This window comes from Streptomyces sp. NPDC041108 (genome assembly GCF_055592645.1).
Genome location: NZ_JBVIYK010000016.1, coordinates 64569 through 179235, shown reverse-complemented (window position 1 = coordinate 179235; position 114667 = coordinate 64569). Strand labels below are relative to the sequence as shown.

General features: G+C 72.4%; 96 protein-coding genes. 38 read left to right on the top strand and 58 right to left on the bottom strand.

Annotated elements, in window-relative coordinates; all coding sequences use genetic code 11:
• Positions 1–162: 162 nt before the first annotated feature.
• Positions 163–753 (bottom strand): EamA/RhaT family transporter, encoded by a 591-nt coding sequence (locus ACZ6BB_RS34015; RefSeq protein WP_471618965.1) that lies wholly within the window; start codon positions 751–753, stop codon positions 163–165.
• A 254-nt stretch (positions 754–1007) separates the two neighbouring features.
• Positions 1008–1361, bottom strand: a complete 354-nt coding sequence (locus ACZ6BB_RS34010; RefSeq protein ID WP_471618964.1) for an SH3 domain-containing protein — start codon at positions 1359–1361, stop codon at positions 1008–1010.
• 208 nt (positions 1362–1569) lie between these two features.
• On the opposite strand from ACZ6BB_RS34010, the gene ACZ6BB_RS34005 reads away from it, so the two are divergent.
• Positions 1570–3828, top strand: a complete 2259-nt coding sequence (locus ACZ6BB_RS34005) for a serine/threonine-protein kinase (RefSeq protein WP_471618963.1) — start codon at positions 1570–1572, stop codon at positions 3826–3828.
• Positions 3829–3953: 125 nt separating this feature from the next.
• On the opposite strand, the gene ilvD is transcribed toward ACZ6BB_RS34005, so the two are convergent.
• The 4 genes from ilvD to ACZ6BB_RS33985 all read right to left on the bottom strand — a co-directional run bounded on the left by ilvD (position 3954) and on the right by ACZ6BB_RS33985 (position 8667).
• Positions 3954–5807, bottom strand: coding sequence for a dihydroxy-acid dehydratase (gene ilvD, locus ACZ6BB_RS34000; RefSeq protein WP_471618962.1), 1854 nt, complete (start codon positions 5805–5807; stop codon positions 3954–3956).
• 189 nt (positions 5808–5996) lie between these two features.
• Positions 5997–6614 carry a TetR/AcrR family transcriptional regulator gene (locus ACZ6BB_RS33995; protein ID WP_471618961.1) on the bottom strand — a complete coding sequence of 206 codons (618 nt, stop codon included), beginning with the start codon at positions 6612–6614 and terminating at the stop codon, positions 5997–5999.
• Entirely contained in the window at positions 6611–7432 is an 822-nt protein-coding gene (locus ACZ6BB_RS33990) for a sugar phosphate isomerase/epimerase family protein (protein WP_471618960.1), read from the bottom strand. Before ACZ6BB_RS33990 ends, ACZ6BB_RS33995 begins: the two co-directional genes overlap by 4 nt.
• Before the next feature lie 302 nt (positions 7433–7734).
• Entirely contained in the window at positions 7735–8667 is a 933-nt protein-coding gene (locus ACZ6BB_RS33985) for a Ppx/GppA family phosphatase (protein ID WP_471618959.1), read from the bottom strand.
• Between the two features lie 71 nt (positions 8668–8738).
• On the opposite strand from ACZ6BB_RS33985, the gene ACZ6BB_RS33980 reads away from it, so the two are divergent.
• Positions 8739–9629, top strand: coding sequence for a DUF3109 family protein (locus ACZ6BB_RS33980; RefSeq protein ID WP_471618958.1), 891 nt, complete (start codon positions 8739–8741; stop codon positions 9627–9629).
• 320 nt (positions 9630–9949) lie between these two features.
• Here ACZ6BB_RS33980 and ACZ6BB_RS33975 read toward each other — a convergent pair whose 3' ends face one another.
• Positions 9950–11668, bottom strand: a complete 1719-nt coding sequence (locus ACZ6BB_RS33975) for a BACON domain-containing protein (RefSeq protein WP_471618957.1) — start codon at positions 11666–11668, stop codon at positions 9950–9952.
• Positions 11669–11883: 215 nt separating this feature from the next.
• Here ACZ6BB_RS33975 and ACZ6BB_RS33970 point away from each other — a divergent pair, with 215 nt between their 5' ends.
• The 3 genes from ACZ6BB_RS33970 to disA all read left to right on the top strand — a co-directional run bounded on the left by ACZ6BB_RS33970 (position 11884) and on the right by disA (position 16095).
• Positions 11884–13278, top strand: a complete 1395-nt coding sequence (locus ACZ6BB_RS33970; protein WP_471618956.1) for an alpha/beta hydrolase — start codon at positions 11884–11886, stop codon at positions 13276–13278.
• A gap of 202 nt (positions 13279–13480) precedes the next feature.
• Positions 13481–14890, top strand: a complete 1410-nt coding sequence (gene radA, locus ACZ6BB_RS33965) for a DNA repair protein RadA (protein WP_471618955.1) — start codon at positions 13481–13483, stop codon at positions 14888–14890.
• Between the two features lie 80 nt (positions 14891–14970).
• A complete protein-coding gene (disA, locus tag ACZ6BB_RS33960; RefSeq protein WP_046919581.1) occupies positions 14971–16095 on the top strand; it encodes a DNA integrity scanning diadenylate cyclase DisA in 1125 nt (374 codons plus the stop codon).
• Between the two features lie 94 nt (positions 16096–16189).
• Here the strand turns inward: disA and ACZ6BB_RS33955 are convergent, their stop codons facing one another.
• The gene (locus ACZ6BB_RS33955; protein WP_471618954.1) at positions 16190–17023 is read right to left on the bottom strand and encodes a hypothetical protein; all 834 of its coding nucleotides are present in this window, start codon (positions 17021–17023) and stop codon (positions 16190–16192) included.
• Between the two features lie 287 nt (positions 17024–17310).
• Between ACZ6BB_RS33955 and ACZ6BB_RS33950 the strand changes: the two genes are divergently transcribed.
• From ACZ6BB_RS33950 to cseC, 6 genes are all read left to right on the top strand, one after another.
• On the top strand, positions 17311–18369 hold the full coding sequence (locus tag ACZ6BB_RS33950) for an LLM class flavin-dependent oxidoreductase (RefSeq protein WP_471618953.1): 1059 nt from the start codon (positions 17311–17313) through the stop codon (positions 18367–18369).
• A 162-nt stretch (positions 18370–18531) separates the two neighbouring features.
• A complete protein-coding gene (locus ACZ6BB_RS33945; RefSeq protein WP_471618952.1) occupies positions 18532–19461 on the top strand; it encodes an HhH-GPD family protein in 930 nt (309 codons plus the stop codon).
• A gap of 369 nt (positions 19462–19830) precedes the next feature.
• Positions 19831–20382, top strand: a complete 552-nt coding sequence (locus ACZ6BB_RS33940; protein ID WP_013001644.1) for a SigE family RNA polymerase sigma factor — start codon at positions 19831–19833, stop codon at positions 20380–20382.
• Positions 20370–21053 (top strand): hypothetical protein, encoded by a 684-nt coding sequence (locus ACZ6BB_RS33935; RefSeq protein ID WP_471618951.1) that lies wholly within the window; start codon positions 20370–20372, stop codon positions 21051–21053. The genes ACZ6BB_RS33940 and ACZ6BB_RS33935 overlap by 13 nt, the downstream gene beginning before the upstream one ends.
• A gap of 83 nt (positions 21054–21136) precedes the next feature.
• Positions 21137–21844 (top strand): two-component system response regulator CseB, encoded by a 708-nt coding sequence (gene cseB, locus ACZ6BB_RS33930; RefSeq protein WP_471618950.1) that lies wholly within the window; start codon positions 21137–21139, stop codon positions 21842–21844.
• A gap of 15 nt (positions 21845–21859) precedes the next feature.
• A complete protein-coding gene (cseC, locus tag ACZ6BB_RS33925; RefSeq protein ID WP_471618949.1) occupies positions 21860–23266 on the top strand; it encodes a two-component system sensor histidine kinase CseC in 1407 nt (468 codons plus the stop codon).
• Positions 23267–23523: 257 nt separating this feature from the next.
• On the opposite strand, the gene ACZ6BB_RS33920 is transcribed toward cseC, so the two are convergent.
• Complete coding sequence (locus ACZ6BB_RS33920; RefSeq protein ID WP_471618948.1) at positions 23524–25125, bottom strand: MDR family MFS transporter; 1602 nt, start codon at positions 25123–25125, stop codon at positions 23524–23526.
• A gap of 167 nt (positions 25126–25292) precedes the next feature.
• On the opposite strand from ACZ6BB_RS33920, the gene ACZ6BB_RS33915 reads away from it, so the two are divergent.
• Together ACZ6BB_RS33915 and ACZ6BB_RS33910 are read left to right on the top strand one after the other, a co-directional pair.
• On the top strand, positions 25293–25937 hold the full coding sequence (locus ACZ6BB_RS33915; RefSeq protein WP_471618947.1) for a TetR/AcrR family transcriptional regulator: 645 nt from the start codon (positions 25293–25295) through the stop codon (positions 25935–25937).
• Between the two features lie 90 nt (positions 25938–26027).
• Positions 26028–26216 carry a hypothetical protein gene (locus tag ACZ6BB_RS33910; RefSeq protein WP_471618946.1) on the top strand — a complete coding sequence of 63 codons (189 nt, stop codon included), beginning with the start codon at positions 26028–26030 and terminating at the stop codon, positions 26214–26216.
• 21 nt (positions 26217–26237) lie between these two features.
• On the opposite strand, the gene ACZ6BB_RS33905 is transcribed toward ACZ6BB_RS33910, so the two are convergent.
• Together ACZ6BB_RS33905 and ACZ6BB_RS33900 are read right to left on the bottom strand one after the other, a co-directional pair.
• Positions 26238–26840 carry a M23 family metallopeptidase gene (locus tag ACZ6BB_RS33905; RefSeq protein ID WP_471618945.1) on the bottom strand — a complete coding sequence of 201 codons (603 nt, stop codon included), beginning with the start codon at positions 26838–26840 and terminating at the stop codon, positions 26238–26240.
• 574 nt (positions 26841–27414) lie between these two features.
• Positions 27415–29940, bottom strand: a complete 2526-nt coding sequence (locus ACZ6BB_RS33900) for an ATP-dependent Clp protease ATP-binding subunit (RefSeq protein ID WP_471618944.1) — start codon at positions 29938–29940, stop codon at positions 27415–27417.
• A gap of 463 nt (positions 29941–30403) precedes the next feature.
• Between ACZ6BB_RS33900 and ACZ6BB_RS33895 the strand changes: the two genes are divergently transcribed.
• Positions 30404–31060 (top strand): SCO3374 family protein, encoded by a 657-nt coding sequence (locus ACZ6BB_RS33895; RefSeq protein WP_471618943.1) that lies wholly within the window; start codon positions 30404–30406, stop codon positions 31058–31060.
• Here the strand turns inward: ACZ6BB_RS33895 and ACZ6BB_RS33890 are convergent.
• From ACZ6BB_RS33890 to ACZ6BB_RS33845, 10 genes are all read right to left on the bottom strand, one after another.
• Entirely contained in the window at positions 31039–31374 is a 336-nt protein-coding gene (locus ACZ6BB_RS33890) for a histone-like nucleoid-structuring protein Lsr2 (RefSeq protein WP_013001654.1), read from the bottom strand. The genes ACZ6BB_RS33895 and ACZ6BB_RS33890 overlap by 22 nt on opposite strands.
• 292 nt (positions 31375–31666) lie before the next feature.
• Positions 31667–32200, bottom strand: a complete 534-nt coding sequence (locus tag ACZ6BB_RS33885; protein WP_059083962.1) for an amino-acid N-acetyltransferase — start codon at positions 32198–32200, stop codon at positions 31667–31669.
• 9 nt (positions 32201–32209) lie between these two features.
• Positions 32210–32671, bottom strand: coding sequence for a BlaI/MecI/CopY family transcriptional regulator (locus tag ACZ6BB_RS33880; RefSeq protein WP_471618942.1), 462 nt, complete (start codon positions 32669–32671; stop codon positions 32210–32212).
• A 131-nt stretch (positions 32672–32802) separates the two neighbouring features.
• Complete coding sequence (locus ACZ6BB_RS33875; RefSeq protein WP_471618941.1) at positions 32803–32994, bottom strand: hypothetical protein; 192 nt, start codon at positions 32992–32994, stop codon at positions 32803–32805.
• 19 nt (positions 32995–33013) lie between these two features.
• Complete coding sequence (locus ACZ6BB_RS33870; protein ID WP_471618976.1) at positions 33014–33706, bottom strand: hypothetical protein; 693 nt, start codon at positions 33704–33706, stop codon at positions 33014–33016.
• Positions 33707–34103: 397 nt separating this feature from the next.
• A complete protein-coding gene (locus tag ACZ6BB_RS33865; protein WP_037702429.1) occupies positions 34104–34901 on the bottom strand; it encodes a type III pantothenate kinase in 798 nt (265 codons plus the stop codon).
• Between the two features lie 13 nt (positions 34902–34914).
• Positions 34915–35901, bottom strand: a complete 987-nt coding sequence (gene nadC, locus ACZ6BB_RS33860) for a carboxylating nicotinate-nucleotide diphosphorylase (RefSeq protein WP_471618940.1) — start codon at positions 35899–35901, stop codon at positions 34915–34917.
• Between the two features lie 5 nt (positions 35902–35906).
• Positions 35907–37622: an L-aspartate oxidase gene (locus tag ACZ6BB_RS33855; RefSeq protein WP_471618939.1), complete on the bottom strand. Its 1716-nt coding sequence runs from the start codon at positions 37620–37622 to the stop codon at positions 35907–35909.
• Positions 37619–38623: a pantoate--beta-alanine ligase gene (gene panC / locus ACZ6BB_RS33850; protein ID WP_471618938.1), complete on the bottom strand. Its 1005-nt coding sequence runs from the start codon at positions 38621–38623 to the stop codon at positions 37619–37621. Before panC ends, ACZ6BB_RS33855 begins: the two co-directional genes overlap by 4 nt.
• Positions 38620–39576 (bottom strand): Rossmann-like and DUF2520 domain-containing protein, encoded by a 957-nt coding sequence (locus tag ACZ6BB_RS33845; RefSeq protein ID WP_471618937.1) that lies wholly within the window; start codon positions 39574–39576, stop codon positions 38620–38622. Before ACZ6BB_RS33845 ends, panC begins: the two co-directional genes overlap by 4 nt.
• Before the next feature lie 207 nt (positions 39577–39783).
• On the opposite strand from ACZ6BB_RS33845, the gene ACZ6BB_RS33840 reads away from it, so the two are divergent.
• Positions 39784–40932, top strand: coding sequence for a threonine aldolase family protein (locus ACZ6BB_RS33840; protein ID WP_471618936.1), 1149 nt, complete (start codon positions 39784–39786; stop codon positions 40930–40932).
• A 7-nt stretch (positions 40933–40939) separates the two neighbouring features.
• Here the strand turns inward: ACZ6BB_RS33840 and ACZ6BB_RS33835 are convergent, their stop codons facing one another.
• Both ACZ6BB_RS33835 and ACZ6BB_RS33830 read right to left on the bottom strand, forming a co-directional pair.
• Positions 40940–41611: a response regulator transcription factor gene (locus ACZ6BB_RS33835; RefSeq protein WP_471618935.1), complete on the bottom strand. Its 672-nt coding sequence runs from the start codon at positions 41609–41611 to the stop codon at positions 40940–40942.
• Between the two features lie 148 nt (positions 41612–41759).
• Positions 41760–42962 carry a sensor histidine kinase gene (locus ACZ6BB_RS33830; protein WP_471618934.1) on the bottom strand — a complete coding sequence of 401 codons (1203 nt, stop codon included), beginning with the start codon at positions 42960–42962 and terminating at the stop codon, positions 41760–41762.
• A gap of 118 nt (positions 42963–43080) precedes the next feature.
• Between ACZ6BB_RS33830 and ACZ6BB_RS33825 the strand changes: the two genes are divergently transcribed.
• Positions 43081–44145, top strand: coding sequence for an SAM-dependent methyltransferase (locus tag ACZ6BB_RS33825; protein WP_471618933.1), 1065 nt, complete (start codon positions 43081–43083; stop codon positions 44143–44145).
• Between the two features lie 22 nt (positions 44146–44167).
• Here ACZ6BB_RS33825 and ACZ6BB_RS33820 read toward each other — a convergent pair whose 3' ends face one another.
• Complete coding sequence (locus tag ACZ6BB_RS33820) at positions 44168–45334, bottom strand: NADH-quinone oxidoreductase subunit D (RefSeq protein ID WP_471618932.1); 1167 nt, start codon at positions 45332–45334, stop codon at positions 44168–44170.
• A gap of 25 nt (positions 45335–45359) precedes the next feature.
• Here ACZ6BB_RS33820 and ACZ6BB_RS33815 point away from each other — a divergent pair, with 25 nt between their 5' ends.
• Both ACZ6BB_RS33815 and ACZ6BB_RS33810 read left to right on the top strand, forming a co-directional pair.
• Positions 45360–45866, top strand: a complete 507-nt coding sequence (locus ACZ6BB_RS33815; protein WP_471618931.1) for a PH domain-containing protein — start codon at positions 45360–45362, stop codon at positions 45864–45866.
• Positions 45867–46015: 149 nt separating this feature from the next.
• Positions 46016–47320, top strand: coding sequence for a PH domain-containing protein (locus ACZ6BB_RS33810; protein ID WP_471618975.1), 1305 nt, complete (start codon positions 46016–46018; stop codon positions 47318–47320).
• Between the two features lie 142 nt (positions 47321–47462).
• Here the strand turns inward: ACZ6BB_RS33810 and ACZ6BB_RS33805 are convergent, their stop codons facing one another.
• The gene (locus ACZ6BB_RS33805; protein ID WP_471618930.1) at positions 47463–49565 is read right to left on the bottom strand and encodes a hypothetical protein; all 2103 of its coding nucleotides are present in this window, start codon (positions 49563–49565) and stop codon (positions 47463–47465) included.
• A 259-nt stretch (positions 49566–49824) separates the two neighbouring features.
• Complete coding sequence (locus tag ACZ6BB_RS33800) at positions 49825–50952, bottom strand: alpha/beta hydrolase (RefSeq protein WP_471618929.1); 1128 nt, start codon at positions 50950–50952, stop codon at positions 49825–49827.
• Positions 50953–51120: 168 nt separating this feature from the next.
• On the opposite strand from ACZ6BB_RS33800, the gene ACZ6BB_RS33795 reads away from it, so the two are divergent.
• From ACZ6BB_RS33795 to ACZ6BB_RS33770, 6 genes are all read left to right on the top strand, one after another.
• A complete protein-coding gene (locus tag ACZ6BB_RS33795) occupies positions 51121–53001 on the top strand; it encodes a phosphatidylglycerol lysyltransferase domain-containing protein (protein WP_471618928.1) in 1881 nt (626 codons plus the stop codon).
• A 117-nt stretch (positions 53002–53118) separates the two neighbouring features.
• Positions 53119–53985, top strand: a complete 867-nt coding sequence (gene folP / locus ACZ6BB_RS33790; protein WP_471618927.1) for a dihydropteroate synthase — start codon at positions 53119–53121, stop codon at positions 53983–53985.
• Positions 53982–54485 carry a nuclear transport factor 2 family protein gene (locus ACZ6BB_RS33785; RefSeq protein ID WP_471618926.1) on the top strand — a complete coding sequence of 168 codons (504 nt, stop codon included), beginning with the start codon at positions 53982–53984 and terminating at the stop codon, positions 54483–54485. The genes folP and ACZ6BB_RS33785 overlap by 4 nt, the downstream gene beginning before the upstream one ends.
• Positions 54486–54635: 150 nt before the next feature.
• A complete protein-coding gene (gene folB / locus ACZ6BB_RS33780) occupies positions 54636–54995 on the top strand; it encodes a dihydroneopterin aldolase (protein WP_471618925.1) in 360 nt (119 codons plus the stop codon).
• Complete coding sequence (gene folK, locus ACZ6BB_RS33775; RefSeq protein WP_471618924.1) at positions 54992–55603, top strand: 2-amino-4-hydroxy-6-hydroxymethyldihydropteridine diphosphokinase; 612 nt, start codon at positions 54992–54994, stop codon at positions 55601–55603. The genes folB and folK overlap by 4 nt, the downstream gene beginning before the upstream one ends.
• A 123-nt stretch (positions 55604–55726) precedes the next feature.
• Positions 55727–56212, top strand: a complete 486-nt coding sequence (locus ACZ6BB_RS33770) for a DUF3180 domain-containing protein (RefSeq protein ID WP_383889133.1) — start codon at positions 55727–55729, stop codon at positions 56210–56212.
• 66 nt (positions 56213–56278) lie between these two features.
• On the opposite strand, the gene folE is transcribed toward ACZ6BB_RS33770, so the two are convergent.
• The 6 genes from folE to dacB form a co-directional block, all read right to left on the bottom strand.
• Positions 56279–56884 (bottom strand): GTP cyclohydrolase I FolE, encoded by a 606-nt coding sequence (folE, locus tag ACZ6BB_RS33765; RefSeq protein ID WP_471618923.1) that lies wholly within the window; start codon positions 56882–56884, stop codon positions 56279–56281.
• A 194-nt stretch (positions 56885–57078) separates the two neighbouring features.
• On the bottom strand, positions 57079–59094 hold the full coding sequence (gene ftsH, locus ACZ6BB_RS33760) for an ATP-dependent zinc metalloprotease FtsH (protein WP_471618922.1): 2016 nt from the start codon (positions 59092–59094) through the stop codon (positions 57079–57081).
• 178 nt (positions 59095–59272) lie between these two features.
• The gene (gene hpt / locus ACZ6BB_RS33755) at positions 59273–59833 is read right to left on the bottom strand and encodes a hypoxanthine phosphoribosyltransferase (protein WP_471618974.1); all 561 of its coding nucleotides are present in this window, start codon (positions 59831–59833) and stop codon (positions 59273–59275) included.
• 95 nt (positions 59834–59928) lie between these two features.
• Complete coding sequence (gene tilS, locus ACZ6BB_RS33750; protein ID WP_471618921.1) at positions 59929–61095, bottom strand: tRNA lysidine(34) synthetase TilS; 1167 nt, start codon at positions 61093–61095, stop codon at positions 59929–59931.
• A 191-nt stretch (positions 61096–61286) separates the two neighbouring features.
• Positions 61287–62411, bottom strand: coding sequence for a zinc-dependent metalloprotease (locus ACZ6BB_RS33745; protein WP_471618920.1), 1125 nt, complete (start codon positions 62409–62411; stop codon positions 61287–61289).
• 148 nt (positions 62412–62559) lie between these two features.
• Complete coding sequence (gene dacB / locus ACZ6BB_RS33740; protein ID WP_471618919.1) at positions 62560–64209, bottom strand: D-alanyl-D-alanine carboxypeptidase/D-alanyl-D-alanine endopeptidase; 1650 nt, start codon at positions 64207–64209, stop codon at positions 62560–62562.
• A gap of 79 nt (positions 64210–64288) precedes the next feature.
• Here dacB and ACZ6BB_RS33735 point away from each other — a divergent pair, with 79 nt between their 5' ends.
• Both ACZ6BB_RS33735 and ACZ6BB_RS33730 read left to right on the top strand, forming a co-directional pair.
• A complete protein-coding gene (locus ACZ6BB_RS33735) occupies positions 64289–64777 on the top strand; it encodes an inorganic diphosphatase (RefSeq protein WP_013001685.1) in 489 nt (162 codons plus the stop codon).
• A gap of 187 nt (positions 64778–64964) precedes the next feature.
• Complete coding sequence (locus tag ACZ6BB_RS33730; RefSeq protein ID WP_471618918.1) at positions 64965–66641, top strand: threonine/serine exporter family protein; 1677 nt, start codon at positions 64965–64967, stop codon at positions 66639–66641.
• Positions 66642–66748: 107 nt separating this feature from the next.
• On the opposite strand, the gene ACZ6BB_RS33725 is transcribed toward ACZ6BB_RS33730, so the two are convergent.
• The 3 genes from ACZ6BB_RS33725 to ACZ6BB_RS33715 all read right to left on the bottom strand — a co-directional run bounded on the left by ACZ6BB_RS33725 (position 66749) and on the right by ACZ6BB_RS33715 (position 71182).
• Positions 66749–67717, bottom strand: coding sequence for a DedA family protein (locus tag ACZ6BB_RS33725; protein WP_471618917.1), 969 nt, complete (start codon positions 67715–67717; stop codon positions 66749–66751).
• Between the two features lie 176 nt (positions 67718–67893).
• Positions 67894–68655, bottom strand: a complete 762-nt coding sequence (locus tag ACZ6BB_RS33720) for a MerR family transcriptional regulator (RefSeq protein ID WP_471618916.1) — start codon at positions 68653–68655, stop codon at positions 67894–67896.
• A gap of 457 nt (positions 68656–69112) precedes the next feature.
• The gene (locus ACZ6BB_RS33715) at positions 69113–71182 is read right to left on the bottom strand and encodes a helix-turn-helix domain-containing protein (protein WP_471618915.1); all 2070 of its coding nucleotides are present in this window, start codon (positions 71180–71182) and stop codon (positions 69113–69115) included.
• A 204-nt stretch (positions 71183–71386) separates the two neighbouring features.
• Here ACZ6BB_RS33715 and ACZ6BB_RS33710 point away from each other — a divergent pair, with 204 nt between their 5' ends.
• Positions 71387–72826, top strand: a complete 1440-nt coding sequence (locus ACZ6BB_RS33710) for a glutamate decarboxylase (RefSeq protein ID WP_471618914.1) — start codon at positions 71387–71389, stop codon at positions 72824–72826.
• Positions 72827–72931: 105 nt separating this feature from the next.
• Here ACZ6BB_RS33710 and ACZ6BB_RS33705 read toward each other — a convergent pair whose 3' ends face one another.
• The 4 genes from ACZ6BB_RS33705 to ACZ6BB_RS33690 all read right to left on the bottom strand — a co-directional run bounded on the left by ACZ6BB_RS33705 (position 72932) and on the right by ACZ6BB_RS33690 (position 76720).
• The gene (locus ACZ6BB_RS33705; protein WP_471618913.1) at positions 72932–73573 is read right to left on the bottom strand and encodes a PadR family transcriptional regulator; all 642 of its coding nucleotides are present in this window, start codon (positions 73571–73573) and stop codon (positions 72932–72934) included.
• 25 nt (positions 73574–73598) lie between these two features.
• Positions 73599–74144: a DinB family protein gene (locus ACZ6BB_RS33700; protein WP_471618912.1), complete on the bottom strand. Its 546-nt coding sequence runs from the start codon at positions 74142–74144 to the stop codon at positions 73599–73601.
• Between the two features lie 123 nt (positions 74145–74267).
• Positions 74268–75728, bottom strand: a complete 1461-nt coding sequence (locus ACZ6BB_RS33695; protein WP_471618911.1) for an aldehyde dehydrogenase family protein — start codon at positions 75726–75728, stop codon at positions 74268–74270.
• A gap of 167 nt (positions 75729–75895) precedes the next feature.
• On the bottom strand, positions 75896–76720 hold the full coding sequence (locus tag ACZ6BB_RS33690) for a helix-turn-helix domain-containing protein (protein ID WP_471618910.1): 825 nt from the start codon (positions 76718–76720) through the stop codon (positions 75896–75898).
• A 326-nt stretch (positions 76721–77046) separates the two neighbouring features.
• Between ACZ6BB_RS33690 and ACZ6BB_RS33685 the strand changes: the two genes are divergently transcribed.
• Positions 77047–77562 carry an ATP-binding protein gene (locus tag ACZ6BB_RS33685; protein WP_471618909.1) on the top strand — a complete coding sequence of 172 codons (516 nt, stop codon included), beginning with the start codon at positions 77047–77049 and terminating at the stop codon, positions 77560–77562.
• A gap of 81 nt (positions 77563–77643) precedes the next feature.
• On the opposite strand, the gene ACZ6BB_RS33680 is transcribed toward ACZ6BB_RS33685, so the two are convergent.
• The 5 genes from ACZ6BB_RS33680 to rpmG all read right to left on the bottom strand — a co-directional run bounded on the left by ACZ6BB_RS33680 (position 77644) and on the right by rpmG (position 80352).
• Positions 77644–77910 carry a DUF397 domain-containing protein gene (locus ACZ6BB_RS33680; RefSeq protein WP_013001698.1) on the bottom strand — a complete coding sequence of 89 codons (267 nt, stop codon included), beginning with the start codon at positions 77908–77910 and terminating at the stop codon, positions 77644–77646.
• 491 nt (positions 77911–78401) lie between these two features.
• The gene (gene rpsR, locus ACZ6BB_RS33675) at positions 78402–78635 is read right to left on the bottom strand and encodes a 30S ribosomal protein S18 (RefSeq protein WP_275456794.1); all 234 of its coding nucleotides are present in this window, start codon (positions 78633–78635) and stop codon (positions 78402–78404) included.
• A 5-nt stretch (positions 78636–78640) separates the two neighbouring features.
• A complete protein-coding gene (locus ACZ6BB_RS33670) occupies positions 78641–79891 on the bottom strand; it encodes a GTP-binding protein (protein ID WP_471618908.1) in 1251 nt (416 codons plus the stop codon).
• A gap of 5 nt (positions 79892–79896) precedes the next feature.
• Positions 79897–80181, bottom strand: coding sequence for a type B 50S ribosomal protein L31 (locus ACZ6BB_RS33665; RefSeq protein ID WP_471618907.1), 285 nt, complete (start codon positions 80179–80181; stop codon positions 79897–79899).
• A gap of 6 nt (positions 80182–80187) precedes the next feature.
• The gene (gene rpmG, locus ACZ6BB_RS33660) at positions 80188–80352 is read right to left on the bottom strand and encodes a 50S ribosomal protein L33 (protein WP_005475851.1); all 165 of its coding nucleotides are present in this window, start codon (positions 80350–80352) and stop codon (positions 80188–80190) included.
• 61 nt (positions 80353–80413) lie between these two features.
• Between rpmG and rpmB the strand changes: the two genes are divergently transcribed.
• The 4 genes from rpmB (at position 80414) to ACZ6BB_RS33640 (ending at position 82442) form a co-directional block, all read left to right on the top strand.
• Complete coding sequence (rpmB, locus tag ACZ6BB_RS33655) at positions 80414–80650, top strand: 50S ribosomal protein L28 (RefSeq protein WP_033524680.1); 237 nt, start codon at positions 80414–80416, stop codon at positions 80648–80650.
• On the top strand, positions 80650–80955 hold the full coding sequence (gene rpsN / locus ACZ6BB_RS33650) for a 30S ribosomal protein S14 (protein WP_471618906.1): 306 nt from the start codon (positions 80650–80652) through the stop codon (positions 80953–80955). Before rpmB ends, rpsN begins: the two co-directional genes overlap by 1 nt.
• A 144-nt stretch (positions 80956–81099) precedes the next feature.
• Positions 81100–81633, top strand: coding sequence for a hypothetical protein (locus tag ACZ6BB_RS33645; protein WP_471618905.1), 534 nt, complete (start codon positions 81100–81102; stop codon positions 81631–81633).
• A 236-nt stretch (positions 81634–81869) separates the two neighbouring features.
• On the top strand, positions 81870–82442 hold the full coding sequence (locus tag ACZ6BB_RS33640; RefSeq protein WP_471618904.1) for a DUF4232 domain-containing protein: 573 nt from the start codon (positions 81870–81872) through the stop codon (positions 82440–82442).
• 57 nt (positions 82443–82499) lie between these two features.
• Here ACZ6BB_RS33640 and ACZ6BB_RS33635 read toward each other — a convergent pair whose 3' ends face one another.
• Positions 82500–83693, bottom strand: a complete 1194-nt coding sequence (locus ACZ6BB_RS33635; RefSeq protein ID WP_471618903.1) for a DUF2786 domain-containing protein — start codon at positions 83691–83693, stop codon at positions 82500–82502.
• 105 nt (positions 83694–83798) lie between these two features.
• On the opposite strand from ACZ6BB_RS33635, the gene ACZ6BB_RS33630 reads away from it, so the two are divergent.
• From ACZ6BB_RS33630 to ACZ6BB_RS33615, 4 genes are all read left to right on the top strand, one after another.
• The gene (locus ACZ6BB_RS33630) at positions 83799–84632 is read left to right on the top strand and encodes an ABC transporter ATP-binding protein (protein ID WP_471618902.1); all 834 of its coding nucleotides are present in this window, start codon (positions 83799–83801) and stop codon (positions 84630–84632) included.
• On the top strand, positions 84626–86779 hold the full coding sequence (locus tag ACZ6BB_RS33625) for an ABC transporter permease (protein WP_471618901.1): 2154 nt from the start codon (positions 84626–84628) through the stop codon (positions 86777–86779). Before ACZ6BB_RS33630 ends, ACZ6BB_RS33625 begins: the two co-directional genes overlap by 7 nt.
• 226 nt (positions 86780–87005) lie before the next feature.
• Entirely contained in the window at positions 87006–87749 is a 744-nt protein-coding gene (locus ACZ6BB_RS33620; protein ID WP_471618900.1) for a Clp protease N-terminal domain-containing protein, read from the top strand.
• 95 nt (positions 87750–87844) lie between these two features.
• Entirely contained in the window at positions 87845–89560 is a 1716-nt protein-coding gene (locus ACZ6BB_RS33615) for a bifunctional 3'-5' exonuclease/DNA polymerase (RefSeq protein WP_471618899.1), read from the top strand.
• Between the two features lie 34 nt (positions 89561–89594).
• Here ACZ6BB_RS33615 and ACZ6BB_RS33610 read toward each other — a convergent pair whose 3' ends face one another.
• The 8 genes from ACZ6BB_RS33610 to ACZ6BB_RS33575 form a co-directional block, all read right to left on the bottom strand.
• A complete protein-coding gene (locus ACZ6BB_RS33610) occupies positions 89595–92564 on the bottom strand; it encodes an AfsR/SARP family transcriptional regulator (RefSeq protein ID WP_471618898.1) in 2970 nt (989 codons plus the stop codon).
• A gap of 439 nt (positions 92565–93003) precedes the next feature.
• Positions 93004–93903 carry a glycosyltransferase family 2 protein gene (locus tag ACZ6BB_RS33605; RefSeq protein ID WP_471618973.1) on the bottom strand — a complete coding sequence of 300 codons (900 nt, stop codon included), beginning with the start codon at positions 93901–93903 and terminating at the stop codon, positions 93004–93006.
• 182 nt (positions 93904–94085) lie between these two features.
• Positions 94086–95546 carry a Tat pathway signal sequence domain protein gene (locus tag ACZ6BB_RS33600; protein WP_471618897.1) on the bottom strand — a complete coding sequence of 487 codons (1461 nt, stop codon included), beginning with the start codon at positions 95544–95546 and terminating at the stop codon, positions 94086–94088.
• A 418-nt stretch (positions 95547–95964) separates the two neighbouring features.
• Positions 95965–97215, bottom strand: coding sequence for an extracellular solute-binding protein (locus tag ACZ6BB_RS33595; protein WP_471618896.1), 1251 nt, complete (start codon positions 97213–97215; stop codon positions 95965–95967).
• A complete protein-coding gene (locus ACZ6BB_RS33590) occupies positions 97212–98273 on the bottom strand; it encodes a hypothetical protein (RefSeq protein WP_471618895.1) in 1062 nt (353 codons plus the stop codon). Before ACZ6BB_RS33590 ends, ACZ6BB_RS33595 begins: the two co-directional genes overlap by 4 nt.
• Positions 98270–99619, bottom strand: coding sequence for a hypothetical protein (locus tag ACZ6BB_RS33585; protein WP_471618894.1), 1350 nt, complete (start codon positions 99617–99619; stop codon positions 98270–98272). Before ACZ6BB_RS33585 ends, ACZ6BB_RS33590 begins: the two co-directional genes overlap by 4 nt.
• Before the next feature lie 356 nt (positions 99620–99975).
• Positions 99976–102051 (bottom strand): tetratricopeptide repeat protein, encoded by a 2076-nt coding sequence (locus tag ACZ6BB_RS33580; protein WP_471618972.1) that lies wholly within the window; start codon positions 102049–102051, stop codon positions 99976–99978.
• A 443-nt stretch (positions 102052–102494) separates the two neighbouring features.
• Entirely contained in the window at positions 102495–103841 is a 1347-nt protein-coding gene (locus ACZ6BB_RS33575; protein WP_471618893.1) for a S1 family peptidase, read from the bottom strand.
• A 92-nt stretch (positions 103842–103933) separates the two neighbouring features.
• Here ACZ6BB_RS33575 and ACZ6BB_RS33570 point away from each other — a divergent pair, with 92 nt between their 5' ends.
• Together ACZ6BB_RS33570 and ACZ6BB_RS33565 are read left to right on the top strand one after the other, a co-directional pair.
• Entirely contained in the window at positions 103934–104314 is a 381-nt protein-coding gene (locus ACZ6BB_RS33570) for a trypco2 family protein (protein ID WP_471618892.1), read from the top strand.
• Between the two features lie 232 nt (positions 104315–104546).
• A complete protein-coding gene (locus tag ACZ6BB_RS33565; protein ID WP_471618891.1) occupies positions 104547–105539 on the top strand; it encodes an MBL fold metallo-hydrolase in 993 nt (330 codons plus the stop codon).
• A gap of 204 nt (positions 105540–105743) precedes the next feature.
• Here the strand turns inward: ACZ6BB_RS33565 and ACZ6BB_RS33560 are convergent, their stop codons facing one another.
• The 5 genes from ACZ6BB_RS33560 to ACZ6BB_RS33540 all read right to left on the bottom strand — a co-directional run bounded on the left by ACZ6BB_RS33560 (position 105744) and on the right by ACZ6BB_RS33540 (position 114071).
• Positions 105744–107090, bottom strand: a complete 1347-nt coding sequence (locus ACZ6BB_RS33560) for a UDP-glucose dehydrogenase family protein (protein ID WP_471618890.1) — start codon at positions 107088–107090, stop codon at positions 105744–105746.
• 139 nt (positions 107091–107229) lie between these two features.
• On the bottom strand, positions 107230–108642 hold the full coding sequence (locus tag ACZ6BB_RS33555) for a right-handed parallel beta-helix repeat-containing protein (protein ID WP_471618889.1): 1413 nt from the start codon (positions 108640–108642) through the stop codon (positions 107230–107232).
• A 32-nt stretch (positions 108643–108674) separates the two neighbouring features.
• A complete protein-coding gene (locus ACZ6BB_RS33550; protein WP_471618888.1) occupies positions 108675–110558 on the bottom strand; it encodes a right-handed parallel beta-helix repeat-containing protein in 1884 nt (627 codons plus the stop codon).
• Positions 110559–110605: 47 nt separating this feature from the next.
• The gene (locus ACZ6BB_RS33545; protein WP_471618887.1) at positions 110606–111859 is read right to left on the bottom strand and encodes a glycosyltransferase family 2 protein; all 1254 of its coding nucleotides are present in this window, start codon (positions 111857–111859) and stop codon (positions 110606–110608) included.
• A gap of 1099 nt (positions 111860–112958) precedes the next feature.
• Positions 112959–114071, bottom strand: a complete 1113-nt coding sequence (locus ACZ6BB_RS33540; RefSeq protein ID WP_471618886.1) for a DNA polymerase III subunit beta family protein — start codon at positions 114069–114071, stop codon at positions 112959–112961.
• Between the last annotated feature and the right edge of the window lie 596 nt (positions 114072–114667).

Here is a 114667-nt window from a genome sequence, read left to right as displayed (position 1 = left end):
ACCTCCCTCGACCCGCTGCCGCCGCTGTCTTCCCTTCCCTTCCCCTCCCGTCCTGTCCCGCCCCGCCCCACCCCGCCCCGCCCTGTCCTGTCCTGTCCTGTCCCCCGGGGCGGTGCCCCTTTCGGCCTCGCGCGCCCAGGCGGGGTGCGCCTTGCCGGAAGGTCAAGGGCGGCGGCGCTTTGCCGGGTTTCTCGTGCGCTTGGCCGTGCGGCGCTCGTACAGCCGGCGGGCCGCCGTGTACTCCTCGCGGTGCAGGGACTCGCCCGGGGCCTCTTTGAAGGAGCGGAGGAAGTAGGCGGTCAGGGAGCCGAGGAAGCCGATCGTGAGGAGGCCGCGCAGGGAGGCGTGGCGGGCCGGGTCGGGGCGCTTGGCGAAGGCACCCCAGGTGTGGCCGAAGGCCAGGGCGCTGCAGACGGCGAACATGATGACGAGCAGGATGCTGACGAACCCGCCGACCGCCGCCAGCTGCAGTCCGTCGTAGGCCAGGCTCAGCACCAGGCAGGAGACGGCCAGGGCGGTGAGCGAGCCGGCGGTGACGGCCGCCCGGCGTGCCGTGTAGGTGGCGTCGTGGTTCAGCCAGGTCGTCCCGAAGAAGCGGATGGGTTCGGGGCGGGGGCCCGTGGGGGTCGCCGGGGAGGCGTCGAGGGGCGCCCGGCGGTCCTGCGGCGTCTGCGCTCCGTGCGGCTCCTGCCCTTCCTCCTGCACCTGCCCCGGCTCCTGCCCTGCCTGGTCGTTCCTCGGCTTGTCGCTCACGGGTCGATTATCGCTCCGGGTCGGGAGCGGGCTGGTGGCGGTGTCGGGTGCGTTCCCGACGAGGGCGGGTGGCCTCGCCGCGATACCCGCGCGGGTATCGCGGCGATCTCCGTGCCGCCGCGGTGCGCCCTCGGGGCTGGTGCCGCGAGCGCTGGTGCCGTGAGGGCCGGCGCCGTCAGGGGCAGAGCCGCGGCATGGAGCGCTCGGAGCGGCGCCCGGTCGGTCGCCCCGGGCGCCGGGCCGGTCGTCCCGGGTCAGCCGCAGCGGCCGGCCACGTAGCCGTCGCTGCCGGTGTAGACGTAGGAGTCGGAGATGTACTGGCCGTCGTCGATGTTGTCCCAGACGTTCGTGGTGCCGTAGGGGCCGGAGATGGTCTGGCCCGGGGTCTGGCAGTAGATCGGTACCGTGGCGCCCTCGGAGAGGACGCGGACGATGCCGTAGCTGGTGCTTGGACCGCTGCGGACGTTGAGACGGACGCCCGGCGCGATGGAGTAGCGGCGGACGGCTGCCGTGACCGTCGCGGCGGTGGCCGAAACCCCTACCGACGCCGTACCGGCCCGCTCCCCCTCGCCGTCCTCCGCGATCTCTTCGACATGCTCGACAGACATGGCTGAACTCCCCCCGTTTGCAACCCCGTTTGAAACCCCGTTTGGTCCCCACGCACGGCGTGGGGACCCGTTGATACCCCTGATTCAGGCCACGCACACCTGTGCGTTCCACGGACGTGCAGGCTAGCAAGCCGCCTCTGTCCCGTACGTGTCATCGACTAGGCTCCGAACGTCGCGCGAGCGGCCGAAACAGCACGGGGGTGGACCCATGGCACCGCAGCGCGGCACCGGGTCGGGAGCAGAAGCGGAACTTCCCGAGTACGCCGGCCAGTACCGCCTGGAGTCGTGTCTGGGATCCGGTGGCATGGGCGTCGTCCACCTGGCCGCCTCCACGTCCGGCCTGCGGCTCGCGGTGAAGGTGGTGCACGCCGAGTTCGCGAAGGACCCCGAGTTCAGAGGGCGTTTCAGACAGGAGGTCGCCGCTGCCCGGCAGGTGAGCGGCGCCTTCACCGCACCGGTCGTGGACGCCGACACCGACAGCGCCCGGCCTTGGATGGCGACCCTCTTCATCCCCGGTCCGACCCTCGCCGAGCACGTCAAGCGGAACGGGCCCATGCCGCCAGGGCAGTTGCGGCGGCTCATGGCCGGGCTCGCGGAGGCCCTGCGGGACATTCACCGTGCCGGTGTCGTGCACCGGGACCTCAAGCCCAGCAACGTCCTGCTCGCCGAGGACGGCCCCAAGGTCATCGACTTCGGTATCTCCCGGCCGAAGGACAGCGAACTGCGCACCGAGACGGGGAAGTTGATCGGCACTCCGCCGTTCATGGCACCCGAGCAGTTCCGGCGGCCGCGGGAGGTCGGGCCCGCCGCCGACATCTTCGCCCTCGGCTCGGTCACCGTGCACGCGGCCACCGGGCGCGGGCCCTTCGACTCCGACAGTCCCTATGTCGTCGCCTACCAGGTGGTTCACGACGAGCCGGACCTCACCGGCGTACCCGAGAACCTCGCGCCTCTCGTCCGTGCCTGTCTGGCCAAGGAGCCGGAGGACCGGCCCACGGCGGACGAGTTGATGCACGAACTCCGGTCCGTGGCCGCCTCGTACGACACGCAGACCTTCGTTACGACCCGGCGGGAGCGGGAAGGCGCGGGCTGGGTGTCGTCGCCGGGCACGACCCGGAACGCGGACGAGGACACCAGGTCAAAAGCCGAGGCCGAGGCCGCCTCCTCCAGCACCGGCACCGGTGTCGACGGCGCCCCTGACGAGGCCCATGAGCGAGCAGACTCCGGGCGGCGTGCGGGCCGGGGCAGTGGCCGCTTCGGGGGCCGGTCGCGTACGCGGGCCGTGCTGGTCGCCGCCTCGGTGGTGCTCGTCGCGGGCGGGGGGTTCGCCTCCGTGCGGGCCCTGGGAAGCGAGGGCGGGCGGCCGGACGGGGGTACCGCCTCGCCGCGGGCCGGTCGCGCGGCCGCCGCACCCGCCCTCGAAGCATGGGCCACCAGGCCGGCGGCGAAGAAGAAGAACGCGCCGCAGTGCTCGTACGGGGCGGGGAAGGTGTTGTGCGCGCAGCCGGGGCTGGTCTCCGCGCTGGATCCGGCGGACGGCAGCGTGCTGTGGCGGCACACCGTCGACGGGACGGGTGCGCTCGGCACGAGCGAGCCGCCCGTGGTGTCGGGCGGGCTGGTGCAGGTGCTGACGGACGAGAACCGCCGGGCCCTGGCGCTGGACCCCGAGACCGGTGAGGTGCGGTGGGAACGGGACGTCTCCGCGTACGGCGGCAGGCACTACGCGGGCGGCACGCTGCTGCTGACCGCCGCCGACGGGACGGTCACCGGGGTGGACACCGCCACCGGCGACACCCGGTGGAGCGGCCGGATCCCGGGGCAGCCGGAGGCGTACTTCACGTCGTTCGACGGGGACCGGTCGGCGTACCTGGCGTACGTCACCGGTGAGGGGGCGCAGGCGCGGACCCGGATCACCGCGGTGGACCCGGCGTCGGGGGACGTGCGCTGGGACACCCGGCTGAAGGGGCGCCTGGAATTGACGGGGGCCGCGGGCGGTGCCCTCTTCCTCACCTCGATCGGCGGTGCCTACGAGGACACGGTCGGCGTGGTCCGGTACGACCCCGGCACGGGGACGGCCGTGCGGGTCGCCCTGCCCGTGCCGCTCCAGCAGGCCCGTGGGGTCGTGCGGGGCGACGTCGTGTACCTGTTGAGCGGTGCGGGGGGTGCCCTGGCGGCCGTCGACATGAAGGCCCGTAGGCAGGTGTGGCGTACGGAGACGGGCGTCGCGCGGAGTTCGGCGCCGGTCGCCGACGACCGGCATCTGTACTTCACCGCCTCCGACGGGCGGCTGCTCGCGGTGGACCTGCGGAAGGGCCGGATCAGCGGGGACACGCAGTCGCGGCTCGGTGACCCGGGCCGGGTCACGGCCTCGCTGCCCGAGCCCGTGGTCATCGACGGACGGGTCTGCGCGGCCGCGCTCGACGGGACGGTGCTCGGGCTGGACGGGAGCGATCCGGGAAGCTGGTGACCCTCCCCCGGGGGTCACGGCGGGGCGGGCGACTTCACGGCCGGCCGGGCGGCCCCACGGCCGAGGGCCGTCCCGTAGGGGGACGGCCCTCGACACGACGGGTCTGCGCCTCGGCGCCGTGTCCCTCAGCCCAGCTTGCTGACGTCCCGCACCGCGCCCTTGTCGGCGCTGGTGGCCATCGCGGCGTAGGCGCGCAGCGCGGCCGACACCTTGCGCTCCCGGTTCTTCGGGGCGTAGACGCCGCCCAGGGCCTGCTCGCGGCGGGCCAGTTCGGCATCATCGACGAGCAGTTCGATCGAACGGTTCGGGATGTCGATGCGGATGCGGTCGCCGTCCTCGACGAGGGCGATCGTGCCGCCGGCGGCCGCCTCGGGCGAGGCGTGGCCGATGGAGAGGCCGGAGGTGCCGCCGGAGAAGCGGCCGTCGGTGATCAGCGCGCAGGTCTTGCCCAGGCCCCGGCCCTTCAGGTACGAGGTCGGGTAGAGCATCTCCTGCATGCCGGGGCCGCCCTTGGGGCCCTCGTAGCGGATGACGACGACGTCGCCCTCCTTGATCTCCTTCAGCAGGATCTTCTGGACGGCATCCTCCTGCGACTCGCAGACGACCGCCGGGCCTTCGAACGTCCAGATCGACTCGTCGACGCCGGCCGTCTTCACCACGCAGCCGTCGACCGCGAGGTTGCCCTTGAGGACCGCGAGGCCGCCGTCCTTGGAGTAGGCGTGTTCGGCGGAGCGGATGCAGCCGCCCTCGGCGTCCTCGTCCAGGGTGTCCCAGCGCTCGGAGGTGGAGAACGCCTCGGCGGAGCGGACGCAGCCGGGGGCCGCGTGCCACAGCTCGACGGCCTTCGGGGACGGGGAGCCGCCGCGCACGTCCCAGGTCTTCAGCCAGTCGGCGAGGGAGGGGCTGTGGACGGAGTTCACGTCCTCGTTGAGCAGGCCCGCGCGGTGCAGCTCGCCCAGCAGGGCCGGGATGCCGCCGGCGCGGTGCACGTCCTCCATGTAGTACGTGCGGTCCTTGGCGACGTTCGGCGCGACCTTGGCCAGGCACGGCACGCGGAGCGAGACCGCGTTGATCTCGTCGAGGCCGAAGGGGACGCCCGCCTCCTGCGCGGCGGCCAGCAGGTGCAGGATCGTGTTGGTGGAGCCGCCCATGGCGATGTCGAGGGCCATGGCGTTCTCGAAGGCCGCGAACGAGGCGATGGCGCGCGGCAGGACCGTCTCGTCGTCCTGCTCGTAGTAGCGGCGGGTGATGTCCATGACGGTGTGGGCCGCGTCGATGTACAGCTGCTTGCGGGCCGTGTGGGTCGCCAGGACCGAGCCGTTGCCGGGGAGGGAGAGGCCGATGGCCTCGGTCAGGCAGTTCATCGAGTTGGCGGTGAACATGCCGGAACACGAGCCGCAGGTCGGACAGGCGTTCTCCTCGATACGGAGGATGTCCTCGTCCGAGATCTTGTCGTTGACCGCGTCGGAGATCGCGTCGACCAGGTCGAGCGTGCGGACCGTGCCGTCGACGAGGGTGGCCCGGCCGGACTCCATCGGGCCGCCGGAGACGAAGACGGTCGGGATGTTGAGCCGCAGGGCGGCGTTCAGCATGCCCGGGGTGATCTTGTCGCAGTTGGAGATGCAGATCAGGGCGTCGGCGCAGTGGGCCTCGACCATGTACTCCACGCTGTCCGCGATCAGGTCGCGGGAGGGGAGGCTGTACAGCATGCCGCCGTGGCCCATCGCGATGCCGTCGTCGACGGCGATCGTGTTGAACTCGCGCGGGATGCCGCCGGCCTCGCGGATCGCCTCGCTGACGATGCGGCCCACCGGCTGGAGGTGGGTGTGGCCCGGCACGAACTCGGTGAAGCTGTTGGCGACCGCGATGATCGGCTTGCGGCCGATGTCCGCGCCCGGTACACCGGAGGCGCGCATAAGGGCGCGGGCGCCCGCCATGTTGCGGCCGTGGGTGACTGTGCGGGACCTCAGCTCGGGCATCGCGCTCGCTCCTTCAGAGACTGCGATCAGAGACTTCTGACTGCATCGAGCGTACGCCCGTTGCGCCAAGGGTTGGACACGTTGTCCGGGAAGTGGGACGGCCGTCTCGGTGTTCGACTGCGGGGCGGTGCGGGCCGGCGGTGTGTCCAGGGGCCCGCCGGGGCGGTTCCCCGTGTGTCCGGACGACGCCTAGACGGGTGCGGTGAGGTGGGCCTGCACCACCGGGGCGACCCGTCTGATGATCTGCTCCGGGTCCGCCGACGCCAGCGGCTCCACCTTGATCACGTAGCGGAGCATGGCGATGCCCACCAGCTGGGCGGCGGCCAGCTCGGCGCGCAGTTCCGCGTCCGGGCCGTCGACCTGGGCGGCGACGCGGCGCAGCAGCTGCGCCGAGACGAGACGGCGGAAGACGGTGGCCGCGACCTCGTTGTTCACGGCGGAGCGGACGATCGCGAGCAGCGCGGCGCGGGTCTTCGGGTTCTCCCAGACCCCGAAGAAGAAGCGGGCCAGCCGCTCGCCGACACCGTCGAGGGGGCCCTCGGCGATCGAGCCGGGTGCGCTCAGCAGAGGCCCGAAGGCCACCTCGATGGACGCCTCGAACACCTGCTCCTTCGTGCCGAAGTAGTGGTGCACGAGCGCCGAGTCCACGCCCGCGGCCTTGGCGATGCCGCGTACGGACGTCTTGTCGAAGCCGCGTTCGGAGAACTCCTCCCGGGCGGCGGCGAGGATACGGTCGCGCGCCGCGGGCGTGTCGGCCGACTCCGTGCGGGAGGGCCGGCCCCGGCGGCGGGGGGTGGCCGAGGTCACGGTCGCGGGACCCGCACGGCGGAGGCGAGGTGCAGCCGGGTGAAGGCGAGGGCCTCCGCCAGGTCGGCCTCGCGCTCGGCGGCGGACATGGCACGGCGGGTGTTGACCTCGATCACGACGTGGCCGTCGAAACCGCTGCGGGCGAGACGTTCCAGCAGCTCGGCGCAGGGCTGGCTGCCGCGGCCCGGGACGAGGTGCTCGTCCTTGGCCGATCCCCTGCCGTCGGCCATGTGCACATGGCCGAGGCGGTCGCCCATGCGGTCGACCATCTCCAGGGCGTCGGTGCGGGAGGTCGCGGAGTGGCTGAGGTCGATCGTGAAGTGCCGGTAGTCGTCCTTCGTCACGTCCCAGTCGGGGGCGTACGCGAGCATCTCGCGGTCGCGGTAGCGCCAGGGGTACATGTTCTCGACGGCGAACCGGACGTCCGTCTCGTTCGCCATCCGCCAGATCCCGGTGACGAAGTCACGCGCGTACTGACGCTGCCAGCGGAACGGCGGGTGGACGACGACCGTGCTCGCGCCGAGCTTCTCGGCGGCGGCCTGGGCGCGCTGGAGCTTGACCCACGGGTCGGTGGACCACACCCGCTGGGTGATCAGCAGGCAGGGGGCGTGAACGGCGAGGATGGGGATCTGGTGGTAGTCGGAGAGGCGGCGCAGGGCCTCCAGGTCCTGGCTGACCGGGTCGGTCCAGACCATGACCTCCACGCCGTCGTAGCCCAGGCGCGCGGCGATCTCGAAGGCCGTGGCCGTCGACTCCGGGTATACGGAGGCCGTGGACAGGGCGACCTTCGCATCCGGGATCCGTACGGGTTCTGCCACGCGGCACAGCCTACGGGGTGGGGCGGGTCGGGTGCGGCGGGGGGCGGGAGGTCGGCCGGGGACGAGGGCGGCTCGCCCGTGCCGTCGGGGTGCGGGGTGTGTGGGCGGGCGCGTGGCCGGGTGCGGGCGCGTGGGGCCTCTCGCGCGGTTCCCCACGCCCCTGAGAAAGCGGGGCTGCGCGCCCCCGCCTTTTCGTCCCGAAAGGGCCGTAGGCCCTCAAGGGGCGCGGGCAACCGCGCGACAAGCCCCCACGCACCCGCAGCCGACAGCGCCCCCGTGCTCGACGCCCCATGTCCTACGCCCTACGCCGTCCCCATGTGGTCCAGGCGCCGCAGGATCACGCCTTCCCGTAGTGCCCAGGGGCAGATCTCCAGCGTCTCCACCTCGAAGAGGTCCATCGCGGCCTCGGCCACCAGCGCGCCCGCGAGGAGCTGGTTGGCGCGGCCCTCGGAGACGCCCGGGAGTGCGGCGCGCTGGGCCGTGGTCATGCCGGCGAGTTTGGGGACCCAGGACTCCAGGGAGCCGCGCTTGAGGTCGCGCTGGACGTAGAGGCCCTCGGCGGAGCGGGCCGCGCCGCCGATACGGGCGAGCTGCTTGAAGGTCTTGGAGGTGGCGACCACGTGGTCGGGCGCGCCGAAGCGGCTGAACTCCCCGACCGTGCGGGCTATCTGGGCCCGGACATGGCGGCGCAGCGCCCGGACGTCGTCCGGGGTGGCCGGGTCGCTGGGCAGCCAGCCTGCGGTGAGGCGGCCCGCGCCGAGAGGCAGCGAGGCGGCGGCATCGGGCTCCTCGTCTATGCCGTACGCGATCTCCAGGGAGCCGCCGCCGATGTCGAGGACGAGGAGCTTGCCGGCCGACCAGCCGAACCAGCGGCGGACGGCGAGGAAGGTCAGCCGGGCCTCCTCGGCGCCGGTGAGGACCTGCAGTTCGACGCCGGTCTCGTCCTGGACCCGGGCGAGGACCTCGTCGGCGTTGCTGGCCTCGCGCACGGCGGAGGTGGCGAACGGGAGCAGTTCCTCCACGCCCTTGTCCTCGGCGGCCTGGAGCGCCTCGTGGATGACGTCGATGAGTTTCTCGACCCCTTCGGGACCTATGGCCCCGGCCTCGTCGAGCAGTTGGGCAAGGCGCAGCTCCACCTTGTACGAGTGCGCGGGCAGGGGGCGCGCGCCCGGGTGTGCGTCCACCACCAGCAGATGCACCGTGTTCGATCCCACGTCGAGGACACCGAGTCTCATGGGCGGAACGCTACTGCCAGCCGGGCCGTGCGAGGTCCTCGATGCGGTCTCCGGCGCCGTACCCTGGACGGGTGCCAAAGACGAAAAAGGCAAAGGCCGACAAGTCGGCAGCGCAGGCGGCCGCGACCGGCGGCTCTTCGCGGGCGAGGGCGGCGACCAAACCGGCGAAGTCGGCGAAGGGCTCGGCGGAGCCCGCGGTGCCGGACGAGAAGGGACTCGATTTCGCGCGCGCGTGGGTGGAGTTCCCTGATCCGGCGGACGACGAGCAGGTCTTCCGCTGCGATCTGACCTGGCTGACCTCGCGCTGGAACTGTGTCTTCGGCAGCGGCTGCCAGGGCATCCAGGCGGGCCGGGCCGCCGACGGGTGCTGCAGCCTGGGCGCCCACTTCTCGGACGAGGACGACGAGAAGCGCGTCGCCGGACATGTGGCGAGGCTCACTCCGGAGATCTGGCAGTTCCACGACGTGGGCACCGAGACCGGCTGGGTCTCCAAGGACGAGGACGGCGACCGCCAGACCCGCCCGTACAAGGGGTCGTGCATCTTCCAGAACCGCCCGGGTTTCGCCGGGGGCGCGGGCTGCTCGCTGCACATCCTGGCGCTCCGGGAGGGCCGCGAGCCGCTGGAGACCAAGCCGGACGTCTGCTGGCAGCTGCCGATCCGGCGTACGTACGACTGGATCGACCGGCCCGACGACACGCGGGTGCTGCAGGTGTCGATCGGCGAGTACGACCGCCGCGGCTGGGGTCCGGGCGGTCACGACCTGCACTGGTGGTGCACGTCGGCGACCTCGGCGCACGGTGCGGGCGACCCGGTGTACGTGTCCTACCGGCCCGAGCTGGTCGAGCTGATGGGCAAGGCGGGCTACGACCGCCTGGTCGAGCTGTGCGAGCAGCGGCTGGCGTCCCGCCTGCCGCTGGTGGCACCGCATCCGGCGGACCCGACGGAACCGGCGGGACCGTAGCCGGAGCCGGCCGGGCCGGACGGAGCCCGCGCCGCCGGTCGCACCGCGGGCGTAGCCGCAGCCGCAGCCGCGCACACCACCGCCGCCGGCGAGCGGACGGCGAGCGGACGGGACCGGCGCGGCACCGACCGGAGGCGGGCCCACCATTTCGGAGCCGGCACGGCGGCTCGTACGGGTCGCCGTGTGCCGGCTCCGCCGCACGCGGGCGGATCGGCCGGGCCGGTCGCGCCGTCAGCGGCATCCGCTGAGCGGGCCGCACCCCCGGCGGGCCGGCCGTGTGCGCCGAGCCCCCAGCCCCGCAAGCCCCCTCCCCGTACTCCCTACGAGGCCGGCGGAGGGTCGCCTCCGCCGTCGTTCGGTGGTGCGGTCGGGCCGGGTGGCTCCGTGGGGGTCTGGTCGGTGGGTGCCGGGGTCGGGTCGGGCTGGGTCGGACCGGTGGGTGTGGGGTCCGGGTCGGGTGCCGGGGGCGGGGCCGTGGGCTTCGGCGGGCCCGGGTCCGGGTCCGGTGGCGTCGGCCGGGTGTCGACGGGGGGCGTCGGCAGCGGACCGTAGCCCTCGATCGTCACCACGGCTCCCGACGGGGCGAGCGACACCTCCGCCGTCCAGTACCCGGCGGGCTCGCTCAGCTGGTCGACGTACACCTTGATCGTCGTGGACGCGCCGGGTTCCAGGGTGCCCGAGGAGCGGCTGAGGTAGAGCCAGTCGGCGCCGGTGCGGGCGGACCAGCGCACGGGTGAGTCACCGGTCGCCTTGAGGGTGACGAGGGTGGTGTCGCCGTCGTTCGCGGCGGTGACGGAGAGCGCGCCCCGCCCCTTCCCCTGGGTGACCTCCACGGACACGTCGTCCGCGGCTCCTTTCCCGGGGCGGGCGCCGGGCCTGGTCCGTGCGTTGCCGGCGTTCTCGTAGGCGTCGCCGCCGCCGGCGCCGAGGGTGCCGTCGGCGTCGCCCTGTTCCTCGCCCGCGCTGACGGAACGGCCGTCGGCGCCCTCGCCGATGAGGGGGGCGCCCCGGTAGGCGGCCCAGAGGGCGAAGACGGGCGCGGCGACCACGGTGGCCACGACGGTCGTCGTGACGGCACGCGCGCGCAGCCGGTCCCGGCGGGCCGCCCGGTCCCTCGGGTCCATGGGGAAGCCGCGCCGGTCGAAGCGCGGGGCGCCGCGACGCGCGCGCGTGAGGTGCGTCGTCGCGGGACCGAGGGCCGCGCGCGGCGCTTCGAGCACGGGCAGCGCGGCGGGTGTGACGCTGGTGCCGGGCCAGTGGCCGGGGACGGCGCGCTCGGCGGCGCGACGGCAGACGGGACAGTCGTCGACGTGCCGGACGAGTTCGCGGCGCAGGGCGGCGCTCAGGACGAAGGGCTGATCACCGGCGAGGCGGGAGACGCCCGGGCAGGCACCGCTCTCCACGACGGCCAGGGCCGCCCTGGTGCGCTCCACCTCGCAGGCGGCGGAGGCGAGCAACTCCCGCGCGGCGGCCGGCTCCATCCCGAGCACGTCGGCGACCTCGGGCGCGGTGAGCTGGTGCCGCACGGCCAACTCCAGTGCCTCGCGCTGTTCGGGCGTGGTGCCGGCGGCCTCCGGCCAGGCGAGCCGGGCCAGTTCACGCCGGCGCCGCCGCTCCTCGTCCTCGGAGAGGGCGGAGGACCCGGCGGCGGTCTGCGGGACGCGCGGGTGCGCGGTCCCGCCGCCGTGTGCGGGCGGGCGTCCGGAGGCGTGCGTGCCCGGCCGTTTCTGCCGGACCTCGGTGAGCCCGCGCAGACAGGCCCACCGGGCCAGCGCGTACAGCCGGGCCCGGCGGCCGTCGGCGTCGTCCGGGCCGCGGCGGCGCTCGGCGAGCGCGAGGACGTCCGCCAGGGCGGCGGTCGCGGCGTCGTGGTCGCACAGCACGGACATGCAGTAGGTGAACAGGCCGTCCAGGTACGGCTCGTAGTGCGCCGGCGTGCGCTGCGCCACCGCCCGCGCGGCCGCCCGATCACGCGCCTCGCCGTACATGCGGTGCGCGCCGGTGGTGCGGGTCGAGGTTTCCGGACTGATGCTCATCATTCATGGACGGTAGGCGCCCGGAAGCAGCCCCTTCTCCCCCCTTCAGCACTTTTACTCCGTACGGGTGAAACGATCCCTCATAAGGGGACAGGAAGCCCGGGTTCCGGCGACATCCCGCCAACGCTGTGCACTTTGTTGACGGCGACAATTGGTACGCCTACTTTCCCGGGAGTCCAAGTTACTTTCAGGTACGCCGAGTCAGGAGCCCCACTCTCATGACCGCACGCACCCGCCGCACGCCCCTCACACCCGCCGCACGCGCGGTCACCGCCCTGGCCGCCGCCGTCGTCCTCGCGCTGACCAGCACCTCCGTCTCGACGGCCGCTCCCCGTGCCGCCGTGCCCGCCGCCGAACGCCTCACCGGCACCCTCCCGGACGGCGCCGCCTGGATCGCGGACGTGCCGGAGAACTGGAACGGCACGTTGGTCGTGTTCAGCCACGGCTTCGGCGTCACCGTGCCCCAGAACGCCCCCAGCGAGGCGGTACGCCTGCGGCTCCTCGAAGAGGGCTACGCGCTCACCGGCTCCTCCTACGACGTGAGCGAGACCCTCTGGGCCCTGGAGAGCGCCGAGCGCGACCAGGTCGCCACCGTCGCGGCGGTCACCGAGAGGATCGGCGAACCCACCCGCACGCTCTCCGTCGGGCAGTCCATGGGCGGCCTGGTCAACGCCCGGCTCGCCCGCTCCGGCGCCGGCGGCATCGACGGCGCCCTCGGCCTCTGCGGGCTCGTGGCCGGCGCCAACGACCTGCACACCTACCAGCTCGACGCCGAGTACACGATCGCCCGGCTGCTGCTCCCGGACACTCCGGTGAAGCTGGTGGACTTCGCCTCCGAGGCCGAGGGCGCCACGACCGGCCGGCAGCTCACCGACGCCGTCGTCGCCGCGCAGCGGACCCCCGAGGGCCGCGCCCGTATCGCCCTCGCCGCCGCGTACCTCAACCTGCCCGCCTGGGCGCCCGGCAAGGACCGCCCCGCCGCCGGCGACTGGGAGGCGCAGCAGGCCCAGCAGTACGAGTGGCTCGCGCGGGGCGTCCTCAACCGCGTCGAACCCGCCCGCTACCACCTGGAGAAGGCCCTCGGAGGCAACAACTCCGGGAACAAGGGCGTCGACTACGCACGCGTGCTCGCGGCCTCCCAGCACGCGCCCCTGGTCAAGGCCCTGTACCGGAAGGCCGGCCTCGACCTGCGCGCCGATCTGCGGAACCTGACCTCCCACACCGGTATCACCGCCGACCCGTCCGCCGTCGCGGCCGGCGAACGCACCTCCTCCGCAGGCCAGGGCCTCGCGGTCCCGCTCCTGGACGTCCACACCGTCGCCGACGACCTGGTCCCCGTCGAACAGGAATCCCGCTTCGCCGCCCGCGTGCGCGCCTCCGGCGACGCCGCCCTGCTGCGCCAGGCCTACGTCGCACGCCAGGGACACTGCGCCTTCAGCACCGCCGAGACCGTCGCCGCCCTGCACGCCCTGGAGTCCCGCCTCGACTCCGGCCGCTGGGGCGCCTCCGCGACCTCGGGCGCCCTCCAGACCGCCGCACTCGCCCTCGGTCTCGACGGCGCCGCGTACGTCCCGTACCGCCCTGCCGGCCTGACGATCGGCCCCCGCCGATAGGGCACGTTCCCGAGCCGCAGGAGGGCGCGCGCCCGGGGCGCGGGGAACGGCGCGAGCAACCACACCCCGCCCGCGGCCGCCCCACACGCGCGCCCCCACGGGCGGGCGCCCACGGCCGGGGCCGGCACCTCGAAGCCCCCGGCCCCCGGCCCAACCCGCCCAGCACGCCACGGGTGTCAGTGCCCTCCGTTACGGTTCGTGCATGGCTGCCCGTACGAAAACCGCGAAGGACCGGCCGTCCTACCGCTGCACGGAGTGCGGCTGGCAGACGGCCAAGTGGCTCGGCCGCTGCCCCGAATGCCAGGCGTGGGGCACGGTCGACGAGTACGGCACGCCCGCCGTCCGTACGACGGCCCCCGGCCGGGTCACCACCTCCGCCGTGCCCATCGGCCAGGTCGACGGCCGCCAGGCCACCGCCCGCACCACCGGGGTCCCGGAGCTGGACCGGGTCCTCGGCGGCGGCCTGGTACCCGGCGCCGTGGTCCTCCTCGCGGGCGAGCCGGGCGTCGGCAAGTCCACCCTCCTGCTCGACGTCGCCGCCAAGGCAGCCGACGCCGAGCACCCGACCCTCTACGTCACGGGCGAGGAGTCCGCCAGTCAGGTCCGCCTGCGGGCCGACCGGATCGACGCCCTGCACGACCACCTCTACCTCGCCGCCGAGACCGACCTCTCCGCCGTGCTGGGTCACTTGGACGCGGTGAAGCCGTCCCTACTGATCCTCGACTCGGTCCAGACCGTCGCCTCCCCCGAGATCGACGGCGCTCCCGGCGGCATGGCCCAGGTCCGCGAGGTCGCCGGCGCCCTGATCCGCGCGTCCAAGGAGCGCGGCATGTCGACGCTCCTCGTGGGCCATGTCACCAAGGACGGGGCCATCGCGGGACCCCGCCTCCTGGAGCACCTCGTCGACGTGGTCCTGCACTTCGAGGGCGACCGGCACGCGCGTCTGCGCCTGGTCCGCGGCGTCAAGAACCGCTACGGCGCCACGGACGAGGTCGGCTGCTTCGAGCTGCACGACGAGGGCATCACCGGCCTCACGGACCCCAGCGGCCTCTTCCTCACCCGCCGCGACGAACCCGTCCCCGGCACCTGCCTGACCGTCACCCTGGAGGGCCGCCGCCCGCTGGTCGCGGAAGTGCAGTCGCTCACAGTCGACTCGCAGCTCCCCTCCCCCCGCCGTACGACGTCCGGCCTGGAGACCTCCCGGGTCTCGATGATGCTCGCGGTCCTGGAGCAGCGCGGCCGGATCAGCGCCCTCGGCAAGCGGGACATCTACTCGGCGACGGTCGGCGGCGTGAAGCTCTCGGAACCCGCCGCGGACCTCGCGATCGCCCTGGCCCTGGCCTCCGCGGCGACCGACACCCCCCTTCCAAAGAACCTCGTGGCGATCGGTGAGGTGGGCCTCGCGGGCGAGGTCAGACGGGTCACGGGCGTCCAGCGCCGGCTGTCCGAAGCGCACCGTCTGGGGTTCACGCACGCGCTCGTTCCGTCCGACCCGGGCAAGGTTCCTCCCGGTATGAAGGTCCTGGAAGTGGCCGACATGGGAGACGCGCTGCGGGTACTGCCGCGATCCCGTCGGCGAGAGGCCCCACGGGACGAGGAGGACCGCCGGTAGACTTTGCCCAGGTCTCGCCCGTCCGTACGAACCACGAGTGCGAAACGGGAGCGCCCCCAACCCGCGACCGGAGGAGTGCAGTGGCAGCCAACGACCGGGCAGCAGCTCCCGGAAAGTCCGGCGGGAGCTCCGGTGCCGATGGCCTGATGCGCGCCTCGCTGAGCGCTGTGGCACCAGGTACGGCCCTGCGCGACGGGCTGGAGCGGATCCTCCGCGGCAACACCGGCGGGCTCATCGTGCTCGGCTTCGACAAGACCGTCGAGCCGATGTGCACCGGCGGTTTCGTCCTGGATGTCGAGTTCACGGCCACCCGTCTGCGAGAGCTGTGCAAGCTCGACGGCGGCATCGTGCTCTCCTCGGACCTCTCCAAGATCCTCCGGGCGGGCGTGCAGCTGGTCCCCGACCCGACGATCCCCACCGAGGAGACCGGCACCCGGCACCGCACGGCCGACCGCGTGAGCAAGCAGGTCGGCTTCCCGGTCGTCTCGGTCTCCCAGTCGATGCGCCTGATCGCGCTGTACGTCGACGGCCACCGGCGGGTCCTGGAGGACTCGGCGGCGATCCTGTCCCGCGCGAACCAGGCCCTGGCGACGCTGGAGCGGTACAAGCTCCGCCTGGACGAGGTGGCGGGCACGCTCTCCGCACTGGAGATCGAGGACCTGGTCACGGTCCGGGACGTGTCGGCGGTCGCCCAGCGGCTGGAGATGGTCCGCCGCATCGCCACCGAAATCGCCGAATACGTGGTCGAACTGGGCACCGACGGCCGTCTCCTGGCCCTCCAGCTCGACGAACTGATCGCGGGTGTCGAGCCGGAGCGCGAACTGGTCGTCCGGGACTACGTCCCCGAGCCGACGGCCAAGCGCTCCCGCACGGTCGACGAGGCCCTGCGCGAACTCGACGCCCTCGCCCACGCGGAGCTCCTCGAACTGCCCACCGTCGCCCGCGCCCTCGGCTACACCGGCTCCCCGGAAGGCATGGACTCCGCGGTCTCCCCGCGCGGCTACCGCCTCCTGGCCAAGGTGCCCCGTCTGCCCGGCGCCATCATCGACCGTCTCGTGGAGCACTTCGGCGGTCTCCAGAAGCTCCTGGCCGCCAGCGTCGACGACCTCCAGACGGTCGACGGAGTGGGCGAGGCCCGAGCCCGCAGCGTCCGCGAGGGCCTGTCACGCCTGGCGGAGTCGTCGATCCTGGAGCGGTACGTCTAGTACGCCGGGCAGCGGTGGCGGCAGCCGCAGTGGTGGCGGTGCGGCTGACGGTACGCCCCGGGGGCGCCCCGAGGGGGGCGCCCGGCCCTGTCCGTCAGTCCTTGTCCAGCACGAACGACGCCCGGGCGGTGGCCAGCCCCGGAGCCTTCGCCTCCACGAGGTACGTCCCGGCGGCGGCCGAACCCGCCGACGGCGTCGCGCAGTTGGGCGCGCTGGGGTCGCGGTTCCACTCCACGGTGTAGGTGACCCGGTCCCCGGCCGGCACCCGGAACAACAGGCTGCCCGCGGTCTCGTGGCAGTCGTCGGACGCCCAGAACGCGTCGTCGCCGTCGGCCGCGGTGATCGTCACCACCGTGTTGTCCGGCCCGAGATCGAGCTTGCAGTCACCGCCGGAGGAGTTGCGCGCGATCAGCTCGAACGTGGGGTTCACCCCGGGCGCGTAGGCGTTGCGCACACTGCGCACGGTCAACTTCACCGCTCCGGCGGTGCAGTTGGGCAGACTCGACCCCGCCTCGACCTGCTCCCCGGAACTGCTCCCGTTCTTGCCGCCGTCGTCCGACGTGCCCCCGCCCGCGGCACCGGACCCGTCGCCGGACCCCCCGGAGCCGGAACCAGAACCAGAACCCGAACCGGAGCCGGAGCCGGAGCCGGAACCGTCGCCGCCCGTGCTCGACTCGTCGCCCGACTCGTCCCGCCCGCCCGGCGCTTCACTGATCGCGGGACCGGAATCCGACGGCCCGGGGGTGATCGAGGTGACGGGGTTCTTGCCGTCGGGCTCCCCCGCGTTGTTCCCGCCGCCCCCGCCACCGCCGGTGACGATCCAGACGACCAGGATCGCCAGCAGACCGACGGCGGTCAGCAGAATGGCCCTCCGTCGCCAGTAGATGGTGGAGGGAAGCGGCCCGATCGGATTGCGCAGAGATCCCACGGCGCAAACTGTACGAGAGATCGAGCCCTTCACCGGCCCCACCCGCCGCCCGAAACCTCAACTTTTCCGGATCATCATCCCGGTCGTTCCCCGCGCGGCACCGACGGAGCGCCACATGATCGCGTTACGTGATCACAAGGCCCGTACGGACACCCTCCGTGACCGGGTCGGCGTCTCGTCGGCAGCGTGAACTTCCGGGCCCCACAACTGCGTTCACCGTCCCGCCATCCCCGGCTGCCACAATCTCCCCAGAACCGCCAAGTGCGCCGAAGTGCTGGGAGAGGACGATGGACGGATCCGTGGAGAACGGCGTCACCACGTCGGCGTCGAGGCCGTTGCGGAGGCTGGGGTTTCTGACCATCGGGCTGTTCGACGAGACCGATCCGCGCCGGGGCCACGAGTCGACGCTGGAGGTCATCGAGTTGGGTGAGCGGCTCGGCTTCGACAGCGCGTGGCTCCGCCACCGTCATCTTCAGTACGGCATCTCCTCCCCCGTCGCCGTCCTGGCGGCGGCCTCGCAGCGCACGAGCCGTATCGAACTGGGTACCGCCGTCATCCCGTTGGGCTGGGAGAACCCGCTGCGGCTCGCCGAGGACCTGGCCACGGTCGACCTGCTCTCCGGCGGCCGGCTCAACCCGGGCGTCAGCGTCGGCCCCCCGATGCACTACGACAGCGTCAAGGCGGCGCTCTACCCGGACACCGCCGACGCGGAGGACTTCGGCTTCGAACGGGTCCGGCGGCTCCTCGGGTTCGTCCGGGGCGAGAAGGCCGGCGAGTTCAGCGGCACCGAGGGGTTCGAGGTCTTCTCCGACCGGGTGCAGCCGCAGTCCCCCGGGCTGGGCAGCCGTATGTGGTACGGCGGCGGCAGCCTCCGGTCGGCGCGGTGGGCCGGCGAGAACGGGATGAACTTCCTGACCAGCAGCGTGGTGAAGGCCGAGGGGGAGACGGCCGGGGCGGTGGACTTCGCCGCCGTCCAGCTCTCCCACATCCGGGAGTTCCGGGCGCACCACCCCGACGGGGAGGCGGCCCGGGTGTCGCAGGGGCTCGTCGTCATCCCCACCGACTCGGCGACGCCGGAGCAGCGCGCCAAGTACGAGGCGTACGCGGCGAAGCGGCTGCCCCGGACCGCCGCGCCGCAGGGGCCGGGGCGGATGCTGTTCGCGCCGGACCTGGTGGGCACGTCCGCGGAGATCGCCGCGCGGCTGCGCGCCCACGTCGCCTTCCGGGAGGTCGACGAGGTCGCGTTCGCACTGCCGTTCACCTTCGCGCACGAGGACTACGTTCAGATCCTGACGGACGTCGCGACGAAGCTGGGGCCGGAGCTGGGGTGGCGGGCCGGTGGGTGAGCCGGGCGCGTCGGGGCTCGGGGGTACGCGCAGCCCCTGCTTTTCAGGGACGCGGGGGACTGCACGAGAAGCCCCACCGGACCCGCACCCGTCGACGAAGCCCAGACACCCCCCACCAGAAGCCGCCGCCACCAGAACCCGCATGGCAGGATCGACCGTGCCATGACTGCACCCACGAAGCCCCAGAGCAGCCCAGCCACCGCAACCCCCACCCCCGCGCCCACCACACTGCACACCCCGGTGATCGCCTGGTTCGAGACGCACGCCCGTGACCTGCCCTGGCGGCGCCCGGAGGCCGGGCCCTGGGGAGTGATGGTCAGCGAGTTCATGCTCCAGCAGACGCCGGTCAACCGCGTACTGCCCGTCTACGAGCAGTGGCTGGCGCGCTGGCCGCGCCCCGCGGACCTCGCGAAGGAGCCGCCGGGCGAGGCGGTACGCGCCTGGGGCCGGCTCGGATACCCGCGCCGCGCCCTGCGGCTGCACGGCGCCGCGGTGGCCATAACGGAACGGCACGGCGGGGACGTACCGCGGGACCACGCGCAACTGCTCGCGCTGCCGGGGATCGGCGAGTACACGGCCGCGGCGGTGGCGTCCTTCGCCTACGGCCAGCGGCACGCCGTACTCGACACGAACGTGCGGCGGGTCTTCGCCCGCGCGGTCAGCGGCACGCAGTACCCGCCGAACGCGACCACGGCCGCCGAACGGAAGCTGGCCCGCGCCCTGCTGCCCGAGGACGACGGTACGGCGTCCCGCTGGGCGGCCGCGTCGATGGAGCTGGGCGCACTGGTGTGCACGGCGAAGAACGAGACGTGCGGGCGTTGCCCCATCGCCGGGCAGTGCGCGTGGCGGCTGGCCGGGAAGCCCGCGCACGAGGGCCCGGCGCGGCGCGGTCAGACGTACGCCGGTACCGACCGGCAGGTCCGCGGCAAGCTCCTCGCCGTCCTGCGGGACGCGATCGCGCCCGTACCGCAGGCGGTCCTCGACCGGGTGTGGGACGAGCCGGTGCAGCGCGCCCGCGCTCTCGACGGGCTGGTCTCCGACGGTCTGGTGGAGCCTCTGCCGGGCGGCCTCTACCGGCTCCCCCTCACCTGACGGCCGGCCCGCACCTGACGGCCGGCCGTCCGTACGTCACGGGCCACGCACGGCCGGGGCTCGACCGCGACACGCACCGCGTCGCGGCCGGGCGGGGCGAATCAGCACATCACCGCCCCAAAGCGTGGAGCGCTTTACCCCGTTCCTCCTTCTGTTACACAACCGACGGACAGCCGAGCGTTCACCGCAGGCTGGTTCGGACGTCCTCGTGACAACCCCTCCGTAGCTTCATTGGCGTACCGCAGGAACCCGCGAAACGAACCGGCGGGCCAGGCGGCACGAGCGGATCGCACCAGCGAGACGAAGCGGCGGACACCCGGCGCCGCGCGACAGCGCGGAGCCGGAAACGGGGAGCGGAGGCGGTTGATCATGGCGCACGGCGAGGTGCTCGAATTCGAGGAGTACGTCCGTACCCGGCAGGACGCGCTGCTGCGCAGCGCCCGTCGGCTCGTGCCTGACCCGGTCGACGCCCAGGACCTGCTGCAGACCGCGCTGGCGCGGACGTACGGCCGCTGGGAGGGCATCGCGGACAAGCGTCTGGCGGACGCCTATCTGCGCCGGGTCATGATCAACACGCGGACGGAGTGGTGGCGGGCCCGGAAGCTGGAGGAGGTCCCGACCGAGCAGCTGCCGGACGCGCGCATCGAGGACTCCACCGAGCAGCACGCGGACCGCGCCCTCCTCATGGACATCCTGAAGGTGCTGGCACCCAAGCAGCGCAGTGTCGTGGTGCTGCGACACTGGGAGCAGATGTCCACGGAGGAGACGGCCGCCGCCCTCGGCATGTCGGCCGGCACCGTCAAGAGCACGCTCCACCGTGCGCTGGCCCGGCTCCGCGAGGAGCTGGAGTCGCGTGACATCGACGAGCGTGCCGCCCGCGCGTTCGAAGCGAGCGAGGAGCAGGAGCGTTGCGCGGCCTGAGTACAGCGGCCGGCCCGGGACCAGGGGTCCGGCAGGCTTCGAAGGCGGTGATCACGGCGGTGGCCGTGCTCGCCGCCCTCGGCCTTTCCGTCTCCGCCTGCGGCACGGGCGGCACCGGTGCCCGGGACGAGGGACCGGCCGACAACGACTCCCTCGCGGCGGGCGCGGCCTCGCCGTCCCTGTCCGCGTCGGTCGACAGCGACAGCGACGGTGATCACCCGAGTGTCGACGAGGTCGTCCGCATGGTCCGCGCGGACCCGGAGGTCAGCCGGACCGTCAAGAGCGATCTGAAGCCGTGCGTGGCCGACGAGTACCCGGTGGACGTGACGTACGGGAACCTGACCGGGGGCTCCGGCGACGACCTCGTGGTCAATGTGATGACCTGCGCGGACGCCGTCGGGGTGGCGTCGTACGTGTACCGCTCGGAGAAGGGGACGTACCGGAGCGTGTTCCTCTCCGAACAGCCGCCCGTCTACGCGGAGATCGACCGGGGAGACCTCATGGTCACCCGGCAGCTGTACGAGAATGGCGACCCGTCGTCCTACCCGTCCAGCGAGGAGGTCACGACCTACCGCTGGATCAAGGACGGCTTCGTACAGCGCTCCAGCACGCGCACCGAGTACAGCAGCGCGGTGGGCGGCGCGGAGACGGCGACCCCCGAGCCGAGCTGACACCGGCGCCGGGGACCGGTGCCGAGCACGAACGACCCGACCGGTTTTGTCCCACCCCGACCGAGAGCGAGCGAGATCACCGGATGGCAGAGCAGACCCATGTCCTGTTCGTCGAGGACGACGACGTGATCCGCGAGGCCACCCAGCTCGCACTGGAGCGCGACGGCTTCGCGGTCACGGCCATGCCCGACGGGCTGTCGGGGCTGGAGGCGTTCCGCGCGGACCGGCCCGACATCGCGCTGCTGGACGTCATGGTGCCGGGCCTGGACGGGGTCTCCCTGTGCCGCCGCATCCGTGACGAGTCGACCGTGCCGGTGATCATGCTCTCGGCGCGCGCCGACTCCATCGACGTGGTGCTGGGCCTGGAGGCGGGCGCCGACGACTACGTGACCAAGCCGTTCGACGGTGCCGTCCTGGTCGCCCGGATCCGTGCGGTGCTGCGCCGCTTCGGGCACGCGAGCGGCGGTGACGCCAAGGCCGAGGAGGCCGGGGCCGCGAGCACCGGCGGGGTGCTCACCTTCGGTGAACTGGTCATCGACACCGAGGGCATGGAGGTCCTGAAGTCCGGGGCGCCGGTGGCGCTGACGCCGACCGAGATGCGGCTCCTGCTGGAGTTCTCGTCGGCCCCCGGCACGGTCCTCTCCCGCGACAAGCTGCTCGAACGCGTGTGGGACTACGGCTGGGGCGGCGACACCCGGGTCGTCGACGTCCACGTCCAGCGGCTCCGCACGAAGATCGGCCAGGACCGCATCGAGACGGTCCGCGGCTTCGGCTACAAGCTCAAGGCCTGAGCGGGGCGGGGCGACATGAACACGAGGGGGACACGAGGAGGGCGGGAGCCCGAGCAGGCGGTCGCCGCCGGCCGCCGGCCCGGCGCGGGGCTCGCCTCGGGCATCCGCACCGGTCTGCGATGGCAGCTGAGCGCGGCGATCGCGCTGGTCGGGGCGCTGGTGGCGATCGCGCTGAGCCTGGTCGTGCACAACGCGGCGCGGGTGTCGATGCTCGACAACTCGCGCGACCTCGCCGACGAGCGCATCCAGGTCGCCCAGCGGATGTACGAGTCGGGCCGCCCGCTGAAGTCCGGCGCCTTCGGGGTGAGGCTCGACGACCCGGACCTCCCCAAGGACCTGCTGGCCAAGGTCGCGGAGGGCCGCCGCGCCACCTATGTGACCGAGGGCCGGAACGGTGTGCCCGACATCTGGGCGGCCGTTCCGCTGAAGGACAAGCGTGTCCTCTCCCTGCACACCGACTTCACCGATCACAGCTCCGCGGTGATGCGTGACCTCGACCAGGCGCTGCTCATCGGTTCGATCGCGGTCGTCTTCGGCGGCTCGGCCCTCGGGGTGCTCATCGGCGGTCAGATGTCCCGCCGGCTGCGCAAGGCGGCCGCCGCCGCGCACCAGGTGGCCAAGGGCGAGTCGGACGTACGGGTGCGGGACGCGATCGGCGGTGTCGTGCGCGACGAGACGGCCGAGCTGGCGAGGGCCGTGGACGCCATGGCCGATACCCTCCGGCAGCGCATCGAGGCGGAGCGACGGGTGACGGCGGACATCGCGCACGAGCTGCGCACGCCGGTGACCGGTCTGCTCACGGCCGCGGAACTGCTGCCGCCGGGCCGCCCCTCCGAGCTGGTCCGCGACCGGGCGCAGGCGATGCGCACCCTCGTCGAGGACGTCCTGGAGGTGGCCCGCCTCGACGGGGCCTCCGAGCGGGCCGAGCTGCAGGACATCATGCTGGGGGAGTTCGTGGCCCGGCGGGTGGCGGCGAAGGACGCGGAGGTGCGGGTGCGGGTCGTGCACGAGTCGGAGGTGACGACGGACCCCCGCCGCCTCGAACGGGTCCTGCTGAACCTCCTGGCGAACGCGGCGAAGCACGGCAGGCCGCCGATCGAGGTGTCCGTCGAGGGCCGGGTCATCCGTGTCCGCGACCATGGGCCCGGCTTCCCCGAGGACCTGCTCGCGGACGGCCCGCGCCGTTTCCGCACCGGCGCCTCCGACCGCGCGGGCCAGGGGCACGGCCTCGGGCTCACCATCGCCGCCGGGCAGGCCCGCGTTCTCGGCGCCCGCCTCACCTTCCGCAACGTCCGCCCGCCCGGATCCCCGGAGGACGTCCCGGCCGAGGGCGCGGTCGCGGTCCTGTGGCTCCCGGAACACGCCCCCACGAACACGGGCAGCTATCCGATGCTGCCGATGTCGCACGACGGGGCGGGCTGAGCCGGGGCGCGTTCTTCAGCCAGGGCGCGCTCTTCAGCCGGGGGCGCGTTCTTCCTTCGGCTGCGGGTGGGTGGGGGTTGCTCGCGCGGTTCCCCGCGCCCCTGACAGCCCAGGCCCTGGCAGGGCCTGAAAAGCACGGGGCGTAGCCCCGGCTTTTCAGGGGCGCGGGGAACCGCGCGAGAAGCCCCCACCGGACCCGCACCCGCCGACGCACCGAACCCCCCGAGCTCTCAAGCGAACCCGGGGGGACGGCCCGATCAGACCCCCGCCGCCTCCTTCGCCGTGGCCTCACCCGCGGACCCGGCCGGGGACGGCCCCCCGGCCCCGCGCAGCGGGACCTCCTTCACGAACACCGCGGCCGCCAACGCCACCACGGACACGACCGCCCCCAGCAGGAACGCCGAGTGCGTCCCGGAAGCGACCGCGTACTGGTACGCCTCCCGCGCGGCCACCGGCAGCTTCGCCAGGCTCGCCGCGTCCAGCTGCGCCGACCGCTCGGTCACCTGGGACCCCAGCGCCCCGGCCCGCTCGGCCATCACATCCTGCACCCGGCTGTTGAACAGCGCCCCCATGATCGCGACCCCGAAGGACGACCCGAGCGTCCGGGCCAGCGTGGTGGTGGAGGAGGCGACGCCCATGTCCTTCATCTCGACGCTGTTCTGCGCGACCAGCATGGTGATCTGCATCAGGCATCCCATACCGGCGCCCAGCACCGCCATGAACACCCCGGACGTCACCCGGCTCGTACCGGTGTCCATCTGGGCCAGCAGGAACAGGCCCACGATCATCAGGACGCTCCCGACGACCGGGAACACCTTGTAGCGGCCGCTTCCCGTGGTCACCCGTCCGGCCACCATCGACACCGCGAGCATCGCGCCCAGCATCGGCAGCAGCAACAGCCCGGAGTTGGTCGCGGACGCGCCCTGCACGGACTGCTGGAACAGCGGCAGGAACAGCACCGCGCCGAACATCACGAAGCCGGTGAAGAAACCGATCAGGGACATCAGCGTGAAGTTCCGGCTGCGGAAGATGTGCAGCGGGATCATCGGCTCCGCCACCCGCTTCTGCACGAACAGGAAGCCGACCAGGGAGGCCACGCCCAGCGCGATCAGCTCCATGACGACGGCCGACCCCCAGGCGTACTCGGTCCCGCCCCACGTGGTGACCAGCACGATCGCCGTGATGCCGACGGTCAGCAGGGCGGCGCCCAGGTAGTCGATGTCCCGCGCCGACCGCCCGTCCCGCGACGGCTTCGGCAGATGCAGTACGGCGCTGATGGCGACCAGCGCCACGACCCCGAGCGGCAGGTTGATGTAGAAGGACCAGCGCCAGCCCCAGTGGTCGGTGATGGACCCGCCCACCAGCGGTCCCGCGATCATGGCCAGGGCCATGACACCGGCCATCATCCCCTGGTACTTGCCGCGCTCACGCGGCGGTATCAGGTCGCCGATGATCGCCATGACGCCGACCATCAGTCCGCCGGCGCCGAGTCCCTGCACCGCGCGGAACGCGATCAGCTGGCTCATGTCCTGGGCCATACCGCTCAGGGCCGAGCCGATCAGGAAGATCACGATCGAGGTCATGAAGATGAGCTTGCGGCCGTAGAGGTCGCCGAGCTTGCCCCAGATCGGAGTGGAGGCGGCGGTCGCGAGCGTGTAGGCGGTCACGACCCAGGAGAGATGTTCCAGACCCCCCAGCTCGCCCACGATCGTCGGCATCGCGGTACCGATGATCATGTTGTCGAGCATCGCCAGCAGCATGGCGATCATCAGCGCGAGCAGGACCACCCGCACGCTGCGCGGCTGCGGCCCGTCCTTGCCTGCGCCACCGCTCACGTCGTTCTTCGTCTCCGCATCCATCGCGGTCCTCCACTCCCCCCGGAGCCACCGAGTACTTACTTGCCGACCGGCTAGTTGTCTACACTGAGGGAAACTAGGCCCCTAACTAGCCGGGCGTCAAGTAAGTTCGAGTGGCTTGGCCGAGGCTTGACCGGCGCAGGCATTCCGTGACGGCGAGGAGTACGAGGATGAGCGACCCGACAGCGGACGCGACGGGCGCGACGACGGACATGACCCACGAGACGCACGCGCCGACGGCGAAACGGCAGCGCCGCGGCGACACCCGTCAGCGCATCCAGGACGTCGCCCTCGAACTCTTCGCCGAGCAGGGATACGAGAAGACCTCGCTGCGGGAGATCGCCGAACGCCTCGACGTGACGAAGGCGGCGCTCTACTACCACTTCAAGACCAAGGAAGACATCCTCATCAGCCTCTTCCAGGATCTGCAGCGGCCGATCGACGAGCTGATCGAATGGGCCGGCACCCAGCCGCGCACCCTCGACACCAAGCGCGAGATCCTGCGCCGCTACAGCGTGGCCCTGGCCGACGTGGCCCCCCTGTTCCGCTTCATGCAGGAGAACCAGGCGACGGTGCGTGAGCTGAGCGTCGGCGAGACGTTCAAGGACCGCATGATCCGGCTGATCGACACCATCAAGGAACCCGACGCCGCCCTGACCGACCAGGTCCGCTGCACGAGCGCCCTGTTCACCATGCACGCCGGCATGTTCGTCCTCCGGGACGTCGAAGGCGACCCCGAGGAGAAGCGCAAGGCCGTCCTGGAGGTCGCCATCGACCTGGTGACCCAGGCACACGCCGGCACCCAAAACCCATGAAAACCTGAGCAACGCTCTTGAAGAGCCTTGTATCCGGGTAAACCCTCAGGGCCTTCGGGGACCTCCCGAGCACCCGCACGAGGAGGCCCCGTGAACGCCGAGGACTACGCCCGCATGACCGACGAGGAGCGCGCTGAGTTCATCCGCAGACGCCACCATGTCGCCCTCGCCGTCACGGCGGCGGTGACGATCGTGATGCTCCTGCTCATGGTGTTCTTCATCGACCATTACGCCGGCACCCCGACGTGCGGCACGGGCCAGGACTACGGCCCGTGCTGACCCGCACACTCACCCACGACGTCAGACGGTGACACCCTTGGCGCGCAGGAAGGCGACGGGGTCGACGGCGGAGCCGTAGTTGGCGGTCGTACGGATCTCGAAGTGCAGGTGCGGCCCGCTGGAGTTACCGGTGTTGCCGGAGAAGGCTATGCGCTGCCCGGTCTTGACGATCTGCCCGACCTTCACGCTGACCTTCGACAGGTGGGCGTACTGCGAGAACGTGCCGTTGCCGTGCTTGATGACGACGGCGTTGCCGTACGCCGGGCCGTCACCGGCACCGTTGCCACCGGCCTTCACGACGGTGCCGCCGTGCGCGGCGGCGACGGCCGTACCGCTCTTGACGGCGAAGTCCTGGCCGCTGTGCTTCGCGGACCACATGTTGCCGGCCTGCGCGAAGCGCGCGCTCAGCTTGTAGCCCTTGACGGGGCTGACCCAGGAGGCCGCCTTCTTGGCGGCGGCGGTCTGGACGGTGGCGGTGCCGGCGCTCGCGGCCTGAGCACCACCGGCGGCGGCCGCGACCCCAGCCCCCAGCACACCCGAGACACCCACACCCACGGCCATCACGGCGGCACGGACACGGAGCTGGGACATACCGGAACGGGGAGTGCGAACACGCTGCGACATGGAGTACCTCACGGGGGACGGAGACAGGGGAACGTGCCTCGACGGACACGCATCCCATCCGGCGCACACCTGCGGCCGCCGAACGGGACACCCCTTGGTACCCCGACGCCCCAAAACCCCCCAAGCGTGTGACCTACGACCGAAGCTCGTAGATCTCCCCTAATCACCACCGTCATTGACATTCACGCCCAAAACGCTCCCTACCTGCACAGCATGAATCGAATCCCCCACCCCAAGACCCTAATGTCCGTTTTGCCTGCCATTCTCTCGCCACTATTCCACCTAGTACCGGACAAATGACCTGTGCGGCACGTCACCGATACCGGCCGGAAAGAACTCGCGAATGTGACGGCGACTACGAGGTCCGCGTCACTCATTTCCCGGACGACAACCGGACATGACGACATGGCACGACGAAGGGGCACGACGAAGGGGCACGACGAAGGGGCACGACGAAGGGGCACGACGAAGGGGCACGACGAAGGGGCACGACGAAGGGGCACGACGAAGGGGCTGCCCCGGGACCGAAGTCCCGGGGCAGCCCCTTCTCGCTTGCTCAGGCCGAGCGCAGCGGTTACGCGTCCTTGCTCAGGTTCGGGCCCGCACCGCCGGCCGCCTGCTCGATCGGCGGGACGTCCGGCAGCGCCGACTTCTCCTCACCCCGGAAGGTGAAGATGGCCGCCTCGCCCTCGCCCTCGGTGTCCACGACCACGATGTGGCCGGGGCGCAGCTCGCCGAAGAGGATCTTCTCGGAGAGGGTGTCCTCCACCTCGCGCTGGATGGTGCGACGCAGCGGACGCGCACCCAGCACCGGGTCGTACCCCTTCTTGGACAGCAGCTCCTTGGCGGACTGGGAGAGCTCGATGCCCATGTCCCGGTCCTTGAGGCGCTCGTCGACCTTGCCGATCATCAGGTCGACGATCCGCAGGATGTCCTCCTGCGTGAGCTGCGGGAAGACGACGACGTCGTCGACACGGTTGAGGAACTCGGGCCGGAAGTGCTGCTTCAGCTCGTCCGAGACCTTGTTCTTCATGCGCTCGTAGTTGGTCTTCTTGTCGCCCGAGGCCGCGAAGCCCAGGTTGAAGCCCTTGGAGATGTCCCGGGTGCCGAGGTTGGTCGTCATGATGATGACCGTGTTCTTGAAGTCCACGACCCGGCCCTGGGAGTCGGTCAGGCGACCGTCCTCCAGGATCTGCAGCAGCGAGTTGAAGATGTCCGGGTGGGCCTTCTCGACCTCGTCGAAGAGGACGACGGAGAACGGCTTGCGGCGCACCTTCTCGGTCAGCTGGCCGCCCTCTTCGTAGCCCACGTAACCGGGGGGCGACCCGAAGAGACGGGAGACCGTGTGCTTCTCGCTGAACTCCGACATGTCGAGGGAGATCAGCGCGTCCTCGTCACCGAAGAGGAACTCGGCGAGCGCCTTGGACAGCTCGGTCTTACCGACACCGGACGGGCCGGCGAAGATGAACGAACCACCGGGACGCTTCGGGTCCTTGAGGCCCGCGCGCGTACGACGGATCGCCTTCGACAGCGCCTTGACGGCGTCGACCTGGCCGATGACCCGCTTGTGGAGCTCGTCCTCCATGCGCAGCAGACGCGAGGACTCCTCCTCGGTCAGCTTGAAGACCGGGATGCCGGTGGCGGTCGCGAGGACCTCGGCGATCAGCTCGCCGTCGACCTCGGCGACGACGTCCATGTCGCCGGCCTTCCACTCCTTCTCCCGCTTGGCCTTGGCGGCCAGGAGCTGCTTCTCCTTGTCGCGCAGGGAGGCGGCCTTCTCGAAGTCCTGCGAGTCGATCGCGGACTCCTTGTCCCGGCGGACACCGGCGATCTTCTCGTCGAACTCGCGGAGGTCCGGCGGCGCGGTCATCCGGCGGATGCGCATCCGGGAACCGGCCTCGTCGATCAGGTCGATCGCCTTGTCCGGCAGGAAGCGGTCCGAGATGTACCGGTCGGCGAGCGTCGCCGCCTGCACCAGGGCCTCGTCCGTGATGGAGACGCGGTGGTGCGCCTCGTACCGGTCGCGGAGACCCTTGAGGATCTCGATGGTGTGCGGGAGCGAGGGCTCGGCGACCTGGATGGGCTGGAAACGGCGCTCCAGGGCCGCGTCCTTCTCCAGGTGCTTGCGGTACTCGTCCAGCGTGGTGGCGCCGATGGTCTGCAGCTCACCGCGGGCCAGCATCGGCTTCAGGATCGAGGCGGCGTCGATGGCGCCCTCGGCTGCACCCGCACCGACGAGCGTGTGCAGCTCGTCGATGAACAGGATGATGTCGCCGCGGGTGCGGATCTCCTTGAGGACCTTCTTCAGGCGCTCCTCGAAGTCACCGCGGTAGCGGGAGCCGGCGACCAGCGCGCCGAGGTCGAGGGTGTAGAGGTGCTTGTCCTTGAGGGTCTCGGGCACCTCGCCCTTGACGATGGCCTGGGCGAGGCCCTCCACGACGGCGGTCTTGCCGACGCCGGGCTCACCGATCAGCACCGGGTTGTTCTTGGTGCGGCGGGACAGCACCTGCATGACCCGCTCGATCTCCTTCTCGCGCCCGATGACCGGGTCGAGCTTGGACTCACGAGCGGCCTGGGTGAGGTTCCGGCCGAACTGGTCGAGGACCAGGGACGTCGAGGGGGTGCCCTCGGCGGGGCCGCCGGCGGTGGCGGTCTCCTTGCCCTGGTAACCGGAGAGCAGTTGGATGACCTGCTGCCGCACCCGGTTGAGATCAGCGCCCAGCTTGACCAGGACCTGGGCGGCGACGCCCTCGCCCTCACGGATCAGGCCGAGCAGGATGTGCTCCGTGCCGATGTAGTTGTGGCCCAGCTGAAGGGCCTCGCGGAGCGACAGCTCCAGGACCTTCTTGGCACGGGGGGTGAAGGGGATGTGGCCGGACGGAGCCTGCTGCCCCTGCCCGATGATCTCCTCCACCTGCTGGCGGACCGCCTCGAGCGAAATCCCGAGGCTCTCCAGGGCCTTAGCGGCGACACCCTCACCCTCGTGGATCAGGCCCAGGAGGATGTGCTCGGTGCCGATGTAGTTGTGGTTGAGCATCCGGGCTTCTTCCTGAGCCAGGACGACAACCCGCCGCGCGCGGTCGGTGAACCTCTCGAACATCGTTAATCGCTCCTCAGAGCGGTCAGGCAGTGAGGGGACGCTCCCCTCTCTGTCCTTCCGCAGCTTAGTCCCGCAAGCGGGGACCGCTCATTCCAACTGCCGACACCGTCCGGTTCACCTCCGCTCTCGCGGAGACAGAAGTTGCTGCCTCCTGGGTCCCGAACGCCGACATCTGCTCCAACCCGATGGTGCGAGACGATGTTCCCGCAGGCCAGGCAGTTACCCTCACCATCAGTACGCCGATGGCGAACGTGAGACGCCCTTTTCTGCGTGTCGCCCCCTCCCACTAGGGATGTCTTACCCGTAGGGACTGACACTCCATGCCGGATGCACCGGTTCCCTCCGCTAAGGGCGAACATCCTTGCGTCGTCACCCACCGCTGAACGCCCCCTTTCCCGGTACTCCTCGCATCCGAGCCGATACCCAGCGTAACTCCGGGCCTCTTCGCACGGTTGCTCCTGACATGGCCATCGTCCCCCTTCCCCGCCGACCGCTCGACCCGAGCGGCGTCCCGGGTGCCGTCGCGCGCGATGTTCCGGGCGAGCTCGCGTGCGACGCGGTGCGGCGGTGGTACGAGAACGAGCTCGGCTGGGCGACCGTGCCCGGGGCGCCCGTACACCTCATTACGGGCCTGCGCTTCGATGTGCTCGACGTACCGGAGGAAGCGGGGGCCGCGGCGCTCAGGCATCTGGGCCCGGTGCCCGGTCCGGGCTCACCGGTGGCGCTGCGCGGCGGGCGGATGCTGCTGCTGGTCGCGGCGGGCTGTGCGGAGGAACTGCCCGGCCTGCTGGAGTGGCTGGACTGGGGCGGCCTCGACCTGGACCTCACTGCCGTCGGAACGGGCGGTCATCTGGTCGCGCCGGCGCCACCGGGCGGGGCCGTGAGGCCGGTGGGCGGGCGCGGTGAGGCCGGTTCACAGGGGGCCGCCGTGTGGCTGCGGCCCCCCGAGCCGGGGTGCGAGGTGGAAGCCTCGCTGCCGAGCTTGTCGGCGTTGGGGGGCGGTGGGGTCACCCCTGACCTCGTGCGAGTGGTGGACACGGTGGCGACGCACTGCCACCGCGTCCGGCTGCGGCGCGCGAGCACCGGGCCGTCGGAATCTCAGCCGTTGGCCTTCTCGTAGGCCTCGCGGATGGAGGCGGGGACGCGGCCGCGGTCGTTGACCTCGTAGCCGTTCTCCTTCGCCCAGGCGCGGATGGCCGCGGTGTCCTGGCTGCCGCCGGCGGCGGCACGGGCCTTGCCGCGTCCCCCCGCAGCACGGCCTCCGGTACGACGGCCACCCTTGACGTAGGGGTCGAGAAGGCCGCGAAGCTTGTCCGCGTTGGCGGTCGTGAGGTCGATCTCGTACGTCTTGCCGTCCAGCGCGAACGTCACGGTCTCGTCCGCCTCGCCGCCGTCGAGGTCGTCGACAAGAAGGACCTGAACCTTCTGTGCCACCGGATTTCCTTTCATCGATAACTTCAGGGCCGAGGGCCTGCGGCGTGCGCCGCTGTTTCGCGTCCCCTGTTATATGCAGTACTGCAGTACGTCGGAAAGCAAACCGCTTTTCCAGGAAAAACACAAACCCCTGGGAGAGACCGGGGAGAGACGACGGAGAGGGCGGGGAGCCCGGGGAAGACCGGAAACATGCGCGTTTCGGACATAGGGCACCTGGGCAAGGAGCCCTCCGGTTGAATAGGGGCCGGGGTTCCCCGATGAACGCCGCCCTTCCCAGTGGATCGGCCGAGGATCACAGATGCAGAAGCATCCGGCTGTTGCCCAAGGTGTTCGGTTTCACCCGTTCGAGACCGAGGAACTCCGCGACGCCCTCGTCATAGGAACGCAGCAGCTCGGCGTAGACATCGGTGTCGACCGGAGTCTCACCGATCTCCACGAAGCCGTGCTTCGCGAAGAACTCGACTTCGAAGGTCAGACAGAAAACCCGGCGAACACCCAGCCAGCGAGCTGTGTGGAGCAACTTCTCCAGCAACTGGTGGCCGACGCCGAGACCCTTGGCGTCCGGGTTCACCGCGAGAGTGCGGACTTCCGCGAGGTCTTCCCACATCACGTGCAGCGCGCCGCAGCCGACGACCTCGGCGTTGTCGTCCCGTTCCGCGACCCAGAACTCCTGGAGGTCCTCGTAAAGGGTGACCGTCGCTTTGTCGAGCAGGATGCTGCGCTGGACGTACGAGTCGAGGAGGCGGCGTACGTGCGGGACATCGCTGGTCCGAGCCCGCCGGACGGTGATGGCTTTTGAGGTGACTTCGGGACTCGATGCTGGCATGAGCGGACGCTATCGCCCGGGGAGATCCGGGGATTCGCCGGGGGTCCCCTGCGTTTCGCCGGACGATTCGGTGGATTCGCCCGGGGTTTCAACAGGGGTTTCGACGGCCGGGGCGGCGGCAGCGGCCGGTTCGGGTTTGACGGTGCCGGGACCCTGCACGATGCGTACGGCGTCGGTGAGCGCCTGACGCTGTTCCTCGCTCATCATCCCGAAGAAGGCGACGAGGGCGGCCGCGGGGTTGTCGCTCTGCGACCAGGCTTCGTTCATCAGTGCGGCCGCGTAGGCGGCGCGAGTGGAGACCGCCTCATATCGATAGGCCCGGCCTTCCGCCTCCCGGCGCACCCAGCCCTTCTGATGGAGATTGTCCAGAACGGTCATCACCGTGGTGTACGCGATGGACCGTTCGTTCTGGAGGTCTTCCAGGACTTCCCGAACGGTCACCGGGCGGTTCCACTTCCACACCCGTGTCATGACCGCGTCTTCGAGTTCTCCCAAGGGGCGAGGCACAGTTCCGCACGATATCCGGAGAAACCCTGGGAAGCAGAACAAAAAGGGCGTACGACTCGAAAAACACACGAGTCGTACGCCGATGGGGCGTCGCGTCAGGCGCCGTTGCCGCCGGGGCCGGTGTCGCCGGCCTGGCGGACGCTCTCCGCGCGAGCGAGGGCCGCGTCGACCACCGCGTCCTCCTTGGCCTTGTTGGAGCCGCCCTGGGTCTTCACGATCACCCGGATGACGGCGATGAACAGCACGGCCATCACGAAGGGGGGCAGCAGCGCGGAGACGTAGTCCATGGGTCCAGGGTAGCCAGGGCTAGACGGCGGCCAGCTGCTGGGGCGGGTTCGCGGGCGGGGCGGCCGGTTTGCGCTTGGGCGGGAAGACCTCGCCGGGGGTGGGGACGGGGCGGCGGGCCGGGCTCGGGGCGTCCGGGCGCGGGACGGGGCCCGGCTTCTCGGCGGGCTGGGCCGGCCGCGACGGCCGGGCGGGCTTGGGCGCGGCGGGGTCCCCGGCGGCGTCGCGGGCGTGTGCGGGGGCGCCGGGTTCCAGCAGGCCGCCCGGGAGGGCGGTGAGCCGGAGCCAGGAGCGGCCGGAGCCGGAGCGGGAGGCGGGGACGACCACCGCGGAGGCGGCCGCACGCCCCGTGAAGCGGGCGCGCACGTCCTGTTCGGCGAGCGGGCGGCAGCGCTCCAGGAGGGCCGCGGCGGTGGGATTGCCGCGCAGCGCGCGCAGGGCGGCGAGGTCGTCCGGGCCGGGGCGGTACCCGGCGTCCAGAGCCTGTGCGAGGAGGGCCGCGTAGCCCGTGAGCGTGCCGGGGAGCGCGGCGCGGTAGCGGGCGAGGTCGGCCAGCAGGAAGGCCCTCAGACGGGCGTCCTCGCGGGTCGCCTCGTCTACGGACTCGGCGAGCCGGAGGCAGTCCTGCACCTCCTGCGCCGAGGCGGGGCTGGGGTTGAGGGCGAGGGCGAGGGCACGGCGGAGCACACGAAGCTCCTCGGCGCCGAACGCCATGCCGCCGCGGGTTCCGTGGGGCGTGGGCATGCCGCGACGATACGCGCTAATCAGACAAAAGAGGGTCGATGGGGGCGTGTGGCGCCGGGGACCACCCGCCTGGGTGGACGGGGGCGCGGCAGGGGGTGGGGGGTGCGGGTTTCGTGGGCGGGTGCGGGTGCGTGGGGCTTCTCGCGCAGTTCCCCGCGCCCCTGGAAGCACCGGGCCCCTGCGAGCCCGAAAGCCCAGGCTCCGCGGGCTTGAAGGGCACTGCCCCGCGGGCCTCGAAGACACGGCCCCGCGGGCCTGAATAGCTCGGGGCGCAGCCCCTGCTTTTCAGGGGCGCGGGGAACTGCGCGAGAAGCCCCACCGGCCGGAACCCGCCCTCGCACCGAAACCCCCACCCCCTGCCGCGCCCTCAGAGCCGCGACACGTTCCGTTCGTACACCAGCCGCAGCCCGATCAGCGTCAGCCACGGCTCGTGCTCGTCTATGACGGACGACTCGCCGAGCACCATCGGCGCGAGCCCGCCCGTCGCGATGACCGTCACGTCCTCGGGGTCGTCGGCCAGTTCACGGACCATCCGGCTCACCACCCCGTCGACCTGCCCGGCGAACCCGTAGACGATCCCGGACTGCATCGCCTCGACCGTGTTCTTGCCGATCACACTCCGCGGCCGGGCGACCTCGATCTTGCGGAGCTGGGCACCCTTGACGCCGAGCGCCTCCACGGAGATCTCGATGCCGGGGGCGATGACACCGCCGACGTACTCCCCTCGCGCGCTGACCGCGTCGAACGTCGTCGCCGTACCGAAGTCGACGACGACGGCCGGGCCGCCGTACAGCTCGACGGCGGCGACGGCGTTGATGATGCGGTCGGCGCCGACCTCCTTGGGGTTGTCCGTCAGGATCGGGACGCCCGTCTTCACCCCCGGTTCGACGAGGACCGCGGGGACGTCGCCGTAGTAGCGGCGGGTCACCTCGCGCAGCTCGTGCAGGACGGACGGGACCGTGGCGCAGATCGCGATGCCGTCGATGCCGTCGCCCAGTTCCTCGCCGAGGAGCGGGTGCATGCCCATCAGGCCCTGGAGGAGGACCGCCAGTTCGTCGGCGGTGCGGCGCGCGTCGGTGGAGATGCGCCAGTGTTCGACGATGTCCTCGCCGTCGAACAGACCGAGGACGGTGTGGGTGTTGCCCACGTCGATCGTCAGCAGCATGGCCGTCCCCGCCCTACTCGGCCGCGCGCAGGTCGAGGCCGATGTCCAGGATCGGGGACGAGTGCGTCAGGGCCCCGACGGCCAGGAAGTCGACGCCCGTGTCCGCGTACGCCTTGGCGTTGACGAGCGTCAGGCGGCCCGAGGCCTCCAGGAGGGCGCGGCCGTCGACGAGCGCCACGGCCTCCTCGCACTCGATCGGCGTGAAGTTGTCGAGGAGGATCAGGTCGGCGCCCGCGTCGATGACCTCGCGGAGCTGGTGGAGGGTGTCGACCTCGACCTCGATGGGCACCTCGGGGAACATCGCGCGCACGGCCTCGAACGCCTGGGCGACGCCGCCGGCGGCGACCACGTGGTTGTCCTTGACGAGGGCCGCGTCCGAGAGGGACATGCGGTGGTTGACCCCGCCGCCGCAGCGGACCGCGAACTTCTCCAGGGAGCGCAGTCCCGGTGTCGTCTTGCGGGTGTCGCGGACCTTCGCCTTCGTACCCTCCAGGGCGTCCGCCCACGCGCGCGTGGCGGTCGCGATGCCGGAGAGACGGCACAGCAGGTTCAGGGCGCTGCGCTCGGCGGTGAGCAGGTCGCGGGTGGCGCCGGTGACACTGAGGAGTTTCTGTCCGGCCTCGACGCGGTCGCCGTCGTCGACGTGCCGCTCGACCTCGAACTCGTCCGTGCAGGCCACCGAGAGGACCGCCTCGGCGATCCGCAGGCCCGCGACGACGCCGCCCTCGCGGGCGGTGAAGTCGGCGGTGGCACGGGCGTCCTCGGGGATGGTCGCGACCGTGGTGACGTCCACGCCGTGGTCGAGGTCCTCCTGGATGGCGACGTTGGCGATGTCCTCGACCTCGACGGGGTCGAGTCCGGCGTCGGCCAGGAGCTGGGCGAGCGCGGGGTCGAGCCCGCACTCCAGATACTCCTCGCCGGTCAGCCCGTCGTCGGCGCCACAGGCGCAGCCGTCGCCGCAGCCGCCGCCGGAGGCGAGGGGAAGTTCGGGGGTGCTCACGTCTGTCACTGCTCCTGGTGATGCGGCCGGGTCGGGGGGAAGTCTGCGGTATCCGTGGTGTGTACGGCGAGCGTCCGGTCCGGATTCAGCCGGACGACGATGTGGCGGCGCCAGGCGGCGTCGTCGCGCTCGGCGCGGTCCTCGCGCCAGTGGCAGCCGCGGGTCTCCTCGCGCAGCCGGGCGGCGGCGACCAGGACACGGGCCACGCACAGGAGGTTGGTGGTCTCCCAGGTGTCGACGCCGGGCTCGGCCGTCTTGCCGTTCTCCGCGAGGGTGTCGCGGGCCTGCGCGTGCAGCCGGTCCAGGGCCGCCGCGGCGGTCGCGAGGGAGGTCTCGGAGCGCAGGACGCCGGCGCCCCCGGTCATGGTCCGCTGGATCGCGAACCGTATCTCCGGTTCGAGCAGCGGGTGCGCGGGCTTCCCGGCGTACGGGACGGGCTGGGGCACGCGCGCGTGGAGGCCGTTGCCGGCGTGGGCGGCGGCGATGTCGGCGACGATGCGCTCGGCGTAGACCAGGCCCTCCAGGAGGGAGTTGGAGGCGAGCCGGTTGGCGCCGTGGACGCCGGTGCAGGCGACCTCGCCGCAGGCGTAGAGGCCGGGGACGGTGGTCCGGCCGTGGGAGTCGGTGCGGACGCCACCGGAGGCGTAGTGGGCGGCCGGGGCGACCGGGATGGGCTCGGTGACGGGGTCGAGGCCGTGGGCGCGGCAGGCGGCGAGGATCGTCGGGAAGCGGTGCTCCCACATGTGCGCGCCGAAGTGCCGGGCGTCCAGGTACATGTGCTCGGCGCCCTGCTCCTGCATGCGGCGCATGATGCCCTTGGCGACGATGTCGCGGGGCGCCAGTTCGGCCAGCTCGTGCTGCCCGAGCATGAAGCGGACGCCGTCGGCGTCGACCAGGTGGGCGCCCTCGCCGCGGACCGCCTCGGAGACGAGGGGCTGCTGGCCCTCGGCGTCCGCGCCGAGGAACAGCACGGTCGGGTGGAACTGGACGAATTCGAGGTCGGAGACCTCCGCGCCGGCGCGCAGGGCGAGGGCCACGCCGTCGCCCGTCGACACCGACGGGTTGGTGGTCGCGGAGAAGACCTGGCCCATGCCGCCCGTCGCGAGGACGACGGCGGGGGCGTGGACGGCCCCCACGCCGTCGTGCTGGCCCTCGCCCATGACGTGCAGGGTGACACCGGCGGTGCGGCCGTCGGCGTCCAGCACGAGGTCCAGGACGAGCGCGTTCTCGACCGTGCGCAGTCCCCGCGCGCGGACGGCCTCGACGAGTGCCCGGGAGATCTCGGCGCCGGTCGCGTCGCCGCCCGCGTGGGCGATGCGGCGGCGGTGGTGGCCGCCCTCGCGGGTCAGCTCCAGGCCGCCCTCCTCCGACTCGTCGAAGTGGGCGCCGGTCGCGATCAGGCGGCGTACGGCGTCGGGGCCCTCGGTGACGAGGAGTCGCACCGCCTCCTCGTCGCACAGGCCCGCGCCGGCCACCAGGGTGTCGTCCTGGTGCTGCTCGGGGGTGTCGCCCTCGCCGAGGGCGGCGGCGATGCCGCCCTGGGCCCAGCGGGTGGAGCCGTCGTCGAGGCGGGCCTTGGTGACCACGACCGTGCTGAGACCGGCGGCCTCGCAGCGCAGCGCGGCGGTGAGGCCGGCGACGCCCGAGCCGACGACCACGACGTCGGCGTCGATGGACCAGCCCGGGGCGGGCGCGTGCAGTCGTATGCCGGTGCTGGTCACGAGGCGGCTCCGAAGGTTCCGAAGGTCAGGGGGATGTTGTCGATCAGCCGGGTCGTCCCCACCCGGGCCGCGACGGCGAGGACGGCCTCGCCGGTGAAGTCGTCGGGGATGTCGGTGAAGTCCGACGGGTCGACCAGGGCCAGGTAGTCCAGGGCGAGCGGCGGCTTCATGCGCAGGGCCTCGTCGAGGACCAGGCGGGCGGCGGCGCGGACGGCGGCCGGGCCGCCGGGGGCCGCCTTGGCCATGGCGTGCGCGTCGGCGGCCGCGCGGGACTCGCCGATCGCGCTCAGGGCCTCGGCACGGGCGCGCGTGGCGGGCACCTCGCGGGCACGCGCGCGCAGTGCCTCCTGCGCGGCGTGCCGGTCGCGGCCGGCGAACAGTGCCTGGGAGAGCGCCAGTGCGGTGCGGCGTTCCTCGGTGGAGAGGTACCGGTTGCGGCTGGACAGGGCCAGGCCGTCGTCCTCCCGGACGGTCGGCACGCCCACGATGTCCATGCCGAAGTTCAGGTCGCGGACCATACGGCGGATCAGGGCGAGCTGCTGGGCGTCCTTCTGGCCGTAGAGCGCCACGTCGGGGCGGGTGAGGTGCAGCAGCTTGGCGACCACGGTGAGCATGCCGTCGAAGTGGCCGGGCCGGGAGGCACCCTCCAGACGCTCGCCCATGGGTCCCGCGGTGACGCGGACCTGCGGTTCGCCGCCCGGGTAGACCTCGTCGGCGGACGGGGCGAACACCACGTCGGCGCCCGCGGCCGCGGCGAGTTCGACGTCGGCGTCCAGGGTGCGCGGATAGCGGTCGAGGTCCTCGCCGGCGCCGAACTGGAGGGGGTTCACGAAGACCGTCACGACGACCTCGCCCGTGCCGCCCGCGATCTCTCGCGCGGTGCGGATCAGGGTGGCGTGGCCCTCGTGCAGGGCGCCCATGGTCATCACGACGGCCCGGCGTCCCGCCCGCGCGCGTGCGTGCAGTTCGCCGGCGGTGCGCAGCACGGTGGTGGTGGTCATCGGGCGTCCCCCTCGGTCCCGTCGGTGCCGCCCGCCTCGGTGGTGCGGTCCGTCGCGCCGGCGAGCACGCCGAGGAGGTCCTCGGCCAGTTCCGGTTTGAGCAGGCCGTGGGCGAGGGCCCGGTCGGCGGTCGCGCGGGCCATCGCCAGATACCCGGCGACGGTCGCCGGGGCGTGCGCGCGCAGTTCGGCGACATGCGCGGCGACCGTGCCCGCGTCCCCGCGCGCCACGGGGCCGGTGAGCGCCGCGTCGCCCGACCTGAGCGCGTTGTCCAGGGCGGCGCCGAGCAGCGGGCCGAGCATACGGTCGGGGGCGGAGACGCCGGCCGCGCGCAGCAGTTCCATGGACTGGGCGACCAGGGTCACCAGGTGGTTGGCACCCAGGGCGAGGGCCGCGTGGTAGAGCGGGCGGTTCTCCTCGGCGACCCACTCGGGCTCGCCGCCCATCTCGATCACCAGCGCCTCGGCGGCCATCCGCAGCTCGTCGGGGGCCGTGACCCCGAAGGAGCACCCGGCGAGCCGCTGCACGTCCACCGCCGTGCCCGTGAACGTCATCGCGGGGTGCAGCGCCAGCGGCAGCGCACCCGCCCGGAGCGCGGGGTCCAGCACCTTCGCGCCGTACCGGCCGGAGGTGTGCACGAGCAGCTGCCCCGGCCGTACCGAGCCGGTCTCCGCGAGGCCCTCGACCAGCCCCGGCAGGGCGTCGTCGGGGACGGTCAGCAGCACCAGGTCGGCGTGGCGCAGCACATCGGCGGGGGACATCAGCGGCACGTCGGGCAGCAGTTCGGCGGCGCGTCGGCGGGAGGCGTCGGAGACGCCGGAGACGGCGACGGGGCGGTGGCCCGCCAGCCGGAGCGACGCCGCCAGCGCGGGGCCGACGCGGCCGGCGCCCACGACCCCGACGGTGAGCCGCGCGGGGCGGTCCTTCGGCTCTGGCTGCTGGAATGTACTCACTCGGTGGGGGCCTTCCCGTTCCAGTCCGCTCTGGGTACCGGACGATTTCTCGTCATGTTAACGCGATTGGTTCGAGAGGCGTTCGGTCGTCCACAGGCTGTGGGCGGTCGCGGCCCGTTTCCGCAGGTCGTGTCGAGCCCGGGTGCGTGGGCGGTTCGGCTCGAAATCCGGGTGCCGGGCCGGACGGGCCGGGGAGATGATCCCAGGATGAGCGAAGCGGCGATGAAACGGTACGAGCGGCGGCAGGTCGCGCATCGGGCGGCCGGGCGTGTACTGGCACGGACGAGTGCGCTGGCGACGGTCCGGGAGCGCCTGGCGCTGCTGGACACCGCCGCGGACGTGTACGACCTGGACCGGACCGCCGACATGTACGGCAACGGGGTCGTCGAGACCCTGGAGGAGCGGACCGCCGCGCTGCTCGGCACGGAGGCCGCCGCGTTCTTCCCGACCGGCACGATGGCCCAGCAGGTGGCGCTGCGCTGCTGGGCGGCCCGCACCGGGAACCCGGCCGTCGCCCTGCACGCCCATGCCCACCCCGAGATGCACGAGCGTCATGCCTTCAGCCAGGTCAGCGGGTTGCGCCCGGTACGGCTGACGAGCGAGCCACGGCAGCCGACCGCCGAGGAGGTACGCGGTCTCGACGAGCCCTTCGGGGCGCTGATGCTCGAACTGCCGCTCAGGGAGGCCGGTTTCGTGCTCCCCTCCTGGGAGGAGCTGGAGGAGGTCACCGAGGCGGCACGCGCGCGGGAGGCGGTGGTCCACTTCGACGGGGCCCGCCTGTGGGAGTCCGCGACGCATTTCGGCCGCCCGGTCGACGAGATCGCGGCCCTCGCCGACAGCGTCTACGTGTCGTACTACAAGTCGCTGGGCGCCTACGGCGGTGCCGCGATCGCCGGCCCCCGGTCGCTGATCGACGAGGCGAAGACCTGGCGGCACCGGTACGGCGGCCAGGGCTTCCAGCAGTTCCCCACCGCCCTGTCGGCCCTCGTCGGCCTGGAGCGGGAGCTGCCCCGGCTGCCGGAGTACGTCCGCCACGCGCGCGTGGTCGCCGCCGCGCTGCGCGAGGGGTTCACGGCGGCGGGGGTGCCCTGGTCCCGGGTGCACCCCGAGGAGCCCCACACCAACGAGTTCCAGGTCTGGCTGCCCTACGAGGTCGACGTCGTCGCGGAGGCATCGGTGCGCCAGGGCGAGCAGACCGACGCGCTGCTCTTCGCCCGCCCCTGGGACCAGGGCGGGCCGGGGCTGGCGGTCACCGAGATCGAGGTACGGGCCGCCGCCCTGGAGTGGACGGCGGCGGACGTCCGCGGGGCCGTGGCGGACTTCGTGACGCTGGTGGGGAAGGTCGCCGGCGAGTAGGCGCCGGTCAGCCCTGTCCGCCCGCCCGGACCAGGCCCGTCTCGTAGGCCAGCACGACCACCTGGACGCGGTCGCGGAGGCCCAGCTTGGTGAGGATGCGGCCGACGTGCGTCTTGACCGTGGCCTCGGAGAGGACGAGGCGGGCGGCGATCTCGCCGTTGGAGAGGCCCTGGGCGACGAGGATCATGACCTCGCGCTCGCGTTCGGTGAGCCGCTCCAGCTCCTTGTGCCGGGGTTCCGAGCCGGTGCTCGGCAGCATCGGGGCGAAGCGGTCGAGCAGGCGCCGGGTGGTGGAGGGCGCCACGACCGCGTCGCCGCTGTGCACGGCGCGGATCGCGGCCAGCAGCTCGCCGGGCGGCACGTCCTTGAGCATGAAGCCGGAGGCACCCGCCTTCAGCCCGGAGAAGGCGTATTCGTCGAGGTCGAAGGTGGTCAGGATGAGCACCTTCGGCGGGTCCTGCTCGGCGCAGATGCGGCGGGTGGCCTCGACGCCGTCCAGCTTCGGCATCCGGACGTCCATCAGGACCACGTCCACCTCGGTCGTCCGTACCACCTGGAGGGCCTCGACGCCGTCACCCGCCTCCGCCACGACCTCCATGTCCGGCTGGGCCGCCAGCACCATCCGGAAACCGGTGCGCAGCAGCACCTGGTCGTCGACGAGCATCACGCGGATCGCCATCGGGTCCTCTTCCGTGTCTCTGCAAGGGGTCTGAAGGAGCGGGTCAGGTACGAGCGGGTCAGATACGAGCAGGTCCGGAGGACCGGGTGTGCGCGAGCGGGTGTGCGGGTGTCGGCGGCCGGCACGGCCGTGTCGCCGTGTCGCCGTCTCAGAGTGCGGGCTTCAGGGGCAGCAGGGCGCTGATCCGGAAGCCTCCGCCGGGCCGGGGCCCCGCGTCCAGCGTGCCGCCGACCATACCGACACGCTCGCGCATACCGATGAGGCCGTGCCCCTGCCCGTCGGCACCGCCCTCCTCGTACAGCTCGTGGGGCGCGCCCTTGCCGTCGTCCTCGACGAGCAGCCCGAGCCCGTCGTCGAAGTAGACCAGGCGGACGCTCGCGCCGGTGTTCGGGCCGCCGTGCTTGCGGGTGTTGGTGAGGGCCTCCTGGACGATGCGGTACGCCGTCAGCTCCACCCCGCTGGGCAGCGGGCGCGGGGTGCCCTCGATCTTGAAGTCGACGGGCAGGCCCGCCACCCGGCACTGCTCGACGAGGTCGTCGATCTGCTCCACGTCGGGCTGCGGGACGTACTCGCCGACCTCCTTGTGCTCACCGGTGCGCAGCACGCCGAGCAGGCGGCGCATCTCGGCGAGAGCCTGACGGCCGGTGGAGGAGATGGTCTCCAGGGCCTTCTTCGCCTGGTCGGGGGCGGCGTCGAGGACGTAGGCGGCGCCGTCGGCCTGGACCACCATGACGGAGACGTTGTGCGCGACGACGTCGTGCAGTTCCCGGGCGATCCGGGCGCGCTCGGCGGCGACCGCGACCTTGGCCTGGGCCTCGCGTTCCTTCTCCAGCCGGGCGGCGCGCTCCTCCAGCTGCGCGAAGTACGCGCGGCGGGTGCGCAGGGAGTCGCCGAGCACCCAGGCCAGCGCGAACGGCACGGTCAGGACCACGGCGAGCACCGCGTTGCCCAGCGTGCTCGTCTGCTGGTCGGTCCAGCGCAGCTGCGCCAACGAGGCCGCGCAGAGACCGCCGCCCAGGGCGAACCAGGAGGCCCAGCGGGCGCCGTCCGCCGCGACCGTGTAGATGACCACGAGCATCGCGAAGTCGGCCGGAATTCTCGGCACGCCCACGATCAGCTGGGCGATGCCCGCCGCGGCGGCCAGGACGAGCATCTTCTCGGGCATGCGGCGCCGCAGGGCGATCGAGAGGCAGAGCGCGACCGTGATCACCGCGAAGGCGGGCCCGTCCGCGTCGTTCGCGTAGACCGGGTCGATCGGTCCGCTCACCAGGCTCATCCCGAGCAGGACGACGGCCCAGAAGCTGTCGACCCATGTCGGGTGCCGGCGGAGGAAGTCATAGAGGCGCTGCACGTGACCCAGCGTAGGCAAGGGGCCGGTGTGCCGGGGTCAACCGGAGGGCCGATCCATGACCGGGGCACGTACTCCCCAAGGTGGAGGCCGTGTTACCCGTTCCGCTTAGCCTGACGTGATGAGGGATCGTCCCGCGCGACCGCAGCCGGCACCGCACGCGTCGCCGCACCTGTCACCGCCCCCTGCCCAGGAAGGGGCGGGGCCCTGGCGTCCTTGGCGCGACGCGGCCGAGGAGGCCCTGTACGGGCCGGGCGGCTTCTACCGGCGGCCGGAGGGGCCCGCCGGGCACTTCCGGACCTCCGTGCACGCCTCACCGCTCTTCGCCGCCGCCGTGGCGCGGCTGCTGTGCCGGGTGGACGAGGCGCTGGGGCGGCCCGGCGAGCTGGGGTTCGTGGACATGGGGGCCGGGCGGGGGGAACTGGTGAGCGGGGTGCTGGCGGCCCTGCCCGCGGAGGTGTCGTCCCGTACGCGCGCGTACGCCGTCGAACTGGCCGGGAGACCGGACGGTCTCGATCACCGCATCGAGTGGCGCGCGGAACCGCCGACGGGGGTCACCGGGCTGCTGTTCGCCAACGAGTGGCTGGACAACGTGCCCGTGGACGTCGTCGAGGTGGACGCGGCCGGTGTGGCCCGGCAGGTGCTGGTACGGGAGGACGGGAGCGAGCGGCTCGGTGAGCCCGTGGCCGGGGAGGCGGCCCGGTGGCTGGACCGCTGGTGGCCGCAGGAACCCGAGGAGGGGCTGCGGGCAGAGGTCGGGCTGCCGCGGGACCGGGCGTGGGCCGCCGCCGTGGCGGGTGTCGCGCGGGGGCTCGCCGTCGCCGTCGACTACGCGCACCTCGCGGGCGCCCGGCCGCCCTTCGGGACGCTCACCGGGTTCCGGGAGGGGCGGGAGACCGCGCCGGTCCCGGACGGGTCGTGCGACCTCACCGCGCATGTGGCGCTGGACGCGTGCGCGCTGCCGGGGGCCCGCCTGCTCACCCAGCGGGCGGCCCTGCAGGCCCTGGGGGTCACCGGCGGCCGTCCGCCGCTCTCCCTCGCGACCACCGATCCGGCCGCGTACGTACGGGCCCTCGCGGGCGCGGGCGAGGCCGCCGAACTGACCGCGCCGGGCGGGCTGGGTGACTTCGGCTGGCTGGTGCAGGCGGCCGGGATCCCGGACCCGTTCCCCCGCGACACCCCGTAGCGCCCCTCGGATCCCCGGGGCCCTACTTGTCGATGTCCCCGACCACGAAGAACAGCGAGCCCAGGATCGCCACCATGTCCGCCACGAGGGTGCCCGGCAGCAGTTCGGTGAGGGCCTGGATGTTGTTGTACGAGGCGGAGCGGAGCTTGAGGCGGTACGGGGTCTTCTCGCCCTTGCTGACGAGGTAGTAGCCGTTGATGCCGAGGGGGTTCTCGGTCCAGGCGTAGGTGTGGCCCTCGGGCGCCTTGAGGACCTTCGGCAGACGCTGGTTGATCGGGCCGGGCGGCAGGTCGGCGAGCCGGTCGAGGCAGGCGTCGGCGAGGGCGAGGGCGTTGTGGGTCTGCTCCAGGAGGCACTCGAAGCGGGCGAGACAGTCGCCCTCCTCGCGCGTGACGACCTTCAGGACGTCCTGGAGCTCGCCGTACGCCAGGTACGGCTCGTCGCGCCGCAGGTCGAGGTCGACGCCGGAGGCGCGGGCGATCGGGCCGCTGACGCCGTACGCGTGCACGGCCTCCGGAGAGAGGACGCCCACGCCACGGGTACGGCCCCGGAAGATCTCGTTGCCGAGGACCAGGTCGTCGAAGACGCCCATCCGGGAGCGGACGTCCGTGACCGCCGTACGCGCGCGTGCGGTCCAGCCGGCCGGAAGGTCCTCCTTGAGGCCCCCGACGCGGTTGAACATGTAGTGCATGCGCCCGCCGGAGATCTCCTCCATGACGTTCTGGAGCTCCTCGCGCTCCCGGAACGCGTAGAAGACCGGGGTGATGCCGCCGAGCTCCAGCGGGTAGGAACCGAGGAACATCAGGTGGTTCAGGACCCGGTTCAGCTCGGCGAGGAGCGTGCGCGTCCAGACCGCGCGCTCGGGCACCTCCATGCCGAGCATGCGTTCGACGGCGAGGACGACGCCGAGCTCGTTGGAGAAGGCGGAGAGCCAGTCGTGGCGGTTGGCGAGCATGATGATCTGGCGGTAGTCGCGCGCCTCGAAGAGCTTCTCCGCGCCCCGGTGCATATAGCCGATGACCGGCTCGGCGTGCTGGATCCGCTCGCCGTCGAGGACGAGCCGCAGCCGCAGCACACCGTGGGTGGACGGATGCTGCGGGCCGATGTTGAGCACCATGTCCGTGCTCTCGGCGGCACCGCCGATACCGACCGTCGTCTCTCGGGTCTCCGTCGGGGGAGTCATGGACACAGTCTGTCGTACGTACGCTGGCGGAATGGAGACGGGGACCTTGGAGGACGGCGCCGGGCGCGCGGACGGCGAGCCGGTCTGGACGGGACTGCCGCGCGGGCTGCTGCGGATGAGGCGGCTGCTGCTGGTGGTGTGGCTGGTACCGCTCACGATCGCCACGGCCGTGCTGCCGGGCTGGCTGGCGGGCCCGGCCTGGGGGGCGTTCGCGCTGCTGCCGCTGGGTGCGCTGCTGTGGGGCTGGCCGATGATCGGCCGTAACTGGCGGTCCTGGCGGTACGCCGAACGCGTGGACGACCTGCTGATCAGCCGGGGGGTGCTCTGGCGCGAGGAGACCGTGGTGCCGTACGGACGCATGCAGCTGGTCGAGGTGACCTCCGGGCCCGTGGAACGGCACTTCGGCCTGGCGAGCGTCCAGTTGCACACGGCCGCGGCGGCCTCGGACGCCCGTATACCGGGCCTCGAACCGGCCGAGGCCGAACGCCTGCGCGACCATTTGACCCAGCTGGGCGAGGCTCGATCGGCAGGGCTGTGACGGTGCCGGCGCGGGACGCGCACGACACGCCCCGTGCGGACCGGCCGGAGGACGGGGCGGAGGCCGGGGCGGAGGCCGCCGGCGGGGCGGCGGGGACCGGGGACGGGGACGGCGACGGGGAGGTCACGGAGACGAAGGGCGGCGATGGGGTGGACGGGGCGCCGGTCGTCGAGCACCGGCTGCATCCGGTGACGCCCCTGCGGCGGGCCTGGGCGCCCGTGGCGGTGCTGATCGGGTGGGCCGTGCACGATCCGGACGGGGCGCAGCGCAATCTGATGCGGCTCGAGACGACGACGCTGCTGATCGCGCTCGCCGTGTTCATCCCGGCCGCCGCCCTCTACGGTTTCCTGACCTGGTGGTTCACCCACTTCGCGGTGACCGACAGCGAACTGCGCATCCGTACCGGCCTGTTGTTCCGCCGCACCGCCCACATCCGCCTCGAACGCATTCAGGCCATCGATGTCACCCGCCCGCTGCTGGCCCGGATCGCGGGTGTCGCCAAGCTCAAGCTGGACGTCGTCGGCACCGACAAGAAGGACGAGCTGGCCTTCCTCGGCGAGGCGCACGCCGGCGCGCTGCGGGCCGAACTCCTCGCCCGTGCCGCCGGTTTCGCGCCGGAGACCGCGCACGAGGTCGGCGAGGCGCCCGTACGGCAGCTGCTGAAGGTCCCGGCGGGCGTGCTGGCCATGTCCCTCGTCCTGACCGGCGCCACCTGGGGATCCCTGGTGGCCGCGGTCGTCGTGCCGTCCGTGCTGTGGTTCGCCACGGAGAGCGTGTGGACCGTCCTCGCGACCGCCCTGCCGCTGCTCGGCGCGGCCGGGGCGAGCAGCGTGGGGCGGTTCGTCGGGGAGTACGACTGGACGGTCGGCGACTCCCCCGACGGGCTCCGCATCGACCACGGGCTCCTCGACCGGGCCCACGAGACGGTCCCGCCCGGCCGTGTGCAGACCGTACGCATCGTCGAACCGCTGCTGTGGCGGCGCCGCGGATGGGTCAGGGTCGAGCTGGACGTGGCCGGCTCCTCGAACTCCGTCCTCGTGCCGGTCGCGCCGCGCGAGGTGGCCGAGGCCGTGATCGCGCATGTGCTGCCCGGGGTGGCCGTGCCGGACACGGCGGCGCTCGTCCGGCCGCCCGGCCGGGCCCGGTGGTGCGTGCCGTTCTGGTGGCGGGGGTACGGACTCGCCGTGAGCGACGCGGTGTTCGCGGCGCGGCACGGCCTGCTGCGGCGCCGGCTCGACCTCGTACCGCACGCGAAGGTGCAGAGCGTACGGCTGTCGCAGGGGCCCTGGCAGCGGTACCGGAAGCTCGCCGACGTCCATGTCGACACCGGCGCCGGCAAGACCGTGACCGCGCGGCTGCGGGACGCGGGCGAGGCGGCGGAGCTGCTGCGGGCCCAGGCGGAACGATCCCGCACGGGGCGGCGGGAGGCCCTGCCGGACCGGTGGATGGTGTGAGGGCGGGTCGGGGGCGGGAGACACGTGGGGCGCCCGGCGGCTGATGCCGGGCGCCCCAGGGGACCTGTGTCGCGACGCGGTCGCCAGGGTCTGTCCGACCGTTCCCGTCCGCCTCGCGACGACGGGAAATGTCAGAGAGGCCCTAGGAGGCCGCGGTGCGCAGGCCCTGCAGGTCGATCTGTTCCGTCTCGTCGTGGGCCGTGAGGTCGATGACCTGGCCGACACCGCGGGACGCCTCGTCGGCCGGCTTGAACCGGGCCTCGGACTCGGCCTTGTGGAGCGCGAGGGCCTCCTGGCCGACCACGTCGGCGAGGTCCTCGTTCTGCACGGCCTCCAGGGCGTCCGCGCCCTTCTGCGTACCGAAGAAGTCGAAACCGCCCTCGACGGCCGCCCGCCGCTGCGGCGTGGCCGGCACGACGGCCACGGCGGTGGGCACCGTGAAGTGACCGGCCGGCGGAAGCACGGGCAGCGCACGCCCCGACGGCTCCACCCGCGTCAGCTCACCCACCCCCGTCGAGGGTGCCGGAGCGGAGACCGCGGGTACGGAGTCGGCGGCCGCGCGTTCGTGTCCGCGGACCGCCACGGACTTCCCCGCCGCGTCGTCCTCCTCCGCGGTGAGCACGGCAGCGGTGTCCTGCGCCGGCTCGGCGGAACGTCCCTGCCGGGTCCCCCCGTCGGTCGGCCCGTCCGGGTCGCCCTTGGGCGAGGGCCCGTTGGGTGAACCGCCCTTCGGCTCCCGGCCCTTGGCGGCCGCGTCGCCGGTCGTCCCGCTCGGGACGGACGCGCCGGCGGACGCTTCCACCGGCTCGACCGGCTCGACCGGCTCGACGGGCTCGACGGGCCGTTCGCCGACGGGGGGCGCGTCGGTGCCGGCCTCCGTGTCGGCGGCGGGCGCGGGCTCGGCCTCCTGCTCGGGCTCGGCGGCGTTCTCCCCTGCGGTACGGGCGCCTTCGGCCTCCACGCCGGCGTGCGCTTCCGCCTCGTTGCCGGGGTCGACGACTTGGGGCTCGGGCTCAACGGCGGACTCGGACACCGGCTCGGGCTCGGGCTCGGGCTCGGGGGCGGGCTCGGGGGCCTCGGCTTCGGTCGTGGCCGCGGTCTCGGCCTCAGCCTCGGCCTCGTACGTGCTCGGCGTCCCGGTCTCGGGCCCGACCGCGGCCGCGGCCTCCTCGTCGCTCCCGGGCAGGGTCTCGGGCTCGGTCTCACCGGCGGTCCCGGAACCCTCTCCCTGGTCCTCGTCCGAGCCCCGCTGGGTGATGATCCGGTCCAGCGCCGAGTTGGCGCGCAGGAAGAGCCCGGACCCGGACGGCGAGAACACCGGGGCGCTGGCCGAGTTCTCCCCGGCACCTTCGAGAGGGTTTTCCCCGGACCCGGAGTCCGCCTCGTCCGTCCCGGCGTCGATCGGCGCGTCCTCGTCGGACGGTTCGACCTCGGCGGCCCCGTCTGCCCCGGCGGCCGCGTCGCCGTCAGCCACGTCCCCGTCAGCCGCGTTCCCATCGGCCGCCGAACCGCCCGCGCCCTCCCCGGCCGGGGCAGCCACAGCCCCGTCCTCCGGCGCGTGCTCCGACGCCTCCGACTTCGCTGCCTTGGCGGTCCTGGCCGCCTCCACCGCTTCCGCCGCCTTCGCGGCGGCCTTGGAGGCCGTCTCCCACGAAGCCCACGGCGCCCCCGCCGACGGAACGCCCTGCGGCGGCACCGGCGATGCCTCGGCCGCCGGGCGCGCCTTGTCGCTCGCGCCCGCGTCCTCGCCCGCACCGGCCACCGCCGGCTCCCGCGCCTCCTCCGGGGCGGTCGCCTCGATCTCCAGCAGGCGGCGGCCCTCCAGGGCGCTGGCCCGCTCGGTCTCGGCGGTGGCGTAGCGGCGCAGCAGCGCGGCGTGTTCGTTGCGCAGACCCGCGAGTTCGGTGCGCTTGGCGCGGAGCTTGTGCTCCAGCTTGGTCCGCACCTCGCGCGACTCGTCGAGGTCGGTCTCCAGCTCGGCGACCCGCTCCTCGTGACGCCACTCGTCGCTCGCCCGCGCGCGCGTGAGGTCGGCGACGCGTTTGCCCGCCTCGACGTCCCAGCGGCGCATGACCGCCGCGCCCACGGCCGCGGTCGCCGCCGCGACGGCGGCGGTGACCCGGAGCACGGACGGCTCGGAGAACACCCAGGGCCCGAGGGCGCAGACGAGCGAGACGCCTGCGATAGCCGTGGGGGGCAGCAGCCTGTGCAGAGGAGGTGAATGGCGGTGACGTCCACGTGGCATGGCCAGAAACTTACCGCGCGTAGGCGAATGATGGTGGCCCGGGCCGTAAAAACTCAGCCGCCCCTCTCACCTCTCACAAGCCCTCACAAGCTCCCTCACCGCGGGTGCGCCAATGCGCCCACCGGCAACTCCTCTGTTGGATCAACCCCATGGAATCCGGATACGCCTTGGCCACATCTGTCGCTCCCCTCCGGCCGGTGAATTCCGCCGAATTGCCGGCGCTCTCGCCGTCCCCTCCACACGCCTGCCCGCACGCCCCTCACCGGTCGCTCAGCCGCCCGCTCATCCACTGCAGAGTCGCCGGGATCTCCCGCCGCCACGTGTTGAAGTTGTGTCCGCCGCTGTCGAGGATGATCGACGAGATCCGTGTCGGCTGCTTCTTCCGCGCCAACTCGATGAACTCGGACGTGGAGTTGTAGTCGGTCTCTCCCTGTTTGCTGCTGGTGACCAGCAGAGAGGTGTCCGGCGCCGGTCTGTGCCGGAGATACCAGAAGAGATCCGCCTCGTTCCGCAGCGTCTTGTCCCCGTGGAAGAGATCGCCGGTCGTCGGGTCGCTCGGCGCCGCGTAGTAGGGCGAGAGACCCGCCCCGGCGGCGTACACCCGGGGGTGGTGCATGGCCAGTTTCAGCGCACAGTAGCCGCCGGTCGAGTCGCCGACGATGCCCCAGCTGCCGGGCTTCCTGCCGACCCTGTAGTGGTGGCCCACGGCGTCCGGCAGGTCCCGGGCGAAGAACGACTCGGCCGCCGGTCCCCCGGGGACGTCCACGCACTCGGTGTCGCGCGGCGGCGCCACCGTCGGCCGCAGCATGACCAGGATCATCGGCTGGGCCGCGCCCTCGCGGGCCAGCCCGTGGGCCGTCCGCGGATAGTGGAGGCCCTTGACGAGCGCCTCGGCGGTGCCGGGGTAGCCGGTGAGGACCACGACGGCCGGAAAGGTCCGGGTGCGGTACCGGGCCTGGAAGTACTCCGGCGGCAGATACACGTAGGCGGGGGTGGCGATCCGGGTCGTACGGCCGGCGATCTCGACCTTCTGGATCTGGCCGCCGAGCTGGGGGCGGGCGCCCCCGGTCACGTCCACCGGCCGGGTGCCGAGGACCCGCAACGGCCCGCCGCCGGTGCCGGCGCCGTCGTGGTCGACGACCACCCCCTGGCCGGTCTCCCGGCCGAGGAGGTCGGCCCAGCTGGCGTAGAACCCGAAGGCCTGGTTCGCGACGAGACCGACGCAGGCGAAGAGGGCGGTCTGCGTGGCCAGCAGCACGGCGATCCGGCCGCCGACCGCCCGCCAGCCGCGGCGGGCCAGTCTCGGCCACAGCCACACCGTGCCGACGAACAGCAGCACGGCGGACAGAACCGCCAGGGCCAGCACGTTGTTGCTCGTAAGACCCATCGAGTTGTCCCCCGCCGACCTTTCTTTCCTTGTCTTTTGCTTTCCTTGGGTTCAGCTTTCCGTTGGAGAGTGAACCTCCCTCGCCACGGCGCCGTCCTAGAGGGCGCAATGTCGCCGGATGCCGGAAAGGCACCGGATCCAAGCTCACTCGCGGAACAACGGGATGCGATGTCTGTCAGGACAGATGGGGAAAAGTCGGGCGAGGTTCCGGTTCGTTCGGACCGCCTCCCGGCGAGCGCCGTCGGGCGCGGATACGGCGCCGTGCGCGGCGCGCTGCGCGGGCCGCGCCCCGAGGCCGTGCCCGCCCTGGTCGCCAGGGCCTGCACGCTCGTCGGGCTGGTGGACATCGCCGCGGGCGTGTTCCCGCGCTTCCGCAACAGCCGGATGCACGCGCTGGCCGAGGTGCTCCCGGGCGCCCTCGGCCCGTTCGCGGCGGCCCTCTCCCTGAGCGTGGGCGTCCTGCTGCTCCTGCTCGCCCACGGCCTGCGCCGGCGCAAGAGGCGCGCCTGGCGCGCGGCCGTGATCCTGTTGCCGGCCGGGGCGATCGCCCAGTTCACCTACCGTCACTCGCTCGTCGGTGTCCTCGTCTCGGTCGCGCTGCTCGTCCCGCTCCTGCGCCACCGCGAGGAGTTCCGCGCCCTGCCCGACCCGACCAGCCGTTGGCGGGCCCTGGCCAACTTCGTGCTGATGGGCGCGGGTTCGATCGTCCTCGGCCTGCTCGTCGTCAGCGCCCACCCCGGTCGCATGGTCGGCGACCCGAGCCTCGCCGACCGGCTGGAACACGTCATCTACGGCCTGTTCGGCTTCGAGGGCCCGGTCGGCTACCTCGGCACCACGTCCTGGACGGTGGCCTTCTCGCTCGGCGCCCTCGGTCTGCTGACCGCGATCACCACCATCTACCTGGCCTTCCGCCCCGAACACCCGGCGGCCCGCCTCACCGACGACGACGAGGCACGGCTGCGTGCCCTGCTGGACCGGCACGGCGGCCGCGACTCCCTCGGCCACTTCGCGCTCCGCCGCGACAAGGCGGTCGTCTTCTCCCCCAGCGGCAAGGCGGCGGTCACCTACCGCGTGGTCTCCGGGGTGATGCTGGCCAGCGGTGACCCGATCGGCGACGTCGAGGCCTGGCCCGGGGCGATCGAACGGTTCATGGACGAGGCCAAGGCCCACTCCTGGACCCCGGCCGTCATGGGCTGCTCGGAGACGGGCGCCGAGGTGTGGACCCGCGAGACCGGCCTCGACGCCCTCGAACTGGGCGACGAGGCGGTGGTGGACGTCGCGGATTTCTCCCTCGCCGGACGCGCGATGCGCAACGTGCGTCAAATGGTGAAGCGCATCGAGCGGCTCGGTTACGAGACCCGGGTCCGGCGCGTCCGTGACCTCGGCGAGGCCGAGCTGGAGCGGATCCGGCGCGCCGCCGAGGACTGGCGCGGCACCGACACCGAGCGGGGCTTCTCCATGGCGCTGGGCCGCGTCGGCGACCCGGCCGACGGGGACTGCCTCATCGCCACCGCCCACCGGGCCGACGAGGCCCCGGGCGCGTACGGCGACCTGAAGGCCGTGCTCCACTTCGTCCCCTGGGGCCCCGACGGCGCCTCCCTGGACCTGATGCGCCGCGACCGCTCGGCGGACCCCGGCATGAACGAACTCCTCATCGTCGCGGCCCTCCAGGCGGCCCCCCGTCTGGGCGTCGAGCGGGTGTCCCTGAACTTCGCGATGTTCCGCTCGGCCCTGGCGCGTGGCGAGAAGATCGGCGCGGGCCCGGTGCTGCGCGCGTGGCGCGGGCTGCTGGTGTTCCTGTCCCGCTGGTTCCAGATCGAGTCCCTGTACAAGTTCAACGCGAAGTTCCGCCCCCGCTGGGAGCCGCGCTTCGTCGTCTACGCCGCCTCCCGCGACCTGCCCCGCATCGGCCTCGCCGCGATGCAGGCCGAGGGATTCGTCCACCTCGCCCTCCCCCGCGTCCTGCGCCTGCGCGCGAGGGCCCACCGGCCGTGCGCCCACTCGGTGGCGGAGCGGAGCGTGAGCGAACAGAACGTCCGCGCGGCCTAAGCCGTGCCGGCGGACCCGAACGCGCGGAACCGGCCCGGGCGGGGGCGGCGGCCACTCCGTGCCGGACAGCCTCGGCTCGGGTCATGGCCGGCGGCGCCGTGGGCCTAGGCTTGACGCATGAGCATGCAGAACGGGCGCGGCCAGGTGGCCGGAATGCCCGTGTGGGACCGTTGCGCGGTCATGGGGGTCGTCAACGTCACCCCCGACTCGTTCTCCGACGGCGGCCGCTGGTTCGACACCACGGTGGCGGTCAAGCACGGCCTGGACATGGTCTCGGAGGGCGCGGACCTGGTGGACGTGGGCGGTGAGTCGACCCGCCCCGGCGCGGCCCGGGTCGACGAGGCGGAGGAACTCCGCAGGGTCGTCCCGGTCGTCCGGGGACTGGCCTCCGAGGGCGTGACCGTCTCCGTGGACACCATGCGCGCCTCCGTCGCCGAACAGGCGCTCGCCGCCGGTGCCGCCCTCGTCAACGACGTCAGCGGCGGCCTCGCCGATCCCGCGATGATCCCGGTGGTCGCCGACGCGGGCGCCCCCTTCGTGGTGATGCACTGGCGCGGCTTCCTGGAGGGCGGCAACATCAGGGGCGTCTACGAGGACGTCGTCGCCGAGGTGACACGGGAGCTGCACGCGCGCGTGGAGGCCGTCCTGGAGGGCGGTGTCCGGGCGGACCGCGTCGTCGTCGACCCGGGCCTCGGCTTCTCCAAGGACGCCGAACACGACCTCACCCTCCTCGCCCACCTCGACCGGCTGCTCGGCCTCGGCCACCCCCTGCTGGTGGCCGCGTCCCGCAAGCGGTTCCTCGGCCGGGTGCTGGCGGGCCCGGAGGGCGCTCCGCCGCCGGCGCGCGAACGGGACGCCGCGACCGCCGCCGTGTCGGCCCTGGCCGCCCGGCAGGGCGCCTGGGCGGTCCGGGTGCACGAGGTCCGCGCCACCGCCGACGCGGTCCGCGTGGCCCGCGCCGTCGAAGGGGCCCGGGAGCGGTGAGCGCTCCCCACACCGACGTCGAACAGGTCGAACTCGCCAACCGGGCCTTCTACGAGGCCATGGAACAGGGCGACTTCGAGACGCTTTCCTCGCTCTGGCTGGTCCCGGCCGACGTGGGCGTGGACGAGGAGTACCACGACCCCGCCGAGACGGGCGTGATCTCCTGCGTGCACCCCGGCTGGCCGGTGCTGACCGGGCGGGGCGAGGTGCTGCGGTCGTACGCGCTGATCATGGCGAACACGGAGTACATCCAGTTCTTCCTCACCGACGTGCATGTGTCGGTCACCGGGGACACCGCGCTCGTCACCTGTACCGAGAACATCCTCAGCGGCGGTCCGGCGCCGGACGGCAGTGACGAGCTGGGGCCGCTCGTGGGTCAGCTGGTGGTGGCCACGAACGTGTTCCGGCGCACGTCCGACGGCTGGAAGCTCTGGTCGCACCACGGCTCCCCGGTGCTGACCGAAACCGATGACGACGAGAGCGAGGACACACCCTCCTGACGGGGTAGGCGGTCCACCCGGGTCCACGTGCGTGAGCGTTGTCGTCGCTCGCAGGTAGATTCGAAGGTGGCCGGTGTGCCGACCGCGTACGGACGACACGGACGAGGCGGGTGGCACCGGCCGTTCCCGACGACTGCAGGAGTGATTCGCGTGGATCGTGTCGCGCTGCGTGGCCTCAGGGCCCGTGGACACCACGGGGTGTTCCCGCACGAGCGCGAGGAGGGCCAGACCTTCGTGGTGGACCTCACGCTCGGCCTGGACACCCGGCCGGCCGCCGCCGACGACGACCTGGCGAAGACCGTGCACTACGGGATCGTGGCGGAGCAGGTCGTCGCCATCGTGGAGGGCGAGCCGGTGAACCTCATCGAGACGCTCGCCGAGCGCATCGCCCGGGCGTGCCTGGGGCACGACGGGGTGCAGGAGGTCGAGGTCGCCGTCCACAAGCCGAACGCCCCGATCACCGTCCCCTTCGACGACGTGACCGTCACCATCACCCGGAGCCGAGTATGACCGCGTCCTTCACCGAGGGTCAGAGCGACCCGACCGTACAGCCGGTGCCCGCCTCCGTCGTGCGGAAGGTGGACGAGGCCGACTCGACCCTGCACAACCCCCGCCGGGCGGTGCTCTCCCTCGGCTCGAACCTGGGCAACCGGCTGGAGAACATCCAGGGCGCCATCGACGCGCTGGAGGACACGCCGGGCGTCCGCGTCAAGGCCGTGTCGCCGGTGTACGAGACCGAGCCGTGGGGGGTGGCACCGGGGAGCCAGCCCTCGTACTTCAACGCGGTCGTCGTCCTGAAGACCACCCTGCCGCCCTCCTCGCTGCTGGAGCGGGCCCAGGCCGTCGAGGAGGCCTTCCACCGGGTGCGGGACGAGCGCTGGGGGCCGCGCACGCTGGACGTCGACATCGTGGCGTACGCCGACGTCGTCTCCGACGACCCGCTGCTCACCCTGCCGCATCCACGCGCGCACGAACGGGCCTTCGTCCTCGTCCCCTGGCACGACGTCGACCCCGACGCCCTGCTGGTGGGCCGCGGCCCGGTCGCGGTGCTCCTGGACGGTGTCGCGCGCGAAGGCGTGACACCCCGCGCCGACCTGGAACTCCACCTGCCCGCGTAGTCGTTAAGGTCTACCGGGTCGGGATCATCCCCGACACCGCCGGGACCACCGGCCGGGCCGACCACCCGGCGCCCGTGGACCCGGCTTCCGTGGACCATCCATCGGACTCGTCGAAGGGGCATCGTGAAAGAGCTGCGCATCCGGACGCTGGCCGCGGTGTTCGTCGTGGCGGGTGTGCTGTCCTGGGCCGGGGCCCGGCTGTGGAACTCGGTGGACACCCTGCCGAGCGTCCCGCTGGCCGCGCCCATCGTGCTCGCCCTGATCGCCGCAGTCCTGACGGCCACCGCGCTGTCCCTGCGCAATCGGCTCAAGGCCCAGCGGGAGCGCCGGCCGGGCGCCAAGGGCGTGGAGCCCCTGATGGCCGCCCGCGCGGTCGTCTTCGGCCAGGCCAGCGCCCTCGTCGCCGCCCTCGTCGCCGGGATGTACGGCGGGGTCGGGATCTTCCTCCTGGAGTCCTTGGAGGTCCCGGCCCGCCGCGACCAGGCCATCTACGCCGGATTCTCGGTCCTCGCGGGCATCGCCGTCATAGTGGCCGCCTTCTTCCTGGAGCGCGTCTGCAAGCTCCCGGAGGACGACGACACGGGCGGCGGGGCGGCCCGGGCGACGTAGAGCGCCCCGTCCGAAGGACCCGCGGGTCAGCGGGTCAGCGGGTCAGCGGGTCAGCGGGTCAGCGGGTCAGCGGGCCATGATGAGGCTCATCGCCTCGTTACGGGTGGCCGCGTCCCGCAGCTGGCCGCGTACGGCCGACGTGATGGTCTTCGCGCCGGGCTTGCGGATGCCCCGCATCGACATGCACATGTGCTCGCACTCCACGACCACGATCACCCCGCGCGGCTCCAGGATCTCCATCAGCGAGTCGGCGATCTGCGTCGTCATCCGCTCCTGCACCTGCGGCCGCCGGGCGTAGACGTCCACGAGCCGGGCCAGCTTGGACAGACCGGTGATCTTTCCGCTGGTGGACGGGATGTACCCGACGTGCGCGACGCCGCGGAAGGGGACCAGGTGATGCTCGCAGGTGCTGTACACCTCGATGTCCTTCACGAGCACCATCTCGTCGTGCCCGAGGTCGAAGGTCGTGGTCAGCACGTCCTCGGGCTGCTGCCACAGCCCCGCGAATATCTCCTGGTACGCCCGCGCCACCCGCGCCGGCGTCTCCTTGAGCCCCTCCCGGTCGGGATCCTCGCCGACCGCGATCAGCAGCTCCCGCACGGCGTTCTCGGCGCGCTTCTCGTCGAACTCGCCGATGGCGCGCCCACCGTTCAGCGTCACGGGGTCGGTCATGCTGTGCCTCGCTCCTGAGCCGAGCATGCGACGCGCACGGCCACGCGTCTCATTTTTCGGCCATGTACCGGTTATACGAAAATGCCGTGCCCCCCAGGCTAGAACCTGGGGGGCACGGCATTCATTCCGGGCCTGGTGAGGAGTCCGGGCCGGGAGCCGGGGCTCCCGGTGGCCGGTTCTCACCGGGTGAGGCGTCAGCTCTCCGCGTTCTCCTCCGGAGCCGCGTCGACGGGCGCCTTGGTGGTGATCGCCGGCGTCGCACCGTTCGCGCCGTTCGTCAGTGCCAGCTCCCGGGGGGAGAGCACCGGCGGACGGGTGGAGGGGGTGCGGCGGGACGAGCCGGTCCAGGCGGGCCGGGGCGGGCGCTTGACGATGGGGGCGAAGATCTCGGCGATCTGCTCCTTGCCCAGCGTCTCCTTCTCCAGCAGCTGGAGCACCAGGTTGTCGAGGACGTCGCGGTTCTCGACCAGGATCTCCCAGGCCTCGTTGTGCGCGTTCTCGATGAGCTTCTTGACCTCTTCGTCCACCAGCGCGGCGACCTCTTCCGAGTAGTCGCGCTGGTGAGCCATCTCACGTCCGAGGAACGGCTCGCTGTTGTCGCCGCCGAACTTGATGGCGCCGAGACGCTCGGTCATGCCGTACTGGGTGACCATCGCGCGGGCCAGGCTGGTGGCCTTCTCGATGTCGTTCGACGCACCGGTGGTCGGGTCGTGGAAGACCAGTTCCTCGGCGGCACGGCCACCCATCATGTAGCCGAGCTGGTCGAGCATCTCGTTACGGGTGGTCGAGTACTTGTCCTCGTCCGGCAGGACCATCGTGTAACCGAGGGCACGGCCCCGGGACAGGATGGTGATCTTGTGGACGGGGTCGGAGTTCGGTGAGGCCGCCGCGACCAGGGCGTGACCGCCCTCGTGGTACGCGGTGATCTTCTTCTCCTTGTCCGACATGATCCGGGTCCGCTTCTGCGGGCCCGCGATCACACGGTCGATCGCCTCGTCCAGCATGTGGTTGTCGATCAGCTTCTGGTCGCTGCGGGCCGTCAGGAGCGCGGCCTCGTTCAGGACGTTGGACAGATCGGCACCCGTCATGCCGGGGGTGCGGCGGGCGACGGCGCCGAGGTCGACGTCGGGCGCGACCGGCTTGCCCTTCTGGTGGACCTTGAGGATCTCCAGACGGCCCTGCATGTCCGGGCGGTCGACGGCGATCTGACGGTCGAAGCGGCCCGGGCGCAGCAGCGCCGGGTCGAGGATGTCCGGGCGGTTCGTGGCGGCGATGAGGATCACACCGCCCTTGACGTCGAAGCCGTCCATCTCGACGAGCAGCTGGTTCAGCGTCTGCTCGCGCTCGTCGTGACCACCGCCGAGGCCGGCGCCGCGGTGGCGGCCGACCGCGTCGATCTCGTCGACGAAGACGATCGCCGGGGCGTTCGCCTTGGCCTGCTCGAAGAGGTCACGGACCCGGGAGGCACCGACACCGACGAACATCTCGACGAAGTCGGAACCGGAGATCGAGTAGAAGGGAACGCCCGCCTCGCCGGCGACGGCACGCGCCAGCAGCGTCTTGCCCGTACCGGGCGGGCCGTAGAGCAGCACACCCTTGGGGATCTTGGCGCCGACGGCCTGGAACTTGGCCGGCTCCTGCAGGAACTCCTTGATCTCGTGGAGCTCCTCGACCGCCTCGTCCGCACCGGCGACGTCAGAGAACGTCGTCTTCGGGGTGTCCTTGGTGATGAGCTTGGCCTTGGACTTCCCGAAGTTCATGACCCGGGAGCCGCCGCCCTGCATCTGGTTCATCAGGAACAGGAAGACGACGACGATCAGGACGAAGGGGAGCAGGGACAGCAGGATGCCGACGAAAGCGTTCTGCTTGGTCGGGGAGACCGTGTAGCCGTCGGGGATCTGCTTGTTCTGGAACTTGTCCTGCAGGGTGTTGGCGAGGGTGACGCCCTGGTCGCCGATGTAGCTCGCCTGGATCTTCGAGCTGTCCTCGATCTTCTGGCCGTCCTTGAGCTGCACCTTGAGGAGCTGCTCTTCGCCGGTGGTCAGTTTGGCTTCTTTGACCTTGTTGTCATTGATCGCCTGGACCACCTGGCCGGTGTCCACCGTCTTGTAGCCGCCGGACGAGCCGACGACCTGCATCAACACGACCACGGCAAGGACGGCCAGCACGATCCACATGACTGGCCCACGGAAGTATCGCTTCACGTCCATCCATACGGAGCGGTGCCGCCCCGTCCCTCCTGCCATAGTGAGTTTGATAAAAGACTGTTCTTCGGACGGTACCCCAGCATTGTCACCCGAAGCCGCAGGGGACTGTCGGCAATCCCGTCCTCGCATGCTCCAACGGCGCGAAACCCGCTGGGGTTCCCGAGCGTCTTACGGGAGTTGTTCAGCCGCCGTAGACGTGGGGCGCGAGCGTACCGACGAACGGGAGGTTGCGGTACTTCTCGGCGAAGTCGAGGCCGTAGCCGACGACGAACTCGTTGGGGATGTCGAAGCCGACCCACTCCACGTCGATGGCGACCTTGGCGGCGTCGGGCTTGCGCAGCAGGGTGCAGATCTTCAGGGACTCGGGCTCGCGGGAGCCGAGGTTGGAGATCAGCCAGGACAGGGTCAGGCCCGAGTCGATGATGTCCTCGACGATCAGGACGTGCTTGCCCTTGATGTCGGTGTCGAGGTCCTTGAGGATCCGCACCACACCCGAGGACTGGGTGCCCGCGCCGTAGGAGGACACGGCCATCCAGTCCATGGTGACCGGGGTGGACAGCGCCCGGGCGAGGTCCCCCATGACCATGACCGCGCCCTTGAGCACTCCGACGATCAACAGGTCCTTGCCCGCGTACTCCGCGTCGATCTTCGAGGCCAGCTCGACGAGCTTGGCGTCGATCTCTTCCTTGGTGATGAGCACCTCTTTGAGGTCGGCACCCATGTCTTTCGCGTCCACCCGCATCACTTTCGGTCGGTCGTCCCAGGGCCGGCCCCGGACGCTCGCACCCCGTGCGGGGGGTTCGGGGCCCCGTGTGAGGGCCCCTTCGGCGTCCGGATTCAGCCTTGCCGAATCACCAGTCTGCCACCCTGGCGCTGGGCGACGACCCGGCCGGGGAGATTGATGGCCCCCTGACCGCGCCATCCGGTGATGAGCCGGTCGACCTCCTCGATGTGCCGGGCGAAGAGGGAACCGGCCGGGGCACCGGCCTCGATCGCGACCCGGCGCAGGATCCGGCGGCGCACGGCGGGCGGCAGTGCGTAGAGCTTCGCGCACTCCAGCTGGCCCGCGGCGTCCCGGACGCCGGGCTCGGCCTGACGGGCCCAGGTGTCGAGGGCGTCGGCGTCGTCCCGGGACAGCCGGGCCGTACGGGCGAGGGCCTCGACGACGCCCTTGCCGAGCGCCTTCTCCAGGGCGGGCAGGCCCTCGTGGCGGAGCCTGGACCGGGTGTAGGCGGGGTCGGCGTTGTGCGGGTCGTCCCACACGGGCAGCGACTGGACCATGCAGGCCTTGCGGGCGGTCTGCCGGTCGAGCTGCAGGAAGGGCCGGCGGTAGCGGCCGTCGGCCCCCGAGACCGCGGCCATACCGGACAGGGAGCGGATGCCGGAGCCCCGGGCGAGACCGAGCAGGACGGTCTCGGCCTGGTCGTCGCGGGTGTGGCCGAGCAGGACGGCGGCGGCCCCGTGGCGTTCCAGGGCGGCGTCGAGGGCGGCGTAGCGGGCGTCCCGGGCGGCGGCCTCGGGGCCGCCGTCGCGGCCGACGGTCACGGCCACGGACTCGGCCGGGTCCAGGCCCAGTTCGCGCAGGCGCAGGACGACTTCCTCGGCGCGCAGGTCGGAGCCGGGCTGCAGGCCGTGGTCGACGGTGATGCCGCCGGCGCGGACGCCGAGCTTGGGCGCCTCGAACGCGAGTGCGGAGGCGAGGGCCATGGAGTCGGCGCCGCCGGAGCACGCCACGAGCACGAGCGGCCGCTCGTCCCCGGTGTTCCCGGGGCGCGGGGCACCCGGGCGCGCGGACGCGCCGCGCCTGACGTCGATGGGTACGGCCGCGGGGGGTACGGCCGTGGAGGGCGCGGGCGCCGGTTGTGCGCCCGTGTCCGACGGCACGCCGGGGATCGCGCGGGCGGGCGCGTGCGGGGTGGCGTGGGTGTGGAGTTCGGTGAGGAGGTCGTGGAGTACGCGGCGGACCGCCAGGCGTATCGCCGCGACCGCGGGGTGGGGACCCATGTCCGGTTCCCTTCATGAAATTGTCGGGAGGTGAGCCCGAGTTCGGTCACTCAGAGTGTGTAGATGGTGACAGAACCGGGCCGTTCCCCGAGCATTGCACGCCTACCCCTCGCTCACGGTCCCTCGGACGGGTGATTGGAGGTGCGTTCGCCTGCCGTCGGCCGGTTTCGTTCACCACGCTCACGCGTGGCTCACGACTCAGCCTTGCGATGCACCCGCGCGACCCAGTCCGCCGGTTTGGCGATCTCCGCCTTGGTCGGCAGGGTGTTCGGGGAGGTCCACACGCGGTTGAAACCGTCCATGCCGACCTGTTCGACGACCGCCCGTACGAACCGCTCGCCGTCCCTGTACTGCCTGAGCTTGGCGTCCAGGCCGAGCAGCTTGCGCAGGGCCTGGTCCAGGCGGGAGGCGCCCTTGGCGCGCCGTTGCTGGAACTTCTCGCGGATCTCGGCGACCGAGGGCACGACGGCCGGGCCGACGCCGTCCATCACGTAGTCGGCGTGGCCCTCCAGGAGGGACATGACGGCGGTCAGCCGGCCGAGGATCTCGCGCTGCGAGGGGGTCTGCACCAACTCCACGATCGAGTGACCGTCGTCGCCCGCCTCTCCCTCGGGCCGGCCACCCGCGAGTGACTGGGCGGCCTCCCGGATCCGCTCCAGGAAGGTCGTGGGGTCGACCTCGGTCTCCGCCAGGAACGACTGGATTTCACCCTCCAGGTGGTCCCGCAGCCAGGGGACCGCCGTGAACTGGGTCCGGTGGGTCTCCTCGTGCAGGCAGACCCAGAGGCGGAAGTCGTGGGGGCGGACGTCGAGTTCACGCTCCACGTGCACGATGTTCGGCGCGACGAGGAGCAGCCGGCCTCCGCCGTTCTCGCCCGCCGGCAGTTCGCGGGTCGCCGGGGCGAACGTCTCGTACTGGCCGAGGACCCGGGAGGACAGGAACGACAGGAGCATGCCCAGCTCGACGCCCGTGACCTTGCCGCCGACCGCGCCGAGAACGGCCCCGCCCGGGGTGCTGCCGCGCCGTTCCTGCATCTTCTCCAGCAGCGGTTTCAGCAGCTCCCGGAAGCCGGCCACGTTGGCCCGGACCCAGCCGGGCCGGTCCACGACGAGGACGGGGGTGTCGTCTCCGGTGTCGGGCAGCATCCGCGTGAAGGCGCGGACGTGCTCCTCCGACGCCCTCGCGTGCCGGCGGAGCTCCGCGACGATGGCCCTGGCCTCGTCACGGCTCACCTCGGGGCCCGGCCGCACGAGCCGGGTCGCGGTCGCCACCGCGAGATTCCAGTCGACCATCTCGGCACCACCGATACGAGTCATGTCGTCAACCGTACGTGAGCGCTGCCGCTTGGGGCAGGCCGTGGGGAGGGGGCATCGCGGCCGGGGGTACGTGCGGGTGAGTGGGGGCTTCTCGCGCGGTTCCCCGCGTCCCTGGAGGTAGGGGCCCCGTCCCTGCCTCCCCGCGGCCTCAGCGACAGCCGCAGGTCGCCAGCGTCGAGGTGGCGTCGGTCAGGGCCTTCTTGGCGAGGTCGGTGTCGGCCGTGTCCGTCTCCGTGGCGAGGAAGGCGAAGGCGAGCAGGCGGCCGTCGGCGTCGACGACCGTGCCGGCGAGGGTGTTGACGTTGCTCAGGGTGCCGGTCTTGGCGCGGACGACGCCGGTGCCGGTGGCGTCGCTGGAGTAGCGGCCGCGCAGGGTGCCGGTGAAGCCGGCGACGGGCAGGCCGGTGAGGACGGAGCGGAGTTCGGGGTGGGCGGGGTCCGCGGACCTGGCCAGGAGGGCGGTGAGGAGGTCCGGGGTGAGCCGGTTGCCCCGGCTCAGGCCGCTGCCGTCCGCGAACGCGACCCTCGCGAGGGGCAGTTCCAGCTTCTTCAGCTCGCTCCTGATGGCCGCCGCGCCGCCGTCGAAGCTGGGCTTCTCGCCCGTCGCGAGCGCGACCTGGCGGGCGAGGGCCTCGGCGATGTCGTTGTCGCTGTGGGTGAGCATGCGCTCGACCAGGGCCGACAGGGGTGGCGAGGAGACGGCGGCGAGTTCCGCGGCGTCCTTCGGCGCCCGTGCGGGGCCTTCCGTCCGCGCCTCGATGCCCCGCTCCTCCAGGAGGTCCGCGAACGTCGCGGTCGCGGCCGCCGCCGGGTCCGGGTCGCGGTCCGCGCTGCCGCTGGACGAGTCGTTGAGGCGGGCCTCGTCGGCCATGAGCGGGACGACCAGGGCGAGATTGCCGTTCGGGCCGATGGTGTGCTGCTCGGGGCCCTCGTAGAGGGAGGTGTCGTAGGTGAGGGTGATCTTCTTGAGGTGACGCTTGTCCAGGGCGGCGGCCGTCCCGTCGGCGAGGGCGCGCAGGCTCGCGTAGCCGTCCGTGTCCTTGTGCGCGGTGACGGTGGGATCGCCGCCGCCGACGAGGACGGCCTCGGCGGAGCCGGGCGCCAGGACCACGCGGGTCTTGAGGCGGTGGTCGGGGCCGACCGCCGAGAGGGCCGCGACCGCCGTGGCGATCTTGGTGGTGGAGGCGGGGGTCAGGGCGTCGTCCGCGTTCTGGGCGTACAGCTGTTCGCCGGTCCTGACGTCGACGACGGCGGCCGCGCGGCGGGGGCCCAGGACGGGGGCCTTCAGGAACGGGTCGAGGGCGGCGGCCAGGGCGCCGGACTCGGGCAGGGAGTTCGCGCCGGAGGCGCCGTCCACACCGGCCAGCACGGCGGGGGCGCTCGGCGCGGCCTTGGGCGCCCCCGCCGTGCCGGACGACCTGCCCGAGCCGCGCCCGTGATCTGCGCCACCCTGACGGGCCCCCGATGCGGCCCGGTCGCGCTCGGCCGTACGCTGACCGGAGGAGTCCCAGGGTCCGGCGGCGGTCACCGCCCCGGCCGAGAGCACCAGCCCCAGGGTGGCCGCGCCGGCGGTGAACTGGAGGGTCGTGAGCTTCTTCGTGCTCCCCACGAGCTGCGAAGAGCGTGCCGTGACGGCGCTCGTGACGCGTTCGACGCCGGGTTTCACCACCCGTGCGACGCGCGCGGCACCGGGCCGTACGGCGCGCGTGACGCGCGCGATCCCCGGTTTCACGCTGTGCGCGACCCGCGCCACATGCGGTCTCGCGGCCCGCCAGACCTTCGGCTCCCGCACGACCACCAGCCCCTTTCGCGATCACCCACCTGCGTGAGGGACACTTAACCACCAGAACTATGTGTTGATCATGGAGGAGCCACCGGTGGAGTTCGACGTCACGATCGAGATTCCGAAGGGTTCGCGGAACAAGTACGAGGTGGACCACGAGACCGGTCGGATCCGCCTGGACCGTCGACTCTTCACCTCGACCGCCTACCCGACCGACTACGGCTTCGTCGAGAACACTCTCGGCGAGGACGGCGACCCGCTGGACGCGCTGGTCATCCTGGACGAGCCGACCTTCCCGGGCTGCCTCATCAAGTGCCGCGCGATCGGCATGTTCCGGATGACGGACGAGGCCGGCGGCGACGACAAGCTGCTGTGCGTCCCGGCGACCGACCCGCGTGTGGAGCACCTGCGTGACATCCACCACGTCTCGGAGTTCGACCGCCTGGAGATCCAGCACTTCTTCGAGGTCTACAAGGACCTGGAGCCCGGCAAGTCCGTCGAGGGTGCCGACTGGGTCGGCCGCACCGAGGCCGAGGCCGAGGTCGAGAAGTCGTACCTGCGCTTCAAGGAGCAGGGTCACTGACCCCGGCCACACTTGTCGGCTGATCGCACGAACGGGCCGCGTGACCCCTGGAGGGGCGCGCGGCCCGTTCGCGTACCGGTGTGTGTCGGTGCGCATACTGAGGCGTACCGAGGTGTCGTTCAGGGAGTGCGGCGAAGTGGGTGTGACGAAACCGGGGAAGCACGGACCCGGGGAGGGCCGTAAGCCGGTGTCGGACGAGGCGGGCGAGGCGTTCGTGCCGGTGGGCCTGACGCTGGGCATCGACGGCGACGCGTCGGTGACCTCGGAGTTCCAGATCCCGGCCGGGCTGGACGTACCGCCAGCCGGGGCCGAATCGGAGGCACAGACGACCTCCGAGTTCGCGCTGCCGGAGGGTCTGGCGCCGCCCGAGCCGGTGGCGACGGAACACGAGGGGTCCGCCTTCAGCGTGCCGCGCACCTACAGCGCGCGGCACGCGCCGGTCGCCTTCACACCGGCGGGCGGGATTCCGGCGGTCAGTCTGACCAAGGACGTGCCGTGGCAGGACCGGATGCGCACGATGCTCCGGATGCCGGTGGCGGAGCGCCCCGCGCCGGAGCCGCCCGCGCGTGCGGAGGGCGACACGGGGCCGGCGGTACCGCGCGTGCTCGACCTCACACTGCGTATCGGGGAGCTGCTGCTCGCGGGCGGTGAGGGCGCGGAGGACGTGGAGGCGGCGATGTTCGCCGTGTGCCGTTCCTACGGCCTCGACCGCTGTGAGCCGACCGTCACCTTCACCCAGTTGTCGGTCACCTACCAGCCGTCGCTGGTGGACGACCCGGTCACGGCGGCCCGGATCGTGCGCCGCCGGGCCACCGACTACAACCGTCTGGCGGCCGTCTTCCATCTGGTGGACGACCTCAGCACCCCGGAGAGCGCGATCTCCCTGGAGGAGGCATACCGGCGGCTCGCGGAGATACGGCGCAACCGGCACCCGTATCCCGGCTGGGCGCTGACCGGGGCGAGCGGACTGCTCGCGGGCGCCGCGTCCCTGCTGGTCGGCGGCGGGGTCGTCGTCTTCATCGCGGCCGCGCTGGGCGCGATGCTCGGCGACCGGCTGGCCTGGCTGTGCTCGGGGCGGGGGCTGCCGGAGTTCTACCAGTTCCTGGTGGCGGCGATGCCTCCGGCGGCGATCGGAGTGGCCCTGACGGTGACGCACGTGGACGTGGCGGCGTCCGCCGTGATCACCGGTGGGCTCTTCGCGCTGCTGCCCGGGCGGGCGCTGGTCGCGGGTGTGCAGGACGGGCTCACCGGCTTCTACATCACCGCTTCCGCCCGGCTCCTGGAGGTCATGTACCTCTTCGTGGGCATCGTGGTGGGAGTGCTGCTCGTCCTGTACTTCGGCGTGAAGCTGGGCGCCGAGCTGAACCCGGACGCGGCGCTCGGCAGCGCGGACCGTCCGCTGTTGCAGCTCGGGGCCTCGATGCTGCTGTCGCTGACCTTCGCGGTCCTGCTCCAGCAGGAACGATCCACCGTGCTGGCGGTGACCCTGAACGGGGGCGTCGCCTGGGCCGTGTACGGGGCCATGCACGAAGCGGGCGGGATCTCCCCGGTGGCCTCCACGGCGGTGGCCGCGGGGCTCGTGGGGCTGTTCGGGCAGCTGCTGTCGCGGTACCGGTTCGCCTCCGCGCTGCCTTATACGACCGCGGCGATCGGACCGCTGCTGCCGGGCTCGGCGACGTACTTCGGGCTGCTGGCGTTCGCGCAGAACGACGTGGACGCGGGCCTGGTGTCGCTGACGAAGGCGGCGGCGCTGGCGATGGCCATCGCGATCGGGGTGAACCTCGGGTCCGAGGTCTTCCGGCTGTTCCTGCCGGGCGCCGCGCGGGCGGGCCGGAAGGCCGCGAAGCGCACCAGGGGTTTCTGAGCGCCTGAGGGCTCGGGGGTCCGGGCGCGTCGGCGGGTGCGGGTTCGTCGTGGTGGTTCGCACGGTTCCCCGCGCCCCTCAGGAGCGGGGCGCGGGGCCTTGGCCGCTCAGTACTGCGGGTAGTCCTGGCCCCGGTACCCCTGCTGGTTCTGGTTCGGGGGGTACTGGTTGCCCTGGGGGTACTGCTGGGCGTACGGCTGCTGCTGGGGCTGCTGGTAGCCGTAGTCCTGGTGGCCCTGGCCCTGGTCGCCCTGGTGCCCCTGGTTGCCGTGGCCCTGTTGCTGGTAGCCCTGGTGGTCGTAGCCCTGCTGCTGGTAACCCTGGTTGTCGTAGCCCTGGTTGGGGTCGTACGGCTGCTGCTGGGGCCGGTCGGACGACGGGACGCGGCGCAGCTGGGTCGTCGCGTCGTCCATGGCCGGGGCGGCGGGGGGCTGTTGGGACTGCTGGGGCTGGTTCTTCTTCGCCTTCCTCGCCTTGAGGAGTTCGATGACGATCGGGAGCACCGAGATGAGGACGATGAGGATGAGCATCGCCTCGATGTTCTTGCGGACGAACTCGATCTGCCCGAGCCAGGAGCCGAGGAGCGTGACACCCGCGCCCCAGAGGATGCCGCCGACGATGTTGAAGATGAGGAACGTGCGGTACCGCATGCCGCTGACGCCCGCGATGATCGGCGTGAACGTCCGCACGATGGGCACGAAGCGGGCCAGGATCAGGGACTTGGGCCCGTGCTTCTCGAAGAACTCGTGGGCCTTGGTGACGTTCTCCTGCTTGAACAGGCGGGAGTCCGGCCGCTTGAAGAGCGAGGGGCCCACCTTCTTGCCGAACATGTAGCCCGCCTGGTCGCCCAGGATCGCGGAGACGCAGATCAGCACGATGGCCAGCCACAGCGGGAAGTCCAGCGTCTTGGCCGTGATCAGCATGCCCGCCGTGAACAGCAGCGAGTCGCCCGGCAGGAAGAAGCCGATGAGGAGGCCGGACTCGGCGAACACGATCAGGAGCAGGCCCCAGATACCGAACGAGTCGAGCAGATAGTCCGGATCCAACCAGCTCGGTCCGAGGGCGATCGTCGTCACGGTTCCGGGCTCCTGGGGGTGAGAGAACGTGCGGGCCTGTGGGCGGGGGCCCACGGCGGTGGGGCCCACAGGGGTGACCAAAGCTATCAACGCACGGTCACCCCGCTAGGTTCCACCGGCTCCCCCAGGGTGCCCTGTGGCCGCACTGAGACCAAGCCGTGTGGTCAGCGGTGGGGTCAGGGGCGCCGCCGGGCCGCGTTGGCGTGGATCGCGTCCCGCAGATGCTCGGCGAGACCGGGGCGCATGGAGTCGTAGAACGCCTTGAAGCGCTCGTCGGAGACGTACATCTCGCCCAGGTTCCGGTGCATCTCGTACGGGCAGTCGTAGAACCAGACGCAGATGTGCTGCCGGTGCTCCTCGGCCATGGCCATGGCCGCCTCGCCGGTCGGCTCCTCGCCGGCGGTCATCAGGGCGTCGTAGCGCGCGCCCCAGTCGGCCACCTCGTCCTGCATACGCTTCCAGTCGGCCTTGGTGTACGAGGCGGCGCGGCGCTGCGACTCGGCGTACGCCTGGGTGCCGCCCCAGCGCTGTTCCGCCTCCTCGGCGTACTGGTCGGGGTCCTTGTCGCCGAAGACCTCGAACCGTTCCTCGGGGGTGAGGTTGATGCCCATCTTGCGTGCCTCCATGGCGTGCTCCACGGCCGCGGCCATCTTCTGCAGCTTCTCGATCCGGGCGGTCAGCAGTTCGTGCTGGCGGCGCAGGTGCGTCCGCGGGTCCGCCTCCGGGTCGTCGAGCAGGGTCGCGACCTCGTCGAGGGGGAAGCCGAGTTCCCGGTAGAACAGGATCCGCTGGAGCCGGTCGAGGTCGTCGTCGCCGTAGCGGCGGTGACCGGCGCCGGTGCGCTCGCTCGGGACGAGGAGACCGATCTCGTCGTAGTGGTGCAGCGTGCGCACCGTCACCCCGGCGTAGCCCGCGACCTGTCCCACGGTGTGGCCCATGCTTCCGCTCCCTTTCTCGGTACGTCTCCCAGACTGGGTCCTCACGTCACGTGAGGTGCAAGTCCTTTGTGCCGTACGCGCCGGCGGACCTCGGCGGGCACGCGCCGGACCTCGGCGGGCACGCGTTGGACCGTGGCGGGCACGCGCCGGGGCGTGGCGGACTGTGCAATTCCGCAGGGCTGGGTGCTGGTGAAACGCACTGGCGTCGGGTCACACGCGTCTCACTGTGCACAACGCGAAGTCCGGGCGCGCGGACTGTGCATCCGTGCCATGGCCCGCTGCCCGGCGGTCCTCCTACGGTGTGTCCGTCGACGAGACGCCCGGCCCGGCACGGGGGTGCGGGCCAGGCGTTGCGTCGAAGGGGCACCCGAGCTGCCCGCGCATGTGTTGGGGCACGTGCGCGGGTTCGGTTCGGTCGCGTTCCGTGGAGGGGGCCGGCCGACTCGCGGCCGGGCGGTCAGGGGCGGGGCGGCTGGGTCAGGGCCGGGCGGCCCAGCAGGACGTGCAGGGCGAGGGCGATGTCGGCCACGGTCACCACGTCGGTGTCGGTGATGCCGACCGTCCTGGTCGAGAAGTCCATGCCGAGGAGGGCCGCCGCGTCCCGGGTGTGGTTGCGGACGGTGGCCTCGGAGAGGCCCAGGACGCGGGCGGTCTCCCTGGTGCTGAGGTCGGCCTCCAGCCAGGCGCAGAGGGTCTCGACGAGGCCGCGCTGATCCGCCCGTACGGGGCGCAGCCGCTCCTCCGCCCAGGCCGTGGGGCCGCCGTCCTCGACGGCGGCCGCCATCAGCGCCGCGAAGTCCGGTGCCCGGGAGTGGTCGGGGGCGCCGGCGCCCGAGGGGGTCTCCGGGTCCGGCAGCGCGAGGATGTCGAGGGCGAGCAGCGTCAGGACGCGGTCGTTGGCCGAGCCCCGCAGGTCGAGGGAGAGGATCTTCCCGGCCCGGGTGAGCCGCTGGGTGACCGTGTTGCGGTGGACACCGAGGCCGCCGGCGGCCTCGGTGTGCTTGAAGCTGAGGGCGGTGGGGAGGGTCTCCAGCAGCAGCTTCCGCTCGTCGCCCCGGCCCGGGAAGTCGTCGAGGAGCGGGGACATCAGGGCCGCCGCCCACGCCTTCGCCTCCCGTCTGGGCAGGAGCGGGGCGAACTTGGCCCTGGAGCCGCCCAGCCGGACGCGGTGCGGGGTCCCGGCCGCGTCGCCCACCGCGGTCAGGGCCTCCAGATAGCCGACCGCGGTCTCGGCGAGCGGATGCAGTCGGCTCTGCCCCATCAGGTGGCCCTCGCGGGCCGCGATCATCTCCTTGAGGACCGTCTCGACCCGGTCGCTCTCGCGGACGGGGTCGAGGATGAGGATGTGCCTGGGCTTGCCCGGGCAGGCGGAGACGATGGCCTGCTCGGCCAGGGCCCGCTCGCACCAGCTGAGGGTGGCCTCGCGCTCCTGCGGGCCGGTGTCCACGACGTAGACGCGTGCCGTCTCGGTGTCCAGCAGGGCCTGCGCGGCGCCCGTGTAGACCACCTGCGCCAGAACCGTTTCTCCGCGCATGAGCAGCTGGAACGCGGCATGCCGCACCGCCCTCGGGGTCTCCGTTGTGGCCTGGTGCTCCCGTCGGGCCTGGTCGCACAGGCCGAGGAGTTTCGCCGCGTGCTGGATCAGGGCCGTGCCCGCGCTGTCGAAGGGGGTGTGGGAGGCGATGGCGAGCCGGACCTCGTCCGTGTCGGCCGGGAAGCCCAGGGCTCCGGGGGCGCCGGGGACTGTGGGTGCTCCTGGGAAGACAGGCACGATGCGGGTGTGCATGGGGCCGCCGGGGGCGCCCGTCGCCGGTGTGGTCGCTCCGCCGTACCGCGTGGTGTGCGGGGTGGCGTGATGGATGGCGTGCGCGCCGTGCTGCGCGCCGTGGGCGCCGGTGATGACGGCGTGGGCGAGTCCGGCGGGCGCGCTGTCGGGCACGGCCGCCAGGACGCCGCGCCGGGCCGAGCTGACGAGCACCTCGGCCTCCAGGGCCACCGAGAGCCAGTCGGCGATGCGTCGCGCGGCCGTGGGGTCTGCGAGACGGGCCGGCAGCCGGTTGAGGAGACCGTCGAGGTGGGCGACCTGGCGCTCCGCGAACTCGGCGCGCCGCAGCCGCAGATCCTCGTTGACATGGCCCCAGGCTGCCGTCTCGGCGGAGGTCGTCAGCAGAGGCAGTTGCAGGCGGTTGGCGGCGGTGAGGACGGCCTCGGGGAGGGTGTCCAGATCGCGGCCGGGGGTGCCGATCACCAGACCGGACGCCTTGCGCCGGGCCAGCGCCCGGATCAGGTGGTCGAGCGTCCGCAGATGGGCCCGGTTCGGCCCGGGGGTGCTCAGAGTGGCCAGGAACAGCGTCCCGCTGTCGAACGGGGTGTCGACCGAGAGGTCGCCGAGCGGGTGCGGCGGATCCGCGAGCTGGTGGGCGACGACCTCGGTGACCCTGTTCGCCCCGTAGCGGGCGGCGTGGCCCGGCTGGAGGAACCTCAGTCGCAGCCGTCGCTCGTTGATCAGATACTCAAGGGTGGGCAACTCCGCCGTCCCTCCCCGGTCGCGCACGTGGGTCCGCGGGACGCGCAACTCCACCTGCTGTGTTCGCTCTTGTCATATGTGATGCGCATTCGGCAGCGTAATCGACGGAGGATACGACCGGCACATCGTCCTCACGGGCCACCCGCACCCCGTGCGCACACGCGTGAGATGCGTGTCCCCGGCGGCGGACCTACCGTCGGACACATGCCACTGCACCGATGGGACAGCGACGACGCGCAGGACGGCAGGACCGGCCGGAAGGACGGGCACCGGATCGCCGTGAACCCCTTCTACGGCCAGGCCAACCCGGTGGGCGGGATGACCGAGGCCCCGCCCAAGCACCGGCTCCCCGACGCGCCGCTGCCTCCCTCGACGGCGTACCAGCTCGTCCACGACGAGCTCATGCTGGACGGCAACTCACGGCTCAACCTCGCCACCTTCGTCACCACGTGGATGGAGCCGGAGGCGGGGGTCCTGATGGGTGAGTGCCGGGACAAGAACATGATCGACAAGGACGAGTACCCGCGTACGGCCGAGCTGGAGCGGCGCTGTGTGTCGATGCTCGCCGATCTGTGGAACGCGCCGGACCCGTCCGCCACCGTCGGCTGCTCGACCACCGGGTCCAGCGAGGCCTGCATGCTCGCCGGGATGGCCCTCAAGCGGCGGTGGGCGAAGAGGAACGCCGACCGGTATCCCTCGGCGGACGCCCGGCCCAACCTCGTGATGGGCGTCAACGTCCAGGTCTGCTGGGAGAAGTTCTGCAACTTCTGGGAGGTCGAGGCCCGGCAGGTGCCCATGGAGGGCGACCGGTTCCATCTCGACCCGGCGGCGGCCGCGGCACTGTGCGACGAGAACACGATCGGGGTCGTGGGTGTCCTCGGCTCCACCTTCGACGGGTCGTACGAGCCGATCGCCGAGCTGTGCGCGGCACTTGACGATCTGCAGGAACGTACGGGGCTGGATGTGCCCGTCCATGTCGACGGCGCGTCCGGCGCGATGGTCGCGCCCTTCCTCGACGAGGAGCTGGTGTGGGACTTCCGGCTCCCCCGGGTGGCGTCGATCAACACCTCGGGGCACAAGTACGGGCTGGTGTACCCGGGGGTCGGCTGGGCGCTGTGGCGGTCCGCCGAGGAGCTGCCGGAGGAACTGGTGTTCCGGGTGAACTACCTGGGCGGCGACATGCCCACGTTCGCGCTGAACTTCTCGCGGCCCGGCGCACAGGTCGTCGCGCAGTACTACACGTTCCTGCGGCTGGGGCGTGAGGGGTTCCGGGCCGTGCAGCAGTCGACGCGGGACGTCGCGACGAGGCTCGCGAAGCAGGTCGGCGCGTTCGGGGACTTCCGGCTCCTCACGCGGGGGGACGAGTTGCCGGTGTTCGCCTTCACCACGGGCGAGGACGTCACCGCGTTCGACGTCTTCGACGTGGCCCGGCGGATGCGGGAGAGGGGGTGGCTGGTGCCGGCCTACACGTTCCCGGAGAACCGGGAGGATCTGTCCGTGCTCCGGGTGGTGTGCCGCAACGGGTTCACGTCGGATCTCGCGGGGCTGTTCCTGGAGGACCTCGGCAGTCTGTTGCCCGAGCTGCGGCGGCAGCGGGAGCCGTTGACGCGGGATGCCGGGGCGGCGACGGGGTTCCATCACTAGGGGCCCTCGGGTGTGCGGGTGGGGCGCCTCGGGGTTGCGGGTGCCCTCGAACAACGAGAGCGCGAGCAGAAGCGCGCCCCGGTCTTCTCGCCGTGTGCGGGGTGGTCAGCGATCGTCGTCCGGGTGGGGCTCGCCCGTTGCGTAGGGGTTCTCCTGGCCCTCGGGGAGGATTCCTACGAAGGGGGCGCCCTCGCCCGCGAAGGTGTAGGCGCCGGCGCGGATGCGGTCGATGAGGCCGCGGGTCCAGCCGGCGCCCGTGTCGGCGGAGTGGATCCAGTAGTTCATGATCTCGCCGATGTGGCCGAGCTGCCCGGGGCCGTCCTCGGGGATGTAGTACTCGGTGACGGACCTGCGCCACTTCTCGATGGACCGCAGCCGCTCCTCCAGCAGCCCCAGCACCTCCTCGCGGCCGAGGTCGACCATGGTGCCGAGGGCGGCGGAGAGGATGTCCGGCTCCTGGTCGTAGGCGGTGAGGGACTCGCGCACCAGCCGCAGGTACTCCTCGGTGCCCCGCTCCGTGATCTCGTACTCGGTGCGGGGCGGCCCGCCGGCCGTGGAGGGGGCGATCTCGTGGGCGACCAGCAGCCCCTGCTTCGCCATCTGCTTCAGGGCGTGGTAGATCGAGCCGGGCTTGGCGTTGGACCACTCGTGCGCGCCCCAGTACTCCAGGTCGTTGCGCACCTGGTAGCCATGGGCCCGCCCGTGCTGGCGCACGGCGCCGAGCACGAGAAGACGGATCGCTGACATGCGCCCAGCGTAGGACCACCGGGGGTCACCCCCAGCTCGTCCCCTCCTCCTTCGCCACCAGCTCGAAGGCGGTGGCACCGTCCAGCGACTCGCGGATGATGTCGGCGTGGCCGGCGTGCCGGGCCGTCTCGCGGATCAGGCACAGCATCAGCCAGCGCATCGAGACCGACTCCTTGGGGAACCAGGCGGCCTCCGGCAGCGGGAAGGTGTCGTCGAGGCTCGGCACCGCGCGGATGAAGTCCTCGGTCTCCGCGGCGACCTTCTCCCAGTACGCGAGCTGCGACTGCACGGTCTCGTCGCGGACCAGGGCGAAGGTCTCGTGCCAGTTCGTGTCGTCGCGGTGCACCGCGGGAGCCTCGCCCTTGGCCCGGGCCACCCAGCTCTGCTCGGCCTCGATGACGTGCTTGAGGAGCCCGGCCAGATTGAGTTCGCTGGCGCTCGGCCTGGCGCGGGCCTGCTCGTCGGTCAGGCCCAGCAGCGTGCGCCGGATGCCACCGCGCTGCTCCTCCAGGAAGGCGAGCAGCGCCCCCCGCTCGTCGCCCTTGGCCTCTGCTGGCACGTGCTTGACCATGACCGGTTGCCTTCCGTCGGGATCGGGGGCCCTGGAGCCCCTCTGACACCGACCAAGTTACGGACCCTTGCGGTCAGGTTCTGTCCGCAAGGGTCCGGGGGCGCGAAACCGCGCGCGGGACGGCTAGAACGGGAAGAAACTCCGCTTGTGCTGGACCGAGATCCACTTCTGGGTGGTGAACGCGTCCACCGCCGTGTCGCCGTTGAGGCGGCCGACGCCGGAGTGCTTCTCGCCGCCGAAGGGGACGAGGGGCTCGTCGTGGACGGTGCCGTCGTTGACGTGGAACATGCCGGTGTCGATCTGCTTGGCGAAGTTCACGCCCCGCTCGATGTCGGCGGTGTGGACGGCGCCGCTGAGCCCGTAGGGGGTGTCGTTGGCGAGGCGGACGGCCTCGTCCTCGTCGTCGAAGGGGATGAGGAAGGCGACCGGGCCGAAGACCTCCTGCTGGAGGAGGGAGGAGCCGGCGGGGAGGTCGGTGAGGACGGACGGCTCGACCAGGTTGCCGGTCGTGGAGCCGTGCAGGAGCGCCGTGGCGCCTTCGGCGAGGGCCTGATCGACGACGGCCCTGAGGGCGTCCGCCTGGGAGGCGTTGATGACCGGGCCGATGACCGTCCCCGGGTCGCTCGGGTCGCCGACCTTCAGGGACCTCACCTTGGCCACGAACTTCTCGGTGAACTCGGCCCGGACGGAACGGTCGACCAGGACGCGGTTGGCGGCCATGCAGACCTGGCCCTGGTGGACGTAGCGCGAGAACACGGCGGCGTCGACGGCGTAGTCGACGTCCGCGTCGTCCAGGACCACCAGGGCGCTGTTGCCGCCCAGTTCGAGGATCGCGCGCTTGAAGTTCGAGGCGGCGACGGTGGCGACGTGCCGGCCGACCGTGTCGGAGCCGGTGAAGGAGATGACCTTGGGGATCGGGTGCTCGATGAAGGCGTCTCCTATCTCGGCGATGTCGGTGACGACGACGTTGAGCAGCCCGCCGGGCAGGCCGGCCTCCTCGAAGATCTTCGCGACCAGGGTGCCGCCGGTGATGGGGGTGTTCTGGTGCGGCTTCAGCACGACGCCGTTGCCGAGGGCGAGGGCCGGGGCGACCGACTTGATCGAGAGCAGGAAGGGGAAGTTGAAGGGGCTGATGACGCCCACGACACCGACCGGTACGCGGTAGAGGCGGTTCTCCTTGCCGTCGACCGGCGACGGAAGGATTCTGCCCTCGGGGCGCAGCACCAGCTGCATCGACTCGCGCAGGAACTCCTTGGCGAGGTGCAGTTCGAACCCGGCCTTCAGGTGCGTGCCGCCCAGCTCGGCGATGATCACCTCGGTGATCTCCCGCTCGCGCTCCTCGATGACCTTGAGGGCCTCCTCGAAGACCGCGCGACGCGCGTAGGCGTTGACCTTGGCCCATTCCTTCTGGGCCGCCTGCGCGGCCCGGTAGGCCTCGTCCACCTCGTCGACCGTGGCGATGGTGATCGACGCGAGCTTCGCGTCGTCGTACGGGTTGAAGTCGATGATGTCCCAGGAGCCTGAGCCCGGGCGCCACTCGCCGCCGATGTACTGCTGAGCCAGGTCGGTGAAGTAGGACGACATGTGATCCTCAATCAGTCGGCATCGATCAAGATTGATCACTCGTCATCGTACGTGCGAGTAACGGGAGTTGGAGAGCAACTCGGGAGACTCTGTGAAGACCCTGAGCGATGCCGGGGAGACGTGCGGAGGCCCGGGAATCCTCGGGGAGACGCGGCGGGGCCGGGGGCTCAGGAGAGCTGCAGCAGCCCCCGCAGCAGGTCCCGGCTCTCGGCCGTGGAGGGGCAGTCGTCCTGGAGCTGCCCGATCGCCCGCTCGTACTGGGCGATGTCCTCGCGCTTGTCCAGATACAGGGCGCTGGTGAGCTGTTCGAGATAGACGACGTCGGTGAGGTCGGACTCGGGGAAGCTCAGCACGGTGAAGGCGCCGCTCTCGCCGGCGTGACCGCCGAAACTGAACGGCATGACCTGGATCCGTACGTTCGGGCGCTCCGAGATCTCGATCAGATGCTGGAGCTGACCGCGCATCACCTCCCGGCCGCCGTGCGGCCGGCGCAGCGCCGCCTCGTCGAGGACGCAGTGGAACTCGGGGGCCCGCTCGGACACCAGGTACTTCTGGCGTTCCATGCGCAGGGCCACCCGCTTGTCGATCTCGGCCTCGCTCGCGCCCTTCATGCCCCGGGAGACGACCGCGTGGGCGTATGCCTCCGTCTGCAACAGGCCGTGCACGAACTGCACTTCGTAGCTGCGGATGAGGTGGGCCGCCGCTTCGAGGCCGACGTAGGTGGGGAACCAGCTGGGCAGGACGTCCGAGTAGCTGTGCCACCAGCCGGCGACGTTGGCTTCCTTCGCCAGGGAGAGCAGCGAGGTGCGCTCGGTCTCGTCGGTGACGCCGTAGAGGGTCAACAGGTCCTCCACGTCACGGGTCTTGAAGCTGACCCGGCCGAGTTCCATCCGGCTGATCTTCGACTCGGAGGAGCGGATCGAGTACCCGGCCTTCTCCCGGGTGATCCCCTGCGACTCACGCAACCGCCTGAGATGCGAGCCCAGCAGCATCCGCCTCACCACCGACCCGCTCGATTCACCGGCGCCCACGTTCGTCCAGCCTCCCCAACTTCTTCAAGGGCCGCAGTCTGCCACTAAACCACTCCGATCCGCACTCGCCCGGTTACAGAAATGGAAAGTCTTCAACATCTGAGACGCGCGGGACACGGGAGGAGTAGGAGCAGGGTGCCAGAAGAAATGTTGAGCAAGCGGTATGGGCATGTCCATTTCGGGCGCGTGCACGTGCATCTGCCCTTGCATCTGCTGTACGCATCAGAAACCATGGTCCCGCGCCACCGCTGCATCGCAACGACCGCAGACACCCGGGAGTGCCTCGCATGGGGACGAATGGATCGACCATGCTCGAACCCTTACGGCAGGGACTTCCGCCACTTGATCCCGCGACCGTGTCCGACGCCGCGTCCTGCGCGCTGCCGCCGCGCTACGAAGCGGTGCGCGAGGCACGGCAGTTCACCCGCGGCACGCTCTGCCGGTGGCAGTTGGACGACCGCTTCGACGACGTCTGTCTCGTGGTCTCGGAACTCGTCACCAACGCACTGCGGCACGGCCTGCCCTCCGGCAACGGATCGCGCCCGGACCAGGACCCGCCCGTACGGCTGCACCTGATGCACTGGACCGAGCGGCTGGTGTGCGCGGTGCGCGACCCCAGTCACGACAGCCCCGTGGCGGGCGACTCCGAGGACTTCTCGGCGGAGTCGGGGCGCGGGCTGTTCCTGGTCGACTCGTTCGCGGACAGCTGGGGCTGGCATCCGCTCGCCGGCGCGCTCAACGGCAAGGTGGTGTGGGCACTGTTCCAGGTGCCGCCCGCATCTGGACCGCACTCCCCGCGCTGAGAACCGCGGCGCGTTTCGGCGCCGCGGTTCTACGCGTGTCACATCGGCGGCCCCCGCCATTCCCCCGCCACCGGGCGGGGGTTATCCGACCAGGTGATCGAACTCGCCGTCCTTGACGCCCAGAAGCATCGCCTCGATCTCGGCGCGCGTATAGACGAGCGCCGGGCCGTCGGGGAAGCGGGAGTTGCGCACCGCCACCTCACCGCCGGGCAGCCGGGCGAACTCCACGCAGTTCCCTTGCGAGTTGCTGTGCCGGCTCTTCTGCCAGGCCACCGCGTGGAGCTGGGTCAGCTCCGTCGCGGCCATGCCGTTGTACACGTCATCCACGCCGTACACGTCGTGGTCCACAGGTCGCTCCCCGGGGTGGTGCAGTGGTGCGCTTGATGCGCATTGGCACTGGTGTGGCCAGTGATGCCCGTGCTGCCAGTGATGCAGCGGTCAACTGCCCCGGATCATAGCTTCGTTCACGTGCCCCTGCATGAGCGGATGCATATGCCTATGCACGAGCAGATGCACGTGCACGACGGGTGACCCCGCAGTCACTGCACTGAGGCACTGGAGAGACGTATGTCGGGGCGGTCCTGTTCCATCGGCGACTGGGGAGATTCGGTGTCGTCCTGGTTCGTGTCCCCCTGTCCCTCCCTACGGCGGGCGGGTCCCGGCGGTTCAGGGAGCGGGCTCGGTGTGCGCAGGATGGCGGGAAACGAGTGCCCCCGGGGAGGCCGTGGAGCCTCCCCGGGGGCCGGGTGGGGGTGGTGGTGCGAGAGTGACGGATGGTGCCCCACCTGCGGAACGGTGTGCGGCGGCGTCGGGTGGCGGGGGTTCGCCGGTGACCGTCGTCAGCGGGAGGCGTACGGCAGGAGGGCCATCTCGCGGGCGTTCTTGATGGCGCGGGCGAGCTGCCGTTGCTGCTGGGCACTGACGCGGGTGACCCGGCGGCTGCGGATCTTGCCCCGGTCGGAGATGAAGCGCCGCAGCAGGTCGGTGTCCTTGTAGTCGATGTAGGTGATCTTCGCCTGGTCCAGCGGGTTGGGGCGGGACTTGGCGGGCTTGCGCTCCGGCTTGCGGGGCATGGCGGTCAGACCTCCAGGAAGGTGTCGAAGGGGCGCGGCAGCCGTTCCCAGGCGGCGCGTCCGGCGGCGTACTCGGTGTCGGTGAGCAGACAGGACTCCAGGAGCTGTTCGAGTCCGTCGCGGTCCAGGCCCGGGGAGGTGAAGACGAGGTGCTGGCAGCGGTCGCCGTGCTCCGGGTGCCAGTCGAGGGCGGCGGCGGCCCGGCGGACCGGGGGGACCATGTCCCAGGCGGCGTCCGGGAGCGAGGCGAGCCAGGGGCCCACCGACTCCACGCACAGCGCGCCGCCGGCCGCGTCCCAGTGCAGCAATGTGTCGGGGCGCTCGGCCAGCCAGAACCTGCCGCGGCTGCGGGCGGCCGCGCAGCAGAGGTCCTCCAGTGCCGCGTACAGCCGCTCGGGGTGGAAGGGGCGGTGGCGGCGCCAGACGAGGGTGGTGACGCCGTGCTCGTCGGCGTCCGTGGGGAGAAGGGCGCAGGCGGGGTGCTGGGCGGCGGCGGCCGCGTCCACGTCGAAGCCGGCGAACGCCGCGGCGAGCAGGGCCGGGGAGCGCTGTGGGTGCTGCTGGACGCTGCCGGGCGCGGGTGCGTTGTGGCTGGTCGCACAGTTCCCCGCGCCCCTTTCGGGGCCTGCGGCCACCTCAGGGGCACGGCCTCGGCCGCCGATGGGCACCCTCTGGGCCGTCGGGTGGAGTTGGGCCAGCAGGGCCCTGTCCTCCTCGTCGGCCTCCTCCGAGTCGAGCACGGCGAGGACCGGGGCGTACTCCAGCTGGCGGGCGAAGGTGTCGGCGACCGTGCGCTGGTCGGTGGAGGCCGCGGCGAGGCCCGCCTCGGCGAGGTCGTCGCCGTTGCCGAGGCAGGGCAGGAGGAGGGCGGGGTCGACGGCCGTGATCACGGAGGTGAGGTGGAGGCCACCGGCGGCGATCACCTCCGCCATGGCCTTCGGTTCCACCGAGTCCCAGAGTTCGACCACGGCCAGACGGGTCAGGCCCGTGTCGGCCAGGCGCTCCAGTTCGGGGACGAGGTCCTCGCGCAGGGCGCAGCAGGCGCAGTCGTCGACGAGCCGGGTCTCTCCGGTGGAGACGACGCCTCCGGCGTCCCGGACGGTCCGGACGACCTTGGCGTCCGGACCGTCGGCGGCGGCGGAGAGGTCGTGGTGCAGCGCGACGCTGCCCGGGACCCCGGCGAGCAGCGCCTCGACGGCGGCCCGCCGGGCGTCGGCGTGCAGGCCGCCGACGATCGCGACAGACAGCTGGGTCACGTCGGTCAGCCCCGCTTCTTTCCGGTCGTTCCGGCCGCCCCGGAGTTCTTGGCGCCGTACCGCTTCTCGAACTTCTCCACGCGGCCCGCCGTGTCCAGCACGCGCGCGGTGCCCGTGTAGAAGGGGTGGCTGACGTTCGAGATCTCGACGTCGACCACGGGGTAGGTGTTGCCGTCCTCCCACTCGATCGTCTTCCCGCTCGTCATCGTCGAGCGGGTGAGGAAGGTGTGGTTCGCGGCGCGGTCCCGGAAGACGACGGGTCCGTACGGGGGGTGGATGCCCTTCTTCATGGTCGGTCAGCGCTCCTCTCGGAAGTCGACGTGGCGGCCGGCCCTCGGGTCGAACTTGCGCAGCGTCAGCCGGTCCGGGTCGTTCCGGCGGTTCTTGCGGGTGACGTAGGTGTATCCGGTGCCGGCCGTGGACCGGAGTTTGACGACCGGGCGGAGTTCGTTGCGTGCCATGCTGGTATCTTACTGAAAATGAATTCCATTTGCATTGCCTGATCGAGAGAGGTGCGTCACCTTGTCCGCCCACTGCATGCTGACCGGAGCCCGGCCCGGCTTCGGCAACCGCATCTCGCACTCCCACCGGCGTACGTCCCGCCGCTTCGACCCGAACATCCAGTCCAAGCGGTACTGGCTGCCGAGCGAGAACCGCCATGTGCGGCTCCGGCTGAGCGCCAAGGGGATCAAGACCGTGGACGTCATCGGCGTCGAGGCCGCGGTCGCGCGGATCCGCGCGCGGGGGGTGCGGGTCTGATGGCGAAGAAGAGCAAGATCGCGAAGAACGAGAAGCGGCGGGAGATCGTCGCGCGGTACGCCGTGCGGCGGGCCGAGCTGAAGGAGGTCCTCCGGCGGCCGGCCGCCACGGACGCCGAACGCGACGCCGCCCGCCGGGAACTGGCCGCCCAGCCCCGCGACGCGAGCGCGACCCGCGTCCGCAACCGGGACCAGGTCGACGGCCGGCCCCGGGGGTACTTCCGCACGTTCGGCCTGTCCCGGGTGAGCCTGCGGGAGCAGGCACACGCGGGGTTCTTGCCGGGGGTGCGGAAGTCGTCCTGGTAAGGGGTTCCGGGCCCCCGGGGGATAGGGCGGGGGTTGGGTTCCGGGCTCGGGGGCTGCTGGTAGCTTGCCGCTGGGGGTGCGGCGAACGGGGCCGGCCACGGCTTTGGGAGATCTCCAGTGACTACGGCGACTACGGCAAGGCCCATGAGCAGGGCGTCCTCCGCTCGTCGGCGCGTGAGCGTCGCGGCCGCGGCGGCCGGGCTCACGGCCGCGCTCGTGCTGACCGGGTGCAGCGGTGGCGGCGGCGACACCGACGCCAAGGAGTCGTCGGCCGCCCCGAAGCCGAGCGACACTGCGGACGGCGGCGGTTCCGGGGACTCCCCCGGCGTCGCGACCGAGCTGCAGGGCAACTGGCTGGCCACGACCGACGGCAAGACGGTCGCCCTGTTCGTCAACGGTGACGAGGCCGCCGTCTTCGTGGGTACCTCGGTGTGCAGCGGCAAGGTCTCCGACGCGGCGAACATGCAGATGATCAGCCTCAAGTGCCAGGACGGCAGCGACGCCCGCACCGAGGGCATGGTGGACAAGGTCAGCTCCAAGTCCCTCACGATCACCTGGGAGGGCAAGGTCGGCCAGGAGAAGTTCCAGAAGGCCGCGGGGTCCCTGCCCTCGGGGCTGCCGACGGACCTGCCCACCGGTCTCCCCGGCGATCTGCCCACGGCGAGCGCCGGGTCGTAGACCACGGTCGTAGATCGAGGCGTAGACCACGGTCGTAGATCGAGGCGTAGACCACGGTCGTAGATCGAGGCGTAGACCACGGTCGTAGATCAGGTCGCGGATCGGGCCCGCGGTGGGGCCGGGATCGTAGATCATGTGAGGAACGGGCCGTGGAGCCTCCGGGTTTCGGGGCCCGTTCGTCCTCTCATGTCGTCACCGGCTGTGCTGCGACAGCCACGAACACCACCGGGAACTCCATGCGCACCGCTCCGACCGCCATCGCCGCCGCCCTTCTCGCGGCCCTCACGCTGACCGCCTGCGGCGGGAGCGACGGAGGCGACGGAGGTGGCGGAGGACAGGACGGCAAGACCGGTGCCGCCACCCCCGAGAGCGCGGCGAAGGGGGGCGCCTGCACGGCCGCGCAGGCCGGTTTCGAGATCGGCCCCAGCAGTGCCGCGCCGACCGCCGGTGACGAGGGTGGCGTCCCGGTCACCGTCACCAACAAGGGCGACGCCGCCTGCACGCTGAAGGGCCTCGCCGGGGTCGACCTGTTCGCCGGGGACAGGTCCTGGGCGCTCAAGCCGCAGGAGGGCGCGTCCCAGGACACCGAGGTGACGCTGGAGGGAGGTCAGTCGATGACCTTCACCATCGCGTACGTGCGCGGGGTCGCCGGTGACGCCGAGAAGAGCGCCGCGGTGGACACGGTGAAGCTGACCCTGCCCGGGGACAGCAAGGTCAGCAGCTTCAAGTGGCCGGACCCCGAGGTCGCGGTCAAGTCGGAGAGCACGCTGGAGGCGACGGTGGGGCCGTTCCTGCCGGCGGGCGACTGACCCGGCGCGTCCGTCACCGCATCGGTCACCGCGTCCGTCACCGCATCGGTCACCGCGTCAGGACGGCAGCCGGGGCCGCGCCCTGACCTGGGCGCGGTCGGCGGCCTCCGCCCCCTGCTGCCAGCCGGCCAGATCGCTGACGCCCCGGACGCGCGTGGTGACGGTGTCCGGGAACATCCGGCCGACCTGTTCGCGGACGGCGACATCGCGCGCGGCGAGGACGGGCAGCAGGTCCTGCTCCGGTACGCCCGCCCCGTGTGCGCCCGCGCCCCCGGCCTCCGCCTCGGCCACCTGGGCCTCGGCGACCTCCGCCAGCCGGTCCCCTATGCGGTGGGCGTAGGCGGCCAGGAACGACTGCCGGAAGGTCTTGGTCCGCTTCCGGCCGGACCTGCGCTGCGCCGCCTCCGCCTTGGTCATCGCGGTGGTGGCCTGCACGAGGAGCGAGGTGTGGAGCAGTTCGACCACCTCCAGATCCGCCTCGAATCCCACGACCGTGGAGAAGCCGAGGGCCTCGTTCCAGACCGCCTCGCAGCGGTTCGCGCGCGCCACCGCGTCCAGGAGCACGGCCTTTGCCGTTTCGTACGGGGGTTCGACGCCGATCCGGCACGCGCCGGGGGTGTCCTCGCCGTGCCCGCGGGCGGCCAGCAGCGCCTCGTCGATGCTGTGCCGCGCCATCAGCTCCTGCGCCTTCGCGCTGAGGGCCTCCGCCTCCTCCGGGAACCCGGTCGCCTCCGCCTTGGCGAGGAGCGCGCGGATGCGGCCGAGCATCCGCGATTCGGGGTGGGGGGAGTTCTGCGCGCCGCCGGACGCCCGCGGGCTGTCCAGGGATTCGAGCGTGGGCAGCCGCAGGAGGAGGCGGTACAGCTCCAGGGCCGTGGTGGCGTTCGAGAAGCGGTCCGCGCGGGCCTGCTCGGCGGTCAGTTCCCTGATCTCGTCGAGCTGGGCGGCCCAGCGGGGGCCGGGTGACCGCCGTTGCGCGTGTGTCCGGTGCTCTTCGTGTTCCTCGACGACCAGCCGCGCGAGCAGCGTGACGTGTGCGTCCTCCAGCTCGCGCCGCACGAACCGTACGACGTCGGCGGGCTGCCAGCCGCGCCGCCAGGCCCCGGCGACGAACTCCCTTCCGCGCCGGGCCAGTTCCCCGTCGGCCGCGGGGTCGGCGGCGAGCAGGGAGGCGCCGGTGTCGAGGGCGGTGTCGGTGTCGGCGTAGAGGGCCGCCTCGAAGGCGCGCTCCACCGTGCTGGTCGTACTCACGTGTTCGATCGTGTCATGCGGCGCCGGGGGGGTAGGGCCGGCCATACCCCCAGGACGCCCTCCAGTGGTCGTGTGCGGGCGGGGCGCGGACGGTTGGGTCGGAGCATGACCACGACAGATACAGCACGAACGGCGGAGACGGCTGCGGAGGCGGCGGCCCGGGGGGCGGGAGCGGCGGAGGCCGCCGCCGTCCGCGTACGGGGCCTACGGCGGTCGTACGGGGAGGTGGCCGCCCTCGACGGGGTGGACCTCGATTTCGGGGCCGGGACCTTCACGGCGGTCATGGGGCCGTCGGGGTCGGGGAAGTCGACGCTTCTGCAGTGCGCGGCGGGGCTGGACCGGCCCTCGGGCGGGACGGTACGGGTCGACGGGGTCGAGTTGGCCGGGCTGGGCGAGCGGCGGCTGACGCTGCTGCGCCGGGAGCGGATCGGGTTCGTGTTCCAGGCGTTCAACCTGCTTCCCTCGCTCACCGCCGCGCAGAACGTCGCCCTGCCGCTGCGGCTCGCCGGGCGGCGGCCCGCTCGGGGCGCGGTGCGCGAGGCGCTGGCCCGGGTGGGGCTGGCCGAGCGGGCCGGACACCGGCCGGCCCAGCTGTCCGGCGGGCAGCAGCAGCGGGTCGCCCTGGCCCGGGCCCTGATCACCCGCCCGGCGGTCCTCTTCGGCGACGAGCCCACCGGGGCGCTCGACACCACGACCAGCCGTGAAGTGCTTTGTCTGCTGCGGGAGTTGGTGGACCGGGAGGGCCAGACCACGGTCATGGTCACGCACGATCCGGTGGCCGCGTCGTACGCGGACCGGGTGGTGTTCCTGGTGGACGGGCGGGTGAGCGGGGAGTTGGCCCGGCCCACGGTGGAGGCGGTGGCGGCGCGCATGGCGGGGCTGGAGCGGCAGGCCGGCGGCGCCCCGGCCGGGACCGCGGTGGCAGGTGTGACGTGCTGACGCTGTCGTCGTTGCGTACGCGGTGGGCCGCGCTGCTCGGCTCGTTCGTCGCCGTGGCGCTGGGGGTCGGGGTGATGACGGCCATGGGGCTCGGGATCGCGGCGACACTGGACCCGCCCGCGCGTGCGCCGGAGCGTTTCGGTTCCTCGCCGGTCGTGGTGGCGGGCCGGGACAGGCTGACGGTCGAGGTGCGGCGAGGGCCGGGGACGGCCCGGGTGGCACAGAAGCTCGCGCATCCACACCCTGTGGACGAACGACTGGTGGCGGAGCTGCGGGCGCTGGGGCCGGTGACGACGGACGCGGCCGGGCGGGGTCCGGGCGGGCCCGACGCGGTCGGGGTGGACGCGCCCGTCGCCGATGTGCGGGCGCTGGTCGGGGACCGGGCGCGGGTGCTGACGGGGGACGCGCGGCGACAGGTGGATCCCTCTCACGAGCGGGACGCGGAGGCGCTGGTCGCCGTGAACTCGCTGCTCGGTACGGCGGGCGGGGTCACCACCTTCGTGTCGGTGTTCGTGACGGCGTCGACGTTCGCCTTCGTGGTCGCGCTGCGGAGGCGGGAGTTCGGGCTGCTGCGGATGGCGGGCGCGACGCCGGGGCAGGTGCGGCGGCTGCTGCTCGGTGAGGCCGCGGCGGTCGGCGTCCTGGCGTCCGGCGCCGGGTGTGCGCTGGGGGCGTGGGGGGCGCCCGTGCTGGTCCGGGAGCTGGTGGACGGCGGGGTGGCGCCCACCTGGTTCGCGGTGCCGGACGCGGTGGTGTGGCCGTACCACGTGGCGTTCTGGACCGGGGTGTCGGTGGCGCTCGCGGGGGCCTGGGCGGCCGCGCGGCGGGCCGGGCGGACCGGGCCGGTGGAGGCGTTGCGCGAGGCGTCCGTGGACACCGGGGTGCTGCCGCCGTCGCGCCGGGTGATCGGTGCCGCCCTGCTCGCGGGCGGGCTGGGCCTGCTGGCCTGGAAGGTGGGGACCGACCCGGCCGACCTGCTGAAACGCAAGACGTACACCACACAGCCGATGCTCCTCGTGACGGCGGCCGCCGCGCTCGCACCGCTGCTCGTCCGGCCCGTCGTGCGGCTGGTGGGCGCGGCGCTGCCCGGGGCGACCGGGCTGCTGATCCGGGAGAACGCGGCCACCTCGGTGCGCCGTACCGCCGCCGTCGCCGCGCCGGTGCTGGTGACCGTGGCGCTGGCCGGGTCGCTGCTGGGATCCGCGGGCACGGTGACGGAGGCGAAGGGGGCGGAGGCACGGGCGCGCACCCGGGCGGACTTCGTGGTGACGGGTGAGGGCCTGCCGGCAGGGGCCGGGAAGGTTGCCGGGGCGACCGTGGCCGGGTCGGCCGCCACCGCCGTGTACACGGTGGAGGAGGGGAGCGCGCTGGTGCGCTCCGAGGCGCGGGCGGTGACGGACGTCCCGGCCTTCGCGGCGGTGTCGCGGCTGCCGGTGGTCGCCGGTCACGTGCGCGATCTCGACGACCGGTCGATCGTCGTGAACGAGGAGTGGGAGCGGCCCGAGGTGGGGGACCGCGTGCGGGTGTGGCTCGGGGACGGGCGTCCCGTACGGCTGCGGATCGTGGCGGTGCTCGCGCGGGGGACCGGGGACAACGGGGCGTACGTGACGGCCGCGAACGCCGGCGGGGCCCTCGTGGACCGGGTCGAGGCGCGGGTGGACGGCGGGGCGGACCGGGCGGCGGTCGCCGCGGCGCTGGAGAGGACGGCGGCGGGGACCGGTGCGACGGTGCGGTCGGCCGAGGAGTGGCTCGCGGCGAACCGTCCCGGCACCAGGGCGCACACCCGGCTCGGGTTCCTCGTGGTGCTGGGGATCGCGCTCGTGTACGCGGCGATCTCGCTGGCCGGGACCCTGGTGATGGCCACGTCGGCGCGGGGCGCGGAGCTGCGGTCGCTGCGGCTGGCCGGGGCCACGCGGGGGCAGGTGCGGGTGGTCGTGGTCGGCGAGGCTCTGGTCGCGGTCCTGGTGGGGGTGGTGCTGGGCATGGTGGTCACCGCGGTGAATCTGGCGGGGGTGGCGGGCGCGCTGGCGATGCTGTCGGCGCCGGCGGGGGTGGCGGTGCCGTGGGGGGTCGTGGGGGCGTGTGTGGGGGCGTGCGCGGTTGTGGCGGGGGTGGCGGCGGCCGGTGGGGCGGTGGTGAGGCGGTGAGCGGGTGAGGGGTGCGGGTGCCCTCCGGGGGTGCGGGCACCCACCGGGATGCGGCGGGTGTGGGGGGCGGCTGCGGGTGTGTGAGGGGGGTGGTCGCGCCGTTCCCCGCGCCCCTGGAGGCCACTTGCGGCCGGAGCATGGCCGCAGGGCTCCGGCCGCTGGAGGGGGCGACCCGGAGTGTCAACTCAAGGTTGACAAGAGAGGGGTGTCAACCTATGGTTGACACATGACTACGAATCCGCGAGTCACCGCGTCCATCCGTCTCGACGAACTCATCGACGCCATCAAGAAGGTCCACCCGGAACCCCTCGACCAGCTTCAGGACGCGGTGATCGCCGCGGACCATCTCGGTGAGGTGGCCGACCATCTGATCGGCCACTTCGTGGACCAGGCCCGGCGCTCGGGCGCCTCCTGGACGGAGATCGGCAAGAGCATGGGGGTGACCCGGCAGGCCGCGCAGAAGCGGTTCGTGCCGAAGGCCGAGAACGATCTCGACGCCAGCCAGGGGTTCAGCCGCTTCACCCCGCGTGCCCGGAACGTGGTCACGGCCGCGCACGACGAGGGCAAGGCCGCCGGTGCCGTCGAGGGGCTGCCGGCCCACCTCGTCCTCGGCCTCCTCGCCGAGCCGGAGGCACTCGCCGCCAAGGCGCTCGCCGCCCAGGGCGTCGCCCCCGAGGCCCTGCGGCAGGCCGCCACGGCCACCCTGCCGCCGGCCGCCCCCGAGGTGCCCGAACTCATCCCCTACGGCCCCGAGGCCAAGAAGGTCCTCGAACTCACCTTCCGCGAGGCCCTGCGTCTCGGCCACAACTACATCGGCACGGAACACATCCTGCTCGCCCTGCTGGAGTTCGAGAACGGACAGGGCGTGCTGAGCGGCCTCGGGGTGACCAAGGAGGCCACGGAGGCGGACGTGACCGCGGCACTGCGGTCGATCGTGCAGGACCGGGCCCAGGACCAGGGCCCGGAATAGGGCCGGGGCCAGGGCCCGGAACAGGGGCAGCCCCAACTCGCCACCCCGCCCGCACCTCGGCCGCGTTGTCAGACCCCCCTGTCACACTCGCACCCATGGCCGACAGGTGGGCGCTCGCTCCGGCCGAGGACGGTGGCGTGGAGGTCGCCCCCCTCGGGCCCGACGGGCTGCTCGCGGGCCCGGTGACGCGGGAGCCCGACCTCGCGGGAGCCGTGCGGCGGCGGGCGGACGTCGGGCGGTGGGTGTGGGGGTCCACCTCCGAGATCTATCCACGGCTGCTGGCCGAGGGCGTCCGCGTGGAGCGGTGCTACGACGTCGAGGATGCCGAGACCCTGCTGCTGGGGCACGAGGGGCGGCTCGGGGAGCCCCGCTCCGCGGCCGCCGCGCTCGCCCGCCTCCGGCACGCCCCCGTCCCCCCGGACCCGCCCCTGCGCTCGGCCGACACCGGCGCCCAGCCTTCCCTCTTCGAGCCCCGGCCGGTCCATGTCCCGCTCGCCGACCTCGTCGAGGTGTACGCCGACCAGCAGCGCCGGCACGACGCCACCGCCCACCCGGACCGGATGCGGCTGCTGACCGCCGCCGAGTCGGCCGGGATGCTCGTGGCCGCCGAGATGAACCGGGCGGGGCTGCCGTGGCGGGCCGACGTACACCGGGAGGTGCTGCGCGAACTGCTCGGCGAGCGGTACGCGGGCGGGGGCGAACCGCGGCGGCTCGCCGAACTCGCCGAGGAGGTGTCGAACGCCTTCGGGCGGCGCGTGCGCCCCGATCTGCCCGCCGACGTCGTCAAGGCGTTCGCGCAGGCGGGGGTGCGGGTGAAGTCCACCCGCCGCTGGGAGATCGAGAGCATCGACCACCCCGCCGTGAAACCGCTCCTCGAATACAAGCGGCTCTATCGGATCTGGGTCGCCCACGGCTGGTCCTGGCTGCAGGACTGGGTCCGGGACGGACGGTTCCGCCCCGAGTTCCTCGCGCACGGCACCGTCACCGGGCGCTGGGTCACCAACGGCGGGGGCGCCCTGCAGATCCCGAAGGTGATCCGCCGCGCCTGTGTCGCCGACCCCGGCTGGCGGCTCGTCGTCGCCGACGCCGACCAGATGGAACCCCGGGTGCTGGCCGCCATCTCCCGCGACCCCGGCCTCATGGAGGTCGCCGGACGTCCCGGCGACCTCTACCAGTCCGTCTCCGACCGCGCCTTCTCCGGCGACCGCGCGCAGGCCAAACTCGCCGTGCTGGGCGCCGTGTACGGGCAGACGTCCGGGGACGGCCTCAAGAACCTCGCCGCACTACGCCGCAGGTTCCCGCACGCGGTGCGGTACGTCGACGACGCGGCCCGCGCGGGCGAGGAGGGCCGCCTCGTACGGACCTGGCTCGGGCGCACGTGCCCGCCGGCGGCCGGCGACTCCGACGCGGCGGGTGAGGAGGCGGGGATCCCCCAGGCCGACGACGGCCTCGCGGCCCCGGAGCAGGGCCGGGGGCACGGGCAGGACACCGAGTGGGTGCCCGGGTACGCCTCCACCGACTCCCGCGCCCGGGGCCGCTTCGCCCGCAACTTCGTCGTCCAGGGCAGCGCCGCCGACTGGACCCTGCTCCTCCTCGCCGCCCTCCGCCGCAGCCTCGACGGGATGGCCGCCGAGCTGGTCTTCTTCCAGCACGACGAGGTGATCGTGCACTGTCCGGCCACGGAGGCGGACGCGGTCGTGGCGGCGATCCGGGAGGCGTCGGAGCTGTCGGGACGGCTGGCGTTCGGGCAGACGCCGGTGCGGTTCCCCTTCACCACGGCGGTCGTGGAGTGCTACGCGGACGCGAGGTGAGCGCAGTCCCGCGCCGTGCGTTCGGCGGCGGCGCTCACCCTGCGCGGTCCTTCAGGAGTTCCCTCAGCTCCACCGCCACCGTCGAGTCCGTGCCGTCCAGGATCGTCCGGGCTCGCTCCCACTCGCGGTACGCCTCCCCCTCGCGCCCCTCGGCCCGCAGGAGCAGTCCCCGCTGGTGGCGGGCGAGGCCGACGGCGTACTGGTCGGCGCGGCGTTCGGCGAGGTCGACGAGGAGGGCGCACTCGTGGGACGCGCGGTCCGGCCGGCCCAGCTCGCGCAGCGCCCGGACCAGACCGAGCCGGGACTTCGACTCGCCCTGCCAGTCCTCGTCGTCGCCGAGGATGCGCAGGCTCTGCTCGAAGTGGCGGACGGCGGCGGCCGGTTCGCCGAGCCGGAGGTGGGCGTAGCCGATGTTGCAGTGCGCGGTGTGCCGGACGACGAGACTGTCGGCCAGCTCGCCCAGCGCCAGGCTCCGCTCGTGGTGGGCGATGGCGGCGCGCGCGTCGGTGTGCTTGTACAGGTTGCCGAGGTGGCTGAAGGTCACGGCCTCGCCGTACGGGTCGCCGAGCTGCCGGGACAGCTCCAGGCTCTGCCGCAGCGTCTCTTCGCTCTCCTCGTACCGGCCGAGGCTCTCCAGGACGAGCCCCCGGTTGTTCAGGCAGCGCCGTACGCACGACACGACGCCGAGCCTGCGCCACAGGGTCAGGCCCTCGTCGTTGAGGGCGAGCGCCTCGGAGGCCCGGCCGGACATGAAGTGCAGCCCCGCCCGGTCCGTGAGCGCGAACGCCTCGGCCTCGGTGTCCCCGAGCGACCTCGCCGCGCTCAGGGCCAGTCGGCCGAGCACGTCCAGCTCGGCGAGCCGGCCGCCCCGGTGCAGATAGGGGAAGAGATGGCGGACGAGGGCGGGGACGAGCGCCGCCGCCGGTCCGCCGCCGCGTTCCACCAGCGCGACGATGTTGGGGAGTTCGCGGTCGCCCCAGGCGAAGGCCTCCTCGGCGGAGGCGAAGGGCTCCTCCGTGGGCAGCGGTTCCGCCGTGGACCCCGTCGTACGGAGGCGTTCGTCGCGTTCGTAGCCGGGTGGGAGCAGCACCAGCAGGCTCTGGCGGGCGCGGGCCGCGTACCAGCGCAGGGCCTGCTCCACGGCCTCGGCGGTGTCGGCCGTGTCGGCGAGTTCGCGGGCGAAGTCGCGTACGAGGTCGTGGGGGACGTACCGCCCGTAGGACGTCTCGTCGAGGAGGGCCACGTCGACGAGGCGGTCGAGGGCGGTCTCGGCGCGGAACTCGTCGGTGCCGGTGAGGCGGGCGAGGAGGGGCGCGCCGTACGCGGGCAGGTCGAGGGCGCCGATACGGCTGAGGGCGTGGGCTGCGTCGCGGTCGGCCTCGCGGTCGGAGGCGCGCAGGGCCTCATGGGCGACGGCGAGGGAACGGCGCACGCTCAGGTCGTCGTACTCGAGATGACGCAACCGCCCTTCCGTGGCCGTCAGTTGGCCGGCCAGCGCATCCGGGGTGAGCGCGCGGCGGGCGGCGAGGCGGGCCGCGACGACGCGGAGGGCGAGCGGGAGGCGGCCGGTGAGCGCGACGAGGGGGTGCGTGGCGTCCAGGCCCGCCGCGCGGCCGGACGCGGCACGCAGCAGGGCCGCGCTCTCGTCGTCCGACAGCGGGGCGAGCGGGAAGCGGTGGGCGCCGTCCAGTGCGGTGAGCGGTGAACGGCTCGTCACGATGACCGCGCAGCCGGCGCCGGCCGGGAGCAGGGGGCGCACCTGGGCGGCGTTCGCGGCGTCGTCCAGCACCAGCAGGGTGCGGGTCGGGGCGAGCGTCGACCGCAGCAACGCCGCCGCCGCGTCGGGGTGTTCGGGGATGCGGCGCGGGGCGGTGCCGAGGTCGCGGAGCAGGGCGGCGAGGGCCTGGGCGGGGGTGAGGGGGGTCATGCCCGGGGTGGCACCGTGGAGGTTGATGTACAGCTGGCCGTCGGGGAAGTGCTCGGCGAGTCCGTGGGCGAGGTGGAGGGCGAGGGCGCTCTTGCCGACGCCGGCCATGCCGCTGAGGACGACGGTCCCCGAGGCTTCGTAGGCGCCCCTCCCCAGCGCCTCCCGCAGCTCCGCCAGTGCCTTCTCGCGGCCCGTGAAGTGCGCGGGCGGCGGCGGCAGTTGGGCCGGGAGGGGCGGGGCGTCGGAGGGGGCGTCCTCGGCCGGGGCCCCCGGGGCCTCCTCGGTGGGCGCGCGCAGGATCTCCACATGGGCGTCGCGTACCGCGGGGCCCGGTTCCACGCCGAGTTCGTCCAGGAGGCGGGCCCGGAGGTCCCGGTGGACGGCCAGCGCCTCCGCCTGACGGCCCGTGCGGTGCAGGACGAGCATGAGGAGGCGGTGGAACGCCTCGCGGAGGGGGTGTTCGGCGACGAGGGCGGTGAGTTCGGGGGCGAGGGCGCCGAGCGGGTGCGCCCCGGTGGCGTCCCGGCCCGCCGTGCGGGGCGCGAGGTGGAGTTCGGCCTCGTACCGCCGCTCCAGCAGCAGCAGCCGCGCCTCCTCCAGGCGTTGGACGAACGCCTGGGCGCGGGGTCCCTCGGACGGCAGGCCGCCGAGCGGTGTCCCGCGCCAGAGGGCGAGCGCGGCGGCGGACTCGCGCACGGTCCGGGCCCAGTCCCGCTCGGCGTGGGCGGCTCGGGCGGCGCGGGCGTGCGCCTCGAAGACGCGGACGTCCAGCTCGCCGTCGTCGACCCGCAGCAGATAGCCCGGCGGGACCGCGCGCAGCCGTTCGGGGTCGTCCAACAGCCGCCGCAGACGCGTCACGTGGTTCTGCAGGGACGCCTGCGCGGAGGGGGGCGGCGCCGCGTCCCAGAGCACGTCCTTCAGGGTGTCGACGGAGACGATCCGCCCGGGTTCGAGCAGCAGCGCGACGAACAGGGCGCGCATCTTCCCGCCGCCGACGGACCGTACGCCGCCGCCGGCTGCCCCGGCCTCGTAGAGAACCGGCGGACCGAGCAGTCCGAACCGCAGCCCGTCCCGCATAGAACAGCCGCTGCCTTCCCGCACCGTCGTTCCGGGCCCGCCCCGCGGCGACCCGCCGCCGCCTCCCGTACGGCTCCCCGTGGAACCGTTGGGCTCATGTTAGCGATCCGTTGGCGGGACCTGATGTGATCACTTCATCGGATCCGGCGGCGACGGCGCACGCGTAGACGCGTAGCTCGGGGGAGTGCCGCCGCCGCTGCCGGATCCGGGAACCGCACAAAGCGCTGTGCCCCGGTCGGTGGAGGTGAACGACCGGGGCATTCGTGTGCCGCGAGGACCGGTTCCGGGCCGAACGTCGGCTGCCGGGCAGGCTGTTGGCGAAAGCCCTGCGAGCCAAAGGCGGTTGGGGCAGGGCCGTCGGAGCGGCGGTCCTACCGGACGGGTGGTTCCACGGGACCGGCGGTTCCACGGGACCGGTGAACCTAAAGGACCAGTGGGCCTAGAGGACCGGTGGCCGTCCCAGCCTCGTCAGGTGCCATACCGTCCGCCAGCTCATGGGCCGGCGTTCGCCGCCCGACTCGCGCCAGCCCTCCACGAAGCCGCCGAACCATGCCTTCAGCCCGCCCGCCGAGCGCGTCCGCAGCAGGGTGATGAGGACCCACACCCCCAGGTGGACCGGGATGAGCGGCAGCGGGAGGCGGCGGCGGGCGAGCCAGACGCGGTTGCGGGCGTTGACGCGGTAGTAGATGGCGTGCCGGGCGGGTGAGGTCTTCGGGTGCTGGAGGAGCAGCTCGGGGGCGTACAGCACGGTCCAGCCGGCGTCGAGCGCCCGCCAGGCCAGGTCGGTCTCCTCGTGCGCGAAGAAGAACTCGGCGGCCCAGTCGCCCGTCTCGCCGAGCATGGCCATGGACAGGGCGTGTCCGCCGCCGAGGAATCCGGTGACCGGTCCGCCGCGCATCGGGTCCTTGGCGCCGACCCTCGGCACGTGCCGCCGCTGTGTCTCGCCGTGTTCGTCGGCGATGCGGAAGCCGACGACGCCGAGGCGCGGGTCGGCGGCGTACAAGTCCCGTACGCGCCGCAGCACATCGGCGTCGACGAGCAGGCCGTCGTCGTCCAGCTCGACGACCACGTCGACGTCGCCGAACTCCCGCAGCCGTTCCAGGGCGACGTTCCGGCCGCCGGGGCAGCCGAGGTTCTCGTCCACCTCGATGAGGGTGACCTCGCCGGGCAGGCCGAGCCGTTCGGCGAACTCGGGGAGCGGGCAGCCGTTCCCGACGACGACGATCCGTGCGGGCGCGACGTCCTGCTTGGCCACCGAGGAGAGCAGCGCGTCCACCTCGGCGGGCCGATTGCCCATCGTCACCACGGCGACTGCGACCCGCGGCCCGGCCTCCACCACGACACCAACCCCATCCAGTTCACGACCGCCGACGACCGCCGGTCCGCACGCCGTCTTCCACGGCGTGTTCACGGCCGGGATGCTAGCCGTTCACGTCGGGGCCTTCGCACCAACTCCTCGAATTTCGGGGCGGCGGAGGCCCGCCCCGCCGCCCCAGCCCCGCAGCCGGCCGTGCGTGGCGGTCAGGCCCGCAGCGGGTTCGACCGCTCCGCCGCCATCAGGTACCAGGCCGTGGCGCCCGTGTGCCGGTAGGGGTAGTAGCCGAACCCGAATCCCGTGTCGAGGGGGCTGCTGGCGGAGACGACACCGGCACGGGCGGGGAGTGCGCGGCCGCCGACGGTCTGGTCGGTGCCGAGGTGGTCCTGGGCGCTTTCGAGCGAGGCGATCAGGCGCCGGGCGCGGGCCTCGTCGCCGCGCGCGCCCCGGTCGCGCAGGGCGAGGGCGAGATGCGCGGTGCCCTCGAACCAGACGCCGTTGCGGTTCGGCTTCGGCTGGAACTCGGCGATGGGCGCGTCCTCGTTCGCGAGGAGACTGGCGGAGCTGAAGGTGACGCCCTCGTACGACCGCCCGGCCGGGACCGTGCTGTTGCGGCGCTCGGCGTGGTCCAGGACGGCCAGTTCCCGGGCGGCCCAGTCGAGGGAGCGCGCGTACCGGCCGGAGTCGAGCGCGAGATGGGTCCAGGTCTGGGTGTCCTCGGGGATCGGGGACCTGTTGACGGTCACGCCGTCGTTGGTGCCGGTGTAGAAGAAGCCGCCCGTCGAGCCCCGGGACGGCTCCCACATCCGCTTCACGAATGCCTCGGCCCGCGCGCGCCGCTCCCACCACACCCGGTCGCCGGTGAGCCGGGCCAGCCGTCCGAACAGGCAGACCAGGTCGGTGTTGTGCTCGGTCGAGGTGAACGGCAGCTTCTCGTTCGCCCCGTTCACACCGAACTTGTACCCGCCGAGGGGCTCGTCGGTACGGCCGGTGCGCTCGATCCACCGCCCGATCCGCACCGCCGCGGCGAGGAACCGCCGGGCCCCGGTCCGCCGCGCCAGCGCGCTCAGCGCGATGCCCGCCCAGGCCATGTCCCCCACTGCCGTTCCCGTGAAGCCGAACTGGGTGCCGACATTGGCCGTCCCGTCGGCCCGGACGAACCCGTCCGGCTGCGGCACGCCGTCGTAGTGGACGTACGGCCCGACGTTGTACGCCTGGCGCAGCCGGCCGTCGTCGTACGCCGGGTCGTGCTCCTGGGCGTAGATCAGCGCGTCCCCGAGCGCCACCGCCCTGGCCCGCCCGTCCGCCGTGCGCACGGCGAGGTGGGCGAGGATCGCCAGCGCGTTGTCGTACGTGAACGCCGTGCTGAACAGGCCCGCCTGGTCGGTGTAGCTCTGGGTCAGCCGGACGGTGCCGTGGTCGGGGTAGGCGTCCATGGCGGCGGCGAGGAATGCCTGTCCGCGCCGCCGGGCCGAGGTTCCGGACGTCCGCGGTGCCGCCCCGGCCCCCGCCCGGGGCGCCGCGTGGGCCGTACCGGAACCGGCGGCGACGAGCGCCGCCGCGGCCCCGAGCCCGGTACCGAGGAGCGCCCGACGGCCGAACGCCGGTGCCGGGTCCGGTCTGCCGTTCGCGCCGGTCATGCCGGTGCTGTCGATGCTGCCGGTCATGGGTCTCCCTAGAGGTGCGGGCCTGGAGGGCGCGCCCGGAGTCGACTTCTGAGAGCGCTCTCAAACGAGTGGTGGCTCATTCTGGCGGTGCCGCCGGGGCGGGTCAACGCCCGTGCTCTCCGGACTGGTTGAAGCGAGCGGGGGCCGGGGAGTGCGGGCGGACGTCCCGCGCACCTCGGGTGCGCGGGACGTCTTCCGTGATCCTGGGACCGGTACGCGGACTCCGCGACACGGACTCCGGCCCCGGATCCCGGAACCGCGAGGCCGCCCCTCCACGACGGAGACCTCGCGGTCGCGGCCCGCCGGATGCCCCGACGGGTGCCGGACACCACTGTCCGGTCCGCCCGGCCAACGCGGGTGCAGGTGAGGGACAGGGGGGAGCCAGGCAAGGCAAAAGTGCGTACAACATCGCCATGGTCTACGTACTGCACACCCTCCGCAGCGCCGGCCGCCGGTCCGTCTGGGTGGCCGCGACCTTCTGTACGTCCCTCAGGAGGCCCGGTACGTCGATGTCGTCGCCGGCCGCCGCGCGGGCGATGGTCAGGAGGACGGCCTCGTAGAAGGCGTCGCGGACGGCGGGAGGCATGACGTCGGAGGCGTCGAGGCAGCGGGGACCCGTGCGGGTGAGGCGGTCGGCGATCTGCCGTTCGACGGGGCGGTCGCGCGGTCGCACCCGGCGGTTGGCCGAGAAGACGTCCGCCGCGTCGGCCCACTTCTGCTGGCCCTCCCGTGAGGCCAGCCGTTCGATCAGCTCCTGGGCCTGCGGGCGGTCGCTGAACAGCGCGGCGAAGTCGCCGGTCACCTCGTGGGCCCGGACCCGGTAGGCGCCGCCGGGCAGCAGGGGTGCGGAGTCCATCAGGCCCGCCCGCCGCCGCTCGTCCCGGTAGAAGGAGCGGGCGAAGGAGCCCTGGTGCTCCAGCGCGCAGCCGTCCGGGCCGTCGAAGAGCAGGCCGTACCCGTCGGGTTCGCCCCGGTGATCGGTGAGCAGGGCCCGCTCGGCCGCCTTCTCGTCCTGCCGGAGCAGCCCGGCCCACGCCTCCCACGCGTCACGCACCGCCGCCCCGGTCCACGGCACGCCGGGGTCACCGAGCGCCCACCTGCCGTAGACGTCCGGGCCCTCCCGCTGCAGCACGAGGTCCTCGATCCAGTCGCTGCCGGGCCAGCCGGACGCCCCGTCGTCGCCCATCCCGATGCACCAACGCGTCAGCGGGGCGGGCGAACCGGCCGGACGCTCACCCTCGCGGTACCAGACGATGCTCTTCAGGTCCGCCTTGACCGGCACCCAGTACGCGTTCTGCGAGGGCTCGTTCACCGGCTGCCACGGGGCCCCGTACTCCTCCTCGGCGTAGAGACCGTCCAGCGGCTTGAGGCGGCCCTGGGCGGCGTACTCGGCGAGTTCGCCGACACCCGGCATGATCGCGATGTCGGGCGGCTCCCCCGACTGCACCTTGGACAGCAGCACCTCGCGCTGGGCGGCGGTGCCCTGGTACTCGAAGGGGACACCGAAACTCCGCAGCACGGCCTCGAACTGCTCGCCCTGCTCGTCGGTCCACGGCCCGAGGACGGTCACCGGCTCGTCCTCCCGCTGCGACCAGACCGCCACCATGCTGCCCGCCGAGACCAGCAGCAGCGCCACCAGCAGCACCAGCACCTTGAACCGGCGGGTCACCGTCGCCTCCAGTAGTCGCTGTCGAGCCGGAGTCCGAGCCCCACCACGGGCAGGACGACGAGCAGCAGGCCGCCGGTCAGGGTGCCCTGGTGGACGCGGTCGGTCCAGGTGTCGTCGGCCAGGACGGCCCGGACCTCCTCGGACCGCTCCGTGACGATCTGCTGGAAGCCCTCCAACTCCGCTCCCCCGCCCTCCCGTCGGGAGACCTCGGTGATCTCCCGCAGCTCCCCGGCCACCCGGTCGAGGCCGGCCTGCGCGGACGACATCGTCAGCAGCGGCACGATCCCGAGCAGCACGGTCAGGGCGAGGGCCGCGAGCAGGTACGGGTTCCAGTCGCGGCCGCAGCGGTCGCGCAGCACGAACAGCGCGGACAGCAGGGTCAGCGTCAGGGCCAGCAGGGCGAGTTCGGCGAGCCACCAGCCGCTGCGCTGCAACCAGCCCTCGGTGGCGGTGACCTCGGCGTGCCTCGTCTGGATCCGCTGCATCGCGTCCAGGCGGGGTACGAGTCCCACGCCCCGGCGCAGGAGCAGCGAGTGCGCCTCTGCGAGCTTCTGGTCGCGCATGAGCGGCGGGTCGCGGTACAAGCCCGTACCGAGGTTGAGGGAGTTGCCGTAGGTGGCCAGCAGACCGTTGACGGTGCCCAGGTCCTGGTCCGTACGGTCCGCGATCCGGGACAGCCCCTGGTCGGCGGCGGAGAGCTGGGCCCGGTACGCCTCGCCCGTGCCCGCGACGTCGACGAGTTCGGAGGCCACCAGCGTCCGGGCCTCGTGGTCGGCGCGCAGCAAAGCGAGGCGGGTCGCGGCGAGCCCCTGCACGGCCGGCGCCTCCTCGGTGGCCAGTGCGTCCGCTCCGCCCTGGATCTGCCGGCAGGACACGAACAGGGCACCGGCCGCCACGAGCGCGCACACCGTCAGGACCAGCAGATGCGCCTCCAGCAGCCACCGCGTGCGCCGCCCGCGCAACCGCGCACGCCAGAAGGCGCCCAGGGAGTACGGCGCGTGACGCCGGCCCAGGGCGTACGCGGAGCGCGGGGCGTGGCGGAAGTGTTCGTCGGTCACAGCAGTTTCTCCCCGCAGGCGACGCAGTGGCGGGCCTCGGCCCCGGCCGGGGTGGCGCACCGTGCGCAGCGCGGGCCCGGCAGGGGACCGGCGCTGTCGGTCAGCGCCACGGGACGGGACCCGGCGCGCAGGATCATCGGCCCGAGCGTGTCGGCGTCGACCGCGCGCCGCAGCCGGACCAGGCCCGCCGACGCGTCCTCGATGTCGGCGACCGCGCGGATCTCGTCCAGCACCCAGTCCGTGCCGAACCGGTCCGCCAGCCGCGCCGCCCTCCCCAAGTGGCCCCGGGCGGCCTCCCGTCGCTCCTCGCCGAGGGCGACGAGTCCCCGGCGCAGGGCCTCCCGCATCACGGTGGTGGACTTCTGGTCGCGCACACTGGCGGCGCCCGCCGACAGGTCGGGCGGTGGCGGTCCGGGGTGGTGCCAGCGGGCGGTGACGGACGCGTGGACGTCGCCGACGGAGACCATGGCGAACTGCAGGTCCGTCTCCAGCGGGTCGTTGTCGGCATCGGCGACGAGGGTGAGGAGGTAGTCGCGTCCGCCCTCCTCCCACTGGTACGTCGGAAAGCTCCACCGGTGCGGCCGGCCGGGCTGGGGCAGCCCGCCGAGGCGGTGCGGCCGGGGCGCCTTCTCGTTCAGCGCGACCTGCCGCACCGAGGGCCGTACGGTCACCTCGATCGGCAGCTGCGGGGCGTGCACCCGGCGCAATCGCCGGATCGCGGCGGTGATCGCCGTGCCGAGGCCCTCGTCCACGAACTCGGCGGTGCCGTGCAGCCGTTCGGCGAGCGTCAGCAGCGGTTCGGGTCTCCAGTCCGCGCCCAAGGCGAGGATGTCGCAGGTGAAGTGCCCGGCGCACGCGTCGAGTTCCTCCTCCAGCCGGGTCTCGCCGGGGCCGCTGCTGCCGTCGGTGATCAGCAGCAGATGGCGTACGGACAGGGGGCGGGCGGCGAGCAGGGTGCGTGCCCGGGCGGCCCAGGCGGCGTATCCGGCGGGGCGCGGGCCGTCCCGGTGCAGCGGGATCGCGCCCGTCGCGAAGGCGGCCCGGCGTTTCTCGCGCTCGTCGGCGACGGCCCACTCGGCGTCTCCCCCGGGATGGCACCGGACCGGTTCGGGGCCGGCGCCGAGCACGGTGAAGGAGATGCCGTCGGGCAGGGCGCGCAGCGCGGCGGGCAGGGCGTGGCGGACGGCCGCCCGCAGGGGCTCGGCGACATCGACCGCGATGATCACGGCGAGTTCGATCGCGGGCAGTTCGGCCGGCGCGCCGCCGGCGCTCACGTCGACCCGCAGATGCGCCTCGATCTTCGCGCTGCGGTGCGGACGCAGATCGCGGCCGAGGTCGACACGCAACCGGATCTCCGGCCTCGACGGCCGCCCCCTCCCCTGCCTCGCCGGGGGCGGCTGCGGGCTCAGGGGCGGGCCCGCACCCGGGCTCGGGGGCGGGCTCGGGTATCGGCCGGGGTCTCCGCCTGCGTCGTGCGTCACCGTCGCCTCCTCGTCGTCACGATCGCCTCCTCGTCGTCACCGTCGCCCCTGGTCGGCTCCGTCATGGCCGTCGGCTCCGTCGTGGCCGTCGTGGCCGTCGTCGCGGTACGGACCGTGCGGATCCGGTCCGTCGGGCCACTGCCGCACTTACCACGGCGCGGCGTTCGCGCCCTCTGCGCTCCCCGGACACCTCGGAGACACCTCGCACGCCCGCACGCCCCTCAGACCACCGTCTGCGGCCGGACCGCCTGCAGCAGGTCCACGAGATGTTCGTGGGTGGCGGCCGATCCGTCGTGTCGGGCGGCCAGTTGGCGGTAGTGGGACTCGATCCGCTCGCGCAGCCGGCGCTCCCGCGCGCTCAGGCGGCGCAGGCCCCGGGGGTCGAGCCGGCCACCGCCCCGGGGGCCGGGGTGGTCGTCGCGGCTGTAGAGGGCGTCCAGCTGCCACTCGTGCAGCTCGGTGCTCAGGCGCAGCGCCTCGTCCTCGGACAGACCCGGCACCCCTGCACCGGGTTCCCGGCGCACCAGGTCGCGCAGTTCGGCGAGCGCCGCGTCCACCTCGCTGGGCTCGGGCAGCGGCGCGGTGTCCCGGGGCAGCCGGGCCGCACGGATCCGTAAGGAGGCGATACGGGTGACGGTGTGGTCCAGTGTGCCGGGGCGGACCCGGGCGAGGACGTCCAGGGCGGCCCGGCGGTCACCCGCGCGGAGGGCCAGCCGGGCGAGGCCCAGGGCGGCGCCGCCGTGGGCGGGGTTGCGGGCGAACACCGCCTCGTACAGCTCCTTGGCGGTGGGCCCGGCCGTGTCGTCGCCGAGCCGCTCCCCGCAGTAGGCGAGGGCCAGCTTGGGCGCGTACTCACCGGGCAGTTCCAGGCGGACCTTGGTGAAGTGGCCCTTGGCCCCGGCGACCTGCCGCGGGTCGTCGTCCAGGTCGGCGCGGCGCAGCGCGACCAGGGCGCGGTGCCACTCCAGCCGCCACCGGCGCACGGCGGACGGCCCCGGCAGGGAGTCGGCGGTGTCCAGTTCCTCCTGGGCCCGCTCCAGGTCGTCCCGCGAGTTGCGGCCCAGCAGGACACGGACGTTGTGCAGGCGGATCTCCACCGAGGGCGGCTTGCCGTCCTCCTGGTCGAGGAGGCGGCCCGGGTCGTAGCCGCTGCTCACCTCGAACCGGGTGGTCTGCGGGTCGCCCGGGTAGCGCCTGGGCACCGGCAGCCGGCGGGCGATCTCGGTGGGGGTGGGCGCGCCGAGGTCGAGGGCGGGGGCGAGCGGGGGGTCGTAGCGGTCGCGCCGGGGGCGCTCCAGCCAGTGTTCGATGCCGGGGACCGTGCCGAGGCGGGCGCCGAGCAGCTGCGGGGACGGCCAGAAGTAGTCGGAGGGTTCGGGCGGGTCGCTCTTGCCGCGCAGGGCGCGGATCTCCCGCAGGGCGCCCCGCAGTTGGCCCGCCATCTCCCGGGCGTCGACGAAGCGCAGGCCGGGGTCGCCGCGGGTGGCGCGGTCGACGACCCCCCAGAAGGAGGCCGTGCCGAGGCCGGGCACCTCGTCGACGGCCCAGCGGGCGAGTTCCCGCAGGGTGACGCCGACCGTGTGCAGGTCGTGGGCGGTGGTGGGCATGGGCGCGGACGCCGTCTCGGGCGCCATGTAGTCGGGGGTGACATGGGCCGGCGGCTGGTTCTGGCCCTGTTCACGCATCCCGCCGAGGTCGATCACCTTGACACCGTCACCGTGGTGCACGACGTTCGAGGGCTTCATGTCCCCGTACACGAAGACCCGTTCGCCGCCGGCGTGCAGATGGACGAAGGCTTCGAGGATCTGGCAGCCGTACGCGGCGACGTGCTCGATGTCGAGGACGGACTCCCCGCGCCGGGTCTCCTTGACGACCTTCTCCAGGGTGCCGTCGCCGACGTCGTCCATGACGATGTAGCCGCCGGTGACCCGCCCGTTGTCGGCCCGCCGGGCGACGAAGTCACGGATCTGGACGATACGGGGGTGCCGGATGGCGACGAGGTTGCGGCGTTCGACGTCGGCGAGCCGGGCCCCGTCCTGCTCGTAGCGGTTGAGCATGCCCTTGACGGCGACCACGTCCCCGAGGTGGGTGTCCTCGGCGAGATAGACCCAGCCCTGGCCGCCGTGCGCGATCGGCCCCAGGATCCGGTACTGGTCGCGCAGCACGTCCCCCTCGGCGAGTTCTGGCCGGTACGAGTAGGGCACACCGCAGGCCGGGCAGTACCCCTCGACCGGCACGCGGCCCACCGTGTAGGGCGGTGCGAAGGTGATGCCGCACTCGGCGGACGAGCAGACCATACGGACCCGCAGCGGCGCCTCGGGGTGGATGAGGCGTTCCCGCGCGGGGCGCGGCGCCCGCTCGGGCAGCGCGAGCAGCTCAGCGGGACCGAACTCGCGCGGATCCTCGGGCAGGGCGGGCAGCCGGGGGCCGTCCTGAGCCCGCCCGCACACGGCGCAGTGCCCGGTGGGCAGCACCGTGCCGTCGCAGGGGGCGCCGGTGAAGCGCCGGTGCGGGCAGGGCGTCCCACGCTCGCCGTCCGGTGTCGGCGCGGACGGGGCCGAGGGGGCTGACGGGGCCGTCGGGACGGACAGTGCGGACGGCGGGGGCAGTGCGGACGGCGCGGACGGCGCGGACGGCGCGGACGGCGCGGCGGAACCCGTCCCGGGGCCGGGGCCAGGCCCCGGTACGGGCCCCGGCTCGGGCGCTGTGCCCGCCCCTGCCTCCATCCCCCTCCGCGGCCTCATGTCGCGTCCCCGGAGCGCCGCAGGTCGCCGCGCAGGGTCCTGATCAGCTCGCGCAGCCGGGCGAGCCGTCCCTGCGGGTCCCGGTCCAGGGTGGTCTCGTCGATCAGACGGCGTTCGGACCGGCGCCGGTCGGCCGTCTCGGTCATCGAGCCGAGGGAGGCGCTGTCGACGACACCGTGCCGGACCGCTCGGCTGAACTCGGCGCGTTCCAGCCGGGCGAGGAGCGTGTCCGCGTGGGCGAGGAGCGCGGGTTCGAGGAGCCGGTCACGGGCGGCGGTCCAGCCGGTGCCGCCCTCGTGCCGGAAGACGAGCAGCAACCGGAAGCCGAACGGCCGTAATCGGGCGAGGAGTTCGATCAGCGGCCCCGGATCCGGCTCCTCGTCGAGACCGTCGACGAGGACGGTGACCGGGCCCCCGACCCCGGGCACCAGGGCGGCCGTCCGCGCGGGCCGGGGCCGGGTGCCGAGCAGCCAGTCCCAGTACGCCAGGTACTGGCCGGGCGGAAAGGCGATGTGGCCCAGGGCGTGGTCGGCGAGGTCCGGCCTGCCGGACGTGCCGCCCCGGTGGACGAGCGCGGCCCGGTGCGCCAGATGCCCCAGGGAGCGTTCCTTGCCGCTGCCCGGCGGCACCACGGTGATCTTCACGGGTTCCTCGTCGGGGTCGTCGAACCAGCGGGTCAGCCGTTCCTCGAAGCCGTGGTCCCAGGCGTGCGGACCGCACAACTCCTTGATCGACGGCGAGAGTTCGGCGATGCGCTCGACGGGGATCAGGTACGAAAAGGCGAGCCGGTTGTTCTCGGGCAGCAACTCCCCCATGTCGCCACGCCAGCTGACGACCAGTCCGACCACGCGCGCGGGGCGCCCCTCGCCGGGCCGTGTGCACACGGCGGCGCCGCTGAAGCCCTTGCGGACCACCTCGGCCTTGGTGACGGCGTCCAGTTGCACCCGCTCACCGCTGACCCCGCCGATCCGGCCCCACAGGGACATGCCGTCGTCGAAGCCCTCCGCGTACCCCGTGGCGGACACCTCCGCCCCGCCCCACAGCGCGGTCTCCAGCCGGGCGGGACGCGCCCGCGGCCGTGGGCTGTCCAGTCGGAGGACGGCGACGTCCTCACCGCCCCCGGGGTCGTCGGGCAGCCAGCCACCGGGCGCGACGCGCGCGGACACCGGTTCGAGGTCACCGTTCTCGGCGAACTCCAGCCACATCACGGCGTCCGGATCCCGCACCACGTGCGCGCAGGTCAGCGCCGTGTACTGGTCGACGAGCACGCCGGCGCCGCAGATGGATCCGTGCGCGCCTCCGCGCCGCAGTCTGAGCCTCCAGTCCGCACGCAATTCCCCCATGCTGCCTCAGACTACGCGCGGGGCATCGTGCGTCCCTAGACTCTGTAACCAACTTGGTTGGGCCGATCGGCGCGACACGACGGGATGGTGACATGGGCGAACCCGAACCGGTCGGCCTCGCGGAGGCCATCGGCACGGTCCGCGCGGAGCTGGCCAGGGCGCAGGCGGAAGGCGCGGCGAGCGACTGGCGGTTCAGTGTGGAACAGGTCAGCCTGGAGTTCTCGGTCCAGTTCCACCGGGGCGGTGAGGGCGGCGCGGGCCTGCGTCTCGGTGTGGTCGAGGCACGCCTCGGCGGTTCGGTGAGCCATGACTCCACCCACCGCGTCCAGGTCGACCTCAAACCCCTCCCCGGCCCCGGCGGCCACCATCACGAGGTGAGCCGTGACAGCCCCGCCACCCCGGGCCGCCCGGGCCCGTGGGAGGACACCCTCTCCCGCGAAGACTCCCGCGAAGACCAGCCGGACGGACCTTAGGGCCGCCCCGGGCCCGCACCAGGACCGCCCCGGGGCCCGTCCGGTGCCCCGTCGGGGACGGCAAACGCAGACGGCCGACGGTGACGCGTCCGGCGCGTGACTGGACGGTGGGCAGTGGGCAGTGGGCGGTGGGCACGGTAAATACCGCAACCGGTCCGGTGACGCCCCGTACGATCAGCCGAAATCCCGTGCAGGCGCGGGGCCGTGACGACGAGGCCAGGAGCGAACCAGGATGTCCCACCCACCTGACCCGCGGCACGTCGAACACCCCCAACGCCTGGACCACGGCCACCCGTTCCGCCAGTGGAAGACATGGCGCGTCCCCGGCACCGGCCTGACCCTGACCGGTTACTCCCGCGCGAACGACAAGACCTTCTTCCACTGCCCCGAACTGCGCTGCTCCCTCGATGCCGGACTGGCCGAGGGCCGGCAGGTGGAGACGGTCCTCCTGACCCACACCCACCTCGACCACTCCAAGGACCTGGACTATCTCGCCGCCAGGGACGCCGGGGTGGACATCTATCTGCCGGCCGCCACCGAACCGTACGCGGCGGCCTATCTGCGCGCTGCGAGCGAGCTGAACCACGGGGCCGGCTTCGACGCGTCCCGCGCCCCGGACTGCCGTCTGCACGGGGTGCGCCCGGGCGCGGAGTTCTCCGTGGGCCGCCGCGGGGAGTACGCGGTCCGGGTCGTCGAGTGCCTGCACAAGGTGCCGTGTGTGGGCTACTGCTTCGCGGAGAAGAAAACGGTCCTGAAGCCGGAGTACGAGGAGTTGAAGGCGTCGATGGTCGCCGCCGGCCGGGCAGGCGAGTTCGGCCGGATCATCGCCGAGCGGCGCAAGGAGGGCCCCGGTACGGTCGACCAGGAGATCCGCCGCCCCGCCTTCGCCTTCCTCGGCGACACCCACCCGAGCGTGTTCGCGCGCAACCCCTGGCTGTTCGACTACCCGGTCGTCATCACCGAGTGCACCTATCTCGACGACGGACAGCTCACCCGGGCCCGGCAGGTCGGACACACCGTGTGGAGCGAACTTCGGCCGGTGGTCGAGGCACACCCGGAGACCCTGTTCGTGCTGACCCACTTCAGCCTGCGCCACTCCGACCGGGAGGTCATCGAGTTCTTCCGGCGCGAACGGGAGAGCGGCGGGGCCGGACATCTCGACAACGTCGTGCTGTGGGCCCACGCCGAGAGCCATCTGCCGGAACAGCACCAGAAGCGGGGGTGACGCGCGTTCCCGTGACGCGCCAGCCCGCAAAGCGCCTCCCGTGACACGCAACCCCGCAACGCGCCTTCCCGCGACGCGCCTTGCCGTGACGCGCGTCCCCTCAGCGCACCTCCGAGCGACGCGCGTCGCCGAATCACACCTCCCGGCGACGCGCGTCCCCGGATCGCGCCTTCCGCGGCCCGGATCCGCTTCCGGACCCGATGGTCAGGGCCGGCCCAGCGCCCGGTAGTCCCAGCCCGCGGCCCGCCACTGTGCCGGGTCGAGGGCGTGGCGTCCGTCGACGATCCGGCGCCGGGCCACGACCGCGCCCAGGGCGTCCGGGTCGATCTCCCGGAACTCGGCCCACTCCGTGAGCAGCACCACCACGTCGGCCCCGATGGCCGCGGTGAGCACGTCCGTGCCGTAGTGCAGGTCCGGGTAGGCGCGGCGGGCGTTCTCCACGGCCGCCGGGTCGATGACGGTCACCTCGGCGCCCGCCTGGTGCAGGGTCCTGGCCACATCCAGGGCGGGCGCGTCGCGGATGTCGTCGGAGTTGGGCTTGAACGCCGCCCCGAGCGCGGTCACCTTGGCTCCGGCCAGCTCTCCGCCGGCCAGTTCGCGGACCAGGTCCACCGTGCGGGCCCGGCGCCGCTGGTTGATGGCGTCGACCTCGCGCAGGAACGAGACGGCCTGACCGACTCCCAGCTCCTCGGCACGATGGCTGAAGGCCCGGATGTCCTTGGGCAGGCAGCCGCCGCCGAAGCCGAGGCCCGGCTTGAGGAACCGGCCGCCGATGCGGTCGTCGTAGGCCAGCGCCTCCGCGAGACCCGTCACATCGGCACCGGTGGCCTCGCAGACCTCCGCCATGGCGTTGATGTACGAGATCTTGGTGGCGAGGAACGAGTTGGCGGCGACCTTGACCAGTTCGGCGGTGGGCAGGTCGGTGACGACTACCGGGGTGCCCTGGGCGATCACCGGGGCGAAGGCGGCGCGCAGCTGCTCCTCGGCCCAAGCCGACTCGGTGCCGAAGACCAGGCGGTCGGGCCGCATCGTGTCGTCGACGGCGTAACCCTCGCGCAGGAACTCCGGGTTCCAGGCGAGCTCGACGTCCGCTCCGGCCGGGGCCGTCCGCCGGACGATCTCCGTGAGCCGGGCGGCGGTGCCCACCGGGACCGTGGACTTGCCGACCACCAGGGTGCGCCTGCGCAGGTGCTGGGCGAGTTCGCTCACCGCGCTGTCGACGAAGGTCAGGTCCGCCGCGTACGAGTCCCGCTGCTGGGGCGTGCCCACGCAGACGAAGTGGACGTCGCCGAACTCCCCGGCCTCCGCGAAGCTCGTGGTGAACCGCAGCCGGCCGCTGTCGAGGGCCTTGGCGAGCAGTTCGGGCAGTCCGGGCTCGAAGAACGGCACCTCGCCCGAGTTCAGCCGGTCGATCTTGACGGGGTCCACGTCCACACCGAGGACGTCGAAGCCCAGCACGGCCATGCAGATGGCGTGGGTGGCTCCGAGGTAGCCGGTGCCTATGACGGTGAGGCGGGGCGCGGTTCTGTCGGTGTCGTCCGACCAGGTCATGGTGGTCTCCAGAAGTGTTTCGGGACAGGTCGGCCCACCGCACGAGCCGGCCGAGGGTGTGACGGCCCGCGGCCCGCGGAAGCGAAGGCGCGGGCAGGCGGGGGACCGAGGCGGAGGTGGGGCGGGAAGACGGGGGCGGTCAGGAGGCGCAGTCGACGTTGGCGAGACCCTCGGCCGCGTCCTTCGCCTTGTTGTCGCAGGTGACTTTGTTGCCGTCGGACGTGAGGTGGAAGCCGTAACCGGGCCCGTCCACGTTCGCGGTGTTGTCCTTGAAGATGTTGCCGGTGCCCCAGCCGTTGACGAGCTTGTGGGTCTGGAAGCCGTCCTCCGGGGAGTTGCTCCCGGTGTTGCCCTGGAGCAGCCAGCCGTTCCCCTTCACGTCGACCCAGGAGTCGTTGTTGTGGGAGCCGCTCAGCTTCGATCCGTCGAACGTGTTGTCGATGACCTTGCCGTCGCTGGTGCCCTCCTTGATGTCGATGGACTCGGCGGTCGTGTCCCTGATGTCGTTGCCGAGCACCACGTTGCGGTCGCTGGCGTCCGTCTTGCAGTCGCTCACCGTGCACCAGTTGGACTTGGCCGTGCCGATGTAGACGCCCTCGCCGTACTTCTCGCGGCGCAGTCCGGTGTCGCGGATGGTGTTGTCCCGGACCATGTTGTCCGAGCTGAAGTTGCGCAGATGGATGGCCTCGTCACCGATCTGTTCGACGGTGAGGCCCTGGATGACGGTGCCCACCACGCCGTCCGCCATCACGCCCTTCTGGGCGTTGCGGACGGTGAAGCCCACCAGCCGCCAGTTGCTGACCCGGTCCAGGTGGAAGGCGTACCCGTCGTCCGTGTCACCGCCGTCGACGACCGCTCCGGCACTGCCGCACAGGAAGATCGGCTTCTCGGCGGTGCCGGAGACCTCGGCGGTGAAGTTGCCCGCGTAGACGCCGTTGGCGAGGGCGATGCTGTCGCCCGGTCGCGCCTGGGCGAGGGCCTGTTCGAGCGTGGTGGCGTCGCTCACCTTGACGGAGGCGGCCGGGCAGGTCACCGCGGCCTCGGGCACCGAGCCGCTGGTGGCGTGCTCGGTCGGGGCCGGTTCGGGAGCGGCCGTGCGGGTCGGCAGGGCCGACGGCTCGTCCGCGGTCGGTGGGACCACGGACTCCCTGGGCCCCGCGGTGGTCGCCCCGGCCGTCACCTCCGGCTCCGACGATCCGCCGTCCCGCGTCACCGCCACGATGAGCGCCGCCAGGGCGAGCAGGAACGCGCCCCCGGCCAGCCAGACGGCCGGCTGTCGGGCGGAGCCGCGCTCGGGGGCGGGCGGTCCGCTCGGCCTGACCGGTTCGATCGGCCTGGTCGGCTCGCCCGGCTGAGGCGGCGCGCTCGGCCTGGGCGGTTCGCTGGGCCTGGGCGGCCCGCTCGGCTCGGACGGGTCGACCGACGGGGACGGCTCGACCGACGTGGACGGCTCGACAGGCGAGGACGAGTCGACCGGCGTAGGCGGTTCGTTCGGCGTAGGCGGCCCGCTCGGCTCGGACGGTTCGTTCGACGTGGGAGGTTCGGAAGGCATGAACAGCAACTCCGGTTGGCGAGAACGCGTCGTCAGCGGGGCGGACGGGCGGCTGGGACGGACTGGGGAGCCAGGACGCGCAGGGCGGAGGTCTCTTCGTCCTTGGAGAACCAGCTGCGGTCGGACGACTGCCGGAGCGGCACCTCGACGACGGAGGCGCTGTCGGTCACCGACTTCTTGTCCTCGTACGGGTGTACGCCCAGGCGCTGACCGCCGCGACGGTTCCCTCTGCGGCTCTGGCGGCGGCCCAGCATGGCCGAGACCAGGATGAGCAGCAGGATGAACGTCCAGAGCAGCGTCATCGGGCTCGCGTAGTGCCGGAACTTGACCCAGAAGGAGCTGGTGTCGTGCCAGGCGAACGTCTGGTTCTGCCGGACGGCGATGTCCCCGTGGGCCCGGGTGGTGTCCACGGCGCTCGGGCCGACCCCGGAGATGACGTTGTACGTGATGATCGACTCAGACACCCCGCCGACCATGGTGATCCCGTGGTTGGAGCCGTCCTGGATCGTGTTGCCGCGGATCTCGCCGACGGAGTCCCGGACGTAGATGCCGGTCTCGGTGCCTTCGACGATGTTGCCGGTGATCGTCGCGGCGGTCACTCCGTCGCGCACCGAGATGCCCTGCCGTGACTGGCCGGTCAGCCGGTTTCCGGTGATGGCGACCTTGGTGGCGTCCTTGCGGGCCACGATGCCCATGTCGCCGCCCTCGACCCGGTTGTTCTGCACCCCGACGTCCTTGCCGCCGAAGATCTCGATGCCGTAGTGGCCGTTGTCCGTGGCGATGCTGTCGGACACGGAGTTGGAGCCGTAGCTGCTGATGGACTCACCGGACGCCGAGGGTCCGCTGGCGAGCGGCCGGCCGCTGAGCGTGAACCCGTTGCCGCCGTTGTCCTCGGCCGTGGAACCGCTGACCCGGACCTGCTCGGTGGCACGGGCCAGCACGAACCCGTCGCCGCCGTTCTCCTTGGAGACGGTCCGCTCGACCACGGCGTTGGTGACGAACCGGTGCAGGACCACGCCGTGTTCGAGGCTCCGCCGGACCGTGCTGTCGCTGATGCTGACGCCGTTGGCGCCGGAGAGGAACAGCCCGTAGGCGTTGCCCGTGAGGGTGGAGTGGCCGATCTCCGCGGAGACGTAGGAGAGGCTGGGCACGGAGAACCGGGTGTCCGGTGTCGCCAGCGAGCCGGAGGGCTGCGCCACGACGCCACCGCTGCCCGCCTTGGTCCCCGGCGACACCGTCGAGTCCTCGATGTTGCCGGTGTCGGGGCGGTCGGTCCCGGTGAGGCTCAGGCCACCGGTGCGCCCGCTCCAGAAGCCGAGATCACCGACCTTGGCGTACTTCATGGAGAACTGGCCGCCGATGGCGCGGATGTAGGCCCGGCCGTCCCGTACGTCCTTGTCCGGCTTGTTCTTCTTGTCGTTCCAGCTGGTGATCCGCAGGGGCGCCTGCGGGGTGCCCTCCAGGGCGAGCCGGCCGCCGAAGGAGACGATGCTGACGAAGCCCTTGTTGCTGCTGGCCATCCGCAGCGTCAGTCCGCCCGGGTTGGAGAGCTTCAGCTTGGCGCCCGCGTTGAGATAGATGTTCTCGGTCAGCAGGTAGGCGCCGTCCGGCTGGCGGACGAACGTCTGCGGAGCCAGTTCGAGCAGGTCCGAGACGGTGTAGGCGTTGCTGCGCTCGGTGAGCACCAGGGTGTAGCCGTCGCCGGTGTCCAGCCGGTACGGCGCCTTCCACTCACCGCCCTTCAGGGGGGCGACGGCGGCCACCGCGCGGACCTGGTCGAGGCGGTGGTCCTCGGCGGCCACGAGCGCGGTCTCGTTCTCCGCGTCGGCGGCGTTGACCCGCGGCTTGTCGTTCCCGTCGGCGGCCGGGGAGGCGGCCGCCGAGGCGAGTATCAGACCGGCGGTGAGGGGCAGCACGACAGCGCCCCTGAGTGTCCGCCGGACGGCGGAAAGTCGGTGACGCGTCATGACTGCTGAACCTCCGGCCATGAGGACGCGGTGACCCGCGTCGTGCCTCCCAGGGAGGAGGAGTCCTGTCCCTCTCCACCGATACGGTCGCTGGTACGGGTCAGCCAGCCCTGCTTGTTCATCGTGAGGAACGCGTACAGCTTGATCGGCAGCGAGATCATGATGACGACGAGGGCGAGCAGCGGCAGCAGCAGCAACTCCTGCGGGTGCTTGCGCAGATGCGAGTAGCCGCGGATGCCGCGCCCGACGAGCAGCCAGACCAGGACGAGGAACACGCCCCGGCCGGTCAGCTCCAGGCGGCTGAACAGCAGGTAACCGAGGGCCATGCCCATGGTCACGGGCGTCAGCAGGATCTGCAGCACGGTGATCTTGGTGACCAGGGGGACCCGCCAGAGCCAGCCCTTGTAGAGCGCGGTCAGGTAGCAGCGGTAGGAGTTCCGGCTCCAGCGCACGCGCTGCTTGACGAAGGCGCGGAACGAGGAGGGGAACATCGATATCGCCCGCGCGGAGGACTGGTGCACCGTCTTGTAGCCGGAGGCCAGCACCAGCCAGGTCAGCCGCCCGTCGTCACCGGCGACACAGCGCCGGCCGAGGAAGAACTCGTTCTCCAGGTTCTCCAGCACGGGCTCGATCGCGACCCGCCGGTAGGCCGCCGTACGGCCGGACAGGCAGGCCACGGCGCCGGCGCGGCCCATGGCCGGGACATAGTCGTAGTAGCGGAGGTTGACCAGCCAGTCGGCGATACGCCGCCAGACGCTGGTCCTGCGCTGGTAGACGTTCTGCTGGGTGCCGACTCCGCCGACCTCGGGGTCGACGAAGGGCATCTGGACGGCGGCCAGCAGCCCCGGCTCCCAACGGGTGTCCGAGTCCACGAGCACCACCAGCTCGCTCGTCGCGGCGCGGATCCCCACTCCCAGCGCCGACCGCTTGCCGCGGTGCTCGAACGCCAGCACCCGGACCCGCGGGTCCCGCACCTGCGACAGCCTGCGCAGGACCTCCGTGTCCTCCACGTCCGGGACGATGATGACCTCGGTGGGGTCCTGCTCCAGCCAGGTGTCGAGGCAGTCCAGCAGGATGCTCGCGTCCTCCCGGTAGGCGGGCACCACCACGGACACCGTGGTCCGGTAGTTGTTGACCACGGGCTTGGCGAACCGGGAGAGCACGGCCCGATAGAGCCACAGGCCCCAGACGAAGGCGCCGGCGATGCCCAGAGGCATCAACTCACGCCACGATGTCTCGGCGGTCGCCATGACTATCCATGACCAGACATCGTCGAAGAAATCCGACACGAACCCAGAACCCCCAGCCGGAGCCTTGCCCAAACACGTGCACGAAATGCGCGACGTTCGCGGTCTACGCGGGGAAATCTAGGGCCGAATCGGCCCCTCTCGACACACGAGAAACACAGAATTCACCTGCCGAAGTCACCAAAGCTCCACAGAGTGAATCCGCATCAGCGAACAGCACACGCTGCCCTGCCCCCGCATCCGGTCGGCCCGACCGCCCTCACGCATCGCCAAGTCTCTTCATCAGCAGTGCACTTGAGGACATCCCCGAACAGGAACCGACCTTCCTAGGACACTTTGCCCCCTAGTCCCCAAACTCTTCGCACAAACAAAGCGAATGTGATGCACATCACGCCTACCGTAATCGCTCCAGCGAACAGACGCCACACCCGCCTCATCAGATCGTCACTTCAACCACCGAAGTCCCCCTGCGCCACGGGGGCTACGGCGGCCGGGGCGCGGAGTCCGGCACACCGTCCGGTTCGCGGAACAGGGCGCGCGGCGGGGGCTGTTGGCCCTGACGGGCCGAGCGCGGTGGGGTGGCGTGCCGACACCCGCCACCCCACGCGTCCACCGACCGCCGTGACCGTCCCGGCCGCAGTGCCCGGCGATCCCCTTACGGGCGCGGCCTGTTGGACGTACCGGCGGACGAATGCCTGGTCCCGGACGTGCCGGCCGGCAGACATCGGCCCTGGACATGCGCCTGGGCGCCTGCGACCGCGCCCGGCGCCGGGAACGCCACCATGCCCGAGTGCCCGGCGCCCCACCACCCTTCGCCCGCGTGAAGCCCGACGGAGCCGAACCCGGCATTCCGGCCGCGCGCACGTCGCACGAACAGCGGGGCACGAACGGCACGGCACGAACGGCACGGCACGAACGGCGTTGCGCAAACGACGCTGCACGAACGACCGAAAACCCAGGTCGAAAGCCCGACCTGGGTTTTTGGTGGAGCCGCATGACGGCCCGGGACCTGTGGCTGGAAAAGGCGCCGACACCGACCGTCGGATTGCCCCGGCGGCTGCCGGAGCGAGCCGGACGGAGCCGCATCGGCGTGGACGTACGGTCAGTCCTCCAGGCGGACCGGCATCAGGACCGAGAAGGCGCCCTCGTCGTCGGGCCGGCGGATCGCGATCGGCGCCGTGGGGGCGCCCAACTCCAGAACCAGTCGGGCCCAGGTGCCGGCGGCCAGCGCGTCCAACGCGTCCAGCAGGAAGGCACGGTTGACCGCCACGCGGTTCGACGCACCAACGCCGTGACCGTCGCCGTCGCCGTCGCCGTCGCCGTCGCCGTCGGCGCAGAGGGCCACCGTGCCGTCGTCCTCCACCCTGAGCACACTGAGGTCATGCGCTCCGGCCTCGCCGGAACGGACGGGGCCGGTCTCCAGGGCCTCCCGGAAGGCCGCCACGTCGACGAGGGCGCGGCGCCCATCGGCGGCGGGGAGGAGACGGCGGTAGTCGGGGAAGTCGTGGTCGAGGCACTGACCGGCCGCCTGCCGGTCCCCGGCCTCCAGCGTCACGCGGTCACCGTCGACAGCGAGCCGCGCGGTTCCCTCCCCGTCCAACAGCGCCCGCATCGCGTCGACGAGCGGAGTGGGCACGACGACCTGTACCCGGCCCTCGTCGTGCCCGGTGATGCCGGCCTGCGCGATGGCCATGCGGTAACGGTCGGTGGCCACGGTCCGAAGGCTCCCGCCCTCGATGTCCAACAGGACCCCGCCGAGCATCGGCAACTCGGGATCGGTACTCACCGCGAAACGGACCGTGTCCAGCGCGGCTGCCAGCTCGGGCGCGGCGGCGGACAGCCGGACGGAGGCGATGCGGAGCGAGGTCATGGCGTTCTCCCTGTGATCGAGTAGCGCTCGGAGTGCGGAGAACTCACCGCGGGCATCCGACAGCCTCTGTCCGAGCCGGTGCAGATGCGCCTTGAGCAGTTCCCGGACCAGATCACCGTCCGCGGCCGACCAACCGGCCAGCACCAGCCGGATGTCGGCCAGCGGCATACCGGCCCGGCGCAAGCAGGCCAGCAACCGGGCCTCTTCGAGCTGCCCGGGTTCGTACCAGCGGTACCCACTCACCGGATCCACCCAGGCCGGGACCAGCACACCGGCACGGTCGTAGAACCGCAGGGCACTCACGCCCAGGCCGCTGTCGCCGGCCATCTCGCCAATGCTGCGCATGTCGTTCTCCACACCCGGCACTCTCGCCCCTGAACAAGGTCGAGGGTCAACCCACCTCCGCAGACCGACGGCGAGGCCGGAAGCCAGGACGGCCGCGGGGCGGTGCGTTGAGCAGGCCGGAGCAGGAGTCCTGCCCTGCCGCGGGTGGAGAGGGCGCTGTCAGACAGGGAACGGGCCGAGTCCCCGCTGAAGCGTGATGTTCAGATGCCGGAAGACCGGGTTCGGTATCCCGCACGCAATCGCCTGCCAGGAGCCCCTCGAGTTCTCGGAGGGTTGGCCTCCTTGTCCTCCAGGAACTGCCGACGCCCTCCAGCCGAGCCACCTCCGCCTTGTCTCGGCGATTTCCTTGCGCGGCTTCCGGCCCGATGTCGCCGGCACGACCCGGGCGCTCCGAACGTTCACGCCATCCGGTTCCGCCCAACCGCGGGCGGACTGCGGGGCGCGACGGTGGCGACCCTGTGCGACAGCGCTTCAGCGCCGGTTCGAACGGCCGTGGGGGGGGGGTGTTTTTGTGGGTGGCACCCGGGAGTTGTTGTGGTTTGTGTGTGGTTCTGGGTTGAGCAATCGTCTCCTTCCCCCTTCAACCTTGTTTTTTT

Excerpts from the sequence above, each read along its gene's own strand:
- ACZ6BB_RS34010 (WP_471618964.1), bottom strand. The coding sequence starts at position 1,361 with ATGTCTGTCGAGCATGTCGAAGAGATCGCGGAGGACGGCGAGGGGGAG.
- ACZ6BB_RS34005 (WP_471618963.1), top strand. The coding sequence starts at position 1,570 with ATGGCACCGCAGCGCGGCACCGGGTCGGGAGCAGAAGCGGAACTTCCC.
- ilvD (WP_471618962.1), bottom strand. The coding sequence starts at position 5,807 with ATGCCCGAGCTGAGGTCCCGCACAGTCACCCACGGCCGCAACATGGCG.
- ACZ6BB_RS33985 (WP_471618959.1), bottom strand. The coding sequence starts at position 8,667 with ATGAGACTCGGTGTCCTCGACGTGGGATCGAACACGGTGCATCTGCTG.
- ACZ6BB_RS33975 (WP_471618957.1), bottom strand. The coding sequence starts at position 11,668 with ATGATGAGCATCAGTCCGGAAACCTCGACCCGCACCACCGGCGCGCAC.
- ACZ6BB_RS33970 (WP_471618956.1), top strand. The coding sequence starts at position 11,884 with ATGACCGCACGCACCCGCCGCACGCCCCTCACACCCGCCGCACGCGCG.
- radA (WP_471618955.1), top strand. The coding sequence starts at position 13,481 with ATGGCTGCCCGTACGAAAACCGCGAAGGACCGGCCGTCCTACCGCTGC.
- ACZ6BB_RS33950 (WP_471618953.1), top strand. The coding sequence starts at position 17,311 with ATGGACGGATCCGTGGAGAACGGCGTCACCACGTCGGCGTCGAGGCCG.
- ACZ6BB_RS33945 (WP_471618952.1), top strand. The coding sequence starts at position 18,532 with ATGACTGCACCCACGAAGCCCCAGAGCAGCCCAGCCACCGCAACCCCC.
- ACZ6BB_RS33940 (WP_013001644.1), top strand. The coding sequence starts at position 19,831 with ATGGCGCACGGCGAGGTGCTCGAATTCGAGGAGTACGTCCGTACCCGG.
- cseB (WP_471618950.1), top strand. The coding sequence starts at position 21,137 with ATGGCAGAGCAGACCCATGTCCTGTTCGTCGAGGACGACGACGTGATC.
- cseC (WP_471618949.1), top strand. The coding sequence starts at position 21,860 with ATGAACACGAGGGGGACACGAGGAGGGCGGGAGCCCGAGCAGGCGGTC.
- ACZ6BB_RS33920 (WP_471618948.1), bottom strand. The coding sequence starts at position 25,125 with ATGGATGCGGAGACGAAGAACGACGTGAGCGGTGGCGCAGGCAAGGAC.
- ACZ6BB_RS33915 (WP_471618947.1), top strand. The coding sequence starts at position 25,293 with ATGAGCGACCCGACAGCGGACGCGACGGGCGCGACGACGGACATGACC.
- ACZ6BB_RS33905 (WP_471618945.1), bottom strand. The coding sequence starts at position 26,840 with ATGTCGCAGCGTGTTCGCACTCCCCGTTCCGGTATGTCCCAGCTCCGT.
- ACZ6BB_RS33900 (WP_471618944.1), bottom strand. The coding sequence starts at position 29,940 with ATGTTCGAGAGGTTCACCGACCGCGCGCGGCGGGTTGTCGTCCTGGCT.
- ACZ6BB_RS33895 (WP_471618943.1), top strand. The coding sequence starts at position 30,404 with ATGGCCATCGTCCCCCTTCCCCGCCGACCGCTCGACCCGAGCGGCGTC.
- ACZ6BB_RS33885 (WP_059083962.1), bottom strand. The coding sequence starts at position 32,200 with ATGCCAGCATCGAGTCCCGAAGTCACCTCAAAAGCCATCACCGTCCGG.
- ACZ6BB_RS33880 (WP_471618942.1), bottom strand. The coding sequence starts at position 32,671 with ATGACACGGGTGTGGAAGTGGAACCGCCCGGTGACCGTTCGGGAAGTC.
- ACZ6BB_RS33875 (WP_471618941.1), bottom strand. The coding sequence starts at position 32,994 with ATGGACTACGTCTCCGCGCTGCTGCCCCCCTTCGTGATGGCCGTGCTG.
- ACZ6BB_RS33870 (WP_471618976.1), bottom strand. The coding sequence starts at position 33,706 with ATGGCGTTCGGCGCCGAGGAGCTTCGTGTGCTCCGCCGTGCCCTCGCC.
- ACZ6BB_RS33865 (WP_037702429.1), bottom strand. The coding sequence starts at position 34,901 with ATGCTGCTGACGATCGACGTGGGCAACACCCACACCGTCCTCGGTCTG.
- panC (WP_471618938.1), bottom strand. The coding sequence starts at position 38,623 with ATGACCACCACCACCGTGCTGCGCACCGCCGGCGAACTGCACGCACGC.
- ACZ6BB_RS33840 (WP_471618936.1), top strand. The coding sequence starts at position 39,784 with ATGAGCGAAGCGGCGATGAAACGGTACGAGCGGCGGCAGGTCGCGCAT.
- ACZ6BB_RS33835 (WP_471618935.1), bottom strand. The coding sequence starts at position 41,611 with ATGGCGATCCGCGTGATGCTCGTCGACGACCAGGTGCTGCTGCGCACC.
- ACZ6BB_RS33825 (WP_471618933.1), top strand. The coding sequence starts at position 43,081 with ATGAGGGATCGTCCCGCGCGACCGCAGCCGGCACCGCACGCGTCGCCG.
- ACZ6BB_RS33815 (WP_471618931.1), top strand. The coding sequence starts at position 45,360 with ATGGAGACGGGGACCTTGGAGGACGGCGCCGGGCGCGCGGACGGCGAG.
- ACZ6BB_RS33805 (WP_471618930.1), bottom strand. The coding sequence starts at position 49,565 with ATGCCACGTGGACGTCACCGCCATTCACCTCCTCTGCACAGGCTGCTG.
- ACZ6BB_RS33800 (WP_471618929.1), bottom strand. The coding sequence starts at position 50,952 with ATGGGTCTTACGAGCAACAACGTGCTGGCCCTGGCGGTTCTGTCCGCC.
- ACZ6BB_RS33795 (WP_471618928.1), top strand. The coding sequence starts at position 51,121 with ATGTCTGTCAGGACAGATGGGGAAAAGTCGGGCGAGGTTCCGGTTCGT.
- folP (WP_471618927.1), top strand. The coding sequence starts at position 53,119 with ATGAGCATGCAGAACGGGCGCGGCCAGGTGGCCGGAATGCCCGTGTGG.
- folK (WP_471618924.1), top strand. The coding sequence starts at position 54,992 with ATGACCGCGTCCTTCACCGAGGGTCAGAGCGACCCGACCGTACAGCCG.
- folE (WP_471618923.1), bottom strand. The coding sequence starts at position 56,884 with ATGACCGACCCCGTGACGCTGAACGGTGGGCGCGCCATCGGCGAGTTC.
- ftsH (WP_471618922.1), bottom strand. The coding sequence starts at position 59,094 with ATGGACGTGAAGCGATACTTCCGTGGGCCAGTCATGTGGATCGTGCTG.
- hpt (WP_471618974.1), bottom strand. The coding sequence starts at position 59,833 with ATGCGGGTGGACGCGAAAGACATGGGTGCCGACCTCAAAGAGGTGCTC.
- tilS (WP_471618921.1), bottom strand. The coding sequence starts at position 61,095 with ATGGGTCCCCACCCCGCGGTCGCGGCGATACGCCTGGCGGTCCGCCGC.
- ACZ6BB_RS33745 (WP_471618920.1), bottom strand. The coding sequence starts at position 62,411 with ATGACTCGTATCGGTGGTGCCGAGATGGTCGACTGGAATCTCGCGGTG.
- ACZ6BB_RS33720 (WP_471618916.1), bottom strand. The coding sequence starts at position 68,655 with ATGGGCCACACCGTGGGACAGGTCGCGGGCTACGCCGGGGTGACGGTG.
- ACZ6BB_RS33710 (WP_471618914.1), top strand. The coding sequence starts at position 71,387 with ATGCCACTGCACCGATGGGACAGCGACGACGCGCAGGACGGCAGGACC.
- ACZ6BB_RS33705 (WP_471618913.1), bottom strand. The coding sequence starts at position 73,573 with ATGTCAGCGATCCGTCTTCTCGTGCTCGGCGCCGTGCGCCAGCACGGG.
- ACZ6BB_RS33700 (WP_471618912.1), bottom strand. The coding sequence starts at position 74,144 with ATGGTCAAGCACGTGCCAGCAGAGGCCAAGGGCGACGAGCGGGGGGCG.
- ACZ6BB_RS33695 (WP_471618911.1), bottom strand. The coding sequence starts at position 75,728 with ATGTCGTCCTACTTCACCGACCTGGCTCAGCAGTACATCGGCGGCGAG.
- ACZ6BB_RS33690 (WP_471618910.1), bottom strand. The coding sequence starts at position 76,720 with ATGCTGCTGGGCTCGCATCTCAGGCGGTTGCGTGAGTCGCAGGGGATC.
- ACZ6BB_RS33685 (WP_471618909.1), top strand. The coding sequence starts at position 77,047 with ATGGGGACGAATGGATCGACCATGCTCGAACCCTTACGGCAGGGACTT.
- rpsR (WP_275456794.1), bottom strand. The coding sequence starts at position 78,635 with ATGCCCCGCAAGCCGGAGCGCAAGCCCGCCAAGTCCCGCCCCAACCCG.
- ACZ6BB_RS33665 (WP_471618907.1), bottom strand. The coding sequence starts at position 80,181 with ATGAAGAAGGGCATCCACCCCCCGTACGGACCCGTCGTCTTCCGGGAC.
- rpmG (WP_005475851.1), bottom strand. The coding sequence starts at position 80,352 with ATGGCACGCAACGAACTCCGCCCGGTCGTCAAACTCCGGTCCACGGCC.
- rpsN (WP_471618906.1), top strand. The coding sequence starts at position 80,650 with ATGGCGAAGAAGAGCAAGATCGCGAAGAACGAGAAGCGGCGGGAGATC.
- ACZ6BB_RS33645 (WP_471618905.1), top strand. The coding sequence starts at position 81,100 with ATGAGCAGGGCGTCCTCCGCTCGTCGGCGCGTGAGCGTCGCGGCCGCG.
- ACZ6BB_RS33640 (WP_471618904.1), top strand. The coding sequence starts at position 81,870 with ATGCGCACCGCTCCGACCGCCATCGCCGCCGCCCTTCTCGCGGCCCTC.
- ACZ6BB_RS33630 (WP_471618902.1), top strand. The coding sequence starts at position 83,799 with ATGACCACGACAGATACAGCACGAACGGCGGAGACGGCTGCGGAGGCG.
- ACZ6BB_RS33620 (WP_471618900.1), top strand. The coding sequence starts at position 87,006 with ATGACTACGAATCCGCGAGTCACCGCGTCCATCCGTCTCGACGAACTC.
- ACZ6BB_RS33615 (WP_471618899.1), top strand. The coding sequence starts at position 87,845 with ATGGCCGACAGGTGGGCGCTCGCTCCGGCCGAGGACGGTGGCGTGGAG.
- ACZ6BB_RS33610 (WP_471618898.1), bottom strand. The coding sequence starts at position 92,564 with ATGCGGGACGGGCTGCGGTTCGGACTGCTCGGTCCGCCGGTTCTCTAC.
- ACZ6BB_RS33600 (WP_471618897.1), bottom strand. The coding sequence starts at position 95,546 with ATGACCGGCAGCATCGACAGCACCGGCATGACCGGCGCGAACGGCAGA.
- ACZ6BB_RS33580 (WP_471618972.1), bottom strand. The coding sequence starts at position 102,051 with ATGGTCTGCTCGTCCGCCGAGTGCGGCATCACCTTCGCACCGCCCTAC.
- ACZ6BB_RS33575 (WP_471618893.1), bottom strand. The coding sequence starts at position 103,841 with ATGGGGGAATTGCGTGCGGACTGGAGGCTCAGACTGCGGCGCGGAGGC.
- ACZ6BB_RS33570 (WP_471618892.1), top strand. The coding sequence starts at position 103,934 with ATGGGCGAACCCGAACCGGTCGGCCTCGCGGAGGCCATCGGCACGGTC.
- ACZ6BB_RS33565 (WP_471618891.1), top strand. The coding sequence starts at position 104,547 with ATGTCCCACCCACCTGACCCGCGGCACGTCGAACACCCCCAACGCCTG.
- ACZ6BB_RS33560 (WP_471618890.1), bottom strand. The coding sequence starts at position 107,090 with ATGACCTGGTCGGACGACACCGACAGAACCGCGCCCCGCCTCACCGTC.
- ACZ6BB_RS33555 (WP_471618889.1), bottom strand. The coding sequence starts at position 108,642 with ATGCCTTCCGAACCTCCCACGTCGAACGAACCGTCCGAGCCGAGCGGG.
- ACZ6BB_RS33545 (WP_471618887.1), bottom strand. The coding sequence starts at position 111,859 with ATGGCGACCGCCGAGACATCGTGGCGTGAGTTGATGCCTCTGGGCATC.
- ACZ6BB_RS33540 (WP_471618886.1), bottom strand. The coding sequence starts at position 114,071 with ATGCGCAGCATTGGCGAGATGGCCGGCGACAGCGGCCTGGGCGTGAGT.